Origin of the sequence: Sphingomonas sp. (assembly GCF_003248515.1) — a bacterium.
Lineage (GTDB): Bacteria > Pseudomonadota > Alphaproteobacteria > Sphingomonadales > Sphingomonadaceae > Sphingomonas_I.
On the sequence record NZ_QFOB01000003.1, the window covers coordinates 230,231 to 342,441 of the forward strand.

At 67.2% G+C, this 112,211-nt stretch carries 112 protein-coding genes and 2 tRNA genes (2 of these 114 running past the window's edge); 43 read left to right on the plus strand and 71 right to left on the minus strand.

From position 1 onward, the window contains the following. The 3 genes in view from DI605_RS06360 to DI605_RS06370 are tightly spaced (at most 44 nt apart) and all read right to left on the minus strand, a layout consistent with a single transcriptional unit that may run on beyond the window. On the minus strand, positions 1-825 hold the beginning of the coding sequence (locus tag DI605_RS06360) for an efflux RND transporter permease subunit (RefSeq protein WP_293970751.1). Its footprint begins 2,373 nt before the window's first position; only the first 825 of its 3,198 coding nucleotides appear in the window; the start codon lies at positions 823-825; the stop codon falls past the left edge of the window. Between the two features lie 5 nt (positions 826-830). Then, a complete protein-coding gene (locus tag DI605_RS06365) occupies positions 831-2,036 on the minus strand; it encodes an efflux RND transporter periplasmic adaptor subunit (RefSeq protein ID WP_293970754.1) in 1,206 nt (401 codons plus the stop codon). Positions 2,037-2,080: 44 nt separating this feature from the next. Next, positions 2,081-2,428, minus strand: coding sequence for a hypothetical protein (locus tag DI605_RS06370; protein WP_293970757.1), 348 nt, complete (start codon positions 2,426-2,428; stop codon positions 2,081-2,083). 91 nt (positions 2,429-2,519) lie between these two features. Between DI605_RS06370 and DI605_RS06375 the strand changes: the two genes are divergently transcribed. The 3 genes from DI605_RS06375 to DI605_RS06385 are packed head-to-tail and all read left to right on the plus strand — an operon-like array spanning position 2,520 to position 6,366. Next, positions 2,520-3,608: a hypothetical protein gene (locus tag DI605_RS06375; RefSeq protein ID WP_293970760.1), complete on the plus strand. Its 1,089-nt coding sequence runs from the start codon at positions 2,520-2,522 to the stop codon at positions 3,606-3,608. 40 nt (positions 3,609-3,648) lie between these two features. Next, positions 3,649-5,091: an N-acetylmuramoyl-L-alanine amidase gene (locus DI605_RS06380; protein WP_293970762.1), complete on the plus strand. Its 1,443-nt coding sequence runs from the start codon at positions 3,649-3,651 to the stop codon at positions 5,089-5,091. Between the two features lie 45 nt (positions 5,092-5,136). Further along, a complete protein-coding gene (locus tag DI605_RS06385; RefSeq protein WP_293970765.1) occupies positions 5,137-6,366 on the plus strand; it encodes a cytochrome P450 in 1,230 nt (409 codons plus the stop codon). A 69-nt stretch (positions 6,367-6,435) separates the two neighbouring features. Here DI605_RS06385 and DI605_RS06390 read toward each other — a convergent pair whose 3' ends face one another. Together DI605_RS06390 and DI605_RS06395 are read right to left on the minus strand one after the other, a co-directional pair. Then, positions 6,436-7,284, minus strand: coding sequence for a hypothetical protein (locus DI605_RS06390; RefSeq protein WP_293970768.1), 849 nt, complete (start codon positions 7,282-7,284; stop codon positions 6,436-6,438). A gap of 38 nt (positions 7,285-7,322) precedes the next feature. Further along, positions 7,323-7,577, minus strand: a complete 255-nt coding sequence (locus DI605_RS06395; RefSeq protein ID WP_293970771.1) for a hypothetical protein — start codon at positions 7,575-7,577, stop codon at positions 7,323-7,325. 340 nt (positions 7,578-7,917) lie between these two features. Between DI605_RS06395 and DI605_RS06400 the strand changes: the two genes are divergently transcribed. The 3 genes from DI605_RS06400 (at position 7,918) to DI605_RS06410 (ending at position 16,034) form a co-directional block, all read left to right on the plus strand. Continuing rightward, on the plus strand, positions 7,918-9,543 hold the full coding sequence (locus DI605_RS06400) for a hypothetical protein (protein WP_293970774.1): 1,626 nt from the start codon (positions 7,918-7,920) through the stop codon (positions 9,541-9,543). Continuing rightward, on the plus strand, positions 9,525-11,102 hold the full coding sequence (locus DI605_RS06405; protein WP_293970777.1) for a hypothetical protein: 1,578 nt from the start codon (positions 9,525-9,527) through the stop codon (positions 11,100-11,102). Before DI605_RS06400 ends, DI605_RS06405 begins: the two co-directional genes overlap by 19 nt. A 114-nt stretch (positions 11,103-11,216) precedes the next feature. Beyond that, a complete protein-coding gene (locus DI605_RS06410; RefSeq protein WP_293970780.1) occupies positions 11,217-16,034 on the plus strand; it encodes a hypothetical protein in 4,818 nt (1,605 codons plus the stop codon). Positions 16,035-16,058: 24 nt separating this feature from the next. Here DI605_RS06410 and DI605_RS06415 read toward each other — a convergent pair whose 3' ends face one another. From DI605_RS06415 to DI605_RS06455, 9 genes are all read right to left on the minus strand, one after another. Further along, positions 16,059-16,757 (minus strand): YoaK family protein, encoded by a 699-nt coding sequence (locus tag DI605_RS06415; RefSeq protein ID WP_293970783.1) that lies wholly within the window; start codon positions 16,755-16,757, stop codon positions 16,059-16,061. 9 nt (positions 16,758-16,766) lie between these two features. After that, positions 16,767-18,128: an alginate export family protein gene (locus DI605_RS06420; RefSeq protein ID WP_293971395.1), complete on the minus strand. Its 1,362-nt coding sequence runs from the start codon at positions 18,126-18,128 to the stop codon at positions 16,767-16,769. A gap of 19 nt (positions 18,129-18,147) precedes the next feature. Next, positions 18,148-18,564: a DoxX family protein gene (locus DI605_RS06425; RefSeq protein ID WP_293970786.1), complete on the minus strand. Its 417-nt coding sequence runs from the start codon at positions 18,562-18,564 to the stop codon at positions 18,148-18,150. After that, positions 18,561-19,469: a glyoxalase gene (locus DI605_RS06430; RefSeq protein ID WP_293970789.1), complete on the minus strand. Its 909-nt coding sequence runs from the start codon at positions 19,467-19,469 to the stop codon at positions 18,561-18,563. Before DI605_RS06430 ends, DI605_RS06425 begins: the two co-directional genes overlap by 4 nt. A gap of 162 nt (positions 19,470-19,631) precedes the next feature. After that, positions 19,632-21,476: an amidohydrolase gene (locus DI605_RS06435; protein ID WP_293971398.1), complete on the minus strand. Its 1,845-nt coding sequence runs from the start codon at positions 21,474-21,476 to the stop codon at positions 19,632-19,634. Positions 21,477-21,559: 83 nt separating this feature from the next. After that, positions 21,560-21,799, minus strand: coding sequence for a DUF1427 family protein (locus DI605_RS06440; protein WP_293971401.1), 240 nt, complete (start codon positions 21,797-21,799; stop codon positions 21,560-21,562). A gap of 26 nt (positions 21,800-21,825) precedes the next feature. Further along, on the minus strand, positions 21,826-22,662 hold the full coding sequence (locus DI605_RS06445; RefSeq protein WP_293970792.1) for an alpha/beta hydrolase: 837 nt from the start codon (positions 22,660-22,662) through the stop codon (positions 21,826-21,828). Positions 22,663-22,732: 70 nt separating this feature from the next. After that, entirely contained in the window at positions 22,733-23,392 is a 660-nt protein-coding gene (locus DI605_RS06450; RefSeq protein WP_293970794.1) for a hydrolase, read from the minus strand. Positions 23,393-23,521: 129 nt separating this feature from the next. Beyond that, a complete protein-coding gene (locus DI605_RS06455; RefSeq protein ID WP_293970797.1) occupies positions 23,522-23,797 on the minus strand; it encodes a hypothetical protein in 276 nt (91 codons plus the stop codon). Between DI605_RS06455 and DI605_RS06460 the strand changes: the two genes are divergently transcribed. After that, positions 23,763-24,659, plus strand: coding sequence for a LysR family transcriptional regulator (locus DI605_RS06460; RefSeq protein WP_293970800.1), 897 nt, complete (start codon positions 23,763-23,765; stop codon positions 24,657-24,659). The two genes, DI605_RS06455 and DI605_RS06460, sit on opposite strands and share 35 nt — an antisense overlap. Positions 24,660-24,721: 62 nt before the next feature. Here the strand turns inward: DI605_RS06460 and DI605_RS06465 are convergent, their stop codons facing one another. The 3 genes from DI605_RS06465 to DI605_RS06475 all read right to left on the minus strand — a co-directional run bounded on the left by DI605_RS06465 (position 24,722) and on the right by DI605_RS06475 (position 26,661). After that, positions 24,722-24,994: a hypothetical protein gene (locus tag DI605_RS06465; RefSeq protein WP_293970803.1), complete on the minus strand. Its 273-nt coding sequence runs from the start codon at positions 24,992-24,994 to the stop codon at positions 24,722-24,724. Then, positions 24,991-25,947 carry a PAS domain-containing protein gene (locus DI605_RS06470; RefSeq protein WP_293970806.1) on the minus strand — a complete coding sequence of 319 codons (957 nt, stop codon included), beginning with the start codon at positions 25,945-25,947 and terminating at the stop codon, positions 24,991-24,993. The genes DI605_RS06465 and DI605_RS06470 overlap by 4 nt, the downstream gene beginning before the upstream one ends. A 249-nt stretch (positions 25,948-26,196) precedes the next feature. Next, entirely contained in the window at positions 26,197-26,661 is a 465-nt protein-coding gene (locus DI605_RS06475) for an Lrp/AsnC family transcriptional regulator (RefSeq protein ID WP_293970808.1), read from the minus strand. Positions 26,662-26,782: 121 nt separating this feature from the next. On the opposite strand from DI605_RS06475, the gene alr reads away from it, so the two are divergent. Genes alr through DI605_RS06490 form a run of 3 tightly spaced genes read left to right on the plus strand, consistent with a single transcriptional unit; the run spans position 26,783 to position 29,542 of the window. After that, positions 26,783-27,919 carry an alanine racemase gene (gene alr, locus DI605_RS06480; protein WP_293970811.1) on the plus strand — a complete coding sequence of 379 codons (1,137 nt, stop codon included), beginning with the start codon at positions 26,783-26,785 and terminating at the stop codon, positions 27,917-27,919. Next, positions 27,916-29,166: a D-amino acid dehydrogenase gene (locus DI605_RS06485; RefSeq protein WP_293970813.1), complete on the plus strand. Its 1,251-nt coding sequence runs from the start codon at positions 27,916-27,918 to the stop codon at positions 29,164-29,166. Before alr ends, DI605_RS06485 begins: the two co-directional genes overlap by 4 nt. A 28-nt stretch (positions 29,167-29,194) precedes the next feature. Beyond that, positions 29,195-29,542, plus strand: a complete 348-nt coding sequence (locus tag DI605_RS06490) for a RidA family protein (RefSeq protein ID WP_293970816.1) — start codon at positions 29,195-29,197, stop codon at positions 29,540-29,542. Positions 29,543-29,630: 88 nt separating this feature from the next. Here the strand turns inward: DI605_RS06490 and DI605_RS06495 are convergent, their stop codons facing one another. The 6 genes from DI605_RS06495 to DI605_RS06520 form a co-directional block, all read right to left on the minus strand. After that, positions 29,631-31,757 (minus strand): acetate--CoA ligase family protein, encoded by a 2,127-nt coding sequence (locus DI605_RS06495; protein ID WP_293970819.1) that lies wholly within the window; start codon positions 31,755-31,757, stop codon positions 29,631-29,633. Between the two features lie 5 nt (positions 31,758-31,762). Further along, on the minus strand, positions 31,763-32,599 hold the full coding sequence (locus DI605_RS06500) for a p-hydroxycinnamoyl CoA hydratase/lyase (RefSeq protein WP_293970822.1): 837 nt from the start codon (positions 32,597-32,599) through the stop codon (positions 31,763-31,765). 20 nt (positions 32,600-32,619) lie between these two features. Next, complete coding sequence (locus tag DI605_RS06505; protein WP_293970825.1) at positions 32,620-33,138, minus strand: DUF3237 domain-containing protein; 519 nt, start codon at positions 33,136-33,138, stop codon at positions 32,620-32,622. Between the two features lie 22 nt (positions 33,139-33,160). Then, positions 33,161-34,603 carry an aldehyde dehydrogenase gene (locus DI605_RS06510; RefSeq protein ID WP_293970828.1) on the minus strand — a complete coding sequence of 481 codons (1,443 nt, stop codon included), beginning with the start codon at positions 34,601-34,603 and terminating at the stop codon, positions 33,161-33,163. A 99-nt stretch (positions 34,604-34,702) separates the two neighbouring features. Next, positions 34,703-35,176: a MarR family transcriptional regulator gene (locus DI605_RS06515; protein ID WP_293970831.1), complete on the minus strand. Its 474-nt coding sequence runs from the start codon at positions 35,174-35,176 to the stop codon at positions 34,703-34,705. A gap of 122 nt (positions 35,177-35,298) precedes the next feature. After that, on the minus strand, positions 35,299-37,350 hold the full coding sequence (locus DI605_RS06520; protein WP_293970834.1) for a TonB-dependent receptor: 2,052 nt from the start codon (positions 37,348-37,350) through the stop codon (positions 35,299-35,301). Between the two features lie 718 nt (positions 37,351-38,068). Between DI605_RS06520 and DI605_RS06525 the strand changes: the two genes are divergently transcribed. From DI605_RS06525 to DI605_RS06540, 4 genes are all read left to right on the plus strand, one after another. After that, on the plus strand, positions 38,069-40,375 hold the full coding sequence (locus DI605_RS06525; RefSeq protein ID WP_293970837.1) for a TonB-dependent siderophore receptor: 2,307 nt from the start codon (positions 38,069-38,071) through the stop codon (positions 40,373-40,375). A gap of 53 nt (positions 40,376-40,428) precedes the next feature. Next, positions 40,429-42,411: an adenine deaminase gene (locus tag DI605_RS06530; RefSeq protein ID WP_293970840.1), complete on the plus strand. Its 1,983-nt coding sequence runs from the start codon at positions 40,429-40,431 to the stop codon at positions 42,409-42,411. Positions 42,412-42,492: 81 nt separating this feature from the next. Next, complete coding sequence (locus tag DI605_RS06535; protein WP_293970843.1) at positions 42,493-43,647, plus strand: HupE/UreJ family protein; 1,155 nt, start codon at positions 42,493-42,495, stop codon at positions 43,645-43,647. Between the two features lie 2 nt (positions 43,648-43,649). Beyond that, on the plus strand, positions 43,650-44,606 hold the full coding sequence (locus tag DI605_RS06540) for a LysR family transcriptional regulator (protein ID WP_293970846.1): 957 nt from the start codon (positions 43,650-43,652) through the stop codon (positions 44,604-44,606). A 170-nt stretch (positions 44,607-44,776) separates the two neighbouring features. On the opposite strand, the gene DI605_RS06545 is transcribed toward DI605_RS06540, so the two are convergent. From DI605_RS06545 to DI605_RS06565, 5 genes are all read right to left on the minus strand, one after another. Further along, positions 44,777-44,853, minus strand: a tRNA-Arg gene (locus DI605_RS06545). A gap of 140 nt (positions 44,854-44,993) precedes the next feature. Beyond that, the gene (locus DI605_RS06550; protein WP_293970849.1) at positions 44,994-45,488 is read right to left on the minus strand and encodes a DUF1178 family protein; all 495 of its coding nucleotides are present in this window, start codon (positions 45,486-45,488) and stop codon (positions 44,994-44,996) included. Beyond that, positions 45,485-46,312: a carbon-nitrogen hydrolase family protein gene (locus DI605_RS06555; RefSeq protein WP_293970851.1), complete on the minus strand. Its 828-nt coding sequence runs from the start codon at positions 46,310-46,312 to the stop codon at positions 45,485-45,487. Before DI605_RS06555 ends, DI605_RS06550 begins: the two co-directional genes overlap by 4 nt. Next, complete coding sequence (gene grxC / locus DI605_RS06560; RefSeq protein ID WP_293970854.1) at positions 46,312-46,569, minus strand: glutaredoxin 3; 258 nt, start codon at positions 46,567-46,569, stop codon at positions 46,312-46,314. Before grxC ends, DI605_RS06555 begins: the two co-directional genes overlap by 1 nt. Positions 46,570-46,627: 58 nt before the next feature. Further along, complete coding sequence (locus tag DI605_RS06565; protein ID WP_293970857.1) at positions 46,628-47,374, minus strand: ComF family protein; 747 nt, start codon at positions 47,372-47,374, stop codon at positions 46,628-46,630. A gap of 65 nt (positions 47,375-47,439) precedes the next feature. Here DI605_RS06565 and DI605_RS06570 point away from each other — a divergent pair, with 65 nt between their 5' ends. Then, entirely contained in the window at positions 47,440-48,303 is an 864-nt protein-coding gene (locus DI605_RS06570; RefSeq protein WP_293970860.1) for a methyltransferase domain-containing protein, read from the plus strand. On the opposite strand, the gene DI605_RS06575 is transcribed toward DI605_RS06570, so the two are convergent. Continuing rightward, positions 48,298-48,723: a (deoxy)nucleoside triphosphate pyrophosphohydrolase gene (locus DI605_RS06575; RefSeq protein WP_293970863.1), complete on the minus strand. Its 426-nt coding sequence runs from the start codon at positions 48,721-48,723 to the stop codon at positions 48,298-48,300. The two genes, DI605_RS06570 and DI605_RS06575, sit on opposite strands and share 6 nt — an antisense overlap. 39 nt (positions 48,724-48,762) lie before the next feature. Between DI605_RS06575 and DI605_RS06580 the strand changes: the two genes are divergently transcribed. After that, the gene (locus tag DI605_RS06580; RefSeq protein ID WP_293970866.1) at positions 48,763-48,945 is read left to right on the plus strand and encodes a Flp family type IVb pilin; all 183 of its coding nucleotides are present in this window, start codon (positions 48,763-48,765) and stop codon (positions 48,943-48,945) included. Between the two features lie 168 nt (positions 48,946-49,113). Further along, the gene (locus DI605_RS06585) at positions 49,114-49,281 is read left to right on the plus strand and encodes a Flp family type IVb pilin (RefSeq protein WP_293970869.1); all 168 of its coding nucleotides are present in this window, start codon (positions 49,114-49,116) and stop codon (positions 49,279-49,281) included. Positions 49,282-49,417: 136 nt separating this feature from the next. Here DI605_RS06585 and DI605_RS06590 read toward each other — a convergent pair whose 3' ends face one another. The 4 genes from DI605_RS06590 to DI605_RS06605 all read right to left on the minus strand — a co-directional run bounded on the left by DI605_RS06590 (position 49,418) and on the right by DI605_RS06605 (position 53,284). Continuing rightward, positions 49,418-50,362 (minus strand): acetyl-CoA carboxylase carboxyltransferase subunit alpha, encoded by a 945-nt coding sequence (locus DI605_RS06590; RefSeq protein WP_293970872.1) that lies wholly within the window; start codon positions 50,360-50,362, stop codon positions 49,418-49,420. A gap of 81 nt (positions 50,363-50,443) precedes the next feature. Further along, a complete protein-coding gene (locus tag DI605_RS06595; protein WP_293970875.1) occupies positions 50,444-51,343 on the minus strand; it encodes a tyrosine recombinase in 900 nt (299 codons plus the stop codon). Further along, positions 51,340-53,166, minus strand: a complete 1,827-nt coding sequence (locus tag DI605_RS06600; RefSeq protein ID WP_293970878.1) for a hypothetical protein — start codon at positions 53,164-53,166, stop codon at positions 51,340-51,342. The genes DI605_RS06595 and DI605_RS06600 overlap by 4 nt, the downstream gene beginning before the upstream one ends. Beyond that, positions 53,150-53,284 carry a hypothetical protein gene (locus DI605_RS06605; RefSeq protein ID WP_293970881.1) on the minus strand — a complete coding sequence of 45 codons (135 nt, stop codon included), beginning with the start codon at positions 53,282-53,284 and terminating at the stop codon, positions 53,150-53,152. The genes DI605_RS06600 and DI605_RS06605 overlap by 17 nt, the downstream gene beginning before the upstream one ends. 229 nt (positions 53,285-53,513) lie before the next feature. On the opposite strand from DI605_RS06605, the gene DI605_RS06610 reads away from it, so the two are divergent. Next, a complete protein-coding gene (locus DI605_RS06610; protein WP_293970884.1) occupies positions 53,514-54,056 on the plus strand; it encodes a shikimate kinase in 543 nt (180 codons plus the stop codon). Further along, positions 54,053-55,147 (plus strand): 3-dehydroquinate synthase, encoded by a 1,095-nt coding sequence (aroB, locus tag DI605_RS06615; RefSeq protein ID WP_293970887.1) that lies wholly within the window; start codon positions 54,053-54,055, stop codon positions 55,145-55,147. Before DI605_RS06610 ends, aroB begins: the two co-directional genes overlap by 4 nt. 3 nt (positions 55,148-55,150) lie before the next feature. Here aroB and DI605_RS06620 read toward each other — a convergent pair whose 3' ends face one another. Next, positions 55,151-55,915 (minus strand): methyltransferase domain-containing protein, encoded by a 765-nt coding sequence (locus DI605_RS06620; protein ID WP_293970890.1) that lies wholly within the window; start codon positions 55,913-55,915, stop codon positions 55,151-55,153. Positions 55,916-56,045: 130 nt separating this feature from the next. Here DI605_RS06620 and DI605_RS06625 point away from each other — a divergent pair, with 130 nt between their 5' ends. Both DI605_RS06625 and DI605_RS06630 read left to right on the plus strand, forming a co-directional pair. Further along, on the plus strand, positions 56,046-57,146 hold the full coding sequence (locus DI605_RS06625; RefSeq protein WP_367120031.1) for a glycosyltransferase family 2 protein: 1,101 nt from the start codon (positions 56,046-56,048) through the stop codon (positions 57,144-57,146). Between the two features lie 71 nt (positions 57,147-57,217). Further along, positions 57,218-58,900, plus strand: a complete 1,683-nt coding sequence (locus tag DI605_RS06630; RefSeq protein ID WP_293970893.1) for a hypothetical protein — start codon at positions 57,218-57,220, stop codon at positions 58,898-58,900. 130 nt (positions 58,901-59,030) lie between these two features. On the opposite strand, the gene DI605_RS06635 is transcribed toward DI605_RS06630, so the two are convergent. The 10 genes from DI605_RS06635 to DI605_RS06680 all read right to left on the minus strand — a co-directional run bounded on the left by DI605_RS06635 (position 59,031) and on the right by DI605_RS06680 (position 68,901). Then, positions 59,031-59,888 (minus strand): hypothetical protein, encoded by an 858-nt coding sequence (locus DI605_RS06635; protein ID WP_293970896.1) that lies wholly within the window; start codon positions 59,886-59,888, stop codon positions 59,031-59,033. Positions 59,889-59,893: 5 nt separating this feature from the next. Continuing rightward, the gene (locus tag DI605_RS06640) at positions 59,894-60,226 is read right to left on the minus strand and encodes a DUF423 domain-containing protein (protein WP_293970899.1); all 333 of its coding nucleotides are present in this window, start codon (positions 60,224-60,226) and stop codon (positions 59,894-59,896) included. Next, on the minus strand, positions 60,223-61,989 hold the full coding sequence (locus tag DI605_RS06645; protein WP_293970902.1) for a cation:proton antiporter: 1,767 nt from the start codon (positions 61,987-61,989) through the stop codon (positions 60,223-60,225). Before DI605_RS06645 ends, DI605_RS06640 begins: the two co-directional genes overlap by 4 nt. Next, positions 61,986-62,423 carry an iron-sulfur cluster assembly scaffold protein gene (locus DI605_RS06650; RefSeq protein ID WP_293970905.1) on the minus strand — a complete coding sequence of 146 codons (438 nt, stop codon included), beginning with the start codon at positions 62,421-62,423 and terminating at the stop codon, positions 61,986-61,988. The genes DI605_RS06645 and DI605_RS06650 overlap by 4 nt, the downstream gene beginning before the upstream one ends. Continuing rightward, positions 62,420-62,971 carry a CvpA family protein gene (locus tag DI605_RS06655; protein ID WP_293970907.1) on the minus strand — a complete coding sequence of 184 codons (552 nt, stop codon included), beginning with the start codon at positions 62,969-62,971 and terminating at the stop codon, positions 62,420-62,422. The genes DI605_RS06650 and DI605_RS06655 overlap by 4 nt, the downstream gene beginning before the upstream one ends. Before the next feature lie 114 nt (positions 62,972-63,085). Further along, positions 63,086-64,459: a DUF1501 domain-containing protein gene (locus DI605_RS06660; protein ID WP_293970909.1), complete on the minus strand. Its 1,374-nt coding sequence runs from the start codon at positions 64,457-64,459 to the stop codon at positions 63,086-63,088. Continuing rightward, the gene (locus tag DI605_RS06665; protein ID WP_293970912.1) at positions 64,459-66,177 is read right to left on the minus strand and encodes a DUF1800 family protein; all 1,719 of its coding nucleotides are present in this window, start codon (positions 66,175-66,177) and stop codon (positions 64,459-64,461) included. Before DI605_RS06665 ends, DI605_RS06660 begins: the two co-directional genes overlap by 1 nt. A 248-nt stretch (positions 66,178-66,425) precedes the next feature. Beyond that, positions 66,426-67,301: a type II secretion system protein GspK gene (locus DI605_RS06670; protein ID WP_293970915.1), complete on the minus strand. Its 876-nt coding sequence runs from the start codon at positions 67,299-67,301 to the stop codon at positions 66,426-66,428. Beyond that, positions 67,298-67,870, minus strand: coding sequence for a prepilin-type N-terminal cleavage/methylation domain-containing protein (locus DI605_RS06675; RefSeq protein WP_293970918.1), 573 nt, complete (start codon positions 67,868-67,870; stop codon positions 67,298-67,300). Before DI605_RS06675 ends, DI605_RS06670 begins: the two co-directional genes overlap by 4 nt. Beyond that, positions 67,870-68,901, minus strand: coding sequence for a penicillin-binding protein activator (locus tag DI605_RS06680; RefSeq protein ID WP_293970921.1), 1,032 nt, complete (start codon positions 68,899-68,901; stop codon positions 67,870-67,872). Before DI605_RS06680 ends, DI605_RS06675 begins: the two co-directional genes overlap by 1 nt. A gap of 20 nt (positions 68,902-68,921) precedes the next feature. Here DI605_RS06680 and DI605_RS06685 point away from each other — a divergent pair, with 20 nt between their 5' ends. Then, a complete protein-coding gene (locus tag DI605_RS06685; RefSeq protein WP_293970924.1) occupies positions 68,922-69,596 on the plus strand; it encodes a hypothetical protein in 675 nt (224 codons plus the stop codon). 52 nt (positions 69,597-69,648) lie between these two features. Here the strand turns inward: DI605_RS06685 and DI605_RS06690 are convergent, their stop codons facing one another. The 4 genes from DI605_RS06690 to gspL form a co-directional block, all read right to left on the minus strand. Beyond that, entirely contained in the window at positions 69,649-70,878 is a 1,230-nt protein-coding gene (locus tag DI605_RS06690) for a type II secretion system F family protein (protein WP_293970927.1), read from the minus strand. A gap of 61 nt (positions 70,879-70,939) precedes the next feature. Beyond that, a complete protein-coding gene (gene gspE, locus DI605_RS06695) occupies positions 70,940-72,442 on the minus strand; it encodes a type II secretion system ATPase GspE (RefSeq protein ID WP_293970931.1) in 1,503 nt (500 codons plus the stop codon). Then, complete coding sequence (gspM, locus tag DI605_RS06700; RefSeq protein ID WP_293970934.1) at positions 72,442-72,927, minus strand: type II secretion system protein GspM; 486 nt, start codon at positions 72,925-72,927, stop codon at positions 72,442-72,444. The genes gspE and gspM overlap by 1 nt, the downstream gene beginning before the upstream one ends. Beyond that, a complete protein-coding gene (gene gspL / locus DI605_RS06705; RefSeq protein WP_293970937.1) occupies positions 72,924-74,063 on the minus strand; it encodes a type II secretion system protein GspL in 1,140 nt (379 codons plus the stop codon). Before gspL ends, gspM begins: the two co-directional genes overlap by 4 nt. A gap of 29 nt (positions 74,064-74,092) precedes the next feature. Here gspL and gspG point away from each other — a divergent pair, with 29 nt between their 5' ends. The 5 genes from gspG (at position 74,093) to gspD (ending at position 78,596) form a co-directional block, all read left to right on the plus strand. Continuing rightward, a complete protein-coding gene (gene gspG / locus DI605_RS06710) occupies positions 74,093-74,587 on the plus strand; it encodes a type II secretion system major pseudopilin GspG (protein WP_367120030.1) in 495 nt (164 codons plus the stop codon). Positions 74,588-74,838: 251 nt separating this feature from the next. Then, complete coding sequence (locus tag DI605_RS06715) at positions 74,839-75,309, plus strand: prepilin-type N-terminal cleavage/methylation domain-containing protein (RefSeq protein ID WP_293971408.1); 471 nt, start codon at positions 74,839-74,841, stop codon at positions 75,307-75,309. Further along, positions 75,306-75,707, plus strand: a complete 402-nt coding sequence (gene gspI, locus DI605_RS06720) for a type II secretion system minor pseudopilin GspI (RefSeq protein WP_293970939.1) — start codon at positions 75,306-75,308, stop codon at positions 75,705-75,707. The genes DI605_RS06715 and gspI overlap by 4 nt, the downstream gene beginning before the upstream one ends. Beyond that, the gene (locus DI605_RS06725; protein WP_293970941.1) at positions 75,704-76,495 is read left to right on the plus strand and encodes a type II secretion system protein N; all 792 of its coding nucleotides are present in this window, start codon (positions 75,704-75,706) and stop codon (positions 76,493-76,495) included. Before gspI ends, DI605_RS06725 begins: the two co-directional genes overlap by 4 nt. Positions 76,496-76,499: 4 nt before the next feature. Continuing rightward, complete coding sequence (gene gspD, locus DI605_RS06730; RefSeq protein ID WP_293970944.1) at positions 76,500-78,596, plus strand: type II secretion system secretin GspD; 2,097 nt, start codon at positions 76,500-76,502, stop codon at positions 78,594-78,596. Here the strand turns inward: gspD and DI605_RS06735 are convergent. Genes DI605_RS06735 through DI605_RS06745 form a run of 3 tightly spaced genes read right to left on the minus strand, consistent with a single transcriptional unit; the run spans position 78,590 to position 79,880 of the window. Continuing rightward, on the minus strand, positions 78,590-79,021 hold the full coding sequence (locus tag DI605_RS06735) for a hypothetical protein (RefSeq protein WP_293970947.1): 432 nt from the start codon (positions 79,019-79,021) through the stop codon (positions 78,590-78,592). The genes gspD and DI605_RS06735 overlap by 7 nt on opposite strands. Further along, the gene (locus tag DI605_RS06740) at positions 79,018-79,473 is read right to left on the minus strand and encodes a hypothetical protein (RefSeq protein WP_293970950.1); all 456 of its coding nucleotides are present in this window, start codon (positions 79,471-79,473) and stop codon (positions 79,018-79,020) included. Before DI605_RS06740 ends, DI605_RS06735 begins: the two co-directional genes overlap by 4 nt. Then, complete coding sequence (locus DI605_RS06745; protein WP_293970952.1) at positions 79,470-79,880, minus strand: hypothetical protein; 411 nt, start codon at positions 79,878-79,880, stop codon at positions 79,470-79,472. The genes DI605_RS06740 and DI605_RS06745 overlap by 4 nt, the downstream gene beginning before the upstream one ends. Before the next feature lie 327 nt (positions 79,881-80,207). On the opposite strand from DI605_RS06745, the gene DI605_RS06750 reads away from it, so the two are divergent. Next, on the plus strand, positions 80,208-81,602 hold the full coding sequence (locus DI605_RS06750) for a sugar transferase (protein ID WP_293971411.1): 1,395 nt from the start codon (positions 80,208-80,210) through the stop codon (positions 81,600-81,602). A 38-nt stretch (positions 81,603-81,640) separates the two neighbouring features. On the opposite strand, the gene DI605_RS06755 is transcribed toward DI605_RS06750, so the two are convergent. The 3 genes from DI605_RS06755 to DI605_RS06765 form a co-directional block, all read right to left on the minus strand. Continuing rightward, on the minus strand, positions 81,641-82,375 hold the full coding sequence (locus DI605_RS06755; protein WP_293970954.1) for a DsbA family protein: 735 nt from the start codon (positions 82,373-82,375) through the stop codon (positions 81,641-81,643). Further along, positions 82,372-83,742 (minus strand): M48 family metalloprotease, encoded by a 1,371-nt coding sequence (locus tag DI605_RS06760; protein ID WP_293970957.1) that lies wholly within the window; start codon positions 83,740-83,742, stop codon positions 82,372-82,374. The genes DI605_RS06755 and DI605_RS06760 overlap by 4 nt, the downstream gene beginning before the upstream one ends. Before the next feature lie 70 nt (positions 83,743-83,812). Continuing rightward, on the minus strand, positions 83,813-86,437 hold the full coding sequence (locus tag DI605_RS06765; protein WP_293970960.1) for a ribonuclease E/G: 2,625 nt from the start codon (positions 86,435-86,437) through the stop codon (positions 83,813-83,815). A 502-nt stretch (positions 86,438-86,939) separates the two neighbouring features. On the opposite strand from DI605_RS06765, the gene DI605_RS06770 reads away from it, so the two are divergent. The 4 genes from DI605_RS06770 to prfB all read left to right on the plus strand — a co-directional run bounded on the left by DI605_RS06770 (position 86,940) and on the right by prfB (position 92,460). After that, positions 86,940-87,809, plus strand: coding sequence for an N-acetylmuramoyl-L-alanine amidase (locus DI605_RS06770; RefSeq protein WP_293970963.1), 870 nt, complete (start codon positions 86,940-86,942; stop codon positions 87,807-87,809). After that, positions 87,809-88,552 carry a class I SAM-dependent methyltransferase gene (locus DI605_RS06775; protein ID WP_293970966.1) on the plus strand — a complete coding sequence of 248 codons (744 nt, stop codon included), beginning with the start codon at positions 87,809-87,811 and terminating at the stop codon, positions 88,550-88,552. The genes DI605_RS06770 and DI605_RS06775 overlap by 1 nt, the downstream gene beginning before the upstream one ends. A 146-nt stretch (positions 88,553-88,698) precedes the next feature. Then, on the plus strand, positions 88,699-91,167 hold the full coding sequence (locus tag DI605_RS06780) for a penicillin-binding protein 1A (protein WP_293970969.1): 2,469 nt from the start codon (positions 88,699-88,701) through the stop codon (positions 91,165-91,167). Positions 91,168-91,332: 165 nt separating this feature from the next. After that, the gene (gene prfB / locus DI605_RS06785) at positions 91,333-92,460 is read left to right on the plus strand and encodes a peptide chain release factor 2 (RefSeq protein WP_293970972.1); all 1,128 of its coding nucleotides are present in this window, start codon (positions 91,333-91,335) and stop codon (positions 92,458-92,460) included. A gap of 6 nt (positions 92,461-92,466) precedes the next feature. Here prfB and DI605_RS06790 read toward each other — a convergent pair whose 3' ends face one another. Both DI605_RS06790 and DI605_RS06795 read right to left on the minus strand, forming a co-directional pair. Continuing rightward, positions 92,467-92,823: a hypothetical protein gene (locus DI605_RS06790; protein WP_293970975.1), complete on the minus strand. Its 357-nt coding sequence runs from the start codon at positions 92,821-92,823 to the stop codon at positions 92,467-92,469. 64 nt (positions 92,824-92,887) lie between these two features. Further along, on the minus strand, positions 92,888-94,108 hold the full coding sequence (locus DI605_RS06795; RefSeq protein WP_293970978.1) for a PQQ-dependent sugar dehydrogenase: 1,221 nt from the start codon (positions 94,106-94,108) through the stop codon (positions 92,888-92,890). 146 nt (positions 94,109-94,254) lie between these two features. Between DI605_RS06795 and rimP the strand changes: the two genes are divergently transcribed. From rimP to DI605_RS06825, 6 genes are all read left to right on the plus strand, one after another. Further along, entirely contained in the window at positions 94,255-94,779 is a 525-nt protein-coding gene (gene rimP / locus DI605_RS06800; RefSeq protein ID WP_293970980.1) for a ribosome maturation protein RimP, read from the plus strand. 8 nt (positions 94,780-94,787) lie between these two features. Beyond that, positions 94,788-96,413 carry a transcription termination factor NusA gene (gene nusA / locus DI605_RS06805; protein ID WP_293970983.1) on the plus strand — a complete coding sequence of 542 codons (1,626 nt, stop codon included), beginning with the start codon at positions 94,788-94,790 and terminating at the stop codon, positions 96,411-96,413. Continuing rightward, positions 96,413-96,646: a 4-oxalocrotonate tautomerase family protein gene (locus tag DI605_RS06810; protein ID WP_293970986.1), complete on the plus strand. Its 234-nt coding sequence runs from the start codon at positions 96,413-96,415 to the stop codon at positions 96,644-96,646. The genes nusA and DI605_RS06810 overlap by 1 nt, the downstream gene beginning before the upstream one ends. Beyond that, on the plus strand, positions 96,633-97,403 hold the full coding sequence (locus DI605_RS06815) for a DUF448 domain-containing protein (protein WP_293970989.1): 771 nt from the start codon (positions 96,633-96,635) through the stop codon (positions 97,401-97,403). Before DI605_RS06810 ends, DI605_RS06815 begins: the two co-directional genes overlap by 14 nt. Positions 97,404-97,469: 66 nt before the next feature. After that, positions 97,470-100,097, plus strand: coding sequence for a translation initiation factor IF-2 (infB, locus tag DI605_RS06820; protein ID WP_293970992.1), 2,628 nt, complete (start codon positions 97,470-97,472; stop codon positions 100,095-100,097). Positions 100,098-100,286: 189 nt separating this feature from the next. Continuing rightward, a tRNA-Ala gene (locus DI605_RS06825) sits at positions 100,287-100,362 on the plus strand. Positions 100,363-100,386: 24 nt separating this feature from the next. Here the strand turns inward: DI605_RS06825 and DI605_RS06830 are convergent. The 7 genes from DI605_RS06830 to DI605_RS06860 form a co-directional block, all read right to left on the minus strand. Beyond that, the gene (locus DI605_RS06830) at positions 100,387-101,766 is read right to left on the minus strand and encodes a phage integrase SAM-like domain-containing protein (RefSeq protein ID WP_293970995.1); all 1,380 of its coding nucleotides are present in this window, start codon (positions 101,764-101,766) and stop codon (positions 100,387-100,389) included. Positions 101,767-101,923: 157 nt separating this feature from the next. After that, a complete protein-coding gene (locus DI605_RS06835) occupies positions 101,924-102,085 on the minus strand; it encodes a hypothetical protein (RefSeq protein WP_293970998.1) in 162 nt (53 codons plus the stop codon). Continuing rightward, complete coding sequence (locus DI605_RS06840) at positions 102,082-102,276, minus strand: hypothetical protein (protein ID WP_293971001.1); 195 nt, start codon at positions 102,274-102,276, stop codon at positions 102,082-102,084. The genes DI605_RS06835 and DI605_RS06840 overlap by 4 nt, the downstream gene beginning before the upstream one ends. Positions 102,277-102,449: 173 nt before the next feature. Further along, positions 102,450-102,686 (minus strand): hypothetical protein, encoded by a 237-nt coding sequence (locus tag DI605_RS06845; RefSeq protein ID WP_293971004.1) that lies wholly within the window; start codon positions 102,684-102,686, stop codon positions 102,450-102,452. A 60-nt stretch (positions 102,687-102,746) separates the two neighbouring features. Then, entirely contained in the window at positions 102,747-104,285 is a 1,539-nt protein-coding gene (locus DI605_RS06850; protein ID WP_293971007.1) for an SGNH/GDSL hydrolase family protein, read from the minus strand. Between the two features lie 48 nt (positions 104,286-104,333). Then, complete coding sequence (locus tag DI605_RS06855; protein ID WP_293971010.1) at positions 104,334-104,471, minus strand: hypothetical protein; 138 nt, start codon at positions 104,469-104,471, stop codon at positions 104,334-104,336. 208 nt (positions 104,472-104,679) lie between these two features. After that, positions 104,680-106,281 carry a hypothetical protein gene (locus DI605_RS06860; RefSeq protein ID WP_293971013.1) on the minus strand — a complete coding sequence of 534 codons (1,602 nt, stop codon included), beginning with the start codon at positions 106,279-106,281 and terminating at the stop codon, positions 104,680-104,682. 714 nt (positions 106,282-106,995) lie between these two features. On the opposite strand from DI605_RS06860, the gene DI605_RS06865 reads away from it, so the two are divergent. The 5 genes from DI605_RS06865 to DI605_RS06885 all read left to right on the plus strand — a co-directional run bounded on the left by DI605_RS06865 (position 106,996) and on the right by DI605_RS06885 (position 109,038). Next, entirely contained in the window at positions 106,996-107,349 is a 354-nt protein-coding gene (locus DI605_RS06865) for a hypothetical protein (RefSeq protein ID WP_293971016.1), read from the plus strand. A gap of 139 nt (positions 107,350-107,488) precedes the next feature. Next, entirely contained in the window at positions 107,489-108,124 is a 636-nt protein-coding gene (locus DI605_RS06870) for an N-acetylmuramoyl-L-alanine amidase (RefSeq protein WP_293971019.1), read from the plus strand. Next, the gene (locus DI605_RS06875; protein ID WP_293971021.1) at positions 108,121-108,381 is read left to right on the plus strand and encodes a hypothetical protein; all 261 of its coding nucleotides are present in this window, start codon (positions 108,121-108,123) and stop codon (positions 108,379-108,381) included. Before DI605_RS06870 ends, DI605_RS06875 begins: the two co-directional genes overlap by 4 nt. Before the next feature lie 112 nt (positions 108,382-108,493). Continuing rightward, on the plus strand, positions 108,494-108,832 hold the full coding sequence (locus DI605_RS06880) for a hypothetical protein (protein WP_293971024.1): 339 nt from the start codon (positions 108,494-108,496) through the stop codon (positions 108,830-108,832). Next, positions 108,829-109,038: a hypothetical protein gene (locus DI605_RS06885; RefSeq protein ID WP_293971027.1), complete on the plus strand. Its 210-nt coding sequence runs from the start codon at positions 108,829-108,831 to the stop codon at positions 109,036-109,038. Before DI605_RS06880 ends, DI605_RS06885 begins: the two co-directional genes overlap by 4 nt. On the opposite strand, the gene DI605_RS06890 is transcribed toward DI605_RS06885, so the two are convergent. The 8 genes from DI605_RS06890 to DI605_RS06925 all read right to left on the minus strand — a co-directional run. Beyond that, positions 109,008-109,691 (minus strand): PEPxxWA-CTERM sorting domain-containing protein, encoded by a 684-nt coding sequence (locus DI605_RS06890; RefSeq protein ID WP_293971030.1) that lies wholly within the window; start codon positions 109,689-109,691, stop codon positions 109,008-109,010. The two genes, DI605_RS06885 and DI605_RS06890, sit on opposite strands and share 31 nt — an antisense overlap. A gap of 53 nt (positions 109,692-109,744) precedes the next feature. After that, on the minus strand, positions 109,745-110,137 hold the full coding sequence (locus tag DI605_RS06895) for a type II toxin-antitoxin system HicB family antitoxin (protein WP_293971033.1): 393 nt from the start codon (positions 110,135-110,137) through the stop codon (positions 109,745-109,747). Positions 110,138-110,158: 21 nt separating this feature from the next. Continuing rightward, on the minus strand, positions 110,159-110,341 hold the full coding sequence (locus DI605_RS06900; RefSeq protein WP_293971036.1) for a type II toxin-antitoxin system HicA family toxin: 183 nt from the start codon (positions 110,339-110,341) through the stop codon (positions 110,159-110,161). An 83-nt stretch (positions 110,342-110,424) separates the two neighbouring features. After that, a complete protein-coding gene (locus DI605_RS06905; protein ID WP_293971039.1) occupies positions 110,425-110,820 on the minus strand; it encodes a hypothetical protein in 396 nt (131 codons plus the stop codon). Between the two features lie 6 nt (positions 110,821-110,826). After that, positions 110,827-111,012: a hypothetical protein gene (locus DI605_RS06910; protein WP_293971042.1), complete on the minus strand. Its 186-nt coding sequence runs from the start codon at positions 111,010-111,012 to the stop codon at positions 110,827-110,829. Further along, positions 111,012-111,329, minus strand: coding sequence for a YozE family protein (locus DI605_RS06915; protein ID WP_293971045.1), 318 nt, complete (start codon positions 111,327-111,329; stop codon positions 111,012-111,014). Before DI605_RS06915 ends, DI605_RS06910 begins: the two co-directional genes overlap by 1 nt. A gap of 220 nt (positions 111,330-111,549) precedes the next feature. Beyond that, positions 111,550-111,732, minus strand: coding sequence for a hypothetical protein (locus DI605_RS06920; RefSeq protein WP_293971046.1), 183 nt, complete (start codon positions 111,730-111,732; stop codon positions 111,550-111,552). A gap of 284 nt (positions 111,733-112,016) precedes the next feature. Then, positions 112,017-112,211 carry the end of a hypothetical protein gene (locus DI605_RS06925; protein ID WP_293971047.1) on the minus strand. 1,905 nt of this gene lie beyond the right edge of the window, so the window shows 195 of its 2,100 coding nt (coding positions 1,906-2,100); its start codon lies off the right edge, out of view — the gene reads right to left on this strand; the stop codon is at positions 112,017-112,019.

A 112,211-nucleotide genomic window follows, 5' to 3' on the forward strand; every position in this document is an offset into this window, starting at 1 on the left:
GTAATTTTCGGCGCCCAGCTCGATCCGCGCCACGTCCTTCAGCTTGACGGTCGATCCGTCCTGAAGCGTCTTCAGCACGATGTTCGCGAACTGCTCGGGCGTCTGAAGCCGGGTCTGCGCCGTCACGATCGCGTTCAGCATCTGCGTGTCGGGCTGCGGCTGGCCGCCGATCTCGCCCGCCGCCACTTCCGCATTCTGGTTCTGGATCGCGGCAGTGATGTCGCTCGGGATCAGCTGGACGGCGGCGAGCTTGGTGGGATTCAGCCAGATGCGCATCGCATATTGCGCGCCGAACACGTTGGTATCGCCAACGCCGGGCGTGCGGCCGAGCTGATCCTGCAGGTTCGAGACGAGATAGTCGGAAACGTCCCGATTGCTCATCTTGTCCGTCTCGTCATAGACGCCGACGAGCAGCAGGAAATCCGGATTGGACTTGCGGACGACCAGGCCCTGCTGCTGCACCTGGGCGGGCAGGCGGCTGAGCGCCTGCTGCACCTGATTCTGCACCTGCACCTGCGCGATATCGGGATCGGTGCCCTTCTCGAACGTCACCGTGATCGTGACGGAGCCGCGCGAACTGGACGAGGAGCTGAAATAGATCAGCCCGTCAATTCCGGTCAGCTGCTGCTCGATGACCTGCGTGACGCTGTTCTGGATCGTCTGGGCGTTGGCGCCCGGATAGGTGGCGCGCACCGAAACCTGTGGGGGCGCCACATCCGGATACTGGGCGATCGGCAGACCGAAGATCGCGCCGATGCCGCCCAGCATCACGATAATGGCCAGCACCCATGCGAAGATGGGCCGATCGATGAAGATGCGGGACATGCGCCTTAGTCAGCCTTGCTCTGGCCGGCCTGCCCCGCCTTGTCCTTCGAAGGCGCCTCGATGCGCTGCGCCGTATCCTCCGGCACGGCCTTCACCACCTGATCGGCCTTGATCTTGGAAATGCCCTGCGTGACGATCCGATCGCCCACCGCGAGCCCCTCCGTAACCACCCAAGAGGCGCCCTGCGTGCGATCGGCGCGCACCGTCTTCTGGATGATCTTGTTCGCCTGATCGACGACGAAGAGCGTCGCATTGCCCTTCGGATCACGGGTGATCGCCGCCTGCGGCACCAGGAAGGCGCGGCTATTGATCGCCTCCGCGAAGCGCCCTCGCACGAACATGCCGGGAAGCAGCAGGCCATCGGGATTGGGGAAGCGGGCCCGCAGCGTGACCGTTCCCGTCTGCTGGTTCACGATCGCCTCGGAAAATTCCACGCTGCCGGTGCGGCCATAGGGCTCGCCATCCTCCAGCGTCAGCTCGACGGCCGCGCGCGCCGCGACGATGCCGCCACGGCCGAGCGCGCGGCGCAGGGCCAGCATGTCCGCCGCCGACTGCTGGATATCGACGAACATCGGATCCAGCCGCTGGATCTGCGCCAGCGGATCGGCCTGGCTCGCCGAGACGAGCGCGCCGACGGTGAAGAGCGAACGGCCGATGCGGCCCGTGATCGGCGCCGGAACGGTGGTGAAGCCCAGATTCACGCGCGCCGTCTCCAGCGCGGCGCTGGTCTGCGCCACGGATGCGGCCGCCTGCCGCGCCGAGGCCAGCGCATTGGTATAATCCTGCCGCGAGATCGCTTCGATATCGGCCAGCGGCTTGTAGCGTTCGGCCAGCGTGCGCGTGGCCTCTGCATTGGCCCTGGCGCTTTGCAGGTTCGCCTCGGCCTGATTGGCGGCGGCGCGATAGAGGCGCGGATCAATCTCGTAGAGGGTCTGCCCGCGCTGGACGAGCGTGCCTTCGGTAAACAGGCGGCGGCGGATCACCCCCGTCACCTGCGGGCGAACATCCGAACTTTCGAAGGCGGTGGTCCGGCCGGCCAGTTCGGTGACCATTTCCACGCTGGTGGGCTTCGCGACGACGAAGCCCACCGTGGGCGTGCCCTGCGTGCGCGCGCCTCCGGAGCCCGACTGACCACCCTCCTTGCCGGCGGAACAGGCCGCCAGACAGACCAGTGCCAACAATGGCGCGCAACGCAGCATCGGCCGCAACATCCCCCCAATCATGTACAAATTGCCTCACGATCGTGAGGAGCGCCCTACCCGTTCCGTATGTGCCGGCGCTTACTGAACGGGAACTGTATCGCGACCGATAATCGCTTGATTTCCGAACATTTCAATCCTGCAAAAATTCCTTGCCGCACGCCCTCGGCCGCTTTTGCCCCCCTCCCCTCAGGGCCACGATGATGGCAAGACTGGCGCGGATCGATCCCGTGGATTAGCATGTCATCGGCCATGCCGCAGCCGAAGGGCGCAAGAATCGCGGCGATGATCGAGGGGAGATCGTCCGACGACGCCATGTGATCGGCATTTTCCGGAAAGTCGACGGCGCGGATATTCCCGTTTTCGTCGGGCCTGATTTTTTGCCGTTCCACATCAACCGGCACCGGGATCGATCCGTATCTGGGTGAGGATTCAGTCTCGCGGTTCGGCGCAGGACAGGCCGAACATCGGGCAGCTTGGGGAGGGGCAGCCACCATGACATTTTCCGTCGCCGATCTGACCCGTGACGAGCCGGACGCGGCGGGCGTCGTCGTAATGCAGATCTATATCAAGATTGATCGTCTCTATGCTGTCTATCGCACGGAGGAACGGATCGTCATCCAGTTTGCCGACGATCAGGGGCGCGGCGCCGATCAGCGCAAGAGCCTGAGCGAACTCTATGTGACGAGGGGCGCGGTCGACAGCCTGCTCGATGAGGTGCGCGACACCACCGATCCGAACCGGCTGAAGCGCGCGCGGCGCTACGAGCGGAGGCTGGCGGACGCGCTGACGCTGGGCCTTCAGGGCCAGAGCAACCAGGCTGCGACCGAACTGGAAAGCCTGAAACAGGATCTGCTGGAAGAGCGTAAATCCAATTCGCGCCAGACCTATCTGGTCGCCTCGATGGGCGTGGCGGCCGCGCTCGTCCTCCTGATCGCGATACTGAGTTCGCCCAAACTCGGCATCGGGCTGGGCGGCGAGCATCGCGCCGCGGTGGAAAGCATGTGGTTCGCCGCCGCGATCGGCACGGTCGGGGCCTTCTTCTCGGTCGCGCTGGCCGTTCGCAACCGGGAGATAGAGCCGAGCATCTCGATCCGCGATACCGTGATCGACGCGGGGCTGCGCCTGTTCGTGGGCGCCGTTTCCGGCACCCTGCTCTACGCGCTCGTCAAGGTCCGCGCCGTGGGCCTGCTGATCGGCAATGCGAACATCACCGGGACGGACAGTTTCTCCAGCAGCGGACCGGACTGGCTGCTGCTGCTGCTCGTCGCCTTCGTCGCCGGCTTCCTCGAACGGATGGTGCCGGACATGCTGGCCAAGGCCACGCCCGGCGAGGCCGGCGAGGCCAGGCCGCAGCTTTCGTCGCGCTCGATGGCGGAGGATGCCGCGTCGAACGAGCGCAACCCTCTCGGCCAGCCCATCGCCGCCGCTCCGCCCCCGGCCGAGGAGCGGGAGCCAACAGACGATGCGGATCAGAGCGCCGACGATTGCTGCGATCACCCCGCCTCGCCGGATCAGCTGACGCAGGATGTGGAGCTGCCCGAGGCGCTCGGCGGCGTCGAAGACGCGCCGGTCAAGCCATGAGCGGCGCGGGGAAACGGGGATCGGATCGGGGGAGAGCAGGATGAGCAATCGTCTTTCCTGGCTGCCGGCCGTGCTGCGCGGGGCCGGCCTGAAGGTGGCGGAGCAGCCGGGCTGGCTGGAGCGCGGGGCCGACATGGGAGAGGTGCGCGGCGTGATCTGCCACCATACGGGCACGCCCGCCGACGGCATCATGCCAACTCTCCGGATGCTGTCCGATGGCGTGGTGCAGGCTGGCGGCAACCATCTGCCAGGGCCGCTTTCCCAACTGGGGTTGGGGCGCGACGGCACCTTCTTCGTCATCGCGGCGGGCCGCGCCAATCATGCCGGCGGCGGCAGCTGGCGGGGCCTCACCACCGGCAATTCCAGCTTCATCGGCATCGAGGCGGAAAATCGCGGCACGCCGGCCGATCCCTGGCCGCAGGTGCAGCTGGACGCCTATCGCCGGGGCGTCGCCGCGATCCTCAGACATATCGGATCCAGCGCCGATTATTGCGCCGCCCATCGCGAATGGGCGCTGCCGAAAGGCCGCAAGGCCGATCCGCACACGATCGACATGGACGATTTCCGGCGCCAGATCGCCGCCCTGATGGCGGGCACGGGCGTCATCACCAATCCGGTGATCCCCGCCGCCGATGCCGCCGGCCGCCCCACGCTGCGCCGGGGCGCGCGCGGCGAGGCGGTGAAGATCGTGCAGGTGGCCGTGGGCGTGGATCCGGACGGCATCTTCGGCCCCGGCACCGAGGCGAAGGTGCGCGAATTCCAGCGCGCGCATCAGCTGGTGCCGGATGGCATCGTCGGCCCCAAAAGCTGGGCGCTGTTTCCGGGCGCCTCGGAAGTGCGGCCGGTTGCGCCGCCCTCCCCTGCCCCCGTGGCACCGGCGCCAGTCGCCCCGGTCGCTCCGGCACCGGCCGCCCCGGTTTCGATCCCGGCCGCCGTACCCGCGCCATCCGCGCCGGTCGCGCGCCTCGCCTGGGGCGGGAAGGTAAGCCCCGCCTTCCGCGCCCGCGTGGCGGACATATGCGGCGAGCTTGGCGTGGTACCGGATCATCTGATGGCCTGCATGGCCTTCGAGACGGGGGCGACCTTCTCGCCCTCGATCGAGAATGCGGCGGGCTCCCACGCGATCGGCCTGATCCAGTTCATGCCGACAACGGCGGCGGCGCTGGGCACGACCACCACGGCGCTGGCGGCGATGAACGCGGAGGACCAGTTGCTGTTCGTGCGCAAATATTTCCTGCCGCAGAAGGGCAGGCTCCACAATCTGGGCGACGTGTACATGGCGATCCTGTGGCCCGCCGCGATCGGCAAGCCGGAGGATCACGCCCTGTTCGTGGAAGGCCAGGCGCCGGTGCGGCGCTATCTCCAGAATCGGGGTCTAGACGTGGACAAGGACGGCACGGTCACGCGCGCGGAGGCCGGCGCCAAGGTGGCGCGGATGCTGGAAAAGGGGCTGGAGACGGGGAATGTATTCGATGCGGCATGAAGCCGGGCGGGGCGCCCGCAGGGCTCGATCGGGACCGGCGCGGCCGTGAGCGTCCTTTCCTCGACCGAGGTGCTGCGCAAGCGATCCGGCCTCGCATCCGCGCTGATGAGCCTGCTGCTGAAGATCGCGCCCGCCGGCTTCGCCCTGCTGCGCCGCCACTGGCCCATCCCCCATCTCGGCAGGCTCTATGCCGCCACCCGCTATGACGATGTGGTCGAGGTCTTCGCCGACGATCGCAAGTTCGGCATCCCCTACAAGCCCAAGCTCGATCTGCTGATGGGTGGCCAGCCTTTCATCCTCGGCATGGCGGACGGGCAGGATTATCGCACCGCGATCGCCGCTCTGCGCAGCGTGATGCGGGCAGACGATCTGCCTGCCCTCGCCGCGCGGGTGGAGCGGCAGGCGGCGGACATCGTCGACGCCTCCGGCGGACGGATCGAGGTGGTCGACACGCTCGTACGCCGCATCTCCTTCGACGTGATCGCCGATTATCTCGGCATATCCCCGCCCGCCGGGGGCGATCTGCGCGTATGGGGCACGCGCCTGTTCGAATATCAGTTCGTCGCCGGCGATGCGCCGCTGGTGGCGGAGGTGGAGGAGATCGCGCCCGCGCTGCGCGCTCACATCCAGGCCGATATCGAGCGGCGGCGCGCCGCGCCGGACGCGCGGGACGATGTGCTCGCGCGCTGCCTGGCGCGGCAGGCGGCCGGCGATCCCTGGTTCGACGATGCCAATATCCGCACGGCGCTGACCGGCATGATCGTGGGCGGCCCGCCCCAGCCGCCGATGGTGGTGCCGCAGGGGCTGGAACAATTGCTCCGCCGCCCGGACATGCTCGCCCTCGCCGGGCGGGCGGCCGCCGCGAACGACGATGATCGCCTGTACCGGTATCTGTTGGAAGCGATGCGCTTCGATCCGCTGGGGCCGGCCCTGCCCCGCATCGCGCTGGAGGATTGCACCCTCGCGACAGGCACGCCGCGCCAGCAGAGGATTCCCGCGGGGGCGACCGTCTTCGCCTGCTTCCAGTCCGCCATGATGGATCCGCGCCGGCTGACGGATCCCGGCCGCTTCGATCCCGATCGGCCGCCCGGCGACTATATCCATTTCGGCCATGGCATACACGAATGCTTCGGCCGCCATATCAATCGCGCGACGCTGCACAGGATGATCAAGCCGCTCCTCGCCCGGCCCGGCCTGCGCCGCGCGCGCGGCAAGGCGGGCCATCTGCGCAAGAGCGGCGCCTTCGCCCAATCGCTGACGGTGGAGTTCGGCTGAGCGGAAGGAACGGGCTGAAGCCGGCAGGCGCCGCGTTCAAAAAGGGGTTTCGCGCCCCCGCCGTTCCTGTCAGTGCCCGTCGCTGGACCAGTGGGGCGGATCGCTCAGCAGCTTCACCACGCCATAGCTCGCGCCCACGGCATGGAGCGCCGGATTGGATCCGTCGCGCGGCGCGGCGATCGAAACGGTCCGCCCGCGCGCATCCCGGATCGCCAGCGTGCCGCGCCACGCGATCGTCATGTCCACCGCCTTGCCATCGATGTGGCGGGATTTGAGCGCGGCGGGAAAGGCGATGTTGAAGCAGATCATCATTTCCTGCGCGCCCTGGCGCGTCGCGGCATCGTTACCATGATCCCAGATGATGTCGCACTCGTCATTCTTGGTGACGGTCTTCACCGCCGCCGCATTCTTGGCGATCAGGCAGCAGAAGTGCATCAGCCATGCGCGCGTCCTGTTCCGCCGCGTGGCATTCACCTGCACGGACGCGCCCGCCGCGCGCAGCGCATCGACAAAAGCCGTCGCCCGCGCGCGGAAATCAGGCTCCAGATCGATCAGGTTCGCGCTGTTCGGATAGCGCGCCTGATTGGACGTCCACCATGCCTTGCCCGAAAGCCGATCGGCGGTGGAGGCGGCGGGCACCGTCACGCGCGTGGAAGGGCGCGGGCTCGACGTCAGCGCCACAAGCTTGTTCCAGCTGCGGCCACCCGGATCGATCTTGCCATCCGGCTTCAGCAAATTCACGAGCCGGAACTGGAAGTTCCTGATCGTCTCGATCGTGGATGGCGTGCAATTCCCGTTCACGGGCAGCGGGGCGCTTCCCAGTAGATCACCGATCTGGTTGAGCATCGTCTGGACGATCGTCACGTCAGCGGGATCATTGCGCCCGCTTTCGCCCACGGATTGACCAATCTCCCCCATCATCTTCCTCCCCCGAGTCCGGATCATGCTAGCATGATTCACTCGATCCCATCTTCATATCCGCGCAGACGATCCATCGCCGCCCTGTTCCCCGCATATCGACGCCTGAGATCGGTCAGTCTTCGATCCGTGCCGGTGCAGTAACGCTGCGTCGCCTCGACGAGGAATTCGGCGCGCTTCCCGTCATAAGGTTCCTCGCCACGGAAATGATCGCAGGCATCCCGATCCGCAACGAAAGCGGCGACGTCCGCCGGCAGGATATCCTTCGCGGCCGGCCTCGTTGCGGGAACCACGGCAGTCGCGCGCGAGGCAGGCTTTGAAGAGGAAGGGGCCGTGTCCGGCGATTTGCGGGAACAGCCCGCGCCCGCCAAAATCATCGGCCCGACGATCCATATCAGGCAGCAATATCGGCCGAGTCTCATGGATGCCGGATTAGGAGCATGTCTGGCGCATCGCCAGTCACACCGCCCCATATCGACAGCAATCGGCAGAAAAAAGCCGGATTTTGTCTGCACATAGCGACCAATCAGAGCGCCATGATTGACAGGGATACCGGGTCGGTGCGACGTTAACCATCTTGTGGTGCCGGGGGGATGCGGCGCCGTCGAGTAGCGAACGCTTTGGGGGGGAGCGATGCGTCAGACGATTCTATCCGTCACGCTCGAGGTGAAGCCGGAAAGCGCCGCGAAGCTGACGGCGCTGATCGATCAACTTCACAATGACGCCAACGAGGGCCCTGGCGAGGGGGATTTCGCCGCGTTCATGGCCAAGGTGCCATCGATCCACTTCCTTTCGATGAACGTCTTCCGCGCGGCCGATTACGATCCCGTCTTCGTGATCGAGGCCAATATGGATGGCGGCCCCGGCGCTTTCTGGGGCCAGCTGGAAAATGCGATCGGGGAAACGCTGCGCGCCATGCTGCGCTGCTGCAAGCGGCCGCTGGACGGAGACGGCGCGCTCTACACGGCCGTTGCCGCCGCCGATTCCCGCCAGGCCGTGGCCCCCTATTTCGAGGCGAGGGCGCATCGGCCCAGCGTCTTCCACCAGGGCAATCGCGGAATGACGCGCGATCGCATCCTGGCCGAGCGCGACCTGTTTCTGGCCATACGCGACGAATTCCTGAAGGCGAATGACGGCGCCGCCAGCCCCTATCGCGATGTGACGCCGGCGCAGGTCCACTCCAGGCTTCGGGACGCGCTGCTGGACCGCGGCTTCGCGTGGCTGAAGCAGAAGCCACCCACCCGCATTTCCACGACCGAGCATATCTTCGACTGGATGAAGTTCGCGGCGTTCGTGGTGCTCGCCATCCTTGCCGTCTCGCTGCCCGGCCTGCTGCTGGCGCCCGTCACGCCCACCGGCCGCTTCTTCCTGCTGCTCGCCATCGCCTGCATCGTGATCGCCATCCCGCTCTATCGCATCCGTGAGCCGCTGGCCGGCACGGGCGTATCCAAGCCGTGGGCGTGGCTGTTCTCCCTCGCCAAGGCGCTGCCGCTCGCGCTGATCGGGGTCGCGATCTATGCCCTGTGCGCCATTCCCATCGCCGCGCTCGCTTACTGGGCTGTAAGCGGGCTGCCCCGCGACGCCGTGATCCGCCAGGGCGCGCGGATGGTGGCGCTTGGTCTGGCCAGCGCCGCCTTCTTCTCCCTGCCGGGCCTGCTGCTGTGGCTGCGCACGCTGGAACGGGGCGATTCCTCGCACGACGCGCCGCCGATCGACGAGGAGGAGATGCGCCAGATGGTGCAGCGCGAGGACTGGATCCCCCAGAATCACATGGGATCCATCGTGCTGCTGAAGCCGGGGGTGCTGCGCACGATCATCGTCCATGCCGGGCATCTCGCGCTGCACCTGCTGCTGCGCGCCAAGGCGACGAACGGCTATCTCGGCAGCATGCGCACCGTTCATTTCGCGCACTGGGCCTTCGTCAACAATGGCGGTCGGCTGATGTTCTTCAGCAATTTCGACCAGAGCTGGGAAAGCTATCTCGATGATTTCATCGAGAAGGCGCATGTCGGCCTCACCCTGGCGTGGGGCTGCGGCGCCGGCTTTCCCGCCACGCGCTTCCTGATCCTCGACGGTGCCAGCCATGGCAGCAAGTTCAAGGCGTGGGCGCGCCATTCGATGGCGGTGAGCCGCTTCTGGTACAGCGCCTATCCCGATCTCACCGTCGATCAGATCGAACGCAACAACCGCATCGCCAACGCGCTCCGCAAGACATCGCTGAGCGAGAAAGAGGCCCTCGCATGGATCGACGAGCTGTGAGCGGCGCGGGCGGCAGCTGGAAGCTCGCGGCGCCGCATGCCGCGCGGGCGCAGGGGCTGGTGGTGAGCGGCTTCGGCAAGCTGCCGACCGGCCGGGCGCTGTTCCTGGAATTCCGGTGGCAGGATCAGGCGCCGGGCAAGGGCAGCTGGCTGGGCACGCTGGACGCGATCGCGCCCGTGACCGACGCCTCCGGGCGGCAGGAGCGCGCGGTATCGCTGGCCTTCACCCATGCCGGCCTCGCGCGGATGGGCCTGCCGGCGGCGGCGCTCGATTCCTTCGCGGCCCCGTTTCGCGAGGGCATGATGCAGGAGGATCGCCTGCGCCGGCTGGGTGACAGGCGCGAGGGCGAATGGCTGGGCACGGTGATCCCGGACGGGCCGAAATGGAGCGCGAACACGCCCCGGCGCGGCGCGATGCAGAGCGCGCCCGACGCGCCCGTCAACGAGCTGACCGCCACCGGCCATCGCGAGGAACGGATCGTCACGGAGATCACCGTCCACGCCCTGCTTCAGTTGTTCGAGAAGGACGAGGACAGCGCCGAGGCGTGGGCCACGGCGGTGGAGGCGGCGCTGGCGCCGCACGGCATCGCCGTCGTGCGGAAGCTGCCGCTGGATCTGCGCCCCGACGCGAAGGGGATAGACCGCGAGCATTTCGGCTTCGCGGACGGCGTATCCCAGCCCATCCCCTTCGACGAGACCGCGATCGTCGGCGCCGCCGAACGCGATTACTGGAATGGCATCCCTCTGGGCGATGTGCTGCTGGGCCACAGGGACAGCCATCATGAAATCGCGCCGAGCCCGTCCGCCCCGCCGCTGGCACCGGGCGCGCCCGACCCGGAACTCGCGCCGCATCCGCTGGCGGAAGGCATGCTCGATTTCGGGCTGGACGGCAGCTACATGGTCGTCCGCGAGCTGAAGCAGGATGTGGCCGCCTTCTGGAATTCGCTGGATGCCGCCGCCGAACGCATCCGGCTGCGCGATCCACATCATTCGGCGCACGTCACGGCGGACTGGATCGCGGAGCGCGTGATCGGGCGCACGCGCGATGGCGAGCTTCTGTGCCCGGCCGGATCGCTGCTGCCGGATGCGGGCAACGCCTTCGGCTTCTTCGATCGGGATCGCCACGGCTATGGCTGCCCGGTGGGATCGCATGTCCGCCGCTCCAATCCGCGCGACGGGCTGGCCCCCGATGCCGGCTCCAGGGATGCGCTGCTGGAAGCGGCCAACGCGCACCGCTTCCTGCGGCGCGGGCGCAAATATGGCACCACGATCGCCGATCGCCATGTGGACGATCATGCCGATCGCGGCCTGCTCTTCATCTGCCTCAATACGGATATCGGGCGGCAGTTCGAATTCGTGCAGCAGACCTGGCTGCTCAACAGCAACTTCGCGACGCTCTATGACGAGATGGATCCGCTGCTGGGCGCCAAGGGCCATATGACGATCCGGGAAAAGCCGCTGCGCCGGCGGATCGCGGTGGACACGTTCGTCCAGATGGCGGGCGGCGACTATTTCTTCCTGCCGAGCATTCCGGCGCTCCGGTATCTCGGCTCGCTATGACCAGAATTTCGCCTTTCGGAAGGAGACGGACGGCGCGTTGAATGACGGCCCGGATCGTCCTGCAGGCGATCCGGTCTCCACCGTCGTGTTTGCCTTGGGGTGGGAGAGGCAGTGGTGGCATCGCTTACCGATTCCGGACGCGCACCGGCCCGCAGCGACAGCGCGGGCGGCAGGGGCCTGGGCTGGACCGTGATGATCCTGTTCGTGTTCCTCGCCGTGGTGCTGGGGCTCGGCGCGCTGCTGATCCAGCAGATGCAATCCATGGCGCGCGCGGCGGACCTTCAGGCCTTCCAGCGGCTGGCCATCACCTCGCAGAGCTTTGCCGGCTGGCCCGGCGTGGCGGAACAGGTCGGCCGGCGCAGCCTGCCCATCGTGAATGCGGCGGGGGAGCGCCCGGCGATCGAGGCGATCCACCCGCAATTCGGCCGCCTGCCGCTGCGCTATTACTGGGGCGACAGGAATGGCTGCCGCAATCCGCTGGGCGACACGCCCGCCGCCTCTCCCGAAAAGGCACCGAACGAGCCCGCCACGCCCGCCGGTTCCGGCGCGGAAAAGGCCGGGGATGTCTCCGCCGCGCCCCGCCCCGCCCGGATCCAGCGCCCCAACGGCTCGGATATCTATTTCGGAACACGGGGCCTGATCGTCTGGGGCCGGACGATGACATTCGATCGGCTTCGCGGCCGGCTCGTGAGCGATGCGGTCGATGCGCCGGCGCTCAACCGGGCTCTGTCGCTGGCCGGCCCTCAGGATGACGCGACGCCGGTCGCCATGGCCGGTGGTGCCGCGCCCGCCCAGGATCCGCGCTACGTCTGCTATCGCTTCGGCCCGATCCCCTATCAGAATGCGCTGGCCGTGCCCGAGGGGTTCCAGGCCCTGTTGCTGTTCGACGATCCGGGAACGGACGGCAACAAGCCGAGCGAGCTTGTCGCCCATGTCGGCGCGGACATCCTGCCGATCCGCGACACATCGGACATTCCGGATCTCCAGCGCCTGCTTCACCGCGCGGCGGCCGCCGAGGTGAAGCAGGGCGCGAACCCTGCCAGCGCCGACTATATCGCATCGGTCGCGGGATCGGTGCTGGGCGAGGGCAAGAGCGAATTCCTCACCCCCCTCGACGTGACGATCGCGGGCCGATCCTACCGGCTTTACGTCTATCCCGTCAGCTTCTCGCTGGGCAGCGCGACCAAGCATATGCTGGTCGTGGGCGCGACGATGCCGCGCCCATCCTTCGTGACGGCCAATCTCAACGGATCGCGCTTCGCCCTGTGCGGGCTTTTCCTCGCCGGCCTGATCGCGCTGACGCCGCTGATCCGGGTCGCCAACCTCGGGCCGGTCGACGGGATCACGCGTTTCGACCTGTTCGTCATCGCCGGTTCGCTCGCGCTGGGAACGGCGATCGCCGCCACGATCAGCTTTCTCGCCGTGGATACGGTGCGCACCAAGCGCCAGACGGACATCATGCTCCAGACGCAGGCATCCTCGCTGGCAAGCAAGATCGGCACCGAGATATTCGACATATCCTCCTGCTCGCTCGGCGCGGTCGGCGCGGCGGTCGCGGATGAGGGCAGGCAGGTGCCCGGCGCCCGCCCGATGGTGTTCAAGGAGATTGCGCGCAAGGACTGGAAGCCCTGCGGGCGGAGCCCCGCCTGGGCGGATATCCCCTCGGCCGCGCGGATCGCGCATCCGGACGTGATCCTGTTCATGGATCAGGATGGCCTGCCGCCATGGACGCCGACGGATGGCCCCGTGCCCATCGGCGCCTATACGAAGCGGCCCGGCCCCTTCTATCGGCTGGAGGATCGCCATTATTTCGCGCGCGCCAATGATCGCGATGTCGTGGCCGGCACGGAGGCGCTGGCCTACCGGCTCGCCAACAGCCTGGACATCGCATCGCCACGGCCGGGCGAGAAGCTCGTCGACGGCGCCCCCCCGCCCGGCGGCCGCTGCAACGGCGCGCGCTGCGGGATCGCGATCGAGCAGATATTGAGCCGGGGAGACGGCATTCCGAAGACGATGATGTCGCTGCCGATCGAGCCCTGCGGGCCAGCCCAGACCAGGCGCATATTGTGCAAAACCCACACGCGCGTGGTGGCGATCGGCTTCGTCATGAAGACGATGCTCGCCCCCGTTCTGCCGGCCGGCGTGCGCTATGCCGTGGTGGATCTGTCGCAGCGGCCGGACATGCCATCCATCTTCCACAGCGATCCGGAGCGCGCCAATGCCGAGCGTTTCTCGCTGAGCCTGGATCCGGGCACGCTGGCGCGGTTCAAGGCCGCCATCCGCATGCCGACGACGCCGTGCGCAAACGGCGACGCGCGGCGCATGCCGGGCGCCACATCCTTTTCCGGCAGCTATATCGGCGAGGATCAGCGCTTCGCCGTGGCGCTGGCGCCCTGCACGGAATGGGCGGTGGTGCTGTTCCGTCCCGATGCCGTAACGGATGGTCAGGGCGCCTTCCCGGCGCAGATCGCCTTCCTTTCCTGGCTGGGGATGGCGCTGCCCTGCGCGCTGCTGTTCGGGGTGACGATCATCGTCGCACGGCGCGTGTCCCCGATCCGGCTGCGCATGCTCTGGCCCGATCCGCTGCTGGAGCGCGCCTATCTGCGCATGGCGGCATGGCTGGGCGCCTATGGCGCGCTGGCGATCCTCGCCTTTGCCATCGGCATCCCCAGCGGGATCGTGCTGCTTTCCATCCCCATCGCCTGCGCGGCCGCCATCGCCTATCTCTTCTGGAGCAGCATGGGATCGGATGGCGAAACCCGCCGGCATGAGGAGATGCGCGTGCACAAGCGCGTGCCGATCCTGGGGCGGAGCGCCGAAATCGCCTATGTCGTGGCGCTCGGCACATGGCTGTTCGTCTCCTCCGCGCTGCCCGTGGGCGTGATCGCGATCGACGCCGCCCGCTATGGCGCCGCGCGCCAGCAGGCCGAGAATGGCCGCGCGGATTCGATGGCCACCGAAAGGCTCAGGCGATCGCTCGCGCTGATCTATGCGAGCCAGTTCGCCGGATCGCTCGACGCACCACTGCCGCGCGACGCGCCCCTGCCCTCGCCCGGCCCGCTGGCGATCGACACCGGCCGCTTCGATTATACGGCCGGCCTGTTCTGCCTGCTGGGCCACGAGCCCTGCCCGCCGAGCGCGGCGGCACCGAAGCGAAAGGCGGCGATCGGCGCGTTCGATGCGCCGGGCGGCGGCGCGGCGCCCAGCGGCGAAGCCTATGGGCTGCTCTTCAGCGTCACCTGGCTGCTGGTGGCGATCCCCGCCCTGCTGCTGCCGTTCGCGATGGTCCGGATCCTGTGCCGCACGCTGTTCGGCTTCGGCGTGCCGCTGGAATCCGTGCGCTATCCCCGCATCCGGCCGGGGCCGGATCGCGGCCTCATCTATTCGGATGCCCGATCAGAGGATGTGGTGTGGGAGGTGCGCTATCCGGGCTCGTTCGTGCTGCGCCCGAACTGGGACAGGGAGGCGCTCCGGGACTTCTACGCAACGCCGCGCACCCATCAGGATCGCGCGATCCTGCGCATCCACGCGGCGGACTGGGCGCGCGATCCGCAGGGCCTCGCCGCCGTGCTGAAGCTCGCCCTCTTCGGCCAGCGCCGGCTGAAACAGGCCGAGATCACGCAGCTGCGGGCGGAACTCCGCCTCCAGCGCGATCCCCGCGAGGCCGGCTATTTCCGCATCATCCTGATCCAGCCCGCCACATCCCCGCTGCCGGACCCCGATCTGCCGACGCCCGCCGCCGCCGCGCCGCCCGTCTGGATCGATCTGCTCGAAACATTCCGCGATGAGGATGCGCCCCCCTATGACGAGGATCATGCGCCGGTGCGCGCCGTGCTCGTCGCCGGGCCGGACGATTTCCGGCGCCGCCTGCTGGCCTATGCCGGCGAGCGTGTGATCGATCTCTATGAAGTCCGCGACCGCAGCTTCCTGGATATCGAGCCGCTGCTGCCCGCCACGCCGCCGGTGGCCGATGCGCCGCTCCCCCTTGTCATCGTCCACAATCTGGAGCTGCTGATCCGCGACGATCCCGCGCGCAAGAACGCCCTGAAGCTGCTCGAAAATCTGGTGCGCGAGCAGGATCGCCGCGCGAGCGGCAAGAGCCGCCAGCCGCGCCAGCCCTTCCGCCTGCTGCTGCTGGCCGACATCAGCCCGCTCGATCGCTTCCTCCAGGCGACCGAATGGCGCGATGTGGAAGAGGAGGCCGGCCAGCCCGATCCCGCCGACGATCCCGCCGAGAATATCCGCTGGAGCCGCCTGCTCGAGGATTTCACGACCTATACCGGCCGGGTGGAGCCGCGCCTGCCGACCACGCGATCCAGCGGCGCCACGCTTCGTTCAGGCGGCGACGGCGTGGATTTCCTGCTGCGCGAGCTGGCCTATCTGCCGGATCGCGTGGTGCAGGCGCTGCTGCCGGATCATGACGATATCCTGCATGAATCCGAGATCCGCGAATGGGGCGTCTTCCTCAAGGATACGCGGCCGGCGGCGATCGCGGACTTCCTCGCCTCCCAGCTGATCGAGCATTATCATTATCTCTGGTCGATCTCGTCGCGCGCGGAACAGATATTGATCCATCGCATCGCGGCGGGCGAACTGCCGGTGATCCGCAAGGCCTATGCGCTGCGCTCGCTCGTCCGCCGGGGCATCGTGGTGCTCGATCCCGCGCCCCGCCTGATGAACCACAGCTTCGGCCGGTTCGTGGGCAGCGTGGAGCGTCCCGAACTGCTTCGCCGCTGGAAGCGCGAGGCGCCGCAGGGCGGCTGGAACCGGATCCACGGCAACCTCACCATCGTGATGCCGCTGATCCTGCTGCTGGCGGGTCTGCTCGTCGCGCGCGGCATCGTCGGGCTGGAGGCGGCCATCCCGCTGATCGCCGCCGCCTCCTCCGCGCTGCTCAAGCCCCTGCTGTCGGGGCAGCGCGCACCCGCCTGACAGCACGGGAATCCGCCGGCGCGATCACTGCGCCGCTGCGGGCGCCACGCCGCCGGCGCACAGGATCGTGCCGGCGAGGATGACGAAACCGGCCAGTGCCAGCGGCGCGGCAAGGCCGACATGGCTCACGAGGAATGCCCCGATCGCGGCACCCACGAAGATCATCGCCACGCTCGTCAGCCGGCGCGCGAGATTGGAATCGTCGCCGCCCGCCAGCCGGGAATCGGAAGCGATGCCGGTCAGCGTCAGCGTCAGTACCGTGGTCGTGAGATCGGGCACCTTGAGCTGGCGCACGGTGGCGTTGCGAAAGCCCATGGCAAGCGCGGTAAGCCCGATCAGCGCGAACACCTTCCATTCGGGGGCCTGCGTCGCGATATCGAAGCCGATCGCGATCAGCGCCGCCGCCCAGAGCAGAACCGCCTCGGTCAGCGCGGCGGTGATGAGCCAGCGATGCAGCGGGGCGGCGGCATGAAGCTTGCCCGTGCGCCCGGCGACGATCGCGCCGACGACGAAGGCCAGCAGCGCCACGCAATAGGGCGCCACCGTGAAGCCCGGGGTGCGTGCGGCGGCGAAGCCCAGGAACACGACATTGCCGGTCATGTTGGCGGTGAAGACCTTGCCGAGGCCCAGCACGCTCGCCGCATCGACCAGCCCGGTCGTGGCGGACAGCAGCAGCAGGAGCCGGGGAAGCGCGGGATGCGGGGCAGGTGGCGTGGTGCTCATGGGATGTCCTCAAAAACGGAAATTGGCTTCTAGGCCAAGCAGGCCAATGGTCTTGGCCGGGCCGGTCTGGCGGATGAAGGTGCCGGGCATGAAGGCGGAGAGCGATGTCGACAGCTCCAGCTCCGGCGTGGCCTGCCAGGCGAGCGTCGCCTCCACCTCGCGCCCGATGAAGCGCGCGCGGGAGGCCCCCGCCGCGCGGACGAGATTGCCGGGCACGTCATACACGCCGTCCGCCCGCGCATATCGCCAATAGGCCATGCCGGCGAGGCTGGCCGTCACCCCGCCGCCCACCGAAGCGCCGACGCGCGGATTGACGCTGATGATGTTGGTGGGGCCGACCGGCGAAAGCTCGCCGAAATACTTACCCTTGGGGAAGAGCGCGTTGAACGTATTCAGGCGGCCGTCGCCGCGACGCCTGTCACCGCTGATGACGTTGACGCGCAGCACCGCATCCGGGGCGAACGGCGCCTGCGGAAAGCGCCGGCCGACCTCCGTGCCCAGCGTCCAGGCCGAGATGCGATCGCCGGCGAAATGGCCGAACTGGGCGGCGCCCTCCACATTCCAGTGCCAGTCCCCCGCCGTGCCGAAAGACCGCGCGCCGATGCTGTGGCGCAATTCCCGGCCGGATCGCCCCCCGAATTTCGCGGCGTTGTTGCGATAGCCGAGATAATAGAGATCGAGGCCGATGCCGGGGATCGTGGCATAGGCGCCCCAGAGGGATTTGCTGCGCGAGCGGCGATCATCGAACGTGCCGGGGCCGGGCTGGACGGGGCGCACGGCCAGCAGGCTGAGCTTGACGCCATCCAGCGACACGAGCGCGCGCGCGCCATCGAAGGCGAGCGGCACGTTCGGGCCATAGCGCGTGCCGACGAGGCGCTCTGTGCCGAGCGACAGCATCTGGCGGCCGGCGCGCAGCGTGATGCCCGTGCCGGCCGCGTCACCCGTTTTCGCCTCGCCCAGCCGGACATCGACGAAGCCCTGCAACAGATCGACGCGGGTCTGGTCGATGGGGCTCGCGGCGGGCCGCACGCCGACCGCATAGGCCGCGATCGGCTGAACGAAGGCGCGCACGCGGCCGACATGGAGATCGGCATGGGGCACGAAGCGCATCCAGAGATAGCCGTCGTTCGGGGCCGGGCCGCCGCCCCATTGATTGTCCCGATAGGCTTCGTTGCGCAGGCGCAGTTCGGCGCCGGTGCTGAGATAGGCATCATCGCCGAGCGGAATATATTTGAGATCCTCGGTCCAGCGGCCGGTGCGCGCGGCGGGATCGGCCAGGTTCGACCAATCCTCGTCATAGCGGGTGGTGGTCAGCGTCGGCGGCTCCCATGGCTCGCCCGACCGGGCGGCGGCGGGCGCCGCTGCCAGCATGGCGAAGAGGGGGGCGAGCCTACGCACGGTTCGCCCGTTCGGTGACGAGCGCTGCGAGCACGAACCCGCCGATCAGGCCGAGATGCTCAAAGAAGGCGTTGGTCGCCATGAAGCGCGCCTCGCCGGCCGGCATCGCCCAGAAGGCGTTGGCGGTCATGGCCGCGAAGAGGGTGAAGACGCCGAGCATGCCCGCGCCCAGCCACACCAGCCGCCCGCTGAGGATCAGTAGCGGCCCGATCAGTTCCACCGCGATCGTGAGCCCGGCCCAGAGCGCCGGCGGGTTCATCCCGAAATGCGCCTGCTCGGCCACCGCCGCGCCCCAGTCGCTCGCCTTTACGATGCCGCCGAGGAGATAGGCGCCGCACAGCAGGAGCCGGGCGGCGAACCATGTCGGCCGCCATTCGAGAATGGCGTCGACGAAGCGCGGCTCGCTCATGGCCGCACCGGCGCGTGGATCTCCGCGATGTAGCCCCCGGGGAAGCGAACGAGCGCGACGGTGCGATCGCCTTCCTGATGCGCGGGAACGAGCGTCTCGACGCCCGCCGCCGACGCCCTGGCCAGCGTCTCGCCCAGATCGCGCACCTCATAGCCGGTCATGTCGCGGCCATAGGGCCAGGGCAGCTGGCCGTCCGAGACGATCACCGCCATCCCGCCATAGCCGGAGGTGAGGCGGACGCGGCGATAGGTGGTGCCGGGGCGGCCGATCTCCGCGCCGGGCGCGGCCCTGTCGTCCGACAGGATCTTCGCGTGGGCGAAGCCGCTCCACTGGCGCAGGAAAGTATCGGCCACATCGGAGGTCAGATAGATGCGGTTTTCGGGCACGGTGTTCAGTGCCGGATAGCTGGGCTTGGTCGTGTGCCAGTAGAGCTGCATGTTCACGCCGCCCGCCCACTGCACGACCACGTCGCGGCCGATGGGATCGGGGAAGGTCGTGATGAGGCGAGCGGCACCGGCCTTGCGCGCGGAAATGACGGCGGCGTCCATGTCGTCGACGAGATAGCCGGTCCGCTCGGCGCCGAAGGGCACGGGAACGGGCGTCGTGAAACCGAACACCGAGAGGGAGCCGACCGGCGTCAGCACGAGCTGCGACATCGTCTTGCTCGCGGTGGGCGTCACCTGAAACTCGCCCTTCTTCGTGGTGGTGCCGCCGAAGGTGGCGGTCACGCTGCTCACGAAGCGATCGAAATCGCCCGGCGCCACATAGACGTGGGTGGTGTCATATTGCGGGCCGATCGCATGATCGGCGCGAACGGCGGCCGGCTTGGGCGCATCCTGCGCGAAGCCGGCGGCGGGCGAGAGGGCGACCAGCGCGGTCGTCAGGATCAGCGTGAGGCGATTCATGTCCGTTGCTCCAGGTGAGGGGCGTGCGGCCCCGTTCGATCGGGCGAAGGCAGGTCTAGGGCGCACGCGAATGCGCATCGATCCGAATAAAATCGGCGATTACATTCGATAAACTTGAATAGAATGCAGCCCCTCCGCGGCGGGAGGGGCCGGGCTAAAGCGTCAGACGGCCCAGCAGCCGCAGCCAAGCGCGCCCCAGAAGGTCTGCACGTCCGCGGCGGGAACGTTGGCGCCGAGCGAGGCGGCATGATCGTGCCCATGCACCGAGCAGGCCGAGGCGCAGCCGCAGGCGCTGGCCAGCCTGGCGGCGGTTTCCGGCTGGCGATGATAGCCGCCGAACGTGGCGACCGGCGACCAATCCGGCATCGGCCGGGGCAGAGCGGGCGCCAGCGGGGCATAATCCCCTTCCCCATGCACCACCCTGCCGCCAAGCAGCGTGAGCACCGAGCGGATATGCGGGATGTCGCTTTCCGGCACGCTGAAATAATCGGCGGTGAGGATCGCGAGATCGGCCAGTTGGCCGGGCTTGATCTGCCCCTTCTTGCCCACCTCGTTCGAAAACCAGGTGTTTTCATGCGTCCACATGCGCAGCGCCTTCTCGCGGCTCATGCGGTTGGCCGAAGGATAGAGGCCGAGGCCGCCGACCGTCCTGCCGGTGACGAGCCAGTTCAGCGACACCCACGGATTGTAGCTGGCGACGCGCGTGGCATCCGTGCCGGCGCCCACCGGGATGCCGGCCGCCTGCATGCGGGCGATCGGCGGCGTACGTTCGGCCGCCCGGGCGCCATAGCGCTCGACGAAATATTCGCCCTGATAGGCCATCCGATGCTGCACGGCGATGCCGCCGCCGAGCGCCGCGACGCGATCGATATTACGATCGCTGATCGTTTCGGCATGATCGAAGAACCAGTTGATCCCCTGAAGCGGGATATCGCGGTTCACCTTCTCATAGACGTCCAGCGCGCGGCCGATCGTCTCGTCATAGGTGGCGTGCAACCGCCACGGCCAGCGATGTTCGGCCAGCAGGCGGATCACGGGCTCCAGATCGCCCTCCATGTTCGGCGGCATATCCGGGCGGGCGACGCGGAAATCCTCGAAATCGGCGGCCGAATAGACGAGCATCTCGCCCGCGCCATTGTGGCGATAGGTGTCATCGCCCTGGCCTGGCGCAACCTGCTTCACCCAGCCGGAGAAATCCGCCAGCTCTTCCCTGGGCTTCTGCGTGAAGAGGTTGTAACTGATGCGCACGGTCAGCTGATCGTCGGCGTGCAGCTTCTCGATGATCTGATAATCGTCGGGATAATTCTGGAAGCCGCCGCCCGCATCGATCACGCCGGTGACGCCCAGCCCGTTCACCTCGCGTATGAAGTGGCGGGTGGAATTGATCTGATATTCGGGGGGCAGCTTCGGCCCCCTGGCCAGCGTGGAATAGAGGATCGTGGCGTTCGGCTGGGCCAGCAGCAGACCGGTGGGGTTGCCGGCCGCATCCCGCACGATCTCGCCGCCGGGCGGATTGGGCGTGTCCTTCGTATAGCCGACGACGCGCAGCGCGGCGGCATTCAGCAAGGCGCGATCATAGAGGTGGAGGATGAAGACGGGCGTGTCCGGCGCGACCGCGTTCAGCTCCGCGATCGTGGGCAGGCGCTTTTCGGCGAACTGATGCTCGGTGAAGCCGCCCACGACGCGCACCCATTGGGGCGCGGGCGTATTATCCACCTGGCGCTTCAGCATCGCCATCGCCTCCGCAAGGCTCGGCACGCCATCCCAGCGCAGCTCCATATTATAATTCAGCCCGCCGCGGATGATGTGCATGTGGCTGTCGATCAGGCCGGGGATCACGCGGCGGCGGCCGGCATCGATCACGGTGGCGGGGGGGGCGGCGGCGCGAACCTCCGCCTCGCTGCCGACGGCGAGGAATTTGCCGTCGCGGATCGCGATCGCCTCGGCCTGCGGATTTTCGCGATCCAGTGTCGTCACCCTGGCGTTGATGAGGATCAGGTCGGTCATCGGGGCTTTCCGTTGGGCGAGGAGGGGGGAAGCGAGGGCGGCGGCGGCCGCCGCCCCCATCAGCGTCTGGCGGCGGGTGACATTCATGCGTCGGCCCCCGGCAGGCGGCCAAAGACATGTTTCGCGCACTCATCCTTCAGATAGGCGACGGCGCCGTCCTGCGATCCCAGCCTTTTGGCCAGTGGCGCGATCTGCTCGCCCAGCAGGATGCCGAGCAACCCGATCAGGGCGATGGCCGGGGGAGCGGGGGAACGGACCCCGAGGAGACTGTAGATGATGCCGACGAGCAGGCCGGCGGCGAGCGAGAGCAGGTAGGGTTTCATCATGGATCTCCCCGGAGCCGTCGGATTCAGCCCTGGATGAAGGCGAGGATGTCGGCGTTCAGCACATCGGCATTCACCGTCAGCATGCCGTGGCTGAAGCCCGCGTAGATCTTCAGCGTCGCGGCCGGCAGGATTTCTGCCTGCAGCACGCCCGCATTCTTGTAGGGCACCACCTGATCGTCATCGCCATGCAGGACGAGGGCGGGCACGGTGATCGCCTTCAGATCATCCGTCTGATCCGTCTCGGAAAAGGCCTTGATCCCTTCATAGTGGGCCAGCGCACTGCCCATCATGCCCTGCCGCCACCAATTATCGATCACGGCGGGCTTCACGTCCGCACCGGGGCGGTTGAAGCCGTAGAACGGCCCGGCGGCGACATCGCGGAAGAATTGCGATCGATTGGCCGCGAGGCCGGCGCGCAGGCCATCGAACACCTCGATCGGAAGGCCGCCCGGATAGCGATCGGTCTTCAGCATGATCGGCGGCACCGCGCTCACCAGCACCGCCCTGGCGACGCGGCCCTGCGGAATGCCGTAGCGGGCGACATAGGCCGCGACTTCGCCGCCGCCGGTGGAGTGGCCGATATGGATCGCGTTGCGCAGATCGAGATGCTGGGCGACGGCCGCGGCATCCGCCGCATAATGATCCATGTCGTGCCCGAAATCGACCTGGGCGGAACGGCCATGGCCGCGGCGATCATGGGCGGCGACACGATAGCCCTTCGACAGGAAGAACAGCATCTGCGCGTCCCAGTCGTCCGACGAGAGCGGCCAGCCGTGGTGGAACATGATCGGCTGGGCATCCCTGGGGCCCCAATCCTTGTAGAAGATCTCGACGCCGTCCTGAGTGGTCACCGTTGCCATGGGGAATATCCTCGAATGAAAAGCAGGGGATGTGGGGAGGCCGGTGCCTCCCCGTGGTTTGAGGGGGCGATCAGTGATTGCCCTCGGAGGCGCCGAACATGGATTTGGCGTAGGTGATGCCGATGCCGTAGGCGCCGCCCCACTTCTTCGCGATGCCGGTGGTGGAGTCGTAGCTCTCGGTGCGGGCCCAGTCGCGCTGCAGTTCGAGCAGATATTGCAGCGAGGTCATCGGCTTGGCGCCGAGCTGGATCATCCGCTGAACGGCGCGCTCATGCGCCTCCTCGGAGATGTCGCCGCAGGCATCGGCGATGAAATAGACGTCGAAGCCCTGATCGATCGCGGAGGCGACGGGGCCGACGATGCAAACGCTGGTCCACAGGCCGGCGAACACGATCCGCTCCTTGCCGATGCGGTTGACCTCGGCGATCACGCCTTCATCCTCCCAGGTGTTCATCGAGGTGCGATCAAGCAGCTTCTGCCCGGGGAAGGCATCTTTAATCTCTTCGAACATCGGGCCAGAAAAGGATTTCTCGGCAACCGTCGTCAGGATAGTCGAAACATCGAAAGACTTGGCGGCGCGGCTGATAAGCGCCGCATTGTTGCGCAGAAGCTCCGGCGCGATCGACTTGGTTGCGAAAGACATTTGCGACTGGAAATCGATGAGGATCAGCGTGTGATCGGCCGGCGAGAGCAGCGACTTGCCGGGGGTGGCGGTTGCGGTGCGCGTCATTTCAAATCTCCCTTTTGAATGCTTCCGTTGCGGTGAGGAAAAGCTACGGCGGCCCGATCATTCGAAACACCCGGATAAGATTGTCCGGATATTTCGATAAAATAGAAAAGTTCGGTGTGCTTGAAGACGTCAGATGATCGTCGATGCGGTTCGGCCCCTGTCGCCGGGCAGGCGCGCATTCTTCATCGCCAGCCGCGTCGGCATCGCCCGGCCGATGGCCGCCACGGATCCCGGCGTGCATGCCGCCCTGTCCGTCATTTCCGGGTCCATGGGGTCCTTCCTTCCCGCGCCGACTTGACGGTAGGGCGGATGCAGGCCGCTGTTTAGGCGGCGGCGCGACACTTCAGACGTGACGGCAAGGTACGGTGCGATGGACAACCGGTTCGGCGAGATGATGACGTTCATGGCCGTCGCGCGCGGCGGCACATTCGCCGCCGCCGCGAAGGCCCTCCGCGTGACGCCATCGGCGGTAAGCCGGACGGTCGCACGGCTGGAGGAAAGGCTCGGCGTCCAACTCGTCTGCCGGACGACCCGCGCGCTCGCGCTGACGCCGGAGGGCGAGGCCTATCACGAGCGCATCGCCGGCCTGATGGCGGAGATAGACGATGTCGAGCGGGGCTTCGGCCACGATGCGGGCGAGCCGCGCGGCCTGCTGCGCGTGAACGCCTCGGTGGGATTCGGCACGCAATGCCTCCTGCCGCTCGTCGCCCGCTTCATGGAGGCCCATCCCGGCGTGAAGCTGGAACTGACACTGTCGGACGCGCTGGCCGAGATGATCGAGGAGCGAACCGACATCGCGATCCGCATCGGCCCGCTTTCCGACAACAGGCTGCGCGCGAAGAAGCTCGGCCGGAGCCGCCTCTCCCTCGTCGTCAGCCCCGATTATCTCGCCCGCCATGGCACACCGCGCCACCCGGACGATCTGGATCATCATACGTGCCTGCGCTTCAGCTTCCGGCGATCCGTGGAAGGCTGGCCTTTCCTGCTGGACGGGCGGCTCGTCCATCGCAACGTGGAAGGCCGCTTCCTCGGAAGCTCCGGCGAGGTCGTTCGCCTCGCGGCGCTGGCGGGCGCCGGCATCGCCCGGCTCGCCCGCTTCCACGTGGCGGAGGATGTGGCGGCGGGCCGGCTGGTGGAGGTACTGGCGGACTATGATCCCGCCCAGGAGGAAGACATCCACGCCCTCTATGTCGGGCATGAACGGCTCGCGCTGCGCGTCCGGTCATTCCTCGATTTTCTGGATCGCGACCTCAAAATTCGCGATTGAGGCGGCGCACTTCCCCATCGAGGGGTTGGAGAAACCGCGTCAGGCGCATGCCGCCCGCGGGATCAGCCCCTCATCCAGGGCCAGTTGCGCTCGATTTCGTGAAACCGACGCATCAATTCCGCGCTGATCCGCTCCGCATCGGAGCGGGAGGGCGCGCGCAGATCCGCCAGCTGGATCCTGCCGTTGGATATGACGATCCGGAAGCTTCCATCTGAACCTTCGGCTTCATGAATTTCCGCGACATAAGGCTTCATGTCACGAAGACGTTGCGGCGAATCGAGATCCGCAACCGCATGCTCCTCCGCGGGCGCTGATGGTGCACGGGACGAGGTCATCGGCCTTCCTCCGGCAATCGCAGCCGGGCGATCAGCCCCTCCTCGCGCCATGTCCGGCTGATCGTTCCCCCGGCATGCCGGACGATGCGATCCACCATCTGCGTGCCAAAGCCCTTGTGATCGGGCGGCGCGGAAAGCCCCGGGCCGCCCGTTTCGGCCCAGGTGAGATCGAGCAGGCCATCACGCGTCTCCCAATCTATCCCGACGCGCCCGCCGTCCCTGCCGAGGGCGCCATATTTCACGGCATTGGTCGCCAGCTCATGGAGGAAGAGCGCAAAGGTCGGGATGGATTCCCGGCGGATCGACAGAGGCGGTCCGGCGAATGTGCACCGGTCGCCATAGGGGCGGAGAACGGACCGCAGCACCGGCTCCAGCGGCACGGCGGCGCCATCCCCTTCCTCGACCCGAGCCTCCGGAAATGCGGCCTCCGAAGCCCGCGACAGCGCATCGAGCCTTTCGCGGAGAATATTCGTCGTGGCGCGGGGCGTATCGCTTGCGGCTGCTTCCTTTTCGGAGATGGCGACGAGGCCCGAAACCACGGAGAACATGTTCTTGATGCGATGGCGCATCTCGCGGGCCAGGAGCGTTTCGCGATCGACGGCCGCGTGCAGCCGCTCCTCCAGCAGGGTCTTGTCCGTGATGTCGCGCGACACGCACAGGATCGACATGACCTCGCCCGAATCCCCGAAGATCGGGGTCAGGAGATTGTCCCAGTAAACGATACCGTCGGATGAGAGGCTCCTGCCGGGAAAGCGCGCGGTTTCGCCCGCGGCCGCCTTCCCGAGCGCGACCTCCCCTTGCGGATGGACATCCTCGGGCAACAGCGGGAGCCACGGCATCCCGAAATCCGAATCCACGGGAACGTTGAGCGCGAGACATCCCGCCCGGTTCATCGTCAGCAATGTGCCGTCGACCGAGACGACCTTGATGCAATCCGGTGTCGCGTTCAGCATCGCCCTTTGCAAATCGGAAAGGTGCAGGTCCGGCCCCGATACGCGATGAGGCACCGGCCCCCGGTCGCTCCCGGCACTTTCCATAGTCGCTCCCGCCGGAAACCCGACTGTCTTGAGTGGCCCACCCCTCAATGAACGATGCTGCGGCCCGAATAGGTCATGCCCGCCGCCGATGCCAGCGCAGCCCACCGCAGCGGGCGAGAGCGGGCCGACCGTGGCCAGGAAGCCACAGAAGCCGGGGGCCGTGCCCTACCGGCGTGACTGGCGCGGGCGCAGCGCATCGCGCATCGCAAGGTTCGAATTGATCCGCGCGACGCCGGGCAATCGCGACAACAGGCCATGCACCTGTTCATAGGCCGCGGCGGCATCGGTCTCGATGCGCAGCCAATAATCCACCTCGCCCGCCATCAGGAAGCATTCCCGAATTTCGGGCACCTGCCGCACGGCATGCTCGAACCGGGCGAGATAATCCTCCGTCTGCCGATCCAGCGTCACCTGCACGACGAAATTGACCCGCCGCTCCTGTCCGTCGACCGCGCCGGCGATGATGGTATAGCCCCGGATCACGTCGCGCCGCTCCAGCAGCTTGATGCGGCGATGGCAGGCCGAGGGCGAAAGGCCGACCTCTTCCGCGATCTGCGCGTTGGGCCTGCGCGCATCCAGCCTCAGGATGCGCAGTATCTCTCGATCGACACTGTCCATGGCAAGCGACATATTCCGCGAATATCCTCAACGATACTCCTGTTTTTATATATTCCACGCAATGATTGCCGACGATCTGGCATAATTTTCAACGATCCTGCGGCTAGGCTCTCAAAGCGAAAGGGGCTGATTCATGACGGAGATGGAAATGACGGCCGGCGCCATCCTCCGCATCGATCTCGGCGCGCTGGTGGATAATTATCGGTCCATCCAGTCATGGACCGCTCCCTCGCGCGTGGCCGCCGTCGTCAAGGCCGATGCCTATGGGCTCGGCGCCCCGCGCGTTGCCGCCGCGCTGATCGAGGCGGGCTGCGACCATTTCTTCGTGGCCCATCTGAGCGAGGCGATCCCGCTGCGACGGCATTGCGGCGAGGATATCTTCATCGGCGTGCTCAACGGCTTGGTTCCCGGCGCGGAAGCGGAATGCGCGGCGCTCGGCGTGGTGCCGGTGCTCAATTCGATCGACCAGATCGATCGCTGGGCACGGCTGGCGCGCGAGGCGGGGCGGCGGCTGCCCGGCATCCTCCAGTTCGATACCGGCATGTCCCGTCTCGGCCTGTCCGCCGCCGAAGTGGCGACGCTCATTGATCGGCCCGATCGGCTGGAGGGCATCGATCTGCGCCTGCTGATGAGCCATCTCGCCTGTGCCGACACGCCGGAGGCTCCCGCAAATCTGGCGCAGGCCGAGGCGTTCGACGCGCTGTGCGCGCACTTTCCCAGCGTTGCGCGCTCGCTCGACAATTCGGGGGGCGCCCTGCTGCCGCGCGGCGGCCATTACGATCTCGTCCGCGCCGGCATCGCGCTGTACGGTGGCGCCCCCCGGCAGGGGCCAAACCCGATGCGTGCCGTGGCAAGCCTCGATGCACGCATCATCCAGCTGCGCACGGTGGAGCCCGGCAGCGCCGTCGGCTACGGCCTGACCCATCGCTTCGACCGGCCGACGCGGCTCGCCACGCTTGCGATCGGCTATGCCGACGGCTGGCCCCGATCGCTGAGCAACCGGGGCGCGGCCTATGTTTCCGGGCATCGCGCGCCGATCGTGGGCCGCGTTTCGATGGACAGCCTCACGATCGACGTGAGCGACGTGCCCGCCGAAGGCCTCGTCCCCGGCGGGCTGGTCGAGATGCTGGGGCCACACCAGTCCGTCGACGATGTCGCGCGCGACGCCGGCACCATTTCCTACGAAATCCTCACCCAGCTCGGCGCCCGCTACGCACGCTTTTACGTGCCCGCGCCCGCCGTGGCCCACAGGCAGGAGGCAGGCGCATGAAGATCGTCATTCTCGGGGCCGGCGTGATCGGCGTGACGTCCGCCTGGTATCTGGCCCGCGCGGGGCATGAGGTGACTGTGATCGATCGTCAGCAGGGCGCGGCGCTGGAAACGAGCTTCGCCAATGCCGGCGAAATCTCGCCCGGTTATGCCTCGCCGTGGGCGGCGCCCGGCGTGCCTTCCAAGGCGCTGCGCTGGCTGTTCATGCAGCATTCCCCGCTGATCCTGCGCCCTAGAGCCGACCCGGCCATGCTGCGCTGGCTCGTCGCGATGCTCGGCAACTGCAACACCGACGCCTATCGCCTCAACAAGAGCCGCATGGTGCGGCTGGCCGAATATAGCCGGGATGTGCTGGTCGCGCTGCGCGAGGAAACCGGCATCCACTATGACGAGCGCAGCCTGGGAACCCTGCAACTGTTCCGCCGGCAGAAGGATTTCGACGCCATCGCCAAGGATGTCGAGGTCCTCAGGGCGGATGGCGTGCCGTTCGAGGTTCTCGACCGGGAAGGCTGCACCGCCGCCGAGCCGGGCCTGGCCAACAGCGCCGTGCCGATCGTGGGCGGCCTGCGCCTGCCGCATGACGAGACGGGCGACTGCTTCAAGTTCACCACTGCGCTTGCGGCCATGGCGCGCGAGGCGGGCGTGGAATTCCTCTTCGATCGCGGGATCGAGGCGATCGTCTCCTCGGGCGGCCGGATCGATCATGTGCGCACGGATCGGGGCGCGATCACGGGCGATGCCTATCTCGTGGCGCTTGGCAGCTATTCGCCGCTGCTGCTGGCGCCGCTCGGCCTGCGGCTGCCCGTCTATCCGGTGAAGGGCTATTCGATCACGGTTCCGATCACGGATGAGGCGCGGGCGCCCGTTTCGACCCTGCTCGACGAAAGCCTGAAGATCGCGATCACCCGGCTGGCCGATCGGATCCGGGTGGGCGGCATGGCCGAGATTTCGGGTTATTCGCGCGATCTGCCGATCGCCCGGCGCAACACGCTGGAGCATTGCGTGGGATCGCTCTTTCCGGGCGCCGGCAATCTGGAGGCAGCCCAGTTCTGGACCGGGCTGCGGCCGATGACCCCGGACGGGACGCCCGTGATCGGCGAGACGCCGCTGCCCAACCTTTTTCTGAATACCGGCCACGGCACGCTGGGCTGGACGATGGCGTGCGGATCCGGCCGGGTGATCGCCGACATCATCAGCGGCCGCGCGCCGGATATCGCCAGCGCCGATCTGGCCATCAGCCGTTACTGACCTCACCCCCACGAAAGAGAATTTCGCCATGCCCATCACCCGCATCGAGCAGGGCCCCAGGATGAGCCAGGCCGTGATCCACGGCGACACCGTCTATCTCGCCGGGCAGGTCGGCGCGCCGGGCGCGAGCGTGACCGAGCAGACGCGCGCCGTGCTCGCCGAGATCGAAGCGCTGCTGGCAGCCGCCGGCAGCAGCAAGAATGCGCTGCTGATGGCCACCATCTGGCTGGCCGACATGGCCGACTTCGCCGAAATGAATGCCGTGTGGGACGCCTGGATCGCGGACGCGCCCGCCCCGGCGCGCGCGACCGGCGAGGCCCGGCTCGCGACGCCCGACTACAAGGTGGAGATCATCGTCACGGCGGCGCGGATCTGATCCCGGCCTCCGGGCGGCGAAGGGCGCGCGCCGCCCGGCTCCGCCCGCCCCGCTGGCCATCTGGCTCCCCGCGAACCGGGGCGCCTCGCTAGCGCGCCGGCTCGTCAGCCAGGATGAGCGCATCGAGCGCCGCGACCCCCTGCCCTTTCGGATAGACCACCACCGGATTGAGATCGATTTCGCGTATCTCCGGCGTGCCTTCCAGCAGGCGACCGAGATTTGCGATCAGATCCGCCACGGCATCCACATCCAGCGCGGGCGAGCCGCGCCAGCCGTCAAGCAGCGCGCCGCTCTTCAGCGCGCGCAGCTCGGCCACGATCTCACTCCTTGAAAGGCCCGGCGGCAGCAGGCGCACATCCTGCAGGATCTCCGCCTGCACGCCCCCGAAGCCCACGAGAATGACAGGCCCCCATTCCGGATCGTTGCGCGCGCCCACGATCAGTTCCGTGCCCCGCGCGCCCATCGCCTCGATCAGGCCGCCATCCAGCAGGATGCCCGCGTCATATGCCTTCACATTGGCGAACAGCCGCGCCCACGCCTCTTCCAGCGCGGCTTCGTCCGCAATGTTGAGGATCACGCCACCGGCATCGCTTTTGTGGCTCAGCGCCTGCGCCTGCGCCTTGAGGACGACGGGATAGCCCACCTCCCCGGCCACGCGCCGGGCCGCCGCCACATCGGCCGCGAAGCCGCCCCGCGGGAAGGGTATCCCGATCGGGCGCAGCACATCCTTGGCCCGATATTCGGGGATCACGCCGCCATGCGGCAGTGCGGCCGCGATCGGCGCGCCCTCGCCCGTTTCCGACGCGGCGACCGCCGCCGACAATTTGGCGATCGCCCTGAAGGCCCGGTCGGGCGATGCGAAATAGGCCACGCTCAGCTCACGCAGGGCCGAGAGATAAGCGGGCGGCACCGGCGCGCCATCATCGAGCCCGGCGAAGATGATCGGCTTTTCCGCCCTCAGCGCGCGCAGCGTTTCGATGATCGGCTCGAATTTCAGGCAGGCGGTCATCTCGTCCGTCTGGATGATCGCCAGCACCACGCTGCCATAGGCCGGATCGGCCAAAAGCGGCGTCAACGTGCGCCGATAGAGATCGGGATCGACCAGCGACTGCGCCGTCAAGTCCATCGGATTGCTGACGCCGATGAAATCGGGAACCGCCGCGCGCAGGGCCGCCGCCGTCGCATCGGCCGGGATGGGAAGATCCAGGCCGATCGTCTCGCACAGATCGAGCGTCAGTGCCTTGAACGCGCCCGATTCCGCGAGCACCGCCGTGCCGCCCGCCATCCTGCCGGCGCGGATGGCGAGATCCAGCACGTCGCCCAGCTCCTCGATGCTGTCGACCAGCACCACGCCCACGCGGGTGACCAGCGTTTTCATCACCTGCCAGTCGCCCGCCATCGCGCCGGTGTGCGTGGCGGCGGATTCGCGCGCGGCGCTGGATTTGCCGGGATGCAGCAGCACGATCTGCTTCCCCGCCGCCCGCGCCTTCTGTGCCAGCGCGAGGAAAATGCGGGGCTTGCGGAACTGCTCCACGATCATGCCGATCGCATGCGTGTTCGGCTCGTCCAGCAGATAGGCGAGATAATCCTCGACGCCGCTCGCCGCCTCGTTGCCGGTGGAAACGGAGATGGAGATGCCCAGCTCCTTGGCCATCAGCACCGTGCCCAGCACCACCGCCATCGCGCCGGATTGGGAGACGATACCCACCCCCGGCCGGTCGATCCGCATCGCCGGCGTCTCGACGAAGGTGAGCGGCACGCCATCGACATAATTGACCATGCCGAGGCAGTTCGGCCCTTCCACGACCATGCCGGATTCGGCCGCGATCCGCGCCACTTCGCGTTGGGCGGCCATGCCTTCCTCGCCGCCCTCGGCGAAGCCCGCCGAGAAGATCACCGCCGCGCCCACGCCGCGCTGCGCCAGTTCGCGGATCGCGCCCAGCACGGCCGCGCCGGGGATTGCCAGCACGGCCGCATCGACGCCCTGGGGCAGCTCCGCGATCGCGCCCAGCGCCTGCCGGCCGCCGATCACCGGCCGCTTGGGATTGATGAGGTGGATATCGCCGGCAAAGCCGTGCCGCTCCAGATTGCGGAGGACAGAATTGCCCAGCGCGCCCGGCTTTTCGGACGCGCCGACGATGACGACCGAGCGCGCCTTCAGCAGGCGATCGAGCGAGCGCGCCTTTTCCGGCACGAGCGTATCGGCGGCGGCCATGCGGATTATGCCTTCTGCTTCGAAAGATCGTACGCGCCGAGACCCGGCTTGTAGGTCTTGTCGTCGATGAATTGCTTGATGCCTTCCTTGCGGCCCTCATTGTCGAAGCTGTTGGCCGCTTCCTGCGCCCGGATCAGATAATCCTCGGCATTGTCGTAGGTCATTTCGCGCACCCGGCGGATCGCATCCTTGGTGGCCTTCAGCGCGACGGGGTTCTTGGTCAGCAGCTTCTGCGCCACTTCGCTCACCCGATCCTTCAGGATGGCGATCGGCACCGCCTCGTTGACGAAGCCCCACTCAACGGCCGTTTTGCCATCGATATTCTCGCCCATCAGCGAATGATACATGGCGCGCCGGAACGAGGTCAGTTCCGTCGCCACCTTGGCGGCGCCGCCGCCGGGCAGGATGCCCCAGTTGATTTCGGACAGGCCGAACTGCGCATCCTCGGCCGCGAAGGCGAGATCGCAGGCGAAGAGCGGGCCATAGCCGCCGCCGAAACACCAGCCGTTGACCATCGCGATGGTGGGCTTCTGATACCAGCGCAGACGCCGCCACCAGCCATAACTTTCGCGCTGCGCGCCGCGCGTGCCACCCAGCCCCTTCGCCTCGGTCTCGCGGAAATATTCCTTGAGATCCATGCCCGCCGTCCAGGCGGAGCCCTCGCCGGTCAAGACGAGCACGCCCACATCCGCGCGAAACTCCAGTTCGTCCAGCACCTGCATCATGCGGCGGTTGAGGCGCGGGCTCATCGCGTTGCGCTTGTCCGGCCGGTTGAGCTTCACCCAGGCCACGTGGTCCACTACTTCGAAGGCGACGGTATCAAGCTCGGTCTGATCGGTCATGGAAGGCTCCTTGAAAGGCGTCAGTCGACGGAGAAGACGTCGATCTGCACGGTGTCGGGATTGCGGATGCCGCGGCCGACGAACACGGTCCGCCGCAGCCAGTCGTGCGCGCCGTCCGCCACGCTGAAACGCGGCGCGGTGCGAAAATAATAAGCGTCGGGCGGCATCTGCTCGCCCTGCGCCATCCGGGCGGTCACCTCGGGCGTCGCCATGCGCACGCCCGGATTGACGATATCGATCACGGTGCCGTCACTGGCCTTCAGCGTATAGCGCGTGTCCACGATCGTCAGGCCGTCCGCGCCGATCGTCTGCCAGTCGCCCCCGCCGGCCAGCACCGTGCCCTGAAGACGCGGTCCGCTGACGATGCCGCCGGTGATCGGCACGAAGCGCTTGCGCCGCCCGTCGACCGTGCCCTGCTCGATCGGGGGCGCCAGCGTCACCGCGATCGAGAAGGCATAATGCAGCCCCGGCGCGGGCGGCACAGGCAAGGCGGAGGCGCCCGCGGCGGCAGCCGCGGCGAGGATGGCCAGCGTCGACATGGTCCTGATCCTTCCGGCGGGTTCAGATCGGGAAATGGCCGGGCTGGGTCTCGATGGTGATCCACCGGAGTTCGGTGAAGCTGTCGATGCCGGCCCTGCCGCCGAAGCGGCCATAGCCCGATGCCTTCACCCCGCCGAACGGCATCTGCGCCTCGTCATGCACGGTCGGCCCGTTGACGTGGCAGATGCCCGACTTGATCTGGCGCGCCACCCGAAGCCCGCGCGCCGTATCCTTCGTGAAGACGGCGGCGGAGAGGCCATATTCGGTATCGTTGGCAAGCGCGATCGCATCCGCCTCGTCCCTGGCGCGGATGATGCCCACCACGGGGCCGAAGCTCTCGTCGCGAAACAGCTTCATCGCGGGCGTGACGTGATCGATCACATGGGCGGGCATCAGCACGCCGTTCGCCGCGCCGCCGACGAGCATCGTGGCACCGGCGGCCACGGCATCATCGATCAGGCCCTTCACATGATCCACGGTCTTCTGATCCACGACCGCGCCCAGCGGCGTCCTGCCCTCGCGCGGATCGCCCACGGGCATCGAGGCGACCTTGGCCCCGAATTTTCCGGCGAAGGCATCGGCCACCGCATCCACGACGATGATCCGCTCGGTGGACATGCAGATCTGGCCCTGGTTCATGAAGGCGCCAAAGGCGGCCGCCTTCACCGCCTCGTCCAGATCGGCATCGTCCAGCACCACGAACGGCGCCTTGCCGCCCAGTTCCAGCAGCACCGGCTTCAGATGTTCGGCCGCGCGCCTGGCGATGATCCGGCCGACATGGGTGGATCCGGTGAAGTTGATGCGGCGCACCTCGGGATGATCGATCAGCGCGCCCACGATCTCGCCCGCATCGGCGGGCGCGTTGGTGACGATGTTGACCGTGCCTTCCGGGAAACCCGCCTCCGCGAAGGCTTCCACGATCAGGCTGTGCGTGCGCGGGCACTGTTCGGATGCCTTGAGGATCACGCTGTTGCCGCAGGCGAGCGGCACCACGATCGCGCGCACGCCCAGGATGATCGGCGCATTCCACGGCGCGATGCCCAGGATCACGCCGACAGGCTCGCGCAGCGCCATCGCGATGCAGCCCGGCTTGTCGGAGGGGATCACCTCGCCCCCGATCTGCGTGGTGAGCGCAGCCGCCTCGCGCACCATGCCCACCGCCAGCATCAGATTGAAACGCGCCCAACCCTCGGTGGCGCCGATCTCGCCCATCATCGCGTCGACGAAGGCATCGGCCTTCGCGGCGAGCGCGTCGGCCGCCTTCGTCAATACCGCGCGCCGGGCATTGGGGCCGAACGCCGACCAGATCGGGAAAGCGGCCGCGGCCGCATCGGCCACCGCATTCGCATCGGTCACGGTAGCGGCGGGGGCTATGGTCGCCACCTCGCCCGTCACGGGGTTCAGTCGCTGAAACGTGGCCGCGCCTCCGGCGGCGTCCGGTGCGGTCTCGATGAGCGTCGCCACATCACTCTCCTTCTCAATATTGTTATGACAAATAACAAATATCGATCGAGGCGGCAAGAGCCTTCGGCCGCCCTCCCGCCCGGCGGGGAGAAAAACGCATCACTCCTCCGGCGGCTGCTCGCGCGCCTCGATGCGCCGGATCAGGCCGATCAGGATGTGGCGCTCGTCCGCCGTAAATTCGGAAAGTAGCGCGTCTTCATGCGCGATCAGCCGGGCAGTGGCATCCTCCAGCATGGCCCGGCCCTTCGCCGTCAGCGCCAGCGCGATGGCGCGACGATCATCCTCGGCCGGGCTGCGATCGACATGACCCGCCTCCACCAGTTCATTGACGAGCACCACCATATTGGCGCGCTTGATGCCCAGCACCTCGCCGGCCACGCCCTGGCGGATGCCGGGATTGGCCGCGATCACGGACAGGATCGCGAATGGAACCTGGCGGAGCCCCTCTCCGCCGACCGTGCGGAAGAAATCGCTGCCGAAGACCGATGAGGCGCGGCGGAGGTGATAGCCGACCAGCCCGTCCAGCACCCCGAGTGAATCATTGCGTCCAGCGCCCGGCATGGCACCGTTCATGGCATCCCCCCTTAAATGGCGGCAAGCCTGTCCCGCCCCTGCCTGCTCTAACGCGCCCCCGCGCGCGAGCAACAGGATCGCGGGCACGGCAGCATGCCGAATGCCCGCGATGATGCCATCTTCTAGAAACTGTAGCGAAGCGAGACGCGCACCTGACGGGGCTCCACCGGATGGAGGTGATAATCGTCGACGCCCCCGGCCGGCTCCCCCTGTAGCCGTGACGTGTAGAAATAGGTGATGTCGGCATCCCTCGCGTCAAACAGATTGAGCGCGTCGAGGCCCAGTTTCGCCCGGCCGATCTGATAGTAGATGCCGGCATTCACGAGCGTCGTCGCCCTCGATCTCACGCTGCCATCCTCGATCAGCGGCGCACCGCCGAAATGGCGCAGGCGGAGCGAACCGGTCAGCCCGCGCCCCGCATCGATGGCCGCCCCGGCGGAAACGACATTGCCCACGGCATTCGGAATGCGCGTCATGCCCGGCACGACATCGTGGAAGCGCGCGTGCGTGATCGCGCCGGCGGCATCCAGGGTGATCCAGTTGGTCGGCCGCCAGAAAAAGGTGGCCTCCGCGCCATAGCGACGGGTGGCATCGTTCGGCTCGGTCGTTCCGCCGTCACCCGAGAAGACGAGTTCGGAACCGAGCGCCAGATAATAGCCGACCAGCGATGCGCTGAACCGCGACGCTTCATATCGGCCGCCAATCTCGGCCCCGCGCGCACGGACCAGCACAGGCACGCGCTCGACAGGATCGCCGGTCTTGGGATCGATCCGGATCGTGGCGCCGCGCACGTCATTCGAATGGAAGCTCTCGCCATAATTGGCGTAGAGTTCGATCCGGTCGGCTGCGCGCCAGGCCAGCGCGGCCTTGGGCGCGAGGAGAAAATCGGAGCCCTTGCCGGAATTGGCGGCGATCGTGCGGGCTCGCACATCATAGGCATAGAGATCGCCCCGCGCGCCCAGCGTCAGGCGGAGGCGATCGCTCAGGAATGCCGTGCCGCTCGCATATAGCGCGCCGCTGCCTTCCTCCACGCGGTCCTCGCGGACGGTGCCGATCCGGATGGCCCGCTGCGTGCGATAGAGACCGATTGCGCCGATATGATCGTAGCGCGCCTCGCTGCCGAGCGTGGCTTCCACCGGCAATCCGGCGATCGTGGTATCGATCCTGTGCTGGATCGAACCACCCCAGACCGTGCGACGATCGCGCTGCTGGAATTCGTCGCCATCGACGGGATCATCCAGAAAGTAGGTGAAATTTGAGGTCAGCCGGAAGCGATAATGCACCGCATAAAGCGTGACGTCGGTCGCGCCGAAATGGGCATTCGCCGTAAGCCCTATCCGGGTCGTCTCGCCGCCAAGATACGGATCGATATAGCCGAACCGGTCGATCGATCCGCTATCGATCGCGCGCTGCGGAACCTGATCGGTCGCATTCCAGGTCGCGTGATAGCCGGTGAGGCCAAGGCTCCAGCGGTGCGCTCCGGTGCCTCGCGAATATTTGACGAGGCCGTTCACCTTTTTGAGATCCTCGTCGAGCACCCAGGGGCCGTTCGAGCGGGTCCCGTCCAGCGCGGCCAGCAGGGTTCCATCCGCCAGGGCGCCGCTTCCCGCGGCCAGCGCCCGATAATAGCCGAAGCTGCCACCCGTCGCCTCGATGATCGGGGCGGCCAGGCTGTCCGCCATGACGAATTTCGCGGTGCCGGCGGCCGAGAAATCGCCCACGTCGGCAAAATAGGGGCCCTTCCGATAATCGATGCGCTGCACGAGTTCGGGGATCAGGAAATTCAGATCCAGATAGCCCTGCCCATGCCCATGCGTGCGCATGTTGACGGGCACGCCATCGACGAAGGCGGCGAAATCGGTGCCGTGATCGAGATTGAAGCCGCGCAGAAAATATTGATTGGCCTTGCCCGTGCCGGAATGCTGCGTTGCGATCACGCCGGGAACGTTTTCAACCAGTTCGCCCACGCGGGATAGCGGCCGATCCTCGAAATCCCTGTAGCCGACAACGCCTTGCGAGCCGGAAAGCGCGGTTCCGATCTGCGCGAGCGCGCGGCCATAGACGATGACGTCGTCTTGTCGTTCGCCATCGCGCGGTACGGCACCGTCGCTGGACTGGGCCACCGCCACATCGCCGGCGAATATGCAAACGGCGAGACCAAGCGCGCCAGACATCGATCTGCTAAGCATTGAATCCCCAAATTTTCGATTATCACCCTACGACTATCGCCGCATCAGCCTATCATCAACTAATAGAAATGTAATTTTTTATTTCGTTCGTCGAACTAATACCAAGATTTTTTGAATCTATATTATAGACGCGATCTACGCTCATGCGCGAATGCGCGCGATTACCAGCGCAGCGACCGCGAAAATCCCATCACCAGCCGACACATCTCTCCGCGAGCGCGCACCCGGAAAAACGAAACCCATGGCCGCCAGGACCATCCGAAAGCGCCTTCATCGCCGAGAATGAAGGGGAGCGCAGCCGGAGCGCGGCGCACCACCACCCTCGCCCCGGCAGCCACCTCTCCCCTCGCGAAAAAACCCTCGCAGACGCCCGAAATCATCACGAATCAAAAGGACCGCGACGGTCTCATTCGCATTTTCGCAACGTGGCATGCGGATTTCTCCTGTTTACACATACAGACAAACGCGACAATGTCGCCGCCCAGACGACTCTGAGGCTGTATCACAAACAGTCCGGCCCTATCGCGCCTGATGCCGCTCCAATCGCAGCATAATGACGCAATTACGAGATAACATCGTAGTATATTTGCTTATTATAATAATAGACATCGATCATTTCTTCTATGACTATGTCGATCATAAGATTCTATACTAGATATAGTTGCAACGGAGAGGCCTATATAAATTAGGTTCGGGGGAATCAATGAATAATCGACTGATCGGTTTGGGATCGACCTTCTTCCTGTGCCTGCTTGCGCAATCGCAAGCGCAGGCGGAAATTGCCCCGCCGCCCGCTGGCGATGCGGCCGCGAACAGCGACGAGATCGTGATCGAGGGAAAGACCTTCGCTCAGAACAATTCGGCTCTGGGCATGGGAGCCTCGGTCATCGAGACGCCGCGAACCGTTCAGCGCATTGACGCGACCCAACTTAAGGATCTCTCGATCGAGAGTGTCCGTGATTTCGCGAAGGTGGTGCCAGGCGCCTACACGACTACCCAGTTCGGCGGCGCGAATACCCCGTCACTGCGCGGCCAGACCGCCGAAATCTATCAGGACGGCATTCTGCGCACGCCCCGCGCGAACGGCCTGCCCGTGAGCTTCAACGGCGTCGGTGGCCTCGATGTGGTGAAAGGCCCGGCGGGCGTGGTCTATGGGCCGACCGGCCGCGTCGGCGGCTATGTCAACTTCGTCACCAAGAAGCCGCAGCAGGATGGCCTGCACGTTTTCGTCGATGCCAGCTATGGCCGGTGGGACGACAAGCGCGTCCAGGCGGATATCGGCGGACCGATCAACGAGGTGCTGGGCCTGCGCCTGAGCTATGAGCGGGTCGATTCCGACAGCTATTACCGCCTCGGCTTCATGGATTCGCACGATATTTACGGCGCGCTCCAGTTCACGCCAAGTGACAAGCTGACGATCGATGCGAACATCGAATATTATCATGCGAAATTCACCGAGAATACGGGCATCAACCGGCCGACGCAGGAGCTGATCGACGACGGCCTTTATTATCAGGGCACCGGCATCGGCCGCTTCAGTTCGCCGACGGCGACGGATCGGCGCGGCTTCCGCTCGGTCATCAACGTCACCGGCGTCACCAAGATCGATCGCAGCTTCCAGCTCGTCGGTCCGGACGATTATGCGAAGGGCTCGGATCTCGTCGCCCAACTGCACGTCAATTATCAGCTCAGCGATCAGCTCACGATCGCGAACCATATGGCGTATGAGGATTATACCCAGATCCAGGAAGAATACGCCCAGCGCTTCTACAATTACATTCCGAAGTCGCACAATTTCCAGAATCGCCTGGAACTGTCTGGTGAATTCGGCAAGCAAAAGATCGTCATCGGTGCCGCCTATCGCGCCTATGAATCGCTCTCTTATGCCGACTTCTTCAACGAATATTTGAACGCCACAGACATCACCACCGATCCGGCGACCTACCAGATCAACAATCTTGCCGGTGTGGTCGCGGTGCCGGGCCGGACCAACGAATTCGCAACCCCCGGCACCACTTATGGCGTGGCCGGCTACACCAACGCGCAGGCCGGCACGGCCGACCAGAAGGCCAACCAGATCGGCTTCTTCGCGCAGGGCATGTTCCACCTGACCGATGAACTGTCGGTGCTGGCCGGTGCCCGTCTCGATCGCATCCACGAGCGGCTCGCCGATCCGCTGCCGCCGCCCGGCGCAACCGCCGCCCGCGACACGATCACCGAGTGGGAAAAGGCGTTCAACACCAGCGTGACCTATGCCTTCACGCCGAACACCTCGATTTACGCGACATTCAATTACAACGAATCTCCGGCCAGCAATGTCGGCGGCTATGCGCCCTTCACTTCGGGCGTGTTGATCAAGGAGAATTTCCACATCGACAATTATCTGTACGAGGGCGGCGCCAAAGCCGCGCTGATCGGCAACAAGCTGTTCGGCGCGATCTCCATCTTCAAACAGAAGCGCTCCGTCGTCGACGCATTCGGCGCGGTCAGCCGGGTGGTCGCCAAGGGTGCGGAACTGCAGCTCAATTATCAGGCCACCAAGAATTTCTCGATGATGGCCTCCTATACGTATATCGATGCGATGCTGCCGAACGCCCGGCAGTCGGCCTTCACCCGTGATGTCTACGATGCATTCGCGGCGCCCTATGGCAACGGCAATGGCAGCCCGAACTTCACGGCCCTTACCGGAACCTTCCGGATGCCCGGCCTGCCCAAGCACATGCTGACGGGCTTTGCGAAATATAAGTCGGACATGGGCCTCGGCGGCAGCATCAACGGCCAACTCACCAGCCCGATGAACACCTCCTATCTCGGCAATGTGAAGATCCGGACGCAGTTCCAGATCGATGGCACGATCTTCTATGATGTGGGCAAGTTCACGATCTACGCGAACCTCTACAACATCACCAACGAGAAGAACTGGTCCGCAGCCGGGGGCTCGCAGGGCAACGACCTGATCAACGCCGATCTGCCCTTCCACTGGCGGCTGGGCGCACGCTTCCGCTTCTGAGCGGAAGCGACACCGATTTCACCGATCTACCGCCGACCATCACAGAGGGTGACATGAACTTGAAGATCCGGGCCACGTTGGCATCGCGGCGGGCCGCCATTGTCTCCACTGGGATTGCGGCGGTGCTGGCCGCCGGCCTGCTCGCGTCCTGTTCGTCCAAGGAGGAGGCCGTCACCAGGAGCGGATCCGGCGTGCCGGTGGCAAGCGCGGTGGACAAGCCGGTGCCGTTCGATGCGGAGACGCTGGCCCGCCAGAAGCTGGTCGAAGTGGCGCTCGCACGGGCGCCCGCGGATCTCGTGATCCGGGGCGCCCGCGTCCTCAATGTCTTCACCAGCCAGTGGGATGACGGTCAGGATATCGTCATCAGCGGCGAGCGGATCGCCTGGGTCGGCAAGTCAGGCGACTGGAAGGGCAAGACGAAGAAGGTCTTCGATGCCAGGGGCCTGACGGCGGTCCCGGGCTTCGGCGAATCCCACAAGCATATCGAGAGCACCCTGCTCTCGCCCGAATATGAGGCGGCGCTGGTCGTGCCGCTCGGCAATACCTGGACGAGCGAGGGCTCGCACGAATTCTCGAACGTGTCGGGCGAGCATAATGTGGAATTCTGGGAGACGGCGGGCAAGCATGGCAGCCCGCTGAAGATCTTCACGGCGCTGGGTTCGGCCACGCCGCCGTCCGCCTTCGAGAAGGGCGGCGGCAGCTACGCCTACCAGGAAATCTACGACAACATGAACAAGAGCCTCTCCGTGCAGGGGCTGGACGAGGTGATGGACTGGCCGGCGGTATCGCGGCCCGAGCATCCCGGGCACCAGCGCATCTGGGAGAATATCCAGGCGACGCGAAACACGCGCGGCGTGATCGATGGCCATGGCGCCGGGCTCACCGAGCATGGGGACATCAACGCATTCGCCGCAACCGGCCTGACCTCCGATCACGAGACGCGCGCACCGGAGGAGGCCTGGGAAAAGCTGCAGCACGGTCTGTTCATGCAGCTGAAGAACGAGAATATCGAACGCGCCCTGCCCTATTTCAAAGCGAAGGGCCTCACCGACTGGTCGAACATCGCGCTGGTGACGGACGATCGCAACGTCGCCGATACGCTGCGCCTCGGCACGATGGACGCGCACGTCCGCCAGGCCATCCAGATGGGCGTGCCCACCATCGCCGCCTATCAGATGGCCACGATCAACCCGGCCCGCCACGCGCATATGGATTCGCAGGTCGGCGCGATCGCGCCTGGCCGCTATGCGGACGTGGTGCTGCTCTCGTCGGTGGATGACGTGCAGATCAAGCATGTCTTCGCCAACGGCAAGCTGGCCGCGACCGACGGCAAATATCTGCTGCCCATCCCCAAGATCGACTGGCCGAAATGGGCCACCGACACGATCAACATCGGCCGCAAGCTCACGGCGGACGATTTCGTGATCCGCGCGCCCGAGGGCCGCACCACCGTGACGGCGGCGATCCAGGAGCCCCGTTATCGCGATCCCGTCCAGAGGACCGCGACGCTCCCGGTCGTCAACGGCGTCGTCCAGCGCGATATCGCCCACGACATCATCAAGTTCGCGATGATCGATCGCTATACGGGCCAGGGCAAGCTCGCGAAGGTCTTCTATACCGGCCTCGGCCCCAAGACGCCCAATTCGGCGATCGCCTCGTCGGTGTCGCACGATCTGCACGACGTGGCCGTGGTCGGCAGCAGCGATGCGGCGATGGCGATGGCGGCGAACCGCGTCGCCGAGCTGAAGGGCGGCATCGTGCTGGTCAGGAACGGCAAGATCGTCGGCGAGATCAAGCTGGAAGTGGGCGGTCTGATGACGAGCCGCCCCATCCCCGAGGCCGCCGCCGATCTCGAGAAGATGTGGGCGCAGGGCGACACGATGGAATGGATCGGCGCGCCGGGCTTCCCGAAAGGCATCATCGCCATGATGATTACCTGCAGCCCCTACACCTGGCGCCTCGTCGTCCCCTATCCGGGCAATCCGGACGGGCTGGTGCTGCTGCAGACCGGGGAGACGATGCCGATCATCAAGTAACGGGTCGTGGCAGGCGTGATCTTCAGGAACGGGGGGCTGTGTCGGTCGTGGGGCCGGCTCGCCCCCCTGCGATTATTCTGCATGATGGCGCTCTGCTGGCTGATCGCGGCCGCCGCGCAGGCGCACACCGAAAACCCCACCCTCGTCGTCGTCACGGTCGATCCGTCCCGGTCCGTGCATGTGAAGGCGGATGTCGATCTGTCCTTCTACCTGGGTTCGACCGGCGCATATTATGATTTCACCCGCCTGCCCGCGGCAGCGCAGCAGCAGCGGATACCGGCCCTCGCCACGCGGGTCCTGCATGATCTGCGCATCGTGTCCGGCAAGCCGGTGGCATTGACGCTCGCCAGCACCGCCATCGCCAGGGGCGATCGCAACGAATTCGTCGGCGATACCTCGTCCGGCAAACTCTCGACCTTCGAATTCGATGGCCGGCTGGACGGCCGCGATCCGGTCCGGCTGGATCTGCCGGTTGGCGCGCAGATCGATTTCCCCGTCGCCTTTACCGTTCGCGTGCCGTCCAAAAACTTCTCGCGCACCCGCTGGCTCGTCTCGGGCATGCACGAGAGCGATCCCGTCGACTGGGCCAACGCGCCCACGATCGCACAGGATGTGCCCGCCGCCGACGGGTCCGTGCCCGACAGTGCCCTGAGCCAGGGCTCCTGGCGGCAGCTGCCCGAATATTTCCACCTCGGTTTCCGCCACATCGTGCCGGAGGGGGCGGATCATATCCTGTTCGTTCTGGGCCTCTTCTTCCTCGGCATATCGTGGCGCAAGCTGCTGACCCAGACGACCGCGTTCACGATCGCGCACGCAACCACGCTCTTCCTTTCGGTCTATGGCATCGTCCGCCTGCCTTCGGCCTATGTGGAACCGCTGATCGCGCTCTCGATCGCCTTCATCGCGATCGAGAATGTGTGGCGGCCGAAGCTGGGGCCGGGCCGGGTAGCGGTGGTATTCGCGTTCGGGCTGATCCACGGCCTCGGCTTCGCGGCCAGCCTCGCCGAAGTCGAATTCCCGCAGCGGGAGTTCATCTGGGCGCTGCTAGGCTTCAACCTCGGCGTCGATGGCGGGCAATTGTTCGTGATGGCGCTGGCCTTCCTGATGGTCGGCTGGTTCCGGAACAGGAGCTGGTATCGCGCGCGGATCGCCGTCCCCGTCTCGCTCCTGCTGGCGGCGGTGGGCCTTTACTGGGCGGTGGAACGCGTGATCCTTTACCGCGACGTCTATTTCTGACGATGCCTGCTTTCTCCCGCTTCCTGAAATATTTCATGGCGGTAGGGCGTCATGGATCGATCCGGCGGGCGGCGGAGGAACTGAACGTGGCGGCATCCTCGATCGACCGCCAGATCCTGAATGCCGAGGCCCAACTGGGCATGGCCCTGTTCGAGCGGCTGCCGGGCGGCCTGCGGCTGTCGGCGGCGGGCGAGATCATGATGGCGGCCGGCCAGCGCTGGCAGAAGGGGCTGGACGACGTCCACACCCAGATCGAGGATCTGCGCGGGCTGAAACGCGGCCATGTCGAAATCGCGATGATCGACGCGCTGACGAAAGGCCTGATCCCCAGCATCATCCGCTCGGTCCAGTCGCTCTATCCCGGCATCACCGTGAAGTTGCGCGTGCTGGATAATGATGCGGTGCGCCTGGCCATCAGCGAAGGCACGGTGGATTTCGGCATCTTCTTCTACCCCCAGTCCTTTCGGGACATATCGGTCAAGGTCTGCGGCGACGTGGTTCTCGGTTTCGTGACGCCGGTTGGCCACCCGCTTGGGCGAAAGCGCGAGGCGCGCTTTTCCGAAGCGGTCGGGCTCAAGATCGTCGCCCCCGCCGAGCCGCTCGCCATGTGCGATCAGATCTCGGTGCTGGAAGGGGCCACGGGCGTCGCCCTCGATCGCGCCGTCACCTCCGACAATATCCAGATGATGGCCTCGCTGGTGACGGAGGGCGTGGGGATCGGCATCCTGACCTCGCTGGACGTATCGACCGAGGTGAGGCGCGGGCTTCTCGAATTCACGCGGATTTCGGATGCTATCCTCCGGCCCATGACGCTCGCCCTCTGCACGGCCACGAACCGGACCCTTTCGAATGCCGCCGGCATCATCCTGTCCGAGATCGAAAGCCGCTTCGCCCAATTGACCTCCCCATCGGGGCCGAACGGGATGGAGCCGCTCGCGCATCACCGCACCGGATCGTAGCCTCCCAGAGGGGAACGGATCCACCGGCAGGGGAAACGATCCGCACGACATGCGCCGTCGGCCGCACCCGCCGGCACGCAGAAGACAGTCTTTCCGGATATCGTGGGGCACAATCCGTCCCGCACGAACCTCAGGACAAAGGCTGCGCGACGGCTAAATCATGGAAATCGTGGTGCCCCGAGAGAGACTCGAACTCCCGACCTGCGGTTTAGGAAACCGTTGCTCTGTCCTGCTGAGCTATCGGGGCACGGCGCGCTGCTTAGAGCCTGATGTGCCGGTGTGGAAGCGCTTTGCGTGCCGGCCCCCGGGTGCGGCCGATCGGGCGGGGATCGCGATATCGCGACGTCGGCGCGTGCCGCCCCGCCCGCAGGCGGGAAGCGCCCCGCCTTACTGGATCCGCTCGGGCGGCACGACCGGGAAGGGCAGGTGGGCGACGGGCACGCCATCCTCGGCCAGCGCCTTCGCCTCTTCCGCCGTCGCCTCGCCATGGATGATGCGTTCCGGCGCGTCGCCATCGTGAATCGCCCGCGCTTCCTCGGCGAAGCGGCGGCCGACATGCTCGCTGCCCTCCAGCATCCGTGTCTGCGCCTCGGCCAGCGCGGTCAACAGGGCCTTCATCTCGGCCGGTGCCGGCATGCCGCCCTGCACCGCAGCCCCCGGTGACGCCGCCTGAGAGGGCAGGCCCGCCGGCCGGGCGGCGGCGGGCAGCTGATTGCCCTTGGGGCCGACATTGGGCGCCATCACGGCCTTGTCCACCTCGCCCGATCCGCACATCGGGCAGGAGACGAGCCCGCGCGCGCGCTGCCCCTCATAATCGCCGGTCGATCCGAACCACGCCTCGAACACATGGCCGCCGCCGCAGCGCAGGTCGAACACGATCATGCCGCCACCTCCGCCGGACCGATCGGCCGGCGATGGGCGAGCGCGGGCACGCGACCGCGCACATCCGCGATGCGCGCCATATCCAGATCGACGAACCCGATTTCGGGCACCCCGCCCATATCGAGCAGCACATCGCCCCACGGATCGATCGCGAGCGAATGGCCATAGGTCTCGCGGCCATCCTCGTGTCGCCCGGTCTGCGCGGCGGCGATCACGAAGGCGCCCGCCTCGATCGCGCGCGCGCGCAGCAGGATATGCCAGTGCGCCCGGCCCGTCGGCACGGTGAAGGCGGCCGGCACGGCAAGGATCGTGGCACCCGCATCGCTCAGCGCGCGATAGAGATCGGGAAAGCGCATGTCGTAACAGATCGAAAGGCCGATCCGCCCCCACGGCGTCTCCACCGCGACAGCGCGCGCGCCCGGCGCATAAGCAGCTGATTCGCGCCAGCTCTCACCGGTCGGCAGATCGACATCGAACAGATGGATCTTGTCGTAACGCGCGCGGATAGCGCCCGTATCGTCGATCACGAACCCGCGATTGACGAAGCGCCCGCCTTCTCCACCGGCGAGCGCCAGCGATCCCACATGCACCCAGATCCCCGCTTTCGCCGCCGCATGACGCACGGCGGCCAGCGCGGGATCGCTCTCCTCGTCGCGGATCGAGGCGGAAGCGCGCTTGCGATCACGATCGATGAGACCGCTCATCTCGGGCGTGAACAGCATGTCCGCCCCGCCGGCCCTGGCATTGGCGACGGCCGCCGCCAGCGCATCGGCATTACACGCCGGATCGATCCCGGTCGTGGTCTGGAAGATGGCGGCGCGCATCAGAGCCCGAGCAGCGGATCGAGCCTGCCCGCACGCTCCAGCGCGGCCAGATCGTCCGATCCGCCGACATGCGCCCCGTCGATGAAGATCTGCGGCACGGTGCTGCTGCCCGGCGCGCGATCCAGCATCTCGCCGCGCTTCGGGCCGCCCATCGTGATGTCATATTCCTCGAAATCGACGCCCTTCGAGGTGAGAAGCTGCTTGGCGCGCACGCAATAGCCGCAGAACATCTTCGTGTAGATCTCAACCTTCGCCATGCGCACGCTCCTCGTTCCGCCACGACCTATGGCGCGGCAGCCGATTGTCAACGGATCGTCACATCGCCCGATCCCGATCGCCCTTCACGACGCGCGCCCAGCAGGCGACCGAAACGTGCGCCGCGCCCGCCCTGCGCAGCGCCCGCGCGCAGCCCGCCACGGTGGCCCCGGTCGTATAGACATCGTCCACCAGCAGGACGCGCGCACCCTTCAGCCGCCTCTTCTCCGAAGCGGAGATCGCGAAGGCACCGGACACGGCGCGCCGCCGCGCCGAAGGGCCAAGCCCGCGCAGCAGCGGCGTGCGTTTCGTCCGCCGCAGCAGATCGACCGCGACCGTGACGCCCGCCTGCCCCGCCAGCGCCCGCGCGATCAGCGCGGACTGGTTATAGCCCCGCGCCCACAGCCGTCCGCGATGAAGCGGCACCGGAATCACGAGAATGTCCGGATCCAGCGGGCCCACCGCGCGCGCCATCAGCCGCGCCATCGTCTGCGCGATGCCGGCGCGGCCGCCATGTTTGAGCTTCAGGGCCAGCGCCCGCGCGATCGGCCCATAGGCGACGCCCGCGCGCAGACGATCGAAGGGCGGCGGATCGGCCAGGCAGGCGCCGCATCGCGTATCCTCGTGCAGCGCCTGCTCCAGCGGCTCGGCGCAGACCGCGCAGGCCGGCCCGCCGAGAAAATCGAGGGCGCTCCAGCAGGCGAGGCAGAAACTGTGATCGGCCGCCACGATGATCCCGCAACCGGGGCAGCGCGGCGGAAGCGCATAATCCACGATCCGGGAAAGAGCCGAACGGACGATTCCCACGACGCCCCCGCCGCCACGATTCCCGCCCTTGTGCGCAGGCCCCGGCCGGAGGCACAAGCGCGCGCGTGACCGACCCGACCGACATTTTCGACCGCCAGCTCCGCCGCCTCCGCCGGGATCGCGCCGCGCCGGATTTCGCCCATCATGCCTTCCTGCGCGAGGCGATGATCGAAGGGCTGCTGGACAGGCTCGATCTCGTCACCCGCCCGATCGCCACCGCGCTGGATCTCGGTTGCGCCGACGGCACGCTGACCCGCGCGCTCCGGGAGCGAGGCATCGTGGTGACGCCCGCCGACGCCGGCGCGCGCTTCGCCGCGGCGGCGGGCGGCGTGCAGTGCGACGAGGATCGCCTGCCCTTCCCGCCCGAAAGCTTCGATCTGGTCATCTCGGCGGGCGTGCTGGATACGGTGAACGATCTGCCGGGCGCGCTCATCCAGTGCCGCCGCGCGCTGAAGCCGGACGGGCTGTTCCTCGCCGCCTTTCTGGGCGCGGGCAGCGCCGCTACCCTGCGCGATATCGTCCGCGCGGCCGACGCCGCGGCCGAAGGCGCGATGCCGCAGCGCTTCCATCCGCAGATCGACGTGCCGGCGGCGGGGGATCTGCTCGTCCGCGCGGGCTTCGCGCTGCCCGTCACCGACAGCGAGGTGCTGGACGTGCGCTACGGATCGCCCCTGCGCCTGATGGCCGATCTGCGCGGCATGGCCGCCGGCAACCAGTTGGCCGGCCAGGCACCCCCCTGGCTGGGTCGCGCGCGCCTGGGCGAGATTGCCCGCCTCTTCGCCGCGCGGGCCGAGGCGGACGGCCGCACACGCGAGCGATTCCACCTGCTGTTCATGACGGGCTGGGCGCCCGGCCCCGATCAACCCAGGCCCGCCCGGCGCGGATCGGCGACGGCGAGCCTGGCCGCCGCGCTCAAATCCCGATCATAGCAAAGCTTCGAGCAGGCCGATGAGCGGCCGGTCCGCCGGCGGCATCTCCAGCCCGTGCAGATCCAGCGGGCGTACCCAGCGGAGTTCCGGGCAATGCAGCGGCTGCGGAATGCCGCGCCATTTGCGGCACGCATAGAGCAGCAGGATCAGGTGGCGCCCGCCCAGCGGCTCGCTGGCGAAGGCGGCGGGCGCAAGGCAGCTCCCCCACGTCTCGATCCCCAGTTCTTCCGCCAGTTCGCGCACGAGGGCGGCCTCGGGCGTCTCGCCCGCCTCCACCTTGCCGCCCGGAAACTCCCACAGGCCAGCCATGGGCTTGCCCTCGGGGCGCCGCTGCACGAGCACGCGCCCGTCCGCATCCACCAGCGCAGCGGCGACCACCAGCAGGCGCTCGGCCGAAGGGCTTTCTTTACCCGATGGCATTAACGGGAAGCCTGAACTGGACGAGAGCGCGGGCGAGACATGGCGAACCTTTGCAAGAAATTGTGGCGGGACAGCCGCGGCGCGACCGCGATCGAATATGGTCTGATCGTCTCGCTGGTCGTGATCGCGATCGTTGCGGGCATTTCCAGCGTGGGCGGGGCGACGGGCGGCCTCTGGGGCAACATGGCCAACAAGGTGGCCGCCGTCACCCCGAATGCCTGATTTCCGGGCGTCCCGGCAGGGTAAATTTCCCGCTAACCACTTATTTTTCACGTTAAATCTTCGGAAACCCTCTCCCCTTATAAGCCCATTCGCGGTTCCCGACGAGCGGGGGACTGGTGGGGTGAAGGCCAACAACGTTCGGCAATGGGCTTGCGAGGAGTAAATAGTATGATGAAGATCCGTAATTTCCTGAAGAACAGCAAGGGCGCGACCGCCATCGAATACGGCCTGATCGCGGCCCTGATCGCCGTTGCCGCCATCGGCGCGATGTCGACGCTCGGCACGAAGCTTAAGAACACCTTCACGAACGTTTCGAACAACATGAACGCTCAGTAAGATCTGCTGAACGTTTGAAATGGTGAGGGCCGGCGCGGGAAACCGCGCCGGCCCTTTGCCGTTGGCGAAAGCAACGCTTCGAAAGGTGCCCCGGCCCGGCAAGCGGAGATGCGCGGCGATGCCGACGCGGCCGGCCTCAGCCGATCTTCAGGAACTTGTCCCGCCGTGCCGCGAGCAAGGCCGCCGGCGGCATGGTTGCCAGCCTGTCCAGTTCGTCATCGATCGCGGCCGCCAGCGAGGCGATCGCGGCGGGCTTGTCGCGATGCGCGCCGCCCACCGGTTCCGGCACGATCCGATCCACCACGCCCAGCTTTTCCAGATCCTGCGCGGTGACCTTCATCGCCTCCGCCGCATCGGCCGCGCGATCGGCCGTGCGCCACAGGATCGAGGACGCGCCCTCGGGCGAAATCACCGAATAGATGGCATGTTCGAACATCAGCACGCGATTCGCGCCCGCCAGCGCCACCGCGCCGCCCGATCCGCCCTCGCCCACGATCGCGGCGACGATCGGCACCTTCAGTTCCAGGCATGCCTCGGTCGATCGCGCGATCGCCTCGGCCTGGCCGCGCTCCTCGGCCTGCACGCCGGGAAAGGCGCCGGCCGTATCGACCAACGTCACCACCGGCAGGCCGAATCGCTCGGCCAGCTTCATCAGGCGGATCGCCTTGCGATAGCCTTCGGGCTTGGCCATGCCGAAATTGTGGCGAATACGGCTGGCCGTATCATCGCCCTTTTCGTGGCCGATCAGCATCACCCGCCGGCCGCCGACACGCGCGAGGCCGCCGATGATCGCCTGATCGTCGGAAAAGGCCCGATCGCCCGCGAGCATCATGAAATCGCTGGCGATTCCAGCGACATAATCCTTGAAGTGAGGCCGCTCCTGATGCCGCGCCACCTGCGTCTTCTGCCACGGGCTGAGCTTGGCATACAGATCGCGCAGCACCTTGTCCGATTGCTGCTGGAGCTTCGCGACCTCCGCATCGATCTTCAGCGTGGAATTGGCGTCGGCCGTCTCGCGCAACTCTTCGATGCGCGCGCGCAGCTCGGCGACCGGTTTCTCGAAATCGAGGAAGGCGACCATAGGGCCGGGCGGTTAGGCGGCGCGGGCGCGGGCGTCAATGTCGGGCCGGCCCATATGAGCGTCTCGGCCGTCGCCGCCCTGTCACTCCATTCGCCCGCGATCCGCCAGCGGGTGCCGCGCATTGACCAGTTCCACCAGCCGGCGGCTATCCACATGGGTGTAGATCTGGGTGGTGGCGATATCGGCATGGCCCAGCATCGTCTGCAACGCGCGCAGATCCGCCCCGCCTTCCAGCAAATGGGTCGCAAAGGCGTGGCGCAGCACGTGGGGGCTGATCCGCTCGGGCGCGATCCCCGCCTCCCCCGCCAGTTCGCGGACAAGCTGATAGAGGCGCACCCGGCTGAGATGCTTCTTGCCGGAGGGGAAGAGCCAGGCGCCGCCGGAGGGCAGCGTCGCGGCATAATCGGCCGCCGCCGCCCGCGCGCGATCGGAGAGCGGCACCAGCCGCTCGCGCCCGCCCTTGCCCTTCAGCATCAGGAAGGGCTGGTCGCCGCGCAGGGCGTTGCGCGGCAGGGAAACCAGCTCGGTCGCGCGCAGGCCGGATCCGTAGAGCAGCTCGAACAGGGCGGAGAGGCGCAGATTGCCGGGGCTCTTCACGAAAGCGAGGCGCGCCTCGATCGCCGCGAACAGGCGATCGACATCGTCATGCCCCAGCACCTTGGGCAGGCCCCGCGCGGCGCCGGGCCGGGGCAGGGCGCCGGAAGGATCGTCGACGCGCAGGCCTTCTTCGGCGAGAAAGCCGAAGAAACGCCGCAGCGCCGATGCCTTGCGTGCCACGGTGGAGCGGGCAAGCGGCAGCCACTCCCCCGCCAGATTCTCCAGCGCGGCCGCATCCGCGCCGCCCAGCCGCCCGCCAAGAAAGGCCGACGCCCCTTCCAGATCGGTGCGATAGGCCATCAGCGTATTGCGCGCGGCGCCCGCTTCCGCCGCGAGCATCTCCAGGAAACGATCGATCAACTGCCGATCGCCGGCGTTCGTCACAGCCGCGTCATCGCCTCGGCCGCGATCATCCGCGCCTCGCCATCCAGGCCCACGGCCCGGAGCGCGCCGATCATTCGATAGAAATCGGCCGGCGCCACGCCGCTCCACGCCGGCGTCTGCAGGCCGGTGGCGACCAGCATCGCCACCGTGCCCGGCTGATTGCCCGTCACGGCGCGATCCAGCGCGCGGCCATAAGCGGTGCGCCCGCCCAGCGGCATGCCGATATCCTGCGCGATCGCCGCGGCATCGGCGGAAGGCAGGCGGCCGAGCGCGGCGAGCGCGGCCACCAGCATCGCCACGCGATGATCGCCCGAATCGCCCGCGGCCTTGGCGATGGCGCGCACCCGCTTGGCATCGATCGCGACGCCGGGGCGCGGCGCGCCGACCGCAATGATCGCCCAGGCGCGATCGGCATCCTCGCCGCTCGCCCGGCTCACCAGATCGGCCCAGCGATTCGCCTGGAGATCCAGCCCCGCCGAAAACATCGATCCCACCAGCGCGGCATAATCGCTCTCGCGATCGGAAGAGGGCACGATGCCTCCCGCTGCCCGCGCCGTGAGGATCAGCGAAGCGTAACGCTGGCGTTCGCTGGGTTCGGCTTCGCCCACGCCCTTGTCCCAAAGGGCATGCATCGCGGCGAGCCGCGCGGCATCGTCATCCCCGCGATAGGCGGCACGCAGCCGCCCGGCCGGGCTTTCCGTATCGAGATCCCCCGCCTCGTCCATGACGCGGCCGTAGAGATCCACCAGTTCGCTCGACGAGACGCTGCCCATCACCGCCGCCGCACGCGCCGGCGCCACGCGATCCGCCGCCGCCAGCATCGGCGCGCGCGCCAGCCATCCCTGGAACCAGGCGGGCGCCGCATCGACCAGCGCCTGCGGGATCACCACGTTGAGCGCGGTCGCCAGCCCGAATCGCCAGTCGGTGAGCGAATCCACCGCCGTCCAGTCGATCGAGATGACGCGCCGGGCACTGCCGCCCGCCGCCACCAGCCGCTCGGCCAGCGCATGATCGATGGGATCGCCGGGAGGCGCGCGGCCGATCGAGGCGTTGGCCGTGGCGATATCGCCGGAAAGCGCGGCGCAGATCGCGCGCACCATCGGCCAGATCGGCTGGCCGCCGATCGTTTCCTTGCCATCGGGCAAGGGGCAGAGGCCGGCGGGGTCGCTCGTCGCCAGCGCCGTCTGCATCGCCACGCGGCGCAGGCGCGGGCTGAAATTCTCGACATCGACGCCCTGCACCAGCGTGCGCGCCGCATCGGCCTCTCCCAGACGCAGCAGCAGCGCGGCGCGATCCGCCACCCAATCCGCCTGCCCTTCGCCGGCCGGTGCGGCCGTGGGCGCCAGCAGCATGCGCCGCAGCATGATTTCCGCCCAGCGCGAGGCGATCGGCGTCTGCACCAGGCGCATCAGCGTGGCGAGATAGCGCCCGTCGACATCGCCGAATGCCTGCGCGCCATAGCCCGCATCGATGCCGATCCGGTCTAGCGAACGGCGCGCAGCCGGCGGCAGCTCGGCGGGCGGGGGCGGCGGCTCGGCTTCGGAGGCATTGGCCATGCCATCCAGCGGCAGCTCGATCGGCGGCGCGGCCGGCGCCTCCGGCAGAAGCGGAGTGGGCGACGAAGCGGGTGCCGCGCCCGCCGGGGCGCCGGAGGAAGCCGGCGGCGTCGCCTGTGGCGCCGGCGCGGGCGCGGGCGCGGGGCTGTTGAATCCCGGCGGAAGAAGCGATTCGGGCGATTGCTGCCCGATCGCGGGCGCGATCAGCGCGCCGCCGGCCAGCAGCGCCGCGACAAGCGCCAGGCCGGCCTTACTTGGCGGCTTCATTGGCGAGCGGCCGTTCGACCCGCACCTGCGGCACTTCGCGATCCAGCGAGGCGAGCGCGAACAGCACGCCTGCGAGAATGACGACCAGCACGATCAGGATCAACAGCGGACGCGGCATCTTATCTCCCATCACCGACGCCACCCGAAGCGACGCGGCACACTCCATACAAAGCCGGCCACATATTCCGTGGCGCGGCGAATTCCATCCTTCCGGACACGTACGGCACCCGGCAAGCTCATCACGACCGGCGCCGCTCGCTCCCTCCGGAGAAAAACGTCGCCCCGGGCGAAAACCCGGCAAGCGGGCTTTTGCCCGAGGCGGGGCGCCTGTGTATAGCCCCCGCGCCATGTCCACCGCCCCCATCACGCCCCGCCATGCGACGGACCGTTCGGTCGTGCTCGTCGGCCTGATGGGCGTCGGCAAATCGACGATCGGCAAAAGGTTGAGCGGCCGGCTCGGCCTGCCCTTCGCCGATTCCGATCACGAGATCGAGAGCGCGGCCGGCCTTTCGATCGCGGAAATCTTCGCCCGCTATGGCGAGGCGGAGTTTCGCGCGGGCGAACGCCGCGTGATCGCGCGCCTGATCGAGGGGCGGCCGAAAGTGATCGCGACCGGCGGCGGCGCCTTCATGAACGAGGAGACGCGCGCGCTGATTCTGGAGCGGGCCACCGCCGTCTGGCTGGATGCGGATATCGATGTGCTGGCCGATCGCGTCCGCCGCCGCCCCGGTTCGCGCCCGCTGCTGAAGGGGCGCGATCCACGCGAGGCGCTGGCCGATCTCGCGGCGATCCGGAATCCCTTCTACGCGCTGGCCCCGATCCACATCAAAAGCGAACCCCTGCCCCATTCGGCAGCGGTGGAATCGATCATGAGGGCGTTGCACGGATGAAGGAGATCATCGTCGGGCTGGGCGAGCGGAGTTACCCGATCCTGATCGAAGCCGGCCTGCTAGGCCGCGCCGCCGCGCATGTGGGCCGCTTCGCGCGCGGCGACCGGCTCGTGATCGTCACGGACGAGAATGTGGCCGCAGCGCAGCTGCCAGCGCTCGCCGCCGGGCTTTCGGGTATCGCGATCGAGACGATCATCCTGCCCGCCGGCGAAGGCACGAAAAGCTGGGCGATGCTGGAACGGCTGACCGATCGCCTGATCGATCTGGGCGTCGAGCGGTCCGATCGCATCCTTGCTTTCGGCGGCGGCGTGATCGGCGATCTCGTCGGCTTCGCGGCGAGCATCCTGAAGCGCGGCTGCGGCTTCGTACAGATCCCCACCACCCTGCTGGCGCAGGTCGACAGCTCCGTCGGCGGCAAGACCGCGATCAACAGCACGGCCGGCAAGAATCTCGTCGGCAGCTTCCACCAGCCGGACATGGTGCTGATCGATCCGGACGTGCTCGGCACGCTCCCCCCGCGCGAGCTGCGCGCCGGCTATGCCGAGGTCGCCAAATATGGCCTGATCGACGATGCCGCCTTCTTCGACTGGTGCGAGACGCATGGCGACGACGTGCTGGCCGGCGATGCGGACGCGCGCGTGGAGGCAATCGCCTACAGCGTGCGATCCAAGGCGCGCATCGTGGGCGAGGACGAGCGGGAGACGAGCGGGAGACGAGCGCTGCTCAATCTGGGCCACACATTCGGCCATGCGCTGGAGGCCGAGACGGGCTTTTCGGACGTGCTTCTGCATGGCGAAGCCGTCGCCTGCGGCATGGCGCTCGCCTTCCGCTTCTCTGCCGCGCAGGGGCTGTGCAACGAGGAGGATGCCGCCCGTGTCGGCTTTCACCTGGCCCGATCGGGCCTGCCCTCCACGCTGGCCGAGGCCCATGTCGACACCAGCGGCGCGACTCTCGTCGCCCACATGGCGCACGACAAGAAGATGGAAGGCGGCAAGCTCCCCTTCCTGCTCGCCCGCGGCATCGGCCAGACCTTCCTGGCGAAGGATGTCGATCTGGCCGAAGTGGAAAGGTTCCTCGACGGGGAACGGTGAATTTCAGGCGGTCATCTGACGCAAGGCGCGGGCCTTGCGCTCGGCATTGACGATCGCGAGCCGGGTGACGAGAGGCGTCGGCATCAAACTCACCATGGCGCGTCGCAGATGCCATCCGAGTGAGCCAGTGATCCTGACCTTGCGATCATCGCCCACCCTCGCGGCACGCATGTCCTGCGACAGCTTCCGCTCGCCGGTAGCGTTGGCATAGATCAGGCTGTTGAAACGATACCAAGGCTCCACGTCAACCGCTCCCGCCAATTGCGGGCGTAGCCAATCAAAGGCCCGATATCCATGCGCGGCAAACTTGCGCCGCCAATATTCGGGTGGCTGCTCGTTGACGTGATGTTCGCCCCCTTGGTGGGGAACGGCAGCGGAAAATAGAATGATATCGCCATGCGCAACCAGGGAGCGCACGAAGGAGTCAGCTTTATTCGGAGCGATATGCTCAGCCACTTCGAGAGACTGCACGAGATCGAAGCGACGACAGAGATCGAGTGGTTCCGAAAGATCATGCGCAACGAAGCGGTCGGCCGGTATCAGCAACGCATCTCCACCCGCATACCAGCCGTCGACGGCCACCACATCCGTCACCCCGCTCTCGAGCCACTCCAAAGCCCAGGCGCCAGTTCCCGCCCCCACATCGAGCAAACTGTCCACCCGCATTTCACCCCGTAACACAGGGATAATGGTCCGAGCGGATCTCCGCGCGCCCTCATTGATGTAGTCATAGAATTCGGTGCTGTAGACGTGCTTCATGACCGCCATCTGTCTCCTCAGGCGGCACGACCCTAAAAAGACAGGGTTAATTCTTCGTTGATCGAGGCATCCTCAACCAAGAATTAACCAGATACGGTCACATCGGGATCAGATTTTCGAGGGTCCGTTCGTGAACGACATGAGCTTCAGAGGGCCGGTAACGGGCCATCGTCCGTTCAACGATCGCCCCTTCATGCCCTTCGGCGCCACAGATACCGATATCGATTTCACATCAGGAATAAGACCGGGCCTCTCGATCGTGGTCCCCTGCTTTAATGAGGAAGCGTGTATCGAAACGCTTCACAGCCGTCTCAGCGCAGCCGCACGCGCCGTTGCAGGCGACGATTATGAGATCGTTCTGATCGACGACGGCTCCCACGATCGAACTTGGGACATCATGCTCGACTACGTGGAAAGCGATCCGCGGGTATTTGCACTGCGCCTGTCGCGCAATCATGGCCACCAACTTGCCCTGTCGGCAGGTTTGGATGTGTGTCGGGGCGATATGATTCTCATCATCGATGCCGATCTTCAGGATCCTCCTGAACTGCTCGGCGCCATGATGGAAAAACTACATGCCGATGATGCGGACGTCGTCTATGGGGTTCGCGCGCAGCGGCACGGCGAAACGGTCGCGAAGCGGGCAATGGCAAGGCTGTTCTACAGGCTGCTCGCCCGCCTTTCCGACGGAGTGGAAATACCGATAGACTCCGGCGATTTCAGGCTGATGACCCGCCGGGCGCTCGACGTTTTGCAGGCGATGCCGGAGCGCTCCCGCTATATCCGTGGGATGGTTGCGTGGATCGGTTTCAAGCAGGTTCCCTTTCGTTATGATCGGGACGCGCGCTTGGCCGGCAAGACAAAATACCCGCTGGTGCAGATGTGCCGGCTGGCGCTGGACGCGCTTACCGCCTTCTCCGTCGCGCCCCTGCGGCTGGCGAGCTACGCGGGCCTTGCTTTATCGATCCTGTCGCTCGGGATGATCGCATATTCCCTGAACGGCTGGCTTGGCGGCAAGGCGGTGCCCGGCTGGACATCGCTGATGATCGTCACCCTCATCCTGGGATCGGTCCAGATGTTCGTACTGGGCGTGGTCGGCGAATATATTGGCCGACTTTATCAGCAATCAAAAAACCGGCCGCTCTACATCGTCAGCGATACCGCCGGCGGCGGCCATCGCGGCCGGGAGCATGCCCCATCCCGGCTTGGCGTGATAACAGCGAAACGCCGAACGGTCTGATCTCCGTGATACGATTGGAATCGCCTTTCACGGCGGGGCGCGCACTGCTTCTGGCAGTATTCGGACTGTCGTTGTCATTGATCGCCGGATTCCTCGTACCGGTATATTCCGACGAGATCGGCTGGCGTTTTCAGGAGCGAGCCGCACGCGACGGCGTCGATATTCTCTTCAGCGATCTGTGCGGTCCCAACACACTGGCGCGGCCTTTCTGGTACATGATGCCCGCGCGCTGGTTCTCCGCCATTTCAAACCAGATGCTGGCCTCTCCCCTGTTCGTGCGAGTGGAAGGCGTGCTCTGTGCTTCGGGATGGGCCGGCCTGCTCTGGATGCTCCTGGCAAAGCTCGAACCGGATCGCTCCCGCCGGCAGTGGATCGGCATGCTCTCCTATCTGCTGCTAGGGCTCGGTTCGCTGCCTTATATTTTGGTGTTGAGCCGGCCGGAGCAACCGCTGATCCTCACGACGATCCTGATCCTGATCGTCGTCTTCGTCCGTCCGCCCGCGATCACGAGCCGGGGCGAAACAGCTTTGAAAGCGCTTGCGATCATTTGCCTGAGTGCCGTTGCGCAAAGCTATCATCTGAAAGGCGTGCCCTATGCAGGAATCGCGTTTCTGGCGATCGCCGTCTGCGCGCAAGGCGGCGCCACTCTGGCACCCCGACTGACTGGAATGGGCATATTGGCCCTCATGACCATGACCTCGGCGCATTATTGGGCCGATCGCCTCAAATGCCCCGGCGATGCGAAACTCGCCGCGATGTATGCGGGGGAAAATCTGGTCGCGGGCCTGTCCGGCGGCGTCGACTCCATTGGGATCCTCGGTCGGGCGCTGAAAGGTGCCGATCCCTTCAACTATGTTTTCCTTGCCACCCCGATCCCCGAACCCATGTCGGATTGGCTTCCACACGGTCTGTTCTCGCCGGCGGTTTCGGTGGCTTTCCTGTTCGCCCTGATGATCTTCTGGGGGCTAGCGCTTGTCGCGACGGCTTTCGCGCTGGGCCAATTCCTGCTCGAGCGCAGAATCCGCGCCCTTGCCGATCCACGATTTGTGCTTGCAGCCGCCCTGCTTGGCGTCTTCGCGATCTGGGGTGGAAGCCAGCTAAAGCGCAACGTGTACGAAGCCGGGCACATGCTTCCCGTTCTCATCCTGGCGATGGTCCTGTCTCTGACGTTGCCGACCGCGCGCCGCACGCACCTAATCGGATGGCTGGGCCATTTCGGAAAAATCGCGCTGCCCGTCTCGCTGATCGGGCAGGCGATCATGATAGGAACTTTGGCAATCCCGCTTTGGAGAACTCTCTCCAGGCCCGGTTACATCCAGGATCAGCCCTTCTCCGTTTCGATATCCGGTTATGCCGGCATCACTTCGGATATCAGGCGGGCGATGGTCGGGGCCGGCATCCCCCTCAGAGGCCCTCTATATCGGCCGATGATCGATGATCTTACCTATCTCGCGCTCCAGGACAGCCGTCTGCCGCTGCACCGCCTCGGCGTCCTTTCGACATGGAATGGCCGGATTCAGGATCCCGTCGCCTATTTGCATGATCAACGATCAGACGGCGTCATCGTAGGCTGTCACTTCCTGTCAGGCGATCTGAGAGAGGCTGCCACGCCATCGGGAGTGGTCTGCGCCGTTTCGCGACAAACGATCGACCGTCTCTTCCGTCAACGCCGACAGCGGGCTGACCGCAAACGCCGATCGGCCCGTTCGACCCCCAACATGGCTCTGCCCCCATCAACCTTCGAGCTGGGATGATGGCTCCTGCACGGCACCCCTGACGATCGCGTCCAACGTTCCTCAGCCGATGACGATTTCCGGCGCGCCCAAGAAAGCCAGCACGCGAATCTCCCCGTGAAGCTTCAGGCTAATGCGGCGCCGGGCCGCGTCAACCGGCCGTTGAGCTTGAAACGGTCATCCGCGTCGGCCTGAACCCCGCCCGCTTCTTCCAGGTCAGCAGCCCCGCGCGGCCATGTTCCAGCGCGCCGTAGAGCAGCACGCGCACGCCGCGCATCGCCGGCACCTCGGCCGCGATCAGCGCGCGGACGATCGCGCGGTGGAGCATCAGCATCACGCCTTTGTCCAGATGATCCCGGTGGCCCATGATCTCCGTATAATGGCCGATATCGCCCAGCCGCCACATCTTCACGAACGCCACCAGCCGCTCGCCCACCTCCACCCCGCCCTGCCTGTGGCCGGGCTCCGGCAGGAACACGCCCCACCAGATGATCCAGTGCATCGGGCAGGTCGGCCAGCCGAACGGATGCAGTTCGGTGGCGGGCTCGGCGATATGCCCGGGCTTGAGAAGCCAGTAATCCAGCACCGGGCCGGCCGAGCGCATCGGCATCGAGGTGCGGATCGCATGCACGTCATGGACGTGGCACTGGACGAGGAAGGGCCGCGCATAATAGCCCTCGCGCTCGGCCTTGCGGATCTTGGGCAGGGTGCGCGTGGAGCGCGCCTTCAGCGCGGCATCGAAGGCAGCGGCATCCGGATAGCGATCGATATCCACCACCATCGGCATCAGCCGGAGGCGCTCCCGCCAGCCCGCGCGCCGGGAGACATATCGCTCGATCAGGCGCGGTGGTCTGTCCTTCACCAGCGGGCAGGGCGCCTCGCAATCCGCATCGCGCCGCCAGTCGACCGGAATTTCCGGCACGGCGCCGTCGAAATCCAGCAGGGCCAGACGGCGCCGGCGCAGGGCGAGCGCCAGCATCGGCTCGACCAGCCTCTGGTAAAGCCGCATTCCCATCAGCGACGTAAGGCGATCAGCAGCCAGCCCACGATCATCGCCAGCCCGCCAAGCGGCGTGACCGCGCCCAGCCAGTGCGGCGCGCCCAGCGCCATCGCATAGAGCGTCCCGGCGAAGAGCGCCCCGCCGCCCAGCAGCAGCCAGGCGCCGATCCCGGCCATCCCGGCCAGCGCCAGCCCGAGCGCGGCCACCGCATGCACCATCTGATAGAGCGCGCCTGTCTTCAACCATTCGGCCGCCTCGCCCGTGGCGCCGTGCGCGCCATAGGCGCCGGCCGAAACCGCGATCGCCGCGGACAGCGCCGCGAGCCGGCGGAGCAGGGCTGCGCTCATGGCTCGCGCTGCCCGCCAAGCGGATTATCCGCGCGGAAGGTGATCGCGCGTGCCTCCTCGGCGAAGATGCCCTTTTCCAGCTGGATACGCAGCCGGGCCTTGTCCTTGGTGCGATAGGCGGCCTCGATCTCCGCCACGCGCTGCTCGTCCACGCCCAGCGCGGTCAGCGCCTTGCGGCCCATGATGACCGCCGATTCGAAGACCTCGCGGATCACCTCGGCCGTATCGAGCCCCTTATATTCGATCAGCGCGCGGCGATCATAAGCGCGCACGAAGATCGCCGCCTGGCGGAAGGTCTTGAGCGCGAGCTGCAATTCCTCGCGGCTCAGCTGATCCTGATCCATCGCGAAGACGATCGCGCGGGCATCGCCGGCCCCCGCCTGCTTCAGCAGATCCAGCCGCGTGCCATCGCCATAATAGACCTTCAGGTTGAAGCGCGCGGCGACGTCGATCATCTCCGCATCGGAATCGATGATGGTGACCTTGAAGCCCGCCGCCAGCATCATCTGCGCCACCGTCTGCCCGAACCGCCCGTAGCCAACGACCACGGCGCTCGCCTCGCCGGCATGTTCCGGGCCTTCCAGATCGTCCCGCTTCTGGGCCACGGCCGGCTCGTAATAGCGGCGCGCGATCATCATCAGGAATGGCGTGGTCGCCATCGAGAGCGTGACGACAGCGCCCAGCAGGCTGGCCGCCTCCGGCGCCACCAGCATCGCCGCCTGCGCCTGGCCGAACAGCACGAAGCCGAACTCGCCGCCCTGGCTGAGCAGCAGGCCCAGCGCGAAGGCCTGCCGGTTGGGCAGGCCGAACAGGCGGCCGGCGCCGTAGATCAGCGTGGACTTCACGGCGACCACGGCCAGCGCCAGCCCGATCACGAACAGCGGCCGTTCCGCGATCGCATGCAGATCCAGCATCATGCCGACGGCGATGAAGAACAGGCCGAGTAGGATCGTGCGAAACGGATCAACATCCGCTTCCAGCTCGTGGCGATAGGGGCTGTCCGCCAGCATCACGCCCGCGACAAAGGCGCCGAGCGCGGTGGAAAGGTGGAAATAGCCCATCACGCCGGCGGCCGCGAGCACGGTGAAGAGCCCGGCCGCCACGAACAGTTCGCGCTCGCCCAGCCCCCCGATCAACCGGAACAGCGGATTGAGCGCATAGCGGCCGACGAGCACGAGGCCCACCACGGCGATCACCGTATAGATGGCGAGCAGCCAGCCCGGCGGCGCGGAGGGATCGGCCGGCGCGCGGCTGAGTGCCGCGATGATCGTGATGAGCGGCACGATCGACAGATCCTGGAACAAAAGGATCGAGAAGGCCCGTTCGCCGAAGGGCGTGTTCAGGCGGCCGGCCGATTGCAGCATCGGCAGCACCTGCGCCGTCGAGGAAAGCGCCAGCGGCAGGCCCAGCGCGATCGCGGCGGCGAGCGTGAACCCTGTGAAGAAGAAGACGATCGTGGCCAGCGCAACGCCGCAGATCGCCACCTGCACGAAGCCGAACCCGAAAATGTCGCGCCGCAGCCGCCACAAGCGCGTAAGGTTCAGTTCCAGCCCGACGACGAACAGCAGCAGCGTGATGCCGAGTTCGGCAACGCCGATCTTGCCCTCCGCATCGCCGACGAGATGCAGACCGTGCGGCCCGATGATCGCGCCCGCGATCAGATAGCCAAGCGTGGCGCCCAGCCCGAGCCGGCGGAACAGAAGCACCAGCGCCAGCGCCGCGCCCAGCATCACGATGCCGTCCCGGATCGCTTCCTCGCTCATGCGGCCCGCGCCCGCCTGGCCAGCGCGACCGCCTCCGCCACCGCCTCGAACGCCAGCCGGATCGAGGCATGGCGCGCCGAATGGGCGCGGGCGGGCGCGAATATCTCCAGCCCCGGCCAGTCGCCGGGATCCTCGCGCGTGCCGGCGAGGAAGCCCGCCAGCGCATCGCGCGCCGCGATCAGCTCCTCCTCGCTCCGACCGATCGCATGCGCGCCCATCAGCGAGGCGGATGCCTGGCCGAGCGCGCAAGCGCGCACCATCTGGCCGAGCCGGGCGATCCGTCCCTCCTCGTCCAGAATGACGTCCACGGTCAGGCGGCTGCCGCACACGGGCGAACGCCGCTCGGAACTGCCCTGCGGCTCGGCCAGCCGATCATGATGCGGGATGCCTGCCGCCAGGCGCAGGATCGCGGCATTGTAGAGCGTCGCCGTCATCCGACCGCCCCGTTCGACTGGGCATTGCCGGGCCGATAATCTTCCTTGTGCGTGTCGCCCCGGCGGAAATGGACGAAATCGATGATCGCCCGCCCGCTGGCGCTCAGCAACGGATAGGTGCGCGACGTGCGCAGCCAGTCCGGCCGGGTCGCGTCCTTGCCGGCCCACACGTCATAAGCGAGGTTGATGCCCAGATAGGCGACCGTGGCGATCAGCAATCCCTTGAGCGCGCCGAAGCCCACGCCCAGCAGCCGATCGACCGGCCCGAGGATGGAGCTGCGCGTGCGCCGCCCGATCGTATCCGCCGCCATGCGCCCCGCGAACCAGACGATGCCAAACACCGCGACGAACGCCGCCACCGCAGCACCGCCCTTCGATCCGATCAGGGGGGCCAGCAGCGCCGTGACCGGCGTGTGCAGCATCTTCAGCGCGAAGATGGCGAGGCCCCAGGCGAAGAGCGACAGGACTTCGCTCACGAAACCGCGGATTCCGCCGAGAATCGCCCCGCCGCCCAGCAGGATGATGACGAGGATGTCGAGCGTGGTCATGCCCCCCTGCTCCTAACGCGGGCGGGCCACGATGGCGAGGGGGGCCGCCCCGATCGATCCGCCATTCGCCCCCGGCCCGTCGAGCCGGCCGGCGCGAACGCCGGGCGCTTCGCCTTACGACTGGAACAGAGCCAGCGGCCCGCGTCCGCCCCCGTTCCACGTCGCCCAGTTGGGGAAGACATAGGGCATGTCGGCATCGGCCACGCCATGCCAGCGGGCGATCGCGCCGATATATTCCTCCTGCGACAGGGTCGGGATGAAGCGGCCGTCGGTGAACATGTCGTCCGCCCCGCCCATGACCTGCGAGGGATAGGTGCCGATCACCTGCCGGGGCGCGAGCGCGCCGCCCATCACCAGATGGTTGCTGCCCCAGGCATGATCGCTGCCGCCCTGGGCATTGCCATTATAGACGCGGCCGAAATCACTCATCGTGAAGCAGGTGACATTCTCGTTGAGGCCCAGCGCCTTCATCGCCCTGTTGAAGCCCAGCATGGCATTGGCCAGATCGGTGAACAGGGCCGCCTGCGTCGAGATCTGCCCCGCATGCGTGTCATAGCCGCCCTGGCTGACGAGGAACGTCTGGCGGCTGTGGCCGAGCGTGCCGCGCGCCTCGATCATGCGGGCGACGCGAATCAGCTGGCGGGCCACATCGCTGGTAAGCGCGGCGCCCGTCGCCGGATTGACGAAATACTGATCCACCGTGCTGGAGACGGAGAGGATGCTGTTGGCCTGCACCACCTGATCGTAGGCGGAGCTGAAGCCCGTGGCGGTCGCCTGGGTGACGGCGCCCTGCCCGGCGCCGTCTGCAAAGGCGGAGACGGCGGCGGCGCGCGCGAAGACCACCGGATCGGCCGCATTGCCGTTGGTGGAAAAGCGCGTGACCGTGCCCGTCGAGGGCAGGACGAGCGGCGAGGTGGATTTGCCCAGCAGCGCCAGCTGGCTGCCGCCGAACGACATGAGCGACGGGATGGAGGCGGAGGCCGCGCGATCCGTGAGCCGCCCCATGAACCCGTCGACATTGATGTCTCGCGCACGCAGCCCCTGCCAGTGCGCCTGCTCGTCGGCATGGCTCATCAGGTTCACCGGCCGCAGGCTGGGGCTCGCCACATATTGCGCCTTGGTCAGCGGCTGGAAAAGCGTGCCGGCGTTCAGCACCACGTTCAGCCCGCCTTCGTCCCAGATCGTCTTCAGCGGCGCGAGCGAAGGGTGAAGCCCGTAGTCGCTGCCCGCAAGCGCCGCGAGATTCGCCTGCGGCAGCACCAGCCCGGCGTTGCGGGTGGATGCGTAGAGGCCGTAACGGTTCGCATCCGTGGGCACGACCATGTTCCAGCCGTCATTCCCGCCGAACAGGAAGATGCCGACCATCGCCTTGTAGCCCGATACCGGGGCCGCGATCGCCGCCGAGCGGCCGAGCTGGCAGAAGGCGGCGGTGACGCCGGCACCCGCCAGCAGCTTGCCGAAATCGCGGCGGGAAAGATCCATGTTCATCAGCGGTCGACCTGAAAGAGGGGGCTGGAAAGCACGGCGAACAGCATCGCCTGCGCGCGCTTGCGGGCCTGGAGCGAGGGGGTGGCATCGGTGATCGCGGTGGCGGCCGCCGTCAGCTTGGCCTTCTGGTCCGCCGTCATCTGCCGGTTCATCAGCAGATAATCGATCCGGTCGATCATCGCCGCCGTATCCGTGCCCAGCGCTTCCCAGGCCGACCAGTCGATCGTCGATCCGCTGGCGTTGAAGATCGCCGTATTCACCGCGAATTCGTTGCGCGTCGTGGCGGCGCCCACCGTCCAGTCGTAGGTGAAATTGCTGCGCAGCACGGAATAGCCCGTCGTCAGCAGCTTCGAGGCGGGGCTCACCAGCATCGTGCTGCCCGGCAGCGGGAAATCGGGCGGATAGAAATTGAACACGCTGGGCGCTGCGAACACCGCCTGCCCCAGCACGCCATCCCGCGAGGTGAAGGCATAGCCGTCGCTCGTCATGCCGATCACACGGCCCACGCCCGTCATCAGCAGCACCGGCTCCTTCACCTTGCCGGCATTGTCTCCGGCCTTGCTGGCGCCGCGCGCCTCGCCATCCGTCAGGATCGCGCGGATCACGGCCTTCATGTCGCCGCGCACGTTGCTGCCATTGTTGGCGAACACCGCCGCCACCCGCGCGACATAGGCCGGCGTGGGATTGGAGGTGACGAGATGCTGGATCAGGAAATGCGCGACATGCGGCGCGGTCGAGCCATGGTTGAACGCCGCGTTCACCGCCGCCGCCACGCTGTCCGCCTGCGAAGCACCGGCCGGCACCGTCACGCCCAGAAAGCTCTTCGCAGTCGTATCGTAGCGCCCCGGCACCGCGATCATCGGCTGCGAATAATCGCGCGAATTATAATCGTTGATGCCGCCGCCATTGGCGTGGGCGTAGGTCCAGCCCGTCAGCGCGCGGGCGATGCCCTTGATATCATCCGATGAATAATTGGCGATCGTGGCGCCGGTCGCGTCCTTCACCGGCGTGCCATCCATGTTCAGCTGATCCGGCCCCATCGTGAAGAGCTGGAGCATCTCGCGCGCATAATTTTCGGACGGGGCGGATTTGTTGCTGTCCGCCATGTCGAGATAAGCGCCCATATAGCTGCTCATCGTGACGGCCATCAGCAGATCGCGATAATTGCCCAGCGCGTTGCCCAGCAGGATCTGCTGATATCCGGCGATGCCGGCGGTGTTGCCGGTATCCAGCGCGGAGGTGACGAGCAGTTGGGAAAGCGCGAAGGCCACGCGCTGGCGAAGCTGGTCCGGCTTCGACAGCGCATTCTGGTAGAAGCGCATCGCCACCGGTTCGCGGTTGAAATAGCGGCGCAGGCAGGGGCCATCCGTGCTCGCGCAGGTATCGAGCGACACCCAGCCCGCAAGATCGGCATAGCTGCTGTCCGTCGCGGCGAACTGCTCGTCCAGCCAGGCCGGGACGCCGATCGAGACGATCCTGTCGACCACGGCCTGCGTCGGCCCGAAGGTCGCCTGCTTGGCGAGGCGATCGGCATCCGCCTCCCTGGCGATCCTCTCGGCGGCGACAGCGGCGGCGGCCGCTTTGGCGGCGCTGTCGTCGACGGCGGCCGGCGTCACGGTAGCGTTCGTGCCACCGCCTCCACCCCCGCAGGATACCAGAAACCCGCACACCAGTGCGACGACGCCGGCCATGCCGACGCGCTGAAGCTTGCTCGCCACTCACTTACCCCGCCCGCGCCGGCGTCAGACGATCCTGCCGGCCAATTCCAGGATTGCGGCCTGATCCCCCAAGGCTTTGGAGATCCTGCCCGCGGGCAGAAAAATGAAGGAAGACAATGAAATAAGCGTTAACCATATGTTACGGACACGTATTGTTCCGCTGGTCTCCGCCCCCGCCGGATGAAGGCTGGGGAAGCGGCTTTGCCTGAAGCCGGGCCGGCCTGTGGCCGGACAGGGAAACCCTGGCCTTAAAGGCTTCCCGCCGCCACCGCCTGAAGCGGCGCTGGCCCGCGCCAGCGGGCGACGACCTGCGCGAAGGGCTTGCCCTCCTCTGTCTTGCGCCGTTCGATCAGGCTGGTCAGCCGCTGGCGCGTGCCGCCGACCCGCGCCTCCGCGACCGACCAGAAGAAGCCCGAGGTGAAGCCGCAGCCGGGCGGAATCGCCGCCTGCTCCAGCATGAAATCGTCGCGCGTCAGCCGCCCGGTCCGCGTCCGCCGGGCGACGAGCGCGCGCGCCACGGCGGGATTGTCGACGAGCAGCGCCAGCAAGGGTTCGGAAACGGCGTTAAGGTTGATGCCCGTGCGCAGCGGCAGGGCCGTCGCGAAGCCGGCCAGCCGCGCCAGTTCCTCCGGCTTGAGCCCCACCGCGCCCAGCTCGGCCACATCCGCGATCGGCCCGGCGGCGGCGATATATTCGGCGATGCGCCCGGCGGGGCCCTGCGGCAGATCCAGCGCGCCCGCCAGTGTCGCCAGCCGCCCCTTCGTGACGGCATCGTCCCTGGTGAGCGCGTTCAGATCCAGCTTGCCCGTCGCATCCGCGACCACGGCGGCGAAGCGCCCGCCCTCGATGGCGATGCCCTTCTCATCGATATTGGCCCACGGCTCGGTCGCGTCGTCGCTATCCGGCGCCTCCACCATGTCGCGCCGCAGCGCGGCCAGCGCGGAAAGCTCGCCACCCCGCGCGATCTGCGCAGCCTGTGCGGCTTCGCCCATGCGCGTCGCGCGCTGGAGGCCGGCATCGTCGCCCGCCACCATGATCGCCAGCACCGCCGCCGCCAGCCCGACGAGCAGCAGCACGTTGACGAGCACCATGCCCTCCTCGCCATCGGGGGGAGCGGGCCTCATGGCATGGCCGGCAGCAGGATCACGCGGCGCAGCGTTCCGCCCGGCGCGCCGTCACGCGGGGCCAGCCGCAAGGTGAGTTCCACGGCATCCGGCCGGCCGGCCTCGCGCGGGCGGGTCGGCACGTCGCGCCAGCCATCCGCGCGGTGAAAGCGCCACGCCGCCGCCTCGACACCCGAGATCAGCGGCCGGGGATCCAGCCCCCGCGATCGCATCAGCGTATCGCCCAGCAGCGCATAGCCGACCAGCACCTGACCACCAGCGGCATTGCGGCGCATGCCCACGGCTTCGCCCATCAGGAAAGGCCCGTCGCTCAACGCGCCGAAATCCGCGCCCATCAGATAAAGCGCCCGATCCAGTTCCGCGATCCGATCCAGCCGCCGGTCCGTTCGCCGCTGCACCGACAGAACCGATTCGACGAGCGCGAAGGCGGCAAGGCTGATGAGCGCGAACAAAGCCAGCGCCACGATCATCTCGACAAGGGTGAAGCCCGCATCGGGATCTCCGCCGGGCGATGCCGCCCCGCCTTTGTGCGGCGCCGGGACAGAAACGCCCGCCCCGAAAGACGCCATCACACCGAGCCGGGCTGGGCCAGCAGATAGCTGCCCCGCGTGACGGCGAGGATCGCCATCGCCCGCGATGCGCTGCCGTCCGCGCGAAAACGCACGCCCCCGCACACGCCATCGAAGACGCGCCCCGAAAGCAGGGCCGATCGATCGAGCGATCCGGCCCGGCGCAGCGTCTGCGCGATATTGGCCGCATCATAGGCCAGCCCCACGATCACGCCGGGCGCCACGCCATTCTGCTGTTCGAATGCATCCGCAAAGCTGCGGAAGCCAGCCGGATCGGGCGCGGAGAGCCATGCCCCCTCGATCTGCGTCAGCGCTGCCGGCGCGGCATCCAGCCCCGCAAAGGCGCCGAGAAGCTGCACGCCGCTATCCCCCACCGCGCGCGCCGCATCGGCGAGATCGCCGCTCGCCAGCAGCGCATCAGGCGCCAGGTCTCCCCGCAGATAGCCTGCCAGCGCCGCGCCCGTGGGCGCGGTGGCCAGATCCAGCCCCTCGCGCTGGGCAGCGACTGTGGCGACCGCCGCCACCTGCACGCCCCACGGATCCGCCCCGGCCAGCAGCGCGACCCGACGGATCCCGCGCGACCGGGCATAATGGAGCAGCGGCGACACCGCCTGATCGGCCGTCACCCCCAGCAGGAAGGCGCCGCTTTCGCGCAGCGCCAGATCGTTGCTGAAGGCCAGCACCGGCATGCCGGCCGCCGCCGCCACGACCGGCGGGACCTCGGCCGAGCCCAGCGGCCCCAGGATCAGCCGCGCGCCGCGCTTCAGGGCCGCGCGCGCCGCCGCCGCCGCCCCGCCGGGCGTGCCGCCCGTATCCAGCACGACCAGCCCCTTCGCATCCTTGCCTTGCGCGAGCGTGGCCGCCCGCGCCATGCTGCGCCCCAGCGCCGCTCGATCGCCCGTCAACGGAACCAGCAGGGCGGCCGGCGGCAGGGCTTTGGCGGCTTCGGCGCGCATGAGAAACGAGGGCAGGCACGATGCGGCAAGGGCTGGCGGCACCGAAAGCAGAAGCCGGCGACGATCCGGCCGCATCTCAGCGCGCTCCCTTCGCGATGGCGAAGCGCGCCTGGCCGTGGCTCGCGATCGGCATCGCCGCATATCTCGTCACGCTCATCGTCACCTTCCCCGCGCGCTTCGTCCTGTCGGGCGATCCGCGCTGGGCGGTCGCCGGCACCGTCTGGAACGGCGAAGCCGTGGTCGACGGTGCATATCGTGTCCAGTGGCACTGGGCGCCGTGGCGCTCGCTCGCGAGCCTGGCCTTCGCCGCGGACGTGCGCATGACGGGGGGCGGAACCGATATTGCGGGTTCCGCCGCCGTCTCGCCCGGCGGCATGCTGCTGGAGGGGCTTGCCGGCAGCGGCGACGGCGGCCTGATCGCGGCCTTCGCGCCCAACCTGCCCTTCACCTGCGCAGCGGCGCTGCAGATCAATCTGCGCCGTCTACGCATCGCCGGCACGCATTCGGAAGCGATGGGGGAGATTGGCAGCGAGGCGGGCAGCTGCACCGCCATCGGCGGGGGGCAGCCCAATCCGGTGCCCGCGCTCGTCACCCGGCTCCAGCCGCAGCCGGACGGCACGACGCGGATCGTGATCGCGCCCGCCACCCGCCAGCACGACCATCTGTTCGAGGGTACGATCGCCGCCGGCCGCCTTCGTCTCGCGCCCACGCCCGCCGGCATCGCGCGGCTGCCCTTCGTGCAGGGTCTCGTGATCGACGAGGCGATGTAGCGGGGCGATCGCGCCGGCAGGCACCGCATCCGCACGAAGGCCCCGGCTTCCATCACATGCCCGCCAGATTGTTGAGGTTCACGATCGGCAGCAGGATCGCGAGCACCATCATCAGCACCACGCCACCCATCAACAGAAGCACCGCCGGCTCGACCAGGCCGACGACCACGGTGATGAGCGCGTCCAGCTCGCGATCCAGTTCGCCCGCCGCGCGCGACAAAGCAGGCCCCAGACGCCCGCTCGCCTCGCCGCTCGCCACGATCGCGACCAGCATCGCCGGAAAGACGCCCGCCTGCCCCATCGCCTGCGAAAGACTGCCACCCTCACGCACCTTCGTAGCGACCTGAAGCGCCTGCGCACGCACATGAAGATTGGAGGTGGTGGCGGCCGCGGCCCCCAGCGCCTCCACCAGCGGCACGGCGCTCTGCACCAGCTGCCCCAGCGTGGCGGCGAAACGCGCCGCGGCGAACTGGCGCACGAGCCGGGACGTCGGCCGCCGGGTCGCCAGCACGCGATCGAAGGCGAGGCGGTTCGCCGGAACCGCCAGCCAGCGCCGTCCGCCGAGCAGGCCGAGCGCCAGCAGCGCCACCACCACCCAGCCGAAGCTCCGCACGAAATGGCTGAGCCCGATCAGCGCGCGCGTGAGCAGTGGCAGATCCGCCCCGCGCGATTCGAACACGCGCACGATATCGGGCACCACATACACCATCAGCAGCACCATCATGCCCAGGCTGACGGTGGCGAGCAGCGCCGGATACAGCAGCGCCATCTGCACCTTGGATTGCGCGCGGTGCCTGTTCTCCACGAAATCGGCGAGATGGCCGAGCACCTCGCCCAGCTTTCCGCTCTGCTCGCCCGCCGCGATCGACGCGCGATAATAATCGGGAAAGGCGTGATGCTGCGCCGCCATCGCCGCCGAAAGGCTGCGCCCGTCGAGGATGCTGCCGCGCATTTCCAGCAGCAGCGATCGCATCCGTGTCGTCTCGGCCTGCCCGGCGGTGAGGCGCAGCGCCTCCTCCACCGCGATATCGCTGCCGATGAGCGTGGCCAGCTGGCGCGTCGCGGTGGAAAGCTGTCGCGCCGAGACGCGCGGGCGAAACAGCCGGAAAGCCGGCCCGGCGGCGATGCTCGCGCGCCCCTTCGCGCTGCTGGCCTCGACCGATGTGGGCAGCAGCTTGCGCTCGCGCAGCGCCGCGCGCGCGCCCGCCGCGCTCGCCGCCTCGATCACGCCCTTCTGCGCGCGCCCGGCCGCGTCCACCGCTTTATAGACAAAAGCGGCCATCAGCCCCGCCGGCCGCTGCGGATATGCCGTGCGCGGGAGCGCCGGGCGGCCGGACAGGCGCTCATCCCGCCTCCTCCCGCGTGACGCGCGCCACTTCCTCCACCGTTGTCTCGCCCGCCCGGATCGCGGCCACGCCCTCGTCCATCAGCCCCGGCCCGTGCCGGCGGGCATGGGCCACCAGCGCGGCCTCGGGCGCGCCGTCATGGATCAGGGCCGCCATCGCCGCATCCACCGCGACGATCTCGTAAAGACCCTGCCGCCCCCGGAAGCCTTCGCCCCGGCAGGCGGGACAGCCTTGCGCGCGCCACACCGGCTCGCCCTCGGCGATCGCACCATCCAGCAGCGCCACGTCGCGCGCGTCCGCCGCCTCCTCCTGTCGGCACGCCTCGCACAGCCGCCGCACGAGCCGCTGCGCGACCAGCCCCACCAGCATCGGCGCCAGCAGATAGCGCTCCACCCCCATGTCCACGAGCCGCGTGACCGCGCCCACGGCCGAATTGGTGTGGAGCGTGGAGAGCATGAAATGGCCGGTCATCGCCGCGCGCACGGCCACCTCCGCCGTTTCCTGATCGCGGATCTCGCCCACCATGATGACATCCGGATCCTGGCGCAGGATCGCGCGCAAGCCCCGCGCGAAGCTCATGTCCGTGCGCGCATTCACCTGTGTCTGGCCGATGCCCGCCAGTTCGTATTCGATCGGATCCTCGACGGTCAGGATGTTTCGCCTGCGATCGTTGAGCTTCGCAAGCGCCGCATAGAGCGTCGTCGTCTTGCCGGAGCCGGTCGGCCCGGTGACGAGCAGCATGCCGTGCGGCCTTTCGAGCAGCTTTTCGAACAAGGCGAGATCCCGCCCCTTCAGGCCGAGCGTCGCCAGATCCAGCTGCACCGATCCGCGATCGAGCAGGCGCATCACTACACGCTCGCCATGCTGGGTGGGGATGGTGGACACGCGCACATCGATATCGTGGCCGCCCACGCGCACCGTGACGCGGCCATCCTGCGGGATGCGTTTCTCCGCTATATCCAGCCGGGCCATCACCTTGATGCGGCTGACGAGCAGGGGCGCCAGCGCGCGATTCGGCTCCACCACGTCGCGCAGAACACCATCCACGCGGAAACGCACGATCAGCCGCCGCTCCTGCGTCTCGACATGGATATCCGACGCGCGTTCCTTCACCGCTTCCAGCAGCAGCGCGTTGATGAGGCGGACGACCGGGCTGTCATCCTTCATGTCGAGCAGATCCTCGACCGCGCCGACGCTGTCCGCCAGCGCGGCGAGATCGGTATCCGCCTCGGCGGCAATGTCCGTCGCGCCGCCTGCGGCATCGCGATAATGGCCCTGCAACGCGCGATCGAAATCCGCGTCGGCCACCAGCCGCCAGGGCAGGCCGCCGAACAGCCTCTGCACCTCCAGCAGCGCGGGCAGCGTGGCGGCCGCGCGGTGCAGGCAGACGAGCCCGTCTTGCTCCCCGATCACCAGCACGCCCTGCGCGCGGGCGAATCCATAAGGCAGCCGCGCCACGCGCGCCGCCTCCCCGATCAGGTCCGGCGCTTCCGTCGCCATCAGCCGCCCGCCAGCACGAAGCGCGCGGTGACGAGGCCCGGTCCGCTCGCGCTCGCCTCGATCCGCGCCTCGCCCACGCGCAGCGCGCTCGTCCGCTCCAGATCGGCCACAAAGCGCAGCACCGCATCGAACGGCGCATCGGCGAGGATCACCGTGAGCCGCCCGCCTTCGGGCTCCACGCGCTGGACGGTCACGCCCGTCGCCCCGGCGCTCGCCGCCACGACGGAGGCGGGTGGCCCGCGCCGCTGCGGCGCGCCGAGGCCCGGCCCCGTCGCGCGTAGGCGTGTCGCCAGCATGTCATAGGTGCGGATGTCGGCCACGGCGCGCGCGCGCGCCGCCTCCAGCGGCTTCACTACCGCCACCAGCAGCAAAGCCAGCATCGCCACGCCCGCCAGCACGCCCAGCATCACCTGCTCGCGCCGGCTCCGGTCCGACCACCAGAGCAGGCCACGATCCCACCAGGGCGCAAGGCCCCCGAAATTCATGCCGCCCCCCGGATCAGGAAGGCGCCCACCGCCTTGCCGTCGCTCTGGCTCGCCGCGCCAGCCTGCGCCGAAAGGCCGGCACCGGAGAGCGCCGTGCCCACCTGCTGGAGGCCCTCGATCGTGGCCGCCTCCACCTCGATGCTCATCGTGCCGGCGCCCGCATCATAGGAAATGGCGTGCATCCGGATCGCGCCGCCCAGCGGCTTGAGCGCGCCGCCGACCCGCGCGAACAGCGGCAGGAAGCCCGATGGCCCGGCCCCGCCCGCCGGCAATATCTCGGCAGCGCTCGCCGCGACATCAGCGCCGATCACGGCATCGGGCGCGATCTGCTGGACGAGGCCGCGCATCTCGCTCGCCCGTGCCGCCGCGATCCGCTGGACGGCGAGCGTATCGACACCGGCAATGGCCGCATGGGCGAAGGCGCCGAGCGCGGCGACGGTCGCGATCCGGCGCCAGAGCGGCGAAACCGGGCGATGTGGCGCCGCGAATGCGCCCTGTCGCAGATCCAGCGCCGGCTGCGCCAGGCGCGCCGCCAGCGACGGTTCCTGATAGGCTGCGGGCTCGGCCGGGAGATCGCCCGGCACGGAATCGCCATAGGAAAGCAGTTGCGGCCGCCCCGCCGCCGCCCATGCCGCGGCGAGATGCGCCACCGGGATCGCAAAGCCGGTGCCGTCCTCCACACGGACCAGCGCCCGCGCCTTCGCGATATCAATGCTCCACATGCCCGGCGGCGGCACGGGCACCGCCAGCACATCGGGCACCAGCGCCGCCCGCGCCCAGCCCGCATCGGCCAGCAGAGCCGCCCGGCGCGCCATCCGGTCGCGCGCGACGATTCCCGCCAGATAGGTCTGGCCGCCCAGCCCGGCGCCCAGCGCCGCATGGACTTCACCGATCGGCTGGGCCACCCGATCCTCGATCGCGAAGGGCAAGGCCTCGATCCGGCGCCGCGCGCTGGCGATCGGCAGATCCACCGCCAGCAACAGGACCTCCTCGGTCGGCAGCAGGACGATGGCGGGGCCGACATCGAAACGCTCGACCGTCACGAGACTGTCGCCATCGATCGTCCAGATCCCCGCGCCGGAGGGTTCCGGGGCCGCGCCGGGTTGGTTCGGCGGCAGGGGCAATGGCCTTCGCATGGGACGGGGCTATAGTAGAGACGATGAGAATGAATCCAAGCGCCTACGCAACCGAAGTGTCGCATCCGCGATCGGAGGCGGAAAAGCCCGTCTTCCCCCATCCGTGCGAGGCGGGCCTCACCCTCGTCGAGATGATCGTGGTGCTGGCTATCATCGCGCTCGTGGCCGCCTTGATCGTGCCGAACATCATCAGCCGGCCGGATCAGGCGCGCGTCACAGTCGCGCAGACGGATCTGCGTTCCATCTCGGCCGCGCTGAAGATGTATCGCCTCGACAATGGCGATTATCCCTCGACGTCGCAGGGCCTCGCCGCGCTCGTCTCCAGGCCTTCCGGCGAACCGGCGCCACGCAATTATGCGGCGGGCGCCTATCTCGAAAAGCTGCCCGTGGATCCGTGGGGCAATCCCTATGCCTATGCGAGCCCCGGCAATGCGGGCGCCGGCTTCGATCTCACCAGCAACGGCAAGGACGGCAAGCCCGGCGGCGAGGGGCTGGACGCCGACATCAAACTTTCGAGCAATTGAGCAAGGCGGGCGTGGCATTGCGCCTGTTTCCCGTTCTTCGCCCCGGACGTGTTCGGCAATTATCGCTTTCGCTCATATTCCGTGCTCGGGCGAAGGCCGAAGCGCCGGAGGCGGGGCGGATCGTGACACGGGAAACGCTCCGGCCTTCGCCCGAGCACGGAAAGGCCATCTGGCCCAGGAGGGGACGGGCGGTTCCCGGCCCTGTTCCGGGGTTCACCCGTCTCAGCGCGGCCCCTTCCACCGCGCCACGAATCCCGAAACACGGCCGGGATGAGGAAAGGGAGCGGGGCCTGACCCTCGTCGAGATGCTCGTCGTCCTCGCCATCATCGGCGTGATGGCCGGCGCGGTCGTGCTGGCGATGGGGCGCGCGGGCGGCGGCGGCGCGCGGGCCGAGGCACGCCGGTTCGCAACCCGCCTCGCGCTGGCCGCCGACGAGACGATGGTGACGGATATGCCGATCGCGATCGACTGGGACGCCGGCGGCTATCGCTTCCTGGGCTGGAACGGCAGGGCATGGGTGGAAAGCGGCACGCCCGCGCTGGAGCCTCACCGGCTTCCGGCGGGTCTCACGATCGAGGCGACGGGCGCCCGCCCGCTCCTGATCGGCGGCGATGCCGGAGGCGTCGCGCTCGATGCGCGCCTGAGGGGCCGTGGCGAAGGCTGGCGCATCCGTTTCGACGGCGTGAACGCCACTGCAGAAATGGACGGCTCCGGCGCATGAGCCCGATCGATTCACCCATTCGTGGCGGGCAGGCTGACGATCCGGAAGAGGGGTTCACCCTGATCGAGGCGCTGGTGGCGCTTGCCATCGTCGCGATCGCCGCCGCCGGCCTGATCGGCGCCACGCAGCGGCACATCGATATTGTCGCCGGCATCGAAGGACGCACCATTGCGCGGTGGATCGCGGAGAATCGGCTTGCGGAAGCGTCACTTGCGGGCGACAGTCCGGCCGCGAGCGGGGAGCAGGTCGAGATGCTGGGGCAGCAATGGCAGGTCGTGACGACCGCCCGGCCAAGCGCCGATCCGGAGATCAGCCTGATCGAGGTCGCTGTCGCCCCCGCGAACCGGCCGCCGCTCGCCCGCCTACGGGGCTTCATCGACACGGGCGCCCATCGATGACGCCACGACAGGCGAGGATCGGCGCCAATCTCTTCACCGCCGCCGTCATCGCATCCATCGGCGTGGCGCTCGCCGGGATGACCTGGCGGCTGGCCGGCGATCCGGGCGGGCGGCTGGGCGCGACGCCCGTCGCCGCGCGCCCCGCCCCGCCGCCGGATATCGCCACCCTCATCAGCCTTTCCCCCTTCGGCACGGCGGCCCCCGTGGCCGGAGGCGCCGGCGACACCAATGTGGTGCTGCGCGGCATCATGCTGGCCACGCCGCGATCCGCCTCATCCGCGCTCATCTCCATCGGCGGAGCCACGCCCACGCCTTTCTATGTCGGCGGCCAGGTTGGCGGCGGCTCGATCGAGGAGATCGCGGCCGATCATGTCGTGATCGCGGGCGGCGGCGGGCGGCGCCTGCTCGCCTTCCCGGATCGCAGCGGCACAGCGCCTCCCACCGCTGCCACCGTGCCTGCCGCGCCCGCCGTGGTGGCGCCGGCCGCCGCTCCTCCGGCCCCGGCCGCGCCACCGGCCGGGCCGGGCGCCGCCGCCACACCCCAGTCCCTGCTGGCGGGCCTGGGCGCCACGCCCGCCGCCGACGGCTTTCACGTCAATTCGCCCAATGCCCAGATGCGACAGGCCGGCCTCCTGCCCGGCGACGTGATCCAGCGCGTCAACGGCATGGCGATGGCGGAACTGATCACCAACCCGCAGGCGCTGCAAACCGCCTTCACCAACGGCACGGCGCGCATGGACCTCGTCCGTGCGGGCCAGCCGCTCACCCTCTCCGTCCCGCTTCGCTAGGGCCATGCGCTTGATCCTCCGCCCCTACCTCCTTCTCGCCGCAGCGCTCGCCGGCCCCGCCGCCGCGCAGATCAATCCCGCCCCGCCCGCCGGCCTCGCCCCGCCATCCCCGGCCACGCGGGCGGGCGATATCGTCGTCAACATGCACGATATCGAGATCGCCGCCGTCGCCGAGCAGATTTCCCGCCTCACCGGCCGCACCCTGATCCTGGATCCGCAGGTGCGCGGCACGGTGAACGTCACCTCCGCCACGCCGCTCAGCGCGGATGGCGTGTGGGATCTGTTCCAGTCCGTCTTGCGCGTCCACGGTTTCGCGGCGGTGCGCACGGGCCGCGCGTGGCGGATCGTGCCGCAGGCGGAGGCGGTGCGCGAGGCGCCCGGCTCCTCCGGTGGCCAGCAGGTGACGAGCCGCCTCGTCCGTCTCCACAATGTTTCGCCGGAGGCTGCCGCGCGCGTCTTCCGCCCGCTTGTCGCGCAGTTTGGCAGCATCGAGCCGATGACGAATCCCAACGGGATCGTCGTCACCGATTATGCGGACAATATCGCGCGCATCGAGCGGCTCGCCGCCGCGCTCGACGGTGGACGCGGGCCGGCCTTCGAGGCGATCCCGCTGCAACTGGCGAGCGCCAAGGATGTGGGTGCCGCGCTCAAGACGCTGTGGGGCGAAGGCGATGCAGCGCCGCGCGTGGCGATCGACGAACGCAGCAACATCCTGCTCGTGCGCGGCGATGCGCGCACCGTGGCGGAGGCGCGGCGCATGGCCGAACGGATGGACCGCCCCGGCGGCGCGACGCCCACCACGCGCGTCTTCCGCCTGCGCAACGCGGATGCCGAATCGGTGACGACCGTCCTCTCCGGCCTGCTGGGCGGCCAGACGCAGTCCGCCAACCCCGTGGCGCAGACGCTCTCCGCCACGCGGGCCGCCGGCAGCCTTGGGACGGGCACGAGCGGCACCGGCTCCACCGGCACCAGCAGCACCGGCACGGCCAGTTCGGCGCTCGCCAGCGCCGCCAGCGCGCTCGCCTCCCAATCCTCGGGATCGCTCGGTTCGATGGCGCAGAGCCTCGGCAGCACCGGCGCCGCCAAGTCCACCGGCTTTTCGACGCCTGACCTCGCCGTCCAGTCCGCCCCCGAGCTCAACGCGATCGTGGTGCGCGGCACGCCGGCGGCACTGGCGCAGATCCAGCCGCTGATCGATCAGCTCGACATTCGCCGGCCGCAGGTGATGATCGAGGCGGCGATCGTGGAGGTGACGGCCGATATCGCGGAGGCGCTGGGCATCCAGTTCGGGCTGGGCAACGGCCTGCCCGGCGTGGATGGCGCCGTCAGCTCCTTCTCCAATATCGGCACGCCGCTCAGCACGATCCTGTCCACGCTGAACGTTCCTGTGGGCACCTTCGCCTCCACCTCGGGCTTCTCGGGCGCCATTTCCGCCGGGGACAATTTCCAGCTGCTCGTCCAGGCGCTCGGCAGTTCCACCAAGGCCAATCTGCTCTCCACGCCCAGCGTGACGACGCTCGACAATCAGCCGGCCGAGATCGTCGTCGGCCAGAACGTGCCCTTCCGCACGGGCAGCTACACTTCCGAGACGGGCGGCACGATCACACCCTTCACCACGATCGAGCGCAAGGATGTTGGTCTCACCCTGCGCATCGTGCCGCGCGTGCATGAAGGCGATGTCGTGCGCCTCGACGTGAGCCAGGAGGTTTCCTCGCTCGTCGGCGCGGTTACGGGGGCGGCCGATCTCGTCACCAACCGCCGCGCGATCCAGACGACCGTGCTCGCCGATGACGGACAGACGATCGTGCTGGGCGGCCTCATCACGGACGATCGCACCAACACGAAGAGCCAGGTTCCCGTGCTGGGCGACATCCCGGTCGTCGGCAATCTCTTCAAGAGCCGCCAGTTGCAGCAGACGCGGCGCACGCTGTTCGTCTTTCTGCGCCCCTCCATCCTGCGCAACGCCACGCAGGTGGCGAGCGCATCGGCCGCGAAATATGCGCGGGTGCGCAGCGCCGAAGCCGCGCTGGACGATCGATCGAGCCTGCTGCTCGATCCGCCCAAGGCGCGGCTGACGGTGGAGCTTTCGGGAATCTACTGAGGCGGTTCGGGCGCGTCGCGCGGGGGCAGGACGGCCACGCGCTGCTCGCCGCCGCGCCGGAAGGTGGCGCGATCGGCCGAAACATCGCCGAGCGTCCATCCGTCAACCACCCCGCCCTTGCCGATCGTGCGCACGGCGCCGTCGCCACCGCGCACCATGACGAGCGGATCGGACAGTCGCCCGACGATGCCCAGCAGTTGCGGCAGCCCGCCCGCCCCCGCCGCGGGAATGGCATCGATCCGGGGATCCGCGAACAGGGGCTCGGCCGTGTCCGAAGCCGGCCCGGTGGCGATGGGCCGAATCACGATCGCGGGCGGCTGCGGTCCTCCGGCTGCGCGGGGACGGTGGCCGAGCACGGCCACGACCGACACGCACGCCGCCACGCACACCGCCCCGCGCACCAGCAGATGCAGGCGCGCCTTCATCCCCTGGCCGCCAGCGGCGCCACGGCGCGCGCATCCAGCCGAAGCAGCCCACCCGCCGCCGGACGGATCGACCAGCGGATCATGCGTATCAGCGGCCGTTCCCCCTCGATCGCGCGGGCCAGCGTCCGGAGCGCGCCCTCCTCTCCCCGCGCGTCGAGATCCACCGCCGCGACGCCCGGAACGGTCGCGGCATCAAGCGGCCGCACGGAGAACCGTACGCCGGCTGCCGAGCCGCGATCGGCGATCAGCGCGGCCAGCGTCGCGGCCGCCATCTTCGGATCGGGCACGGCAAGGCCGCTGCCCCGTTCCAGCCGGAAGGGGGCGGCGCGCGCCTGCGCGGCCGCCTGCGCCTGATCGCGCAGCGCATCGTCGCGCAGAGAAACCGCGCGGGCCGCGATCAGCCCGAGCCCGACGACGAGCGCCACAGCACCGATGAAGCGAATCGCGCTCACCCCATCTCGCCCGTCAGCCGCACGCGGATGGTGCCGTCGTCACGCGCCTCCTGCCCGCGCTCGTGCAGCCGGCCGAGCAGGGAATCGGACGAGAGCGCGGCACGCAGCGCATCGGGATCCGTCGTGTCGATGGAGAGGCTGATCGTGCCATCCTCCCCGCGGCTTGCCTCGGCCAGGCGTATGCCGGGCGGCACATGCGCCCGTACCGCCGCCAGCACCGCATCCAGCGGGGGCAGCGACATGGCCTGCGCCACGGCCACAGCCCGCTCGCGATCATAGCTCCCTGCCTCCGCCCTCGATGCCCATGCGGCGCCGGCCGATCGCACCGCACCACGCTCCACAAGCGCGCCGGCGATAATAGCGATCATCGCGACGGCACAGGCGAGCAGGCACCACGAAATCGTCATGCCTGTCGCTCGCCGCGCGAAGTCCCCGCCACCGGCAGGCCACAAACGCGCGCCCAGCCGATCGATCAGGCTTGTGGCAAAACCTGCCCGTTGACCGTTGCCGCAAAGATTCGGTTCGTCCATGGCGTCGGGGGATACAATTGTTTAATAGCTTTTCACGCAGATGTTCGAAGAGAATGCCATATCACGGGTAGGGTGCCGGTCTGCTATGGAGTTGGCGGATCGGGTGGGGCGATTGACGATGTGGGGCTGCGAAACGGTGCAGACGATCGACCGGGTTCACCGGGAGCCTTCCGCATGCCGGGGAGCTGTTCTCGAGTGAGCGATATGAAGCTGGAGACACCAGCGGAACGTATCAGCAAGCGCGGCCGGGCGCCGCGCAGTGCGCCTTCCGAGCTGCAGTCGCTGCGCGTGCGCCTGTGCCTGATGGTGCTGCTCGTCGATTGCGTGGCAATCCTGGTGGGCTGCATGGCGGGCAATGTGCTGCGCTTCGGCAATCTCTGGGCCGATCCGGGCCTCAATCTCTTCGCCGCCGTCCTGCCGCTCTATGTGGGCATCGCGATCAACAGCGACGCCTTCGGATCGGATACGCTTTCCGACGTCCACAGCGGATTGTCGCGCGCGATCCTCGCTTATGTGTTCGCGGTCTTCGCGGTCCTGTTCATCGCCTTCTACATGAAGGCGGGAACCGATCTTTCGCGCATGGCCTCGGGCGTGGCGCTCGTCTCCACCTTCGCCGCGCTTGCGGCGGGGCGTTTCCTGTGCGCCGCCTATATCAAGCGGCGCACCGGCATGCGCCTGTTCTATGATCTGATGATCCGCGATGGCGTGGATCTGGCGGCGCCGCCGAACATGATCGTGGTGGATTGCCACACGCACGATCTCCACCCCGATCTGCACGATCCGCACATGCTGGATCGGCTGGCGGCGCAGCTTCGCGGGGTGGATCGCGTCGTGATCGCCTGCCCGCCGGAGCGCCGGCTGGTCTGGTCGCTGCTGCTCAAGGGATCAAGCGTCAACGGCCACATCCTTTCGCAGGATCTGGATCCCGTCGCGCCGATCGGGATCGGCAGCCTTTCCGGCCATTTCACGCTGGCGGTCGCCTGCGCGCCGCTGGATCTCAGCCGCCGCTGCGCCAAGCGCACGCTCGATCTGCTCATCACCATCCCGGCATTGATCTTCCTGTCGCCCATGCTGCTGGCGGTCGCGCTCGCCGTGAAGCTGGATAGCCGGGGGCCGGTGCTGTTCCGCCAGCCGCGCGTGGGCCGGGGCAACCGTATCTTCCTGATGTATAAGTTCCGGAGCATGCGCCACGATCTGGCCGACCGCGCCGGCAATCGCTCCGCCTCGCGCGATGACGATCGCATCACCAAGATCGGCCGGCTGATCCGCGCCACCAGCATCGACGAACTGCCCCAGCTCTTCAACGTGCTGCGCGGCGAGATGAGCCTGGTCGGCCCGCGCCCGCACGCGCTGGGCAGCCTGGCCGGCAACGAACTTTTCTGGGAAGTGGACGAGCGTTACTGGCATCGCCACGCGCTGAAACCGGGCCTTACCGGTCTGGCCCAGATACGCGGCTATCGCGGCGCCACGCCCGATCGTCAGGATCTCGCCAACCGGCTGAACGCCGATCTGGAATATCTTGCCGGCTGGACGATCTGGCGGGACATTTCGATCCTCGCCGGCACGCTGCGGGTTCTCGTCCACCCAAACGCTTATTGAGGCACCCTGCCGGCATCATGGCCATGGCCGCGGCCGGCTCAGGATTTCCGCGCCGCCGCCACCGCCTTGGCCAGCGCATCATAACCCACGGCGCCGCTGAAGAATTCGTCGCCGATCACGAAGGCGGGCGTACCGGTGACACCCAGCCGGCTGGCGAGCGCCATATTGGCCGCGATCTCCCGGCTCACATCCTCTCCCTTCCCCACGGTGGCGAGCCGGGCGGCATCCAGCCCCACCGAGCCGGCCACCTTGGCGACAGTCGCGCGATCCGGCCGGCCGGCGGCGAACAGCCCCTTGTGAAGCGGGAGATATTGCCCCTCCTTGGCCGCCGCCAGCGCCACGCGCGCGGCCGCCTCGCTATCAGGGCCCAGCACCGGTATCTCACGCCAGACGACCTTGAGATCGGGATTTTCGGCCAGCAGCCTCGCCACGTCACCCACGCTCGCCCGGCAATAGCCGCAGCTATAATCGCTGAACATCACGAGCGTGACCTTGGGGGACTGGCTGCCCGCCCAGGCGGCGCCGAACGGCTTTTCCAGCGCGGCGCGATCCGTATCGATCGCCTTGGCGTTTTCGCGCGCCTGCAGGCGCTGCATCGCTTCCGGAATGATTTCCGGATGCGACAGGATGTAATCGCGCACGATCGCCTCGATCGCCGCCTTGCCGGCCGGCGCCGCCGCCTGCTCGGCCAGGGCGCGCGTGCCGAGCGCGCCGCCGGCCACACCCACCAGGCCCGCCGCGCCCGCCATCACCCAAGCCTGCCTGCGCGTCACCGTCGTCTTCCCTTCTGATTCTGTGCCGCGTCGCGCGCGGTGAGTGCGATATCCTGCGCGCGGAGATAATCGGGCGTGCCGACCGGGATCCCGCGCATCGCCATGTCCGCGCTGCGCATCGCGAGGCCGGGATTGCCTTCGAGGCTGAATTTCTCGGCGCTGGCGAGCGCCGCGCGCGGCTCGTCCCCCATCTTCGTATAGACGAGGCCGAGATTGTACCAGGCGAAGGGATTTTCATTGTCGCGCTGGACGGCGACCTTCAGCACCTTCGACGCCTCGGCCAGATTGGCGGGATCATCGCTGGCGACGAGCGCGTGGCCGAGCGTGGAGGAAATGAGCGGATTGCTGCCCGATCGCACCGTGGCCTCGCGCAACGGCGGGATGGCGAGAACGGGCTTGCCGGATTCGAGCAGGATCTGCCCCTTCAGCTCCAGCAGATAGGGATCGTGCGGCGCGGTGGCGACGAGCCGGTCTATCTCCTGCACGGCCCGCTCGGGATAGGCGCCGCGATGCCAGGCATAAGCGCGGGCATATAAAGCGGCGGGGCTCTGGTCGCTCTCCGGATATTTGCGCAGGACGAGATCGGGATCGTCCATATAGCCGATCAGCTTGCCCTTGATCCGCAGGAAGCGCGCCTGCAGCGCCGGATCCAGCGGCTGGTTCCAGTAAGGCGTGGCCGACAGCGTATCGCGCAGGAAGCGCTCGCGATCGTCCGTCATCGGATGATCGACATCGTAGGTATCGATCTTCGTATAGCTGGGGGTGAGGCGATATTCCTCGCGGCGCAGCTTCGAGAAGAAGCTGACCATGCCCTTGCCGGAAAGATGCGCGTCCGTCAGGTGGCGCACGGCGGAGGCATCGGCGCTGCCTTCCTGCTGCCGGCTATAGGCCATGAACTTGCCCTCGGCGGCGGATTGGCCCGCCATCATCGCGGCCATGCCCGCTTCGGGCGCGCCGGCCGCCATCGCCGCCGCGCCGAGCAGCAGCGAGAGCAGGGTCACGCGCATCGCCGAGCTGGCGGCGAGGCCGGTGCGCACCGCATCGCCCCCCTCGATATGGCCAAGCTCGTGCGCGATCACGCCCTGAAGCTCGTTATAATTGTCCGATTGCTCGATCGTGCCGGAATTGATGTAGATGATCTGGCCGCCGGCGACGAAGGCGTTGATCGAATTGTCGCCGACGAGAACCAGCTTCAGCGCGCCGGGGGCGAGACCCGCCGATTTGGCCATGCCCGCCGAAATCTCCTCCAGGAACTGCTCGGTCTCGGCATCCCGCAGGATTGACTGGGCGGCGACAGGTTCGACGGCGAGCAGCAGGCCCAGCAGCCCGGCAAGCACGACGCGGAGCGAATGGGCCAGGCGAACCATCGCCCGACCCATCGCTCCGCGACGCTGAACCACGTCTGAAGGCCCCGCTAGCGCGCGTGGACGGGCGCGCTCAGGCGCCGAACGTCCGCTGCCACCAGCCGCGACGGGGCGCCTCGCCATTTTCCGTCTCCGCTTCGGCGGCGACAGGCTCGGCAGTGGCGGCGGGCTCTGCGGCGGGCTCGGCCGAAACCTCGGCCACGGGCGCCGCTGCGGCAGCGGCCGTACGGCGGCGGCGCGGCGCTTTGGGCGCGGGCGCGGCTTCCACGACCGGCTCGGGAGCCGGGGCCTCCGGCGCGGCCTCGACCTCAGCCGCCTTGCGTGTCCGGCGACGGCGCGGGGCCGGCGCGGCTTCCTCTGCGGCGGGCGTCTCGACCACGGGGGCCGCCGGCTCGGGTGCCGCCTCGATCGGCTCGGCGGGCGCCTGTTCGGCCTCCACCTCGGCCTTGCGGGCGCGGCCACGGCGACGGGCGCGGGGTGCGGGCGTCTCCTCGGCAGCAACCTCGACCGGAGCGTCTTCCGCCGGTGCGGCTTCCGCCACGGCTGCTTCCTCGGCCACCGCCTCGGTTACGGCCTCGGCCTCGCGCGATCCGCCGCGACGGCCGCCCCGGCGGCCACGACGACCGCGACGCGAGCCCCGTTCGCCCTCAGCCTCGACAGGAGCCTCGGCATTCTCGTCGACCGGCTCGGCCGCGGCAGGCTCGGCATCCGCCTCGCCTTCGCCCTCGTCCTGCGCATCCTCGGCCGAAATCTCGCTGCCATCCTCGCGGCGGCCGCCACGGCGACGGCGACGACGGCGGCGGCGGCGGCCGTCACGATCGCCTCCCTCGCGCTCGCCACCTTCGCGATCCTCGCGGCGATCACCCTCGGCATCCGCCTCGATCTCCTCGGCCTCGTCCAGTTCCTCGACGAAATCATCCTCGTCGATCTCGATCGCCACGGGCGCGGGCAGGCGCGGCGCGTGGCTCGGCGGCGGGCCGCCGGCCTCCACCGTCATGCGCGCGCCTTCCGGCGTGCCATCGCTGACGATCTCGATCGAAACGCCGTAGCGATCCTCGATATCGGCCAGTTCCGGGCGCTTGCGGTTGAGCACGTAGAGCGCCGCTTCCTGGCTGGCGCGCAGGCGGATCTGGCTGCCCCGGCCGCGCGCGGCCTCCTCCTCCAGCAGGCGCATAGCCTGCAGGCCGGATGAGCTGGCGGTGCGGATGAAGCCGGTGCCCTCGCAATGATGGCACACGCGCGTCGATGCTTCGAGCATGCCGGTGCGCAACCGCTGGCGGCTCATCTCGAACAGGCCGAAGCCGGAGATGCGGCCCACCTGGATGCGCGCGCGATCGCTCTTGAGCGCTTCCTTCATCGCGCGCTCCACCTTCCGGTTGTTGCCGGAGGACTCCATGTCGATGAAGTCGATCACCACCAGACCGGCCATGTCGCGCAGGCGCAGCTGACGGGCGATTTCGTGCGCCGCCTCCAGATTGGTGGAAAGCGCCGTCTGCTCGATATTGTGCTCGCGCGTCGAACGGCCGGAGTTGATGTCGATCGACACCAGCGCCTCGGTTGGGTTGATGACGAGATAGCCGCCCGATTTCAGCTGCACGACCGGCTGGTACATGGCCGAAAGCTGATCCTCGACGCCGAAGCGCTGGAAGAGCGGCGTGGCATCCTGATAGGGCAGGATCTTCTTGGCGTGCGCGGGCATCAGCAGCTTCATGAAGCTGCGCGCGGCGCGATAGCCCTCCTCACCCTCGACGATCACCTCGTCGATATCCTTGTTGTAGATGTCGCGGATCGCGCGCTTGATGAGATCGCTGTCGCGATAGATTTCCGCCGGCGCCGCCGAGGACAGGGTCTTCTCGCGAATCTCGTCCCACAGCCTGGCAAGATAATCGAAGTCGCGCTTAATCTCCTGGCGCGTGCGCTGGAGGCCCGCCGTGCGGACGATGCAGCCCATCGTGCTCGGCAGGTTCAGCTCGGACAGGATCGATTTCAGGCGCTTGCGATCGCCCGCATTCGAGATCTTCCGGCTGATGCCGCCACCGTGCGACGTATTGGGCATCAGCACGCAATAGCGGCCGGCGAGGCTGAGATAGGTGGTGAGCGCCGCGCCCTTGTTGCCGCGCTCTTCCTTCACGACCTGGACCAGCAGCACCTGACGGCGGCGGATCACGTCCTGAATCTTGTAGCGGCGGCGCAGGTTCATCCGCTTCTGGCGGAGCGATTCCACGGCGGCGCTGTCGTCTCCGCCCGCCGATGTCGGGCGCGGCGCATCCTCGCCTTCGCCTTCGGCGCCATAATCCTCGGCGGCGTCCAGCGTTTCGCGGCCGCCATCGTCATCGAAGCGCTCGACCGCCTCGACTTCCTCATCTTCCTCGTCCGCCTCGCGAGCGCGCAGGGCCTCTTCCTCGGCGGCATGCTCGGCTTCCTCCCGCAGGAGAGCCTCGCGATCCTCCTTGGGGATCTGATAATAATCGGGGTGGATTTCCGAAAAGGCGAGGAAGCCGTGACGGCCGCCGCCATAATCCACGAAGGCGGCCTGGAGCGACGGCTCCACGCGTGTCACCTTGGCGAGATAGATATTACCCTTGAGCTGCTTGTGCTCTTCGGATTCGAAATCAAATTCCTCGACGCGGTTTCCCTTGACGACGGCCACGCGGGTTTCCTCCCGGTGGCGGGCGTCGATCAGCATACGCATGCTCATTGAAAATTCTCCGGGCGCCGCTGCGTGCATTTCGCGCGGCGCGTATCGACGGCGGCACGCCCGCAGCGCCGGTGGCACTGGAGACGGCGGAGCCATCGTGATTGGTGACTATTGCCTCTGCGGCACGGCCACCCGCAGCGCGATGCGCTGCGGAAACGCCCTCGCCCGCGTCGGCGATCGCGACATCGGACAGGAGGGAAAGATGGCTCATGCGGCTTCAACCTGACTGGGTCCGGCGCGTCCTGTGCGCCGGCGCATCCTGAAACGGGGCGAGGTTCGCCACGGATCGGATAGAGGCATAGCTAGCATCGCACCTGCCCATCGGCAAGGGATGGCCGGAAAGGGCGGTTCCATCCGTTCGCGCCGGCCCGGACGGCCTTTTCGCGCCCTCCCGCTCTTTTCCTAAAGGGAGGGGAAGCCGGCGATGCTCCAGCCAGCCGGCGGAAACACCCGTTCGGCGCGACGGATTCCCTTGGCGGCCATCCTTCGTTAGAGCCCCCCCGTGCGCGTAGCCCTCTTCAGCCTTGCCTGCCTCACGGCCGCGCCCGCCTTCGCGTCAGCCGCCTTCGCCGCCGCGCCGCCCAATCGCGCCGTGGCGAACATCCCGCCCCGCCCCTCGCGCTTCAGGCTTCCGCCCGTATTGGGGCCGGCCAAGGCCAGCCTGCCGCTGGTGGTGATCGATGCCGGCCATGGCGGCCACGATCCGGGCTCCTCCTCCGCAGACGGACGCACGAACGAAAAGGACGTCGCGCTGGAGATCGCGAAGGCGATCCGCGATTCGCTGATCGAATCGGGCAAGGTGCGCGTGGCGCTCACCCGATCCGACGATCGCTTCCTGGTGCTGGCCGAGCGGCGCGAGATCGCCCGGCGGCTGCGCGCGGATCTCTTCATCTCGATCCATTGCGACAGCGCGCCCACCCCGGCCGCGCGCGGCGCGAGCATCTACACGCTCTCCGAAACCTCGTCCGATCGCGTTTCCGCCGCCCTTGCCGCGCGCGAGAACAAGGCGGACGTGATCAACGGCGTCGATCTTTCCCGCGAGACGAACGACGTCTCCTCGATCCTGATCGATCTCGCCCAGCGGGAGACGATGAACGTCTCCTCCGCCTTCGCCACCCTCGTCCAGCGCGAGCTTTCGCCGCTCATCTCCCTGAAGCCGGACTTCCACAAATATGCGGGGCTGATGGTGCTGAAGGCGCCGGACGTGCCCTCCGTGCTGCTGGAGACGGGCTATATTTCCAACGATGCCGATCTCGCGCTGCTGACCTCAAGCGGCTATCGGGAGAAGATCGCCACCGGAATCCGGCGGGCGATCGAGGCCCATTTCGCCCGGCAGCGCATCGAGCGCGCCGAAGACAGGGAGGATATGTGATGAAGCTGGTTCATCGTCTGGGAGCTGCCTTTCTTCTTTCGAGCGTAGCGCTCACGCCCGTGGCCGCGCAGGTTTCGATCGCGGCCGCCGTGGCCGACAAGGATCGCCCCCAGGCCGACAGGGAGCGCGACGCCGATCGCAAGCCGGCCGAAATGCTGAAGTTCGCGGGCGTGAAGCCGGGCATGACCGTCGTCGACATGCTGCCGGGCGGCGGTTATTTCACGCGCCTCTTCTCCGATGTCGTGGGCCCGAAGGGCAAGGTGATCGCCTATATTCCGGATGAGATGCTGGGCAAGAATCAGGCCGCGCTGGAGCGCGCCAACGCCTTTGCCGCCGGCCACCCGAATATTCAGGTGATGCATGATCCGCTGATGGCGCCGCCGCCGCCGGGCCTGCTGGCCGATGTGGTGTGGACCTCGCAAAATTATCATGACCTGCACAATATGGCGGGCGTCGACGTGGTCGCCGTCAACAAGCTGATCTTCCAGGGCATCAAGCCGGGCGGCGTCTATATCGTGCTGGATCACGCTGCGCCGGCGGGATCGGGCCTGGCCGCGACCAACACCACGCACCGCATCGATCCCGCCGCCGTGAAGGCCGAGGTGATCGCCGCGGGCTTCGTATTCGATGGCGAGAGCAAGGTGCTGGCCAATCCGGCCGACAATCACGAGCTGAAGGTTTTCGATCCCTCGCTGCGCGGCAAGACCGACCAGTTCGTCTATCGATTCAAGAAGCCGAAGTAAGGACATAGCCGCTTCGTGACTGCCGCTGCCGTGACTCGTCACTCCGGCCCTGTCCGGGGGCTGTGCCGTTCGAACATGTGCCGGACGGGCTTTCGATGCTCCGGCGAAAGCTGCGGCATGGCGGCCGTGACGGGGAAGGCACGGGCATGAGGATCGCCCTGAAGCGCGGTGGCGGATCATCGCATCTGCCGCCGTGGCTGGGAAAGAAATGGGTGCGTTGGCTGCTGGCGGCCCTTGGCCTGCTGATCGCCGGCTGCACGCTCTTCTGGTTCCTGTTCGTGCGCGGCCTTCCCTCGACCGATGCGCTCCTGGCGTATGAGCCGCCGCTGCCGACGAACGTCCGCTCTTATGACGGAACGCCCGTCTACAGCTTCGCGCGCGAACGGCGTGTGGAGTTGAGCTTCGATGAACTGCCCAAGCCGCTGATCGAGGCATTCATCTCGGCCGAGGACAAGACCTTCTTCCGCCACAAGGGCGTGAACCCGCTGACATTCCTCAACGGCGTTTATGAATATGTGACGAAATACGGCTCCGGCGAGCGCGCGCACGGCGGATCCACCATCACCCAGCAGCTCGCCAAGAATCTGCTGATCGGCGACGAATATTCGCCCTCGCGCAAAATTCGCGAGGCCGTGCTCGCCGTGCGCATCGAACAGGTGCTGACGAAGGAGCAGATCCTCGAACTGTATCTGAACCAGATCTTCCTCGGCCGGAACGCCTATGGCGTGCAATCCGCCGCGCGGGCCTATTTCGGCAAGGATGTGGATCAGCTGAGCCTGCCCGAGGTCGCCTATCTGGCGATCCTGCCCAAGGCGCCTTCCAATTATGATCCCGATCGGCATGGCGATCGCGCCAGGGAGCGCCGGGCTTACGTGCTGCGCGAGATGCACGCCAACGGCTATATCACCGGCGATCAGGAGGCGGCCGCCAATGCCGCCCCGCTCGGCACCGTGCCCCGTTCCGATGCGCGCCGCGACATAGAGCGCCAATATGAGGGCCATTTCATCGAGGAGGTGCGCCGCGAGCTGATCGACCGCTATGGCGAGGCGGACGAGAAGGGCAATCACGGCGTCTATAATGGCGGCCTGTGGGTGCGCACCTCGCTGAATCCGGTGATGCAGAAGGCCGCCGAACAGGCGCTGCGGCAGGGCCTGCTGCGTTATGATTCGGGCGGTGGCTGGCGCGGCCGGCTCGGCGCCATCGATCCCGGCGCGGGCTGGCAGGCGGCACTGCGCAAGCTCAATCCGCGCACCGGCCTGCCCGAATGGCGCGCGGCGGTGGTGCTATCAAAGGATGCGGGCGTCGCCACGATCGGCTTCACGGATGGCAGCCAGGGCCGCCTGCCGACCTGGGGCGCGAACATGCCCAAGCGCGGCGTGGGCGGGCGCGCGTTCGATTTCCTGAAGGCGGGCGATGTCGTGCTCGTCGCCAAATCGGGCGATGCCTGGGCGTTGCGCTCCATTCCCGGCGTCTCGGGCGGCTTCGTCGCCGAAAATCCGCATACCGGGCAAGTCCTGGCGATGCAGGGCGGCTTCGATCCGCGCGAGCCCTTCAACCGGGCGACGCAGGCGCTGCGCCAGCCGGGCTCCTCCTTCAAGCCGATCGTCTATTCGGCGGCGCTGGAAGGCGGCATGACGCCGGCCTCGATCATCGAGGATGCGCCCTTCTGCGTGTTCCAGACGGCCGCGCTCGGCACGAAATGCTTCCGCAACTTCTCCGGCGGCTATGCCGGGCCGCAGACGATGCGCTGGGGCGTCGAGCAATCGCGCAACCTGATGACGGTGCGCGCGGCGACGCAGACGGGCATGGACAAGGTGGTGGCACTCGCCAAGGCGATGGGGGTCGGCGATTATCCGCCCTATATCGCTTATTCGCTGGGCGCCGGCGAGACGACCGTGCTCCGCCTGACCAACGCCTATGCGATGCTCGCCAATCAGGGCCGCAGCCTGAAGCCCACGCTGATCGATTATGTGCAGGATCGCCACGGCAAGACGATCTGGCGCGCCGACACGCGCCCCTGCGAGGGCTGCAACGCGAAGGACTGGAATGGCGGCCCGATGCCGCGCCCGGCGCCGCGCGGCGCGCAGGTGCTGGATGCGATGAGCGCCTATCAGATGGTCCACATCATGGAAGGCGTGGTCCAGCGCGGCACGGCCACGGTGCTGCGCGATCTGGGCCGGCCGATGTTCGGCAAGACCGGCACCAACAGCGGCCCCACCAGCGTGTGGTTCGTCGGCGGATCGGCCGATCTCGTGGGCGGCGTCTATCTCGGCTACGACAAGCCGCGCCCTCTCGGCGGCTATGCGCAGGGCGGCACGATCGCCGCGCCGATCTTCCGCCAGTTCGCGCAGGTGGCGATGGAAGGCATGCCGGTCGTACCGTTCAAGGCGCCCGCCGGCATCCGCATGGTTCGCATCGATCGCCGCACGGGCAAGAAGGTGTTTTCGGGCTGGCCCGATCCCAACGAATATAAGCCGGCGATCATCTGGGAGGCGTTCAAACCCGAGAGCGAGCCGCGCCGCGCGATCGGCAAGCCGGAACCCGTCATCGCCAAGCCGGTGGAGAAGGTGCGCTCCGACAGCGACTTCTTGGCAAAGGAGGGGGGCATCTACTAGATGCCCCCCTGCAAGGACCGTTCGTCCCAAGCGTAGTCGAGGGACACGCAGGGATCGAGCGAAGCCGAGGTCCGTGTTCCACGCAACCCGCATCTCGGCTCGGCTCGATACTCTCACGCCCTTCGGCTTCGCTTGGGGCGAACGGAAAGAAACGAAGGATTTTCGATGCGCGCCGAAGCGCAAGCCCATATCGACCAGATCGACGCCGCGATGGCGCTGGTCCGCCGCTTCCTCGACTGGGACCGCGCCGTGCGCCGGCTCGACGAGCTGAACAATCGCGTCGAGGATCCGAAGCTGTGGGACGATCCCAAGCAGGCCCAGTCCGTGATGCAGGAGCGCCGCCGCCTCGACGAGGCGATCGCGGCGGTCCACTCGATCACGCGCGAGCGTGACGACACGATCGAGCTGATGGAAATGGCCGAGGCCGAGGGCGACGAATCGCTGGTCGACGAGGGCGTCGCGAGCCTCGCCGCGCTGGCCGAGCGGGCCGAGACCGACAAGATCAAGGCACTGCTGGCCGGCGAGGCGGACGGCAACAACACCTATCTGGAGATCAATGCCGGCGCGGGCGGCACCGAGAGCCAGGACTGGGCCGAAATGCTCCAGCGCATGTATACGCGCTGGGCCGAGCGGCGCGGCATGAAGGTGGAGCTGATCGATCATCACGCGGGCGAGCAGGCCGGCATCAAATCCGCCACCCTGCTGCTCAAGGGCGAGAATGCCTATGGCTATGCCAAGACGGAGAGCGGCGTCCACCGCCTCGTCCGCATCAGCCCCTATGACAGTGCCGCGCGCCGCCACACGAGCTTCTCGTCCGTCTGGGTCTATCCCGAAATCGACGACAATATCGAGGTCAGCTACAATGAGAGCGACCTGCGGATCGACACCTATCGCGCGTCGGGCGCCGGCGGGCAGCACATCAACACCACCGATTCGGCGGTGCGCATCACGCACATCCCCACCGGCATCGTCGTGCAGTGCCAGAACCAGCGTTCGCAGCACAAGAACAAGGCCGAGGCCTATAACCAGCTGCGCGCGCGTCTCTACGAGCGCGAACTGGCCATTCGCGAGCAGGCCGCCAATGCCGAGAACGCGACCAAAACCGATATCGGCTGGGGCCACCAGATCCGATCCTACGTGCTTCAGCCCTATCAGCTGGTGAAGGATCTGCGCACCGGCGTCACCTCCACGGCGCCGTCCGACGTGCTGGACGGCGATCTCGACAAGTTCATGGCCGCGGCCTTGTCCCAGCGCGTGACCGGCGAGACCGTGGACGTGGAGGACGTGGACTGAGGCGGCTCAGGCCGCGCGCTCAGGCCATTGATGCCACGTCAGCAGCAACAGGCCGCCGATCATCAACAAGGGAGCCGAGGCGATCCCTATGATCGGGAAAATCTTCAAGATCTCCCCCTGAAACGCATCTGGAAAGCCGAAGCGGACGAACGCCTGTCCCAACCACAGGATAACGGCCACCAACGGCAAGGATGCGAATATCAGGCAGGCTGCTGCGCTACCCGTCCGCCCGCCCCGACCGATCAGGCGGCGTGTCAGCGCGAGACAGGCCAGAGCGATTAACAGTATCGGCAGCCCGAGGAACAGGGCGCCTTGAAGCGTCCCGAGAAAGATCCAGCCGATCGCCGCCGCAAGAAAAGCCATGCCGCGAAACTACCACGGCATGGCCCGCGCACGAAGGGCCGCGAATCAGGCCCTCAAACAGCCGTCACGGCTTCGGGGTCAGCTTCAGCAGCGATCCCTTCATGTCATCCTCGACCAGCCACAGGGCGCCGTCTGGGCCCACCGCCACATCGCGGATGCGCTTGCCCATGTCCCAGCGCTCGGCCTCCTTCGCGCCGCCCTTGCCGTCGAAGCTGATCCGGACGAGCGTCTTGCTGGCCATGCCGCCGACGAAGGCCGAGCCCCGCCACTGGGGAAACGCCTTGCCCTCGTAGAAGCTGAGGCCGCCCGGCGCGATCACGGGCACCCAGTAGATGACGGGCTGGGTCAGGTCCGGCCGCGTATCCGGCTTCGGGATCGGCACGCCGTTGTAATTGTTGCCGTAGGAAACGAGCGGCCAGCCATAATTCCTGCCCTTCTCGATCAGGTTGAGTTCGTCGCCGCCGCGCGGGCCATGCTCGACCTCCCAGAGCCTGCCCGCCTTGTCGAAGGCGAGGCCATAAGGCGTCCGGATGCCCGACGCCCATGTTTCCGATGGCGCCAGATTGGGGCGCGGCAAGGTCACGGTCTGCTTGGGTGCCGTCTTCTCCGCCTCGGTATCGGCGGGCGGGGGGAAGAGCGGCACGGTGGGCGAGCCGATCTTGCCCGCCCAAGGGTTATCCGGCGCGGGCTTCCCGTCCAGCGTGAGATGCAGGATCTTGCCGAGAGCGCTGTTCGGATCCTGCGCGGTGGTGAAGCGCTGCCGATCGCCCACGGTAAGGAACATGCTCTTCCCGTCGGGCGCGAAGGCGATCACGCCGCCATATTGGCCACCCTCGCCTTTGGGCAGTTCGCGCCAGATCACGTCCAGCCCCTCCAGCTTCGCGGTGCCGCCCGCTTCGACGATCCGCGTGCGTGCGACGGCAAGGCTCCCGCCACCTTCGCCCGGCTCCGAATAGGTGAGGTAGATGAAGTGATCGCTCGCATAATGAGGCGATACGAACACGCCCAGCATGCCGGCCTGGCCCTTGAAGAGCACGGGGGGCACGCCCGTCACTTCCGTCTTCTCGCCCTTCTGCGTCACGATCTGCAGGCCGCCCACCTTTTCGGTCACGAGCAGCCGGCCATCGGGCAGGAAGGCGATCTTCCAGGGCACGCGCAGCGTCGCGATCTCGGTCACCGCGAAGGGTTGCGTGGCGGCCGGCTTGTTTTCACCGGCATTCACCTGGGCGCAGGCGGGCGCCGCGATCATCAGCGTGACCAGGGCGACGGGGGGCAGGGTCCGCATTCTTGTCCTTCCGAATCTTCGAGCCGCTTGCCGGGGGGCGGCGGCGAGTCTATATGACGCATGTCCCCTCGACATTGGAAACTCTGGCGAGGCCGGTGCCGTCAGGTTCCGGCACGGGCCGGTGCATCCATACGTCACGGAAAGACATGACCGACATTACGACGATCGCCAAGCTGATCGAGCCCGAGGCCAAGGCATTGGGCTTCGATCTCGTGCGCGTCGCGATGTTCGGCGGAAAATCCGATCCGACGCTGCAGATCATGGCCGAGCGCCCCGATACCCGCCAGCTGGATCTGGCGGATTGCGAAAGCCTTTCGCGCCGCATTTCCGAAGTGCTGGACGAGGCCGACCCGATCGAGGAGGCCTATCGGCTGGAGGTTTCCTCCCCCGGCATCGATCGCCCGCTCACGCGGCTCAAGGATTATACCGACTGGCAGGGCTTCGAGGCGCGCATCCGCCTCTCCTCCCCGCTGGAAGGCCGCAAGCAATTCGACGCGACGCTTTCGGGCGTCGATGGCGAAACCGTGCTCATCTATGCCGAGCGAGTCGGCGAAGTTTCCATCCCGTTCGGCCAGATCGCGAGCGCCAAGCTGCTTCTGACCGACGCTCTCATCAAGGCCACCGCGCCGCTCTCCACCGAGGGTGCGGACACGATTTCACAGGAAGGGTAACCGTCAAAATGGCCACCTCAGCCGTTTCCGCCAACAAGGCCGAGCTGCTCGCCATCGCCGATTCGGTCGCGCGCGAGAAGCTGATCGATCGCGCCATCGTGATCGAGGCGATGGAGGATGCGATCCAGCGCGCCGCCAAGTCGCGCTACGGCGCCGAGAACGACATTCGTGCGAAGATCGACACGAATGTGGGCGATCTGCGCCTGTGGCGCGTCGTCGAGGTGGTCGAGCAGGTCGAGGATTATTTCAAGCAGGTCTCCGTCCAGGACGCGCAGAAGCTGCAGAAGGGCGCCGCCATCGGCGATTTCATCGTCGACCCGCTGCCCCCGATCGAATTCGGCCGCATCGCGGCGCAGGCCGCCAAGCAGGTGATCTTCCAGAAGGTGCGCGATGCGGAGCGCGAGCGCCAGTATGACGAGTTCAAGGATCGCGCGGGCGAGATCATCGTCGGCACGGTGAAGTCGGTCGAGTTCGGCCATGTCGTCGTCAATCTCGGCCGGGCCGAGGGCGTGATCCGTCGCGATCAGCAGATCCCGCGCGAAGTGCTGCGCAAGGATGATCGCGTCCGCGCGATCATCCTGAAGGTCGTCCGCGAAAATCGCGGGCCCCAGATCTTCCTGAGCCGCGCGCATCCCGATTTCATGAAGAAGCTGTTCGCGCAGGAAGTACCCGAAATCTACGACGGCATCATCGAGATCAAGGCCGCCGCCCGCGATCCGGGCAGCCGCGCCAAGATCGGCGTGATCTCGCGCGATTCCAGCATCGATCCGGTCGGCGCGTGCGTCGGCATGAAGGGTAGCCGCGTGCAGGCGGTGGTGCAGGAACTGCAGGGCGAGAAGATCGACATCATCCCCTGGTCGCCCGACAATGCCACCTTCGTCGTCAACGCGCTGCAGCCCGCGCAGGTCGCCCGCGTGATGATCGACGAGGAAGAGGAGCGGATCGAGGTGGTCGTGCCCGACGATCAGCTCTCGCTCGCCATCGGCCGCCGCGGCCAGAATGTGCGCCTTGCCAGCCAGTTGACCGGCAAGGCGATCGACATCCTCACCGAGGCCGACGCCTCCGAGAAGCGCCAGAAGGAGTTCGTCGAGCGCTCCGAGCTGTTCCAGCAGGAGCTGGACGTGGACGAGACGCTGGCCCAGCTGCTGGTGGCCGAAGGCTTCTCCAGCCTTGAGGAAGTCGCCTATGTCGACGTCGAGGAGCTCGCCCAGATCGAGGGTCTCGACGAGGAAATCGGCGGCGAGCTGCAAAATCGCGCCGTAGAGGCGATCGAGCGCCAGGAGGCCGCGCATCGCGAGGCCCGCCAGGCGCTGGGCGTCGAAGATGCGGTGGGCCAGCTGCCCTACATCACCGAGGCGATGATGGTGACGCTTGGCAAGGCCGGCATCAAGACGCTGGACGACGTGGGCGATCTTTCCACCGACGAGCTGATCGAGAAGCCCCGCGCCGAACCGCGCCGCCGCAAGGAAGGCGCGCCCGCGCCGAAGCCCGACAAGGGCGGCGTGCTCGCCGGCTATGGCCTCTCGAACGAGCAGGGCCAGGAGATCATCATGGCCGCGCGCCAGGCCGCCGGCTGGTTCGGTGACGAGGAACCCATCGCGGAAGCCGAGGGCGAAGCGGAGGCAGAGGCCTGATGCCCTTCGTGGCGATCGAACTGGCAGGCTCCGCCACGCGCGAGCAGAAGGCGGCGATCGTCGCCGACGTGACCCGGTCGCTCGTCGAGCGGCTGGGCAAGCCGGCGAACGCCGTGCAGATCGTGATCAACGAACATTCGACCGAGAATTACGGCGCGGCCGGCATCCTGATCGCCGACCGCCCCGCGACGCCTCCCGCACAGGAGGTCGCACCCGCGAATGGCACACGATGAGCATTCCGGTTCGGTAAATCCGGCTCCTTCCCCCCTCCCGCCTGCGGGAGGGGCCGGGGCGGCGCATTCGGTTTCCGCCTCCGCCGCGCACGATCAGGACGAGACGCCCCTCGCCCACCACGCGAAGAACGATCCCGAGCGGACCTGCATCCTCTCGGGCCGGAAGGCCGCGCGGGATGATCTGATCCGGCTCGCGCTGGCGCCCGATGGCTCGGTCGCGCCTGACGTGCGCGCCAAGGCGCCCGGCCGTGGCGCCTGGATCGGGGTGGATCGCGCGACGCTGGAACAGGCGATCGCCAAGGGCCGACTGACCAAGGCGCTCGCCCGCGCCTTCAAATCCGCCGTCACCGTCCCCGCCGATCTGGCCGACCAGATCGAAAAGGCGCTGGAACGCGCCGCGCTCGACCGGCTGGGGCTGGAAGCGCGCGCGGGCGACCTGCTTACCGGCAGCGAGAAGATCGTGGACGCAGCGCGCAAGGGATCGGTCGAGCTGCTGCTGCACGCCCGCGACGCCGCGGCGGACGGCACGCGCAGGCTGGATCAGGCGCTGCGCGTCGGGCTGGGCGTGGAGGGAAGCGGCGAGCAGGGACTCGTAATCCCGGCGACGCGCGCCATATTGTCGATGGCGCTCGGACGGGAAAACGTGGTACATCTCGCGTTGATCGCGCCGGCGGCTGCCGCGCGCGTCTCCCATGCTTTGGGCCGGTGGCGCGGCTTTATTGGACGAGATGACCTTGGTCGGGATGGTGGCCCCTGAACTCTGCGATGTTTCGCAGGGTCCAAACGGGCGCAGGTAGGTTTTTTGAAGGGTTCGGGTTACCAGATGAGCGATAACGACAAGCCGAAGCTCGGAATGCGCGCGCCGCTGGGCGTGCGCCGCACGGTCGAGACGGGCAAGGTCAAGCAGAGCTTCAGCCACGGCCGATCGAACACGGTCGTCGTCGAGGTGAAGAAGGCGCGGACCTTCCGCAAGCCCGGCGATCCCGCGCCCGTGGTGGAACCCGAGGTGCAAGCCGCCGTCGAGGCCGCGCCGGAGCCCGTGGTCGCGCAGCCGGTCGCAGCCCCCGCCGCCCCGCCGCCCCCGCCCCGCCCCCAGGCACCCGCGCCTGCACCCGCCGGCCGCCAGCTGAGCCCGCTCGAGCGCCGCGAACAGCAGGAACGCCTGCTGCGCGAGGCCGAGGAAGCGCGCATGGCCGCGCTGGAGGAAGCACGCCGCCGCGAGGAGCGCGAACGCGTCGAGGCAGGCGAGGAGGAAAAGCGCCGCGCCGAGGAGAAGGTGCGCGCCGCCGAGGAACAGGAAGCCGCTGCGCAGGCTGCCCCCGCCGAGCCGGAGCCGGCTCCCGCCGAGGAAGCACCCGTCGCCGAGGCGACCCCGGCCCCGGCCGCCGCGGAAGCCGCCGCACCGGCGGCGCCCGCCGCTCCGGAAGGCGATGCCGGCCCGCGTCCGACCTCATCGACCACGCTGCCGCCGCCGCGCCGCTTCACCCCCGTCATCGCGCCCAAGCGCCCCGAGCCGGCCCGCCCGGCCACGCGCGGGCGCCCCGGTGACGATCGCCGCCAGTCCGGCAAGCTCACCGTCACCCGCGCGCTGGACGATGATTCGTCGGGCGGCGCGCGTGCCCGCAGCCTCGCCGCGCTGAAGCGCGCGCGGGAGAAGGAAAAGCGCGCGCACCAGATGGGCGGCCCGGCCGCCAAGCAGGTCCGCGATGTCGTCGTGCCGGAAGCGATCACGGTGGCCGAGCTCGCCAACCGCATGGCCGAGCGCACCGCCGATCTCGTGAAGGCGCTGTTCAAGATGGGCACGCCGGTCACGTCGAACCAGACGATCGACCAGGATACGGCCGAGCTGCTGGTGTCCGAATTCGGCCACAACATCCGCCGCGTTTCCGATTCCGACGTGGACATCACGGTGGAAACGGACGTGGATGCGGATGATACGCTGCTGCCGCGTCCGCCGGTCGTCACGATCATGGGCCATGTCGATCACGGCAAGACCAGCCTGCTGGACGCGCTGCGCGGCACCGATGTCGCGGCGGGCGAAGCCGGCGGCATCACCCAGCATATCGGCGCCTATCAGGTAACCCAGAAGGACGGATCGAAGATCACCTTTCTCGATACGCCGGGCCACGAGGCATTCAGCGACATGCGCGCGCGCGGCGCCGACGTGACCGACATCGTCGTAATCGTCGTGGCCGGCGATGACGGCATCCGCCCGCAGACGATCGAGGCGATCAACCACACCAAGGCCGCCGACAAGCCGATGATCATCGCGATCAACAAGATGGACAAGCCGGGCAGCAATGCCCAGCGCGTCCGCGAGGCGCTGCTCCAGTATGACGTCCAGGTGGAAAGCATGGGCGGCGACACGCAGGAAGTGGAGGTCTCGGCGCTCGCCAAGACCGGGCTGGACGATCTGATCGAGAAGATCCAGCTCCAGGCCGAACTGATGGAGCTGAAGGCCAATCCGAACCGCGCCGCCGAAGGCGTGGTGGTCGAGGCGCAACTGGACAAGGGTCGCGGCCCCGTGGCGACGATCCTTGTCCGCCGCGGCACGCTCAAGACCGGCGACATCTTCGTCGTCGGCGCCGAGAGCGGCAAGGTGCGCGCGCTGGTGGACGACAAGGGCAAACAGCTGAAGCTGGCCGGCCCGTCCATGCCGGTCGAAATCCTCGGCATTTCCGGTGTGCCGCATGCGGCCGACCAGCTTTCCGTGGTGGAGAGCGAGGCGCGTGCCCGTGAGGTCGCCGCCTATCGCGCGGGCGTGATCCAGCAGAAGCGGACCACGCAGGCTCCGGCTTCGCTGGAATCGATGTTCTCGCAGCTGCGCGGCAAGCAGGCGCAGACCTATCCGGTCGTCGTCAAGGCGGACGCGCAGGGTTCGGTCGAGGCGATCGTGGCCTCGCTCAACAAGATCTCTACCGACGATATCCAGGTGCGCATCCTGCATTCGGGCGTCGGCGGCATCACGGAGAGCGACGTGACGCTCGCGGCGGCCAGCCGCGCGCCGATCATCGGCTTCAACGTGCGCGCCAACGCCAAGGCACGCGAGATCGCCACGCGGGATCAGGTCGCGCTCAAATATTATGACGTGATCTACGATCTGCTGGACGAGATCCGCGCCGCGATGGCCGGCCAGCTGGGCCCGGAATATTTCGAGACGGTCGTCGGCCGCGCCGAAGTCCGCGAAGTCTTCTCCGCCGGCAAGCATGGCAAGGCGGCGGGCCTGCTCGTCACCGAGGGCTATATCAAGAAGGATCTGCGCGCCCGCCTCACCCGCGACGATGTCATCATCTACAATGGCAAGATCGCGTCGCTGCGGCGCTTCAAGGACGACGTGCCCGAAGTGCGCGCCGGCCTGGAATGCGGCGTCACGTTCGAGGGCTCGACCGACATCAAGCCCGGCGACTTCCTCGAAACCTTCGAGGTCGAGGAGCGCGCACGCACGCTCTGATCGCTTTTTCATCATCACCCCGGCGCCGCTCGGGGGCCGATGGCGGGGCCTGATCCACGATCGCGGATCAGGCCTCGCGCGGTGGATGCCGGCCCAAGCACGGCATCACGATGAAAGAGATGAAGGCAGCGGAGAAAGGGCCGTTGCATCGCCCCCTTGGCGCCGCTAAGGGAGCGCACCGCTGGTGACGGGGCTGTAGCTCAGATGGGAGAGCGCTGCAATCGCACTGCAGAGGTCAGGGGTTCGATTCCCCTCAGCTCCACCAGCGGCAACTATCTCAAATCGTTGACTATTGCCTAGCCGCGGTTGCGCGGGCTGCGGCCAGATCGATCACATTGGGTCCGCACTGGGTCCGCAGATGCACCGTCGTGTAGCGTCGCAGATCGCTCCAGAACCCTTCCACTGCATCGATCAGCTCGCTTAGATAGTCGGGCCGCAGATGCATGTAGTTGCGCTTGTTGGTGCCGATCGGGGCGTGGCCAGACGCCATCTCGATCTGCCGCTCGTCGACGCCGCGCTTATGCATCTCGGTGATGATGGTGTGCCGGAGCGTATTCGGCGTGCCCTGGCCCCGCAGTTTCATGCGCGGCGTCGTTTCACCCAGCTTGCGCCGCGCCGGCAGCATGACGGGCGATCCATCAGCCGCCAGTACCGGACGGCTGATGCCGGCCTCGATCAGGCAGGCGTCGAAGGCCCGCCCGATATCCTCGGGGGCGCGCTCCTCAAATTCGGGCACTGCCGGGTCCGCCCACTTCCGCTCTGCCACCGGAACGCGATAGCGAATCACCCTGCCCTCGGCGCTGGCAAGCCACGGCGCCAGCGTGGGCGCGATCGGGACGATCGAGCGGCGCTTAGACGTCTGATCTTCGTCCGGATCGAGGAAGTAGATCAGCCCGTCCGAGATCTGGCGATCGGCGTCCAGTTCCATGATCGCCTCCGACCGTCCACAGGTGCTGAGCTGGATCATCGCGTACAGGAAGACGTGGCGCCGATCCTCGATCCGCCATGCTGCTTCCAGCAGCGCGGCGATCTGCTCGTGGGAATAGACCAGCGCGCGCGGCTTGGCCTTGTCCTTCGAATCGACTTCCCGGATGAACGGGGCGCTTGCGATCCGTTCGTTGCGCCATGCGTGATTGAGCGCCCCCCGCAGGGCCGCCAGATCGCGGCTGATGGTGTGGCCGCCGACACCCTCCCCTTTGCGGAAATCAATGAAGCGATCGACGAAGGCCTTCGTAATGTCAGCCACCGTAACGCCCCCGGTGATGAAACCGAGGCGACGTTGCTCCGCGAAGAAGCGCAGCAGGTGCTGGACGGAATAGCCGTAGCGCGCGCTGTCGGCCTTATGGACGGCATGATCCGTCAGGAAGAACGTCAGCAGCTCGGCAACGGGGGCCTCGGCCGGCTTCTGCGGCTCGGCCGGCCGGTTCCACTCCAGATAGTGGTTGGCTAGTGCTTCATGCGCTGCCGGGGGCGGATTGCCCGGCTCGCCGCCAGTAACGCCTGTGCCTCGGCGGCGGCGTGTACGTGCGGATTTATCGTACCAGCAGATGGTCCATTCGCTGCGCTCGGCTCGCCATGCGAGCCAGAACGGCCCGAGCTGGACGCGGGTGGCGTTATCGTTTCCGGCGTCGGCTCCGGCACCTTTGCCGGTCCCAGATCTGTTTCCCACGACTCGATCAACTCCCTCGTCCGCGTCTCAACATAGCTCGCGTAGGCGGGATGTTGGATAAGAGCCCGGACCAGCTCGGGCGAAAGGTGCGCCTTAGCCTCGTTACGGGCGGCGCGTTCGAGGATCTTCAGTGCCTCGGTGATAGGACGATGCGCGGTCATGGCCGTCCCTTTTCGGTCGCTGCCTGATAGGTTGCGCGCGCTGTGGCGAGAGCGATCCGGAATGCCTTCTCCGGATCGGCGGCGATCTCAGCCTCGCTCATGCCGGACAGTGCGGCCAGCGCGACGCGGCGCAACAGCGGCTTCATATCGCGCGTCATGTCCGCCCGAACCCCAGCGCATAGCGGCGGCGCATATATTCGGCCGGGTTCATCCGGCCGGCGGCCTTGTCTTCCGCGATCCAGCGACGCTCCAGATGCTCGGCATCGCGCCGGGCCTTTTTGCCGATCTCGATATCGCCGCGACTGCCGCCGCGCGTGATCTGGGCGGCCATACGGAGCGGCACCAGCATGCGGCCCCGGATCTTGTCGCGATCGTGCCACGCGGTGCGATGCGCCGGGCAACAGAACATTTGGCGCGGCCCTGCCGGCAGGAACAGCTTTGGGCATTCGGCGCACCGGTAGGAGCCCGGAACGGGCAACATGCGCTCCTGAGCCATTTGCGGCGATGCATGGTCCATGGACATCATGCCGCCTCGTCGAAGAGAGATGGAAGCCGCTGAGCCGTCGCGCTGACGGCGGCCGGGTTGATCCAGAGACATTCCGTTCGAGGAGAATTCCGGTGCGCGCGTGCTGCGACTTCCCGCCGGGTCCAGCCGGGAAGCGCGTCGTCATAGGTCGCGTCTGGATAGCCTGACAGGAAGATCATGGAGGAAGACTGACGGCAGGCGTCCAGCATCTCGGCATGGTCGCTCTCGTTCATTTCGAACGCATAGGTGTGATAGCGCTCGCCCGGCTTCCTCGACTTCGTTGTCCGACAGGATCATGCCGCAAGCTGATGGCCAGCATTGTCGTTCGCAGCCGCAGGGACGGGCGGCAGATCGAGGCCGAACGAGATCGGCACCGGCGCCGCCAGATAGGCGCGGATCGCGGCCGCAACGCGCCGGGCGATCCACTGGTGGCCGGCGAAGCTCGGATGCACGCGCGGGCTCTCGTTAGCCATGAGCGTGTCGGCATTGCCGTCGCCGGTCGTGCCGCCGACCTTTCCGGTGCCGGTGATCCAGGGCGCCGGATCGCTGTTGATCGGCACGAACAGCGAGTTCGGATCGGCCCAGGTCAGGAAGGCCGCTTTCAGTGCCGCCTCGTCCGCAAGCGTCTTGGTGTCCGCCTCGCCATGCACGCCAGCCCAGGGGCCGGTTACGACGATGAGCGCATTCGGCGCGGTGGCGCGCTCTTTGGTCCACGCATCCAGCCCGGCGGCCGCGATGGCGGCGGAGGTGTTGGACCAGTCGTTATAGCCGCCCGCATTGATGACCATCGAAACGGCAGACATCGCGCCGTTCGACGCAACGAGATCGGGATTGGAGAGCTTCCAGACCGCAACCTGATCGGCGATCTTCGGCGCGCCCGTGGTGCTGTTGGTCTGAATATAGCCGGTGCCGCCAAGAGCGACGATACGCATGTCGTCGACGCCCAAGAGTGTAGCCGCTGTCGCGGGCCAGGCGCCCATGAAGCGATACTGGCTGCCGAATCCCTCGGAATAGCTGTCGCCGGTCACGAGGGCGACGATGCTGTCCGGCGATCGGACGGGCCTGGAGAGGGTCGCGGTCGGGGCGACGCGGATGCGGAGGATCGCGACCGTCTGCGAGCTTTCGAGCGTTACGACATGCGGCTGGCCGTCCAGCGTGACGGTGATCGTGTCGGCATTGCCCGCGCCGACGAAAGCCTGCGGCGTTTTGTTGATATACTGGCCGTCGACCTGGAGCCGGTAATAATGCGTGCTGCTCGTGCCGGTGACCCGGATCTGGATGGCGGCGGCCGTGTCGGTCTGGACCGACGCGCGCCAGACGGTGGCCTCCCGGCCGGCATCGAACGTGCCGGCGGTGAAGAAGCCCGAAAGGTTGCCCACCGTGCCCGGAGAGACGTTGGTCGACGGCATGAAATAGGTGCCGTTGGTGTAGAGGTACGGCACGGCGCCCGAGACGCGCATCACGTCCGGCAGCTTCGGCGTGCTCGTGGAATTATAGACCTTGGAATAGGTCCCCGAATCCTCGGCCGTGGCGAGCGAGACGGTGAAGGAGGAGGTGGCGCCATCCTCGGCATTGTTCGCGGCGGCGCGGGCCGCTGCTCGCTGAAGCTTGGTCACCGAGCCGTTGAGCAATGTGCCCAGCCGCGCCGTGACGGCCTGCCCATCCTGCCGAAAGTCGAGCCATTCCGTGCCCTTTACCGCAGGGGCGCAGGGACGCCCGGTAATGCTCGGATTGGCTGCGCAGGATCCGGACTGCGCCGCCGCGATCTGCGGCACGCACAACACGAAAAGGGCGAGCAGCAGGGTTGCTGCCCACCGGAGGGTGGATCGCATGGTTATGGTTCCTTTCGGAAAGCAGCCGGCCCCGTGCCGGCGGAAAAATCAGACTTCGGGTGAGGGCGGCGTCTCGGCCACTTCGCTGATGATCGTGCCGCCATCGAGATAGCGGCCCTCGCCGGTCAGCCATTCGGCAACGGAGGCCATGGGCGTGGCGGAGAAAGCATCGTCCGCGATCTCCACCCGATCCTGCCAGCCGATCAGCGTCTGCTCCGGCGTGGTGTAGCTGTTGACGGTCGCGATGGCGTGTTAGTCGATGGGCAGTAGAAATCGACGCTCACCGTCGGCGCCGGGGCCGTGGAAGCGATGATGCCCACCGTCCGTGTCGTCATGCGCGTGCTGTTGAACCACTCCCGCCCGTCCGGGCCGTTCACGCGGATGCCGGTCGACATCAGAGCTGCCCGATCGTCACGCGCTGCACGTTGCTGGCATCATAGACCCGGATCTGATTGGCCTCGATCTCGGTGCGCGCACCGCTCGATGCGGTCCTCAGCAAGCCCACGTCGGCCGTGATGGCGGAAAGACTCGCAACGCTGATCTTCGCGGCGGTGACGGATCCGGCGGCGAGCAGCGGAGTGGTAATGGAGCCACTGACGATCACCCGGTTTGCATCGACCGTACTCGTCTTGAGATAGTCGCCGTCGATGATCGTGCGACCATAGGCCGCGTCCAGCACGTTGCCGCCGAAATAGGCCGCCACGATGATGTTGTTCGTGTTTGCGAGGATCGCCGCAGGCGTGGTTTCGCCAGCGTAGAAGATCTGATTGGCGTGCGAAGCGACGCGGTCAAACCAGATGTAGGCGACTTGCGAACCGGCAGTCGTCCGATAAACCGACCCGGCATTGATGAATGACACCTGCCGATTTCCGGCATCATCGACCCAATCGACATAACCGGCCGACCAGCTCACCGTGTTCACGCGATCCGTGTCGAAGTTGATGCCGAGTAGCTGAATGCCGCGAAGCCCAATGACCGCGCTGTTGATGCGGATTGTGTTGGCAGCGATCACGCCGCCGTTTAGCTCGGAATTGTCACCTCCCGTCAGCCAGTTCGATAGGGTGTTGGCGCCGCCAAGCTGGATCTTGCCCGGCGCGATCAGTGTTGTGTTCGCGTTGATCCGGCCGGCAGGGTCGGCGACCGCCGTGGCCATCGTCGCGAGCGAGAAGCCGGTGCCTGAAACTATGAGGCGGCCGGGCAAGCTGTCCGTGCTCTCGATCACCTTCGCGGCGAACGTTCCCGTCACGGTGGCCGTGTTGGCGATGATGCGGTCGGCGAGGACATTATCGACAGTGATGTGGCGAGAGACGATTGCGCCGTCGACAACGAGCGTGCCGCCGACAGCTTCGCGAAGCGAAATCGTGCCGACTTGCGCATCGCCCGCCCAGATCGACGTGACACCATCATTGATGACGGCGAACCGGATGAACGCAGCCTTGGGCCCAAACGTCACCTGCTTCTTGAAGCGGCCCACCTGGCCGGGGAAGCAGAACCACGAGCGCTCGCCCGATGTAACAGCGTCCGCATCATTGAGGAACGTAAAGTCCGCAGACAGCACATCCATGATGACGCCGTGCCACTGGTTGGCGTTGTTCTTCATCGGGATAGAAAATTCGTAGACGGTGTCCGCCTTGACGGGGATCAGAAACTCCCGAGTCACGCTCCAGCCGCTATAGAGATGATACCTATATCGGCGATCGGTTGGCATCCCGGTCGCGGCGCTGTTGAGTGTGATCCACGTCGAACAGCCCAGCAGCGTCGCCAATGCAACGCCGTCAGGGCGAGATGCGCTATTCTCGACGGACCAGCCGCCTGCGGCATCGGTATGAAAACCGCCGTGATCTTCGCCCGGCCCCGTCCAAGCCGAGCCGTTCCAGTCGCTGACCCGCTGACTGTGCCAATAGGCAGGATCGCGGAAGTTCGGGTCAGGGTTCAAGTTGTCGGCCGTGATCGCCATTTTCGAGGCGACGACGATGCCCGCCTGCAGCGCATCCATGTAGACCGCGTTGGGCGCGAGCTTCAGATCGGTGATGATCCGATCGGCGAGATCCGACGTATTGGTGAGCGCGGCGGTGGCACTGGCGGGCCCGGCCTTAGGCGATTCATTGTCGCTCGTGTCGACGGCCGTTGCCCAATAGAAACGAGCCTGCCCGCCCGCGACCGACCGGATCGTTCCGCCCGCCTTGCCGGCATCGGCGTTCAGTGTGGCGACGAGCGTCGCATCGGCGAAGACATTGGTCGCCCCTTCGTAGAGACGACTGGCGCTTACACTCTACTCTCGCGCCGAGTATCTCGCCGCGTTCGAGCCGATCGAGGAGCCGATCGAGCGCGCACGCCGCGCCGTCGTGCGATCCCATCTTGGCCACGGAACGGGCGGCAATCGGCTGGATCGACCAACGGGGTTCCGGACGGATGGCATTAGCGCCACGACCAACGTAGCCGGCGAATGGGCTGACCTCCCAGAAGCGCTGGGCGCGGTGGTGCGCCGTATGCAGGGAGTGAACATCGAGCAGCGGCCGGCGATCGATCTCATACGTCGCTTCAATGATCCGAAGGCGCTCATTTATCTGGACCCTCCTTATCTGCCGGCGACGCGGTCATCATCGCCTGGTGGCCGCAGATCGCCAGCGCGGCCGGCGGGCTTGGCGGTGGCGGCCTCATAACGGGCTACCTTTCCCACCAACGTGCAAAGCGAAAGCAGACGGACGAAGTGGCGCTGGATCTGGTCGTTCAGCTCCGTGAGAAAATGGAGGCGGTCGAGAAACGCTGTGACGAGCGGATCGCGGCCGTCGAGGCAGCCTCCGAGCGTGAGCGTCAGGTCTGTGATGCGAAGCTGGAGGTTGCCGACCAGAAGATCTCGGTGCTCCGACATGAGCTGGGCATCGTCGAAAGCCAGTTCGACGGCCTGCTTCTTGCGATCCGGTTCGCGCCACCGGAGCGCATCCCCGAAATCGTCGAGATCGCCCGGCGGCAGCGGGCCGAACATGCCAGCCGCAAAGGTGAGGCGCGCAACGCCGCCCAGATCGAACTGAGCGCGCACCGGGTCATCCCGGATATCGACTGATGGGAACCGCCCCGCCGGCGTGAGGTCGGCGGGGCGCACGGTCACCCTCGTAGTTTCCGCAGGTCGCTCCTGCCCCGCCGATCGCGCGGCGGGCAACCGCACAACCGTCAACAATCGTCACCATATCCGGAGGTAATCCATGACCACCGAACCGGCGTGGCCCGGCCACGCACGGGCGACGCGAACGCGCGCGCTCCAAACAATGCTGGCCAAGGAGGGGCTCTACAAGGGCGCGATCGACGGCGCGGACGGGCCCAGGACGAATGCGGCGCTGATTGCGCTCCAGATCAAGCGCGGCGGCTGCGCCCGCCGCATCAACCGGATCGTGCTCCACTGCACCGCGACCCGCGAAGGGCAGTTCGCGGACGCCGCCGAGATCCGCCGCTGGCATCAGGCGAAAGGTTGGAAGGATATCGGGTATCACCATGTCCATTTGCTTGATGGATCGGTGCAGCCCGGCCGGCCCGAGATTCAGATCGGCGCGCACGCCGAGGGCTTCAACGCGGATTCGATCGGCGTGGTGTATGTCGGCGGGCTCGCCGTGGATGGCCAGACGCCGAAGGACACGCGAACGGCGGCGCAGAGGACGAGCCTCGCGCAGCAGCTTCTCGCGCTCTCCTATCGATATCCCGGCGCCGAGATCTGCGGGCACCGCGACCTTTCCCCCGATCGCAACGGTGACGGGAGGGTCACGCCCGACGAGTGGATGAAGGCCTGCCCCAGCTTCGACGCCGCCGGGTTCGTCCGTGAGATCGGCCTTCAGGTGCCGGCATGAGCATCCTTACGGCACTGCGCGGGATCGGCGGCGAATATGAGATCCAGCGGCTGCTCGGGGCCTTCGGGACGGTGGTGTACATCGTCACGGCCCCGGCGCTCGTCTGGGCCCAGATGGTCACCGTCACCTTCGATACCTTTTGTCTCGCCTATCCTGCGGGCCTTGCGGCCTGCATCGGCGCATCGGCCGGCGCGATCGTGCTGAAAGATCGCGGCGTCGCTAAGGCTAAGGCGATCGAGCAGGGCACCCCGCAATGACCCGCGCCCTGGCAGACATAGCCGTCATCGGCGGCCTGCTCCTGCTGCTGGCGGCGATCGTGGTGGCGTTCGTGTGGTGGCCGGTGTGAGCGGGATCTATCAAGCTCCCGCCATGCGTGCTGCCACGGGCGCGTTCATCGAGTCGGTGCTCGCGGCAATCCTGCCGCCAGTTCGCGAGGTAGCGCGCGATCATGGTTATGCGATAGCGGTTCACGGCTCGCTGGCCCGCGACATCGATCTGTTGGCGTGCCCGTGGCGTGAGGACGCGGACCCTGCTGACGAGTTGGTGAAATCAATCGTGGTGGTAATCGGCAGCATACTCGGCCGATGCTGCCAGAATGGCCCGGTAGGCATCAAGCCGCATGGGCGGCGCGCCTACACACTGATCCACAATGGCCATATCGGCGAGATCGACCTGAGCATCATGCCGATTGTGACAGTCGAGCCATGAGCTACCTCACCCTCGCCCTGCGCACCGGCCCGTGGGTGGTGATCGCGGCCCTGTCCCTGCTCCTGCAACGAGCATGGGGCAAGCTCGACCATGCCCAGATGCAGGCCAAGGTTGACGTAGGCTCGGCGCTGCCCGCTCCGAAATCGCGAACGGCAAGACGCTGCTCGCGGCCCTCTCAACCTACGCGGATCGGACGGCGGCGCTGAGCCCGCATCGCAAGGCCAGCCACGCCGAACCCGACGATCATCATCAGCCATGTCGACGGCTCCGGGACAACCGCACCGATCGTCGCGCGCGAGACCGTCATCGTTCCGCCGACCACCGGCGAGGCGTCACCGATGCCGAACCCTAAGACGCCGGAGTAAATATAGTTCAGCGGCTGTTCGACGATCGCCGGATCAAGGAAAGATCGCGGCATCGTGCTTCCATCATAAGGGCGCCGAAGGCTCACGTTGAAATAGGCATCGTCGCCCGGATCGAGCATAAAGCTATAGCCGAACAACATCTCGCTATTCTGGTCGCCCCAGAAGCCGGTGACCAGCCGCGTATAGCCGGGATGGAAGGTGAGCGACTTGTCGCCGAGCGTGAAGATTGCAGTGACGTGCGGCTTGAAAGTGTCGATCAGCGCATAGCCGTATGGCCCGCCGTCCGCCCAAGGATTTTGGCTGATCGCCTCATCATCAACGATGATCGTGAATGTCGCCGCTGCGTCCTGCCAGCTCGTCCCAGCCGGCAGGAACAGCCCGGCGTTATCCGTCCCGCTCGACGTCCCCTCAAACGATATGACCGCCGCCGCATAGGCTGGGCTCGCAACTGCCATCGCCGCGCATATGAACGCGCGCATCAACGTCTTGACCATCGGTTCCCCCGTCCAAGTGTCCAGGACGCATGTTGCGCGTCCTTCTCGCTGGATCAATGCTTGCCCTGGATCTCGTTTCGTGCGGCCTCGACGACGAACGCGCTGCGGGTCAGCCCACGCCCCTTGGCCGCTGCGTCGATCGCCGCCAGCGTGCCCATGTCCAGCGACAGGTTGACGCGGGTCAGTTTGCCGCTGGTCGTCATGCGCGGAACGGCGATCAGAAACGCGCCCTGCGCCAGATCGTTCGCCGCCCGTTCGCGCACCGTCGCGACATCGCTTGCGTCCGGCTCGGCCTGATCTTCCAGCCAAAGCTCCATCGCCTCGACGGCGTTGGGAACCACGTCCTCCATATCGTCGGCTGCCGAAAAACAGCCCGGCAGATCGGGGAAGGTCACGCCGTAGGCGCTGCCCTCATCCTTGTGAACGATCGCGTAGAAATACTTCATCTCAACCTCCTTGAGGGTGGCTCAGAGCCACCCCGCCGCCTTCGCGATGGCCCTCGCGGTGCCGATTGGCAGATCCCGCTTCGGGTGGGGCACGATCAGCGTGATCTCGTTGCGCCGGAACTTGTGGTGCGATCCACGGATCGAAACCAGTTCCCAACCCTCAGCGAGGAGGCGCTTGATGATCTTTTTGCTGTCCCGTTCCATGTGGAGATATCTACACACGCCGCACGCCGCCGTCAATCAATAATGTGTATTATTTTACACAACTCATGCCGGAATATTGGCCGCTATCCCGTCCTCCGCGCCTGCCGCGCCCGGTCATATTTCTCGACCCGCTTGCGCTCCCCGGCCTGTATGGTGGTCATGGCATCATGAACTTCCCGTTGCGCCAGTTCGAATCCCAGCGTCCGGGCGATGGCATATATGCAGGGCCGCGCAGCGGCTGTGCGACCAATCCCGGCGACGGTTTCCGATCCGCCGGGGTCATCGTGACACGCTTTCCAGAATGCCTCGTAAGGTGCCCGATCGCCATTGCTGGCGGCGTGGAGAAGCGCCAGGAGCGCGCGGACGGCCAGCGCATCTCTTAGCGGTGCGTCATGCAGGTTTCCGGCGATCTGATCCAATGCGGCGATCGAGAGCAGGAAGGCACGCATGGTCGGCGGCCGACGCTCCCAGCCCGTCATGTCGGATCAGCAATGACCGGAGTAACGATCGCCCTCGTGCAGCGCGGCAAGGGCGACGGCGGCGAAGACGGTATAGGCTTCGCGATCAGTTGAACGCGCGGCCTTCCATGGCCGGATGTCCTCACGCTCTTCCCACAGCTCAACGGCGAAGCGCTCCACGATTTCGGCCGGGATCTCGATGTACGTGGCCATCACAGGCTCATCCAGCAGCGTTCGGCATCGTCGAGCTGCTCCAAAGCCTCGCCATCCGCGCCAAGCCGGATCAGATGGGCGCGCACCTGATCCGGCGATGCGTCGCGGGGAAAACTGCGATCTGCGCGAGCTGCTGTCGCCAGCGCATCGATCCAGTCTTCCCGGTCGCGCTGGGCGAGCAGCCAGCGGCTGAAAGTTTCTGACGGTCGCGGCGGTACGGGCGGAGCCGTCCGGAGGCGGGCCGGCGTCGCGCATTCGAAGTTGCGTTCAATGGCTTTGACGGCCTCTTCCAACTCCCGGCGTTCCTGTGTGTCCATGCCTTCCTCCTCGCGAATCGAGGCGGCAGGCTTAGCATTTGTTCCAACTTTGTTCTACGCCTTGAGCCCTGCCGTAATGCGGCCAATAGGCCGAAATCGTTTTACATGGTTGGGCTAAGTATTTGATCCCATTGACGGGATTTTCGCGCAATTTTACAACCAAGTTATTGAAAAGGCGGCAAATCTAGCAGCTTGGAAGGCTCCTTACGTGGATGGTTCGTCAAGTAAACCGCTTTGGGTCCAGCAGCGCGAGCAGCCTGCCGATCTTCTGCAACGGGAAGCCGACCAGAATGGCGTCCTTCGAAAGAAGCGTTGTCTGCACCTCGGTGACGAGATCCAGCGCCGCTTCGCGCAGCTGAGCTATCTCACCCCGGAGCACGGTAACTTCATCATCAACGCTCATGGATCTTCTCCGTCTTGCTGCTGGGTCCGCACTGGGTCCGCAAATTGCCGAATGTTCGGCGCTTGTTCTAACATTTTGCCCTATCGCTAGGGCGGCCGTCTATCTTAAGGGCATCAAACGAACGCAATCGCACTGCAGAGGTCAGGGGTTCGATTCCCCTCAGCTCCACCAGCGGAAATCCTTGATATTGAACTGATCCTTGCCTCACCGAGGTGAGGCATGCCACGGGACCGGGGGCCGCCTCGGGGCGTCCCGATGCGCCTCCCCGGTTGTGCTCCCGACCGTCAGGAGCCGCCGATCCGCCCGATCGTGGCGGGATCGTCATGCCAGCGCACGTAGAGGGCCTTGCCTGCCGGGCGCGGCACCTGGATCGCATTGCCGGGATAGCCATCGGGAATGGCGGCCTCATTCTCGAAGCCGGGCGTGGCGGAAACGCCGGAGATCAGGAACAGATTGTCGCCGCTCAGCTCGCAGGCCGG

Bases quoted from the DNA above. Each gene is read 5' to 3' on its own strand.
- DI605_RS06400 (WP_293970774.1), top strand. From the start codon at position 7,918: ATGCGTCAGACGATTCTATCCGTCACGCTCGAGGTGAAGCCGGAAAGC.
- DI605_RS06675 (WP_293970918.1), bottom strand. From the start codon at position 67,870: ATGGCGTCTTTCGGGGCGGGCGTTTCTGTCCCGGCGCCGCACAAAGGC.
- DI605_RS06795 (WP_293970978.1), bottom strand. From the start codon at position 94,108: ATGCGGACCCTGCCCCCCGTCGCCCTGGTCACGCTGATGATCGCGGCG.
- gspI (WP_293970939.1), top strand. From the start codon at position 75,306: ATGAGCCCGATCGATTCACCCATTCGTGGCGGGCAGGCTGACGATCCG.
- DI605_RS06690 (WP_293970927.1), bottom strand. From the start codon at position 70,878: ATGGCCGCTTTTGTCTATAAAGCGGTGGACGCGGCCGGGCGCGCGCAG.
- DI605_RS06415 (WP_293970783.1), bottom strand. From the start codon at position 16,757: ATGAGCACCACGCCACCTGCCCCGCATCCCGCGCTTCCCCGGCTCCTG.
- DI605_RS06550 (WP_293970849.1), bottom strand. From the start codon at position 45,488: ATGATCGTGTTCGACCTGCGCTGCGGCGGCGGCCATGTGTTCGAGGCG.
- DI605_RS06625 (WP_367120031.1), top strand. From the start codon at position 56,046: ATGAGCTTCAGAGGGCCGGTAACGGGCCATCGTCCGTTCAACGATCGC.
- DI605_RS06430 (WP_293970789.1), bottom strand. From the start codon at position 19,469: ATGAATCGCCTCACGCTGATCCTGACGACCGCGCTGGTCGCCCTCTCG.
- DI605_RS06610 (WP_293970884.1), top strand. From the start codon at position 53,514: ATGTCCACCGCCCCCATCACGCCCCGCCATGCGACGGACCGTTCGGTC.
- DI605_RS06455 (WP_293970797.1), bottom strand. From the start codon at position 23,797: ATGAACGTCATCATCTCGCCGAACCGGTTGTCCATCGCACCGTACCTT.
- DI605_RS06915 (WP_293971045.1), bottom strand. From the start codon at position 111,329: ATGGACACACAGGAACGCCGGGAGTTGGAAGAGGCCGTCAAAGCCATT.
- DI605_RS06920 (WP_293971046.1), bottom strand. From the start codon at position 111,732: ATGAGCGTTGATGATGAAGTTACCGTGCTCCGGGGTGAGATAGCTCAG.
- DI605_RS06530 (WP_293970840.1), top strand. From the start codon at position 40,429: ATGAACTTGAAGATCCGGGCCACGTTGGCATCGCGGCGGGCCGCCATT.
- prfB (WP_293970972.1), top strand. From the start codon at position 91,333: ATGCGCGCCGAAGCGCAAGCCCATATCGACCAGATCGACGCCGCGATG.
- DI605_RS06910 (WP_293971042.1), bottom strand. From the start codon at position 111,012: ATGGCCACGTACATCGAGATCCCGGCCGAAATCGTGGAGCGCTTCGCC.
- DI605_RS06445 (WP_293970792.1), bottom strand. From the start codon at position 22,662: ATGGCAACGGTGACCACTCAGGACGGCGTCGAGATCTTCTACAAGGAT.
- DI605_RS06465 (WP_293970803.1), bottom strand. From the start codon at position 24,994: ATGACCTCGTCCCGTGCACCATCAGCGCCCGCGGAGGAGCATGCGGTT.
- DI605_RS06390 (WP_293970768.1), bottom strand. From the start codon at position 7,284: ATGGGGGAGATTGGTCAATCCGTGGGCGAAAGCGGGCGCAATGATCCC.
- DI605_RS06875 (WP_293971021.1), top strand. From the start codon at position 108,121: ATGAGCATCCTTACGGCACTGCGCGGGATCGGCGGCGAATATGAGATC.
- DI605_RS06735 (WP_293970947.1), bottom strand. From the start codon at position 79,021: ATGAAGGCGCGCCTGCATCTGCTGGTGCGCGGGGCGGTGTGCGTGGCG.
- DI605_RS06725 (WP_293970941.1), top strand. From the start codon at position 75,704: ATGACGCCACGACAGGCGAGGATCGGCGCCAATCTCTTCACCGCCGCC.
- DI605_RS06420 (WP_293971395.1), bottom strand. From the start codon at position 18,128: ATGCTGGCAGCGGCGCCCGCCGCCGCCCGGTCGGGCGAGCCATGGGAG.
- DI605_RS06680 (WP_293970921.1), bottom strand. From the start codon at position 68,901: ATGCGGCCGGATCGTCGCCGGCTTCTGCTTTCGGTGCCGCCAGCCCTT.
- DI605_RS06835 (WP_293970998.1), bottom strand. From the start codon at position 102,085: ATGACGCGCGATATGAAGCCGCTGTTGCGCCGCGTCGCGCTGGCCGCA.
- DI605_RS06660 (WP_293970909.1), bottom strand. From the start codon at position 64,459: ATGAACATGGATCTTTCCCGCCGCGATTTCGGCAAGCTGCTGGCGGGT.
- aroB (WP_293970887.1), top strand. From the start codon at position 54,053: ATGAAGGAGATCATCGTCGGGCTGGGCGAGCGGAGTTACCCGATCCTG.
- infB (WP_293970992.1), top strand. From the start codon at position 97,470: ATGAGCGATAACGACAAGCCGAAGCTCGGAATGCGCGCGCCGCTGGGC.
- DI605_RS06405 (WP_293970777.1), top strand. From the start codon at position 9,525: ATGGATCGACGAGCTGTGAGCGGCGCGGGCGGCAGCTGGAAGCTCGCG.
- DI605_RS06745 (WP_293970952.1), bottom strand. From the start codon at position 79,880: ATGACGATTTCGTGGTGCCTGCTCGCCTGTGCCGTCGCGATGATCGCT.
- DI605_RS06885 (WP_293971027.1), top strand. From the start codon at position 108,829: ATGAGCTACCTCACCCTCGCCCTGCGCACCGGCCCGTGGGTGGTGATC.
- DI605_RS06520 (WP_293970834.1), bottom strand. From the start codon at position 37,350: ATGTCTGGCGCGCTTGGTCTCGCCGTTTGCATATTCGCCGGCGATGTG.
- DI605_RS06525 (WP_293970837.1), top strand. From the start codon at position 38,069: ATGAATAATCGACTGATCGGTTTGGGATCGACCTTCTTCCTGTGCCTG.
- DI605_RS06790 (WP_293970975.1), bottom strand. From the start codon at position 92,823: ATGGCTTTTCTTGCGGCGGCGATCGGCTGGATCTTTCTCGGGACGCTT.
- DI605_RS06650 (WP_293970905.1), bottom strand. From the start codon at position 62,423: ATGACGGCGACGCTCTACAATGCCGCGATCCTGCGCCTGGCGGCAGGC.
- DI605_RS06890 (WP_293971030.1), bottom strand. From the start codon at position 109,691: ATGGTCAAGACGTTGATGCGCGCGTTCATATGCGCGGCGATGGCAGTT.
- DI605_RS06590 (WP_293970872.1), bottom strand. From the start codon at position 50,362: ATGGTCGCCTTCCTCGATTTCGAGAAACCGGTCGCCGAGCTGCGCGCG.
- DI605_RS06810 (WP_293970986.1), top strand. From the start codon at position 96,413: ATGCCCTTCGTGGCGATCGAACTGGCAGGCTCCGCCACGCGCGAGCAG.
- DI605_RS06425 (WP_293970786.1), bottom strand. From the start codon at position 18,564: ATGAGCGAGCCGCGCTTCGTCGACGCCATTCTCGAATGGCGGCCGACA.
- DI605_RS06670 (WP_293970915.1), bottom strand. From the start codon at position 67,301: ATGAGGCCCGCTCCCCCCGATGGCGAGGAGGGCATGGTGCTCGTCAAC.
- DI605_RS06635 (WP_293970896.1), bottom strand. From the start codon at position 59,888: ATGCGGCTTTACCAGAGGCTGGTCGAGCCGATGCTGGCGCTCGCCCTG.
- DI605_RS06475 (WP_293970808.1), bottom strand. From the start codon at position 26,661: ATGTCGCTTGCCATGGACAGTGTCGATCGAGAGATACTGCGCATCCTG.
- gspE (WP_293970931.1), bottom strand. From the start codon at position 72,442: ATGGCGACGGAAGCGCCGGACCTGATCGGGGAGGCGGCGCGCGTGGCG.
- DI605_RS06685 (WP_293970924.1), top strand. From the start codon at position 68,922: ATGGCGAAGCGCGCCTGGCCGTGGCTCGCGATCGGCATCGCCGCATAT.
- DI605_RS06655 (WP_293970907.1), bottom strand. From the start codon at position 62,971: ATGACCACGCTCGACATCCTCGTCATCATCCTGCTGGGCGGCGGGGCG.
- alr (WP_293970811.1), top strand. From the start codon at position 26,783: ATGACGGAGATGGAAATGACGGCCGGCGCCATCCTCCGCATCGATCTC.
- gspG (WP_367120030.1), top strand. From the start codon at position 74,093: ATGAATCCAAGCGCCTACGCAACCGAAGTGTCGCATCCGCGATCGGAG.
- DI605_RS06750 (WP_293971411.1), top strand. From the start codon at position 80,208: ATGAAGCTGGAGACACCAGCGGAACGTATCAGCAAGCGCGGCCGGGCG.
- DI605_RS06845 (WP_293971004.1), bottom strand. From the start codon at position 102,686: ATGAACGAGAGCGACCATGCCGAGATGCTGGACGCCTGCCGTCAGTCT.
- DI605_RS06620 (WP_293970890.1), bottom strand. From the start codon at position 55,915: ATGGCGGTCATGAAGCACGTCTACAGCACCGAATTCTATGACTACATC.
- rimP (WP_293970980.1), top strand. From the start codon at position 94,255: ATGACCGACATTACGACGATCGCCAAGCTGATCGAGCCCGAGGCCAAG.
- DI605_RS06580 (WP_293970866.1), top strand. From the start codon at position 48,763: ATGGCGAACCTTTGCAAGAAATTGTGGCGGGACAGCCGCGGCGCGACC.
- DI605_RS06645 (WP_293970902.1), bottom strand. From the start codon at position 61,989: ATGAGCGAGGAAGCGATCCGGGACGGCATCGTGATGCTGGGCGCGGCG.
- DI605_RS06760 (WP_293970957.1), bottom strand. From the start codon at position 83,742: ATGGTTCGCCTGGCCCATTCGCTCCGCGTCGTGCTTGCCGGGCTGCTG.
- DI605_RS06870 (WP_293971019.1), top strand. From the start codon at position 107,489: ATGACCACCGAACCGGCGTGGCCCGGCCACGCACGGGCGACGCGAACG.
- gspL (WP_293970937.1), bottom strand. From the start codon at position 74,063: ATGCGAAGGCCATTGCCCCTGCCGCCGAACCAACCCGGCGCGGCCCCG.
- DI605_RS06860 (WP_293971013.1), bottom strand. From the start codon at position 106,281: ATGGATGCGCTGCAGGCGGGCATCGTCGTCGCCTCGAAAATGGCGATC.
- gspM (WP_293970934.1), bottom strand. From the start codon at position 72,927: ATGAATTTCGGGGGCCTTGCGCCCTGGTGGGATCGTGGCCTGCTCTGG.
- DI605_RS06765 (WP_293970960.1), bottom strand. From the start codon at position 86,437: ATGAGCATGCGTATGCTGATCGACGCCCGCCACCGGGAGGAAACCCGC.
- DI605_RS06495 (WP_293970819.1), bottom strand. From the start codon at position 31,757: ATGGCCGCCGCCGATACGCTCGTGCCGGAAAAGGCGCGCTCGCTCGAT.
- DI605_RS06600 (WP_293970878.1), bottom strand. From the start codon at position 53,166: ATGAAGCCGCCAAGTAAGGCCGGCCTGGCGCTTGTCGCGGCGCTGCTG.
- DI605_RS06380 (WP_293970762.1), top strand. From the start codon at position 3,649: ATGAGCAATCGTCTTTCCTGGCTGCCGGCCGTGCTGCGCGGGGCCGGC.
- DI605_RS06640 (WP_293970899.1), bottom strand. From the start codon at position 60,226: ATGAGCGCAGCCCTGCTCCGCCGGCTCGCGGCGCTGTCCGCGGCGATC.
- DI605_RS06880 (WP_293971024.1), top strand. From the start codon at position 108,494: ATGCGTGCTGCCACGGGCGCGTTCATCGAGTCGGTGCTCGCGGCAATC.
- DI605_RS06905 (WP_293971039.1), bottom strand. From the start codon at position 110,820: ATGACGGGCTGGGAGCGTCGGCCGCCGACCATGCGTGCCTTCCTGCTC.
- DI605_RS06850 (WP_293971007.1), bottom strand. From the start codon at position 104,285: ATGCGATCCACCCTCCGGTGGGCAGCAACCCTGCTGCTCGCCCTTTTC.
- DI605_RS06585 (WP_293970869.1), top strand. From the start codon at position 49,114: ATGATGAAGATCCGTAATTTCCTGAAGAACAGCAAGGGCGCGACCGCC.
- DI605_RS06780 (WP_293970969.1), top strand. From the start codon at position 88,699: ATGAGGATCGCCCTGAAGCGCGGTGGCGGATCATCGCATCTGCCGCCG.
- DI605_RS06575 (WP_293970863.1), bottom strand. From the start codon at position 48,723: ATGCCATCGGGTAAAGAAAGCCCTTCGGCCGAGCGCCTGCTGGTGGTC.
- grxC (WP_293970854.1), bottom strand. From the start codon at position 46,569: ATGGCGAAGGTTGAGATCTACACGAAGATGTTCTGCGGCTATTGCGTG.
- DI605_RS06435 (WP_293971398.1), bottom strand. From the start codon at position 21,476: ATGACCGACCTGATCCTCATCAACGCCAGGGTGACGACACTGGATCGC.
- DI605_RS06505 (WP_293970825.1), bottom strand. From the start codon at position 33,138: ATGTCGACGCTGGCCATCCTCGCCGCGGCTGCCGCCGCGGGCGCCTCC.
- DI605_RS06535 (WP_293970843.1), top strand. From the start codon at position 42,493: ATGATGGCGCTCTGCTGGCTGATCGCGGCCGCCGCGCAGGCGCACACC.
- DI605_RS06555 (WP_293970851.1), bottom strand. From the start codon at position 46,312: ATGCGCGCCGCCATCTTCCAGACCACGACCGGGATCGATCCGGCGTGT.
- DI605_RS06815 (WP_293970989.1), top strand. From the start codon at position 96,633: ATGGCACACGATGAGCATTCCGGTTCGGTAAATCCGGCTCCTTCCCCC.
- DI605_RS06500 (WP_293970822.1), bottom strand. From the start codon at position 32,599: ATGACCGATCAGACCGAGCTTGATACCGTCGCCTTCGAAGTAGTGGAC.
- DI605_RS06900 (WP_293971036.1), bottom strand. From the start codon at position 110,341: ATGGAACGGGACAGCAAAAAGATCATCAAGCGCCTCCTCGCTGAGGGT.
- DI605_RS06375 (WP_293970760.1), top strand. From the start codon at position 2,520: ATGACATTTTCCGTCGCCGATCTGACCCGTGACGAGCCGGACGCGGCG.
- DI605_RS06470 (WP_293970806.1), bottom strand. From the start codon at position 25,947: ATGCTGAACGCGACACCGGATTGCATCAAGGTCGTCTCGGTCGACGGC.
- nusA (WP_293970983.1), top strand. From the start codon at position 94,788: ATGGCCACCTCAGCCGTTTCCGCCAACAAGGCCGAGCTGCTCGCCATC.
- DI605_RS06365 (WP_293970754.1), bottom strand. From the start codon at position 2,036: ATGTTGCGGCCGATGCTGCGTTGCGCGCCATTGTTGGCACTGGTCTGT.
- DI605_RS06485 (WP_293970813.1), top strand. From the start codon at position 27,916: ATGAAGATCGTCATTCTCGGGGCCGGCGTGATCGGCGTGACGTCCGCC.
- DI605_RS06840 (WP_293971001.1), bottom strand. From the start codon at position 102,276: ATGCTGGTGCCGCTCCGTATGGCCGCCCAGATCACGCGCGGCGGCAGT.
- DI605_RS06895 (WP_293971033.1), bottom strand. From the start codon at position 110,137: ATGAAGTATTTCTACGCGATCGTTCACAAGGATGAGGGCAGCGCCTAC.
- DI605_RS06605 (WP_293970881.1), bottom strand. From the start codon at position 53,284: ATGCCGCGTCCGCTGTTGATCCTGATCGTGCTGGTCGTCATTCTCGCA.
- DI605_RS06440 (WP_293971401.1), bottom strand. From the start codon at position 21,799: ATGAAACCCTACCTGCTCTCGCTCGCCGCCGGCCTGCTCGTCGGCATC.
- DI605_RS06515 (WP_293970831.1), bottom strand. From the start codon at position 35,176: ATGAACGGTGCCATGCCGGGCGCTGGACGCAATGATTCACTCGGGGTG.
- gspD (WP_293970944.1), top strand. From the start codon at position 76,500: ATGCGCTTGATCCTCCGCCCCTACCTCCTTCTCGCCGCAGCGCTCGCC.
- DI605_RS06460 (WP_293970800.1), top strand. From the start codon at position 23,763: ATGGACAACCGGTTCGGCGAGATGATGACGTTCATGGCCGTCGCGCGC.
- DI605_RS06540 (WP_293970846.1), top strand. From the start codon at position 43,650: ATGCCTGCTTTCTCCCGCTTCCTGAAATATTTCATGGCGGTAGGGCGT.
- DI605_RS06775 (WP_293970966.1), top strand. From the start codon at position 87,809: ATGAAGCTGGTTCATCGTCTGGGAGCTGCCTTTCTTCTTTCGAGCGTA.
- DI605_RS06450 (WP_293970794.1), bottom strand. From the start codon at position 23,392: ATGACGCGCACCGCAACCGCCACCCCCGGCAAGTCGCTGCTCTCGCCG.
- DI605_RS06490 (WP_293970816.1), top strand. From the start codon at position 29,195: ATGCCCATCACCCGCATCGAGCAGGGCCCCAGGATGAGCCAGGCCGTG.